This window comes from Streptomyces sp. SudanB182_2057 (genome assembly GCF_964272715.1).
Taxonomy (GTDB): domain Bacteria; phylum Actinomycetota; class Actinomycetes; order Streptomycetales; family Streptomycetaceae; genus Streptomyces; species Streptomyces rubradiris.
Genome location: NZ_OZ186798.1, coordinates 6,100,540 through 6,213,915, shown reverse-complemented (window position 1 = coordinate 6,213,915; position 113,376 = coordinate 6,100,540). Strand labels below are relative to the sequence as shown.

General features: G+C 73.0%; 98 protein-coding genes, 1 tRNA gene and 5 pseudogenes (1 of these 104 only partly in view). 41 read left to right on the top strand and 63 right to left on the bottom strand.

All coding sequences use genetic code 11. The features are described 5' to 3' along the window. From ACSURM_RS27545 to ACSURM_RS27525, 5 genes are all read right to left on the bottom strand, one after another. A protein-coding gene (locus ACSURM_RS27545; protein ID WP_436958483.1) for a calcium:proton antiporter crosses the window boundary here: on the bottom strand, positions 1-1,041 show its 5' portion. The gene continues 60 nt to the left of window position 1, outside the view; 1,041 of the gene's 1,101 nt are visible here — the first part of the coding sequence; it begins with the start codon at positions 1,039-1,041; its stop codon lies off the left edge, out of view. A 178-nt stretch (positions 1,042-1,219) separates the two neighbouring features. Further along, complete coding sequence (locus ACSURM_RS27540; protein WP_436958481.1) at positions 1,220-2,209, bottom strand: TerC family protein; 990 nt, start codon at positions 2,207-2,209, stop codon at positions 1,220-1,222. 287 nt (positions 2,210-2,496) lie between these two features. After that, positions 2,497-3,072 carry a TerD family protein gene (locus tag ACSURM_RS27535; protein ID WP_436958479.1) on the bottom strand — a complete coding sequence of 192 codons (576 nt, stop codon included), beginning with the start codon at positions 3,070-3,072 and terminating at the stop codon, positions 2,497-2,499. A gap of 173 nt (positions 3,073-3,245) precedes the next feature. Beyond that, the gene (gene uvrB / locus ACSURM_RS27530) at positions 3,246-5,384 is read right to left on the bottom strand and encodes an excinuclease ABC subunit UvrB (RefSeq protein ID WP_436958477.1); all 2,139 of its coding nucleotides are present in this window, start codon (positions 5,382-5,384) and stop codon (positions 3,246-3,248) included. A gap of 40 nt (positions 5,385-5,424) precedes the next feature. Next, the gene (locus tag ACSURM_RS27525) at positions 5,425-6,303 is read right to left on the bottom strand and encodes an MHYT domain-containing protein (protein ID WP_436958475.1); all 879 of its coding nucleotides are present in this window, start codon (positions 6,301-6,303) and stop codon (positions 5,425-5,427) included. 276 nt (positions 6,304-6,579) lie between these two features. Between ACSURM_RS27525 and ACSURM_RS27520 the strand changes: the two genes are divergently transcribed. Together ACSURM_RS27520 and ACSURM_RS27515 are read left to right on the top strand one after the other, a co-directional pair. Further along, a complete protein-coding gene (locus ACSURM_RS27520; protein ID WP_436958473.1) occupies positions 6,580-7,452 on the top strand; it encodes a glycerophosphodiester phosphodiesterase in 873 nt (290 codons plus the stop codon). 40 nt (positions 7,453-7,492) lie between these two features. Continuing rightward, on the top strand, positions 7,493-8,047 hold the full coding sequence (locus ACSURM_RS27515) for a methylated-DNA--[protein]-cysteine S-methyltransferase (RefSeq protein WP_436958471.1): 555 nt from the start codon (positions 7,493-7,495) through the stop codon (positions 8,045-8,047). Between the two features lie 58 nt (positions 8,048-8,105). Here the strand turns inward: ACSURM_RS27515 and ACSURM_RS27510 are convergent, their stop codons facing one another. Beyond that, complete coding sequence (locus ACSURM_RS27510) at positions 8,106-8,534, bottom strand: VOC family protein (RefSeq protein WP_436958469.1); 429 nt, start codon at positions 8,532-8,534, stop codon at positions 8,106-8,108. Between the two features lie 98 nt (positions 8,535-8,632). Here ACSURM_RS27510 and ACSURM_RS27505 point away from each other — a divergent pair, with 98 nt between their 5' ends. The 3 genes from ACSURM_RS27505 (at position 8,633) to ACSURM_RS27495 (ending at position 11,854) form a co-directional block, all read left to right on the top strand. Continuing rightward, a complete protein-coding gene (locus ACSURM_RS27505) occupies positions 8,633-9,538 on the top strand; it encodes a pseudouridine-5'-phosphate glycosidase (protein WP_436958468.1) in 906 nt (301 codons plus the stop codon). Then, complete coding sequence (locus tag ACSURM_RS27500) at positions 9,523-10,458, top strand: carbohydrate kinase family protein (RefSeq protein ID WP_436958466.1); 936 nt, start codon at positions 9,523-9,525, stop codon at positions 10,456-10,458. The genes ACSURM_RS27505 and ACSURM_RS27500 overlap by 16 nt, the downstream gene beginning before the upstream one ends. A 268-nt stretch (positions 10,459-10,726) precedes the next feature. After that, a complete protein-coding gene (locus ACSURM_RS27495) occupies positions 10,727-11,854 on the top strand; it encodes a magnesium and cobalt transport protein CorA (RefSeq protein WP_436958464.1) in 1,128 nt (375 codons plus the stop codon). A gap of 160 nt (positions 11,855-12,014) precedes the next feature. On the opposite strand, the gene ACSURM_RS27490 is transcribed toward ACSURM_RS27495, so the two are convergent. Then, the gene (locus ACSURM_RS27490) at positions 12,015-12,647 is read right to left on the bottom strand and encodes a uridine kinase (protein WP_436958462.1); all 633 of its coding nucleotides are present in this window, start codon (positions 12,645-12,647) and stop codon (positions 12,015-12,017) included. A gap of 446 nt (positions 12,648-13,093) precedes the next feature. On the opposite strand from ACSURM_RS27490, the gene ACSURM_RS27485 reads away from it, so the two are divergent. Then, on the top strand, positions 13,094-14,581 hold the full coding sequence (locus ACSURM_RS27485; RefSeq protein WP_436958460.1) for a glutamate synthase subunit beta: 1,488 nt from the start codon (positions 13,094-13,096) through the stop codon (positions 14,579-14,581). Positions 14,582-14,834: 253 nt separating this feature from the next. Here ACSURM_RS27485 and ACSURM_RS27480 read toward each other — a convergent pair whose 3' ends face one another. Continuing rightward, positions 14,835-15,404: a carboxymuconolactone decarboxylase family protein gene (locus ACSURM_RS27480; RefSeq protein WP_436958458.1), complete on the bottom strand. Its 570-nt coding sequence runs from the start codon at positions 15,402-15,404 to the stop codon at positions 14,835-14,837. Between the two features lie 47 nt (positions 15,405-15,451). On the opposite strand from ACSURM_RS27480, the gene ACSURM_RS27475 reads away from it, so the two are divergent. Beyond that, on the top strand, positions 15,452-16,963 hold the full coding sequence (locus ACSURM_RS27475) for a PLP-dependent aminotransferase family protein (protein WP_436958456.1): 1,512 nt from the start codon (positions 15,452-15,454) through the stop codon (positions 16,961-16,963). Positions 16,964-17,214: 251 nt separating this feature from the next. Here the strand turns inward: ACSURM_RS27475 and ACSURM_RS27470 are convergent, their stop codons facing one another. Next, the gene (locus ACSURM_RS27470; protein ID WP_030605199.1) at positions 17,215-17,469 is read right to left on the bottom strand and encodes a DUF397 domain-containing protein; all 255 of its coding nucleotides are present in this window, start codon (positions 17,467-17,469) and stop codon (positions 17,215-17,217) included. Next, complete coding sequence (locus ACSURM_RS27465) at positions 17,470-18,330, bottom strand: helix-turn-helix domain-containing protein (RefSeq protein WP_436958453.1); 861 nt, start codon at positions 18,328-18,330, stop codon at positions 17,470-17,472. Positions 18,331-18,545: 215 nt separating this feature from the next. On the opposite strand from ACSURM_RS27465, the gene ACSURM_RS27460 reads away from it, so the two are divergent. Both ACSURM_RS27460 and ACSURM_RS27455 read left to right on the top strand, forming a co-directional pair. Continuing rightward, a complete protein-coding gene (locus ACSURM_RS27460) occupies positions 18,546-19,301 on the top strand; it encodes an ATP-binding protein (protein WP_436958451.1) in 756 nt (251 codons plus the stop codon). Positions 19,302-19,576: 275 nt separating this feature from the next. Beyond that, positions 19,577-19,957: a hypothetical protein gene (locus ACSURM_RS27455; protein WP_436958450.1), complete on the top strand. Its 381-nt coding sequence runs from the start codon at positions 19,577-19,579 to the stop codon at positions 19,955-19,957. A 161-nt stretch (positions 19,958-20,118) separates the two neighbouring features. Here ACSURM_RS27455 and ACSURM_RS27450 read toward each other — a convergent pair whose 3' ends face one another. From ACSURM_RS27450 to ACSURM_RS27435, 4 genes are all read right to left on the bottom strand, one after another. Next, entirely contained in the window at positions 20,119-20,295 is a 177-nt protein-coding gene (locus tag ACSURM_RS27450; protein ID WP_436961277.1) for a hypothetical protein, read from the bottom strand. Positions 20,296-20,467: 172 nt separating this feature from the next. Continuing rightward, positions 20,468-21,112, bottom strand: a complete 645-nt coding sequence (locus tag ACSURM_RS27445) for a DUF899 domain-containing protein (protein WP_359042435.1) — start codon at positions 21,110-21,112, stop codon at positions 20,468-20,470. Between the two features lie 132 nt (positions 21,113-21,244). Then, positions 21,245-22,615 carry an amidohydrolase gene (locus tag ACSURM_RS27440; RefSeq protein ID WP_436958448.1) on the bottom strand — a complete coding sequence of 457 codons (1,371 nt, stop codon included), beginning with the start codon at positions 22,613-22,615 and terminating at the stop codon, positions 21,245-21,247. 189 nt (positions 22,616-22,804) lie between these two features. Further along, the gene (locus tag ACSURM_RS27435) at positions 22,805-24,823 is read right to left on the bottom strand and encodes an FUSC family protein (RefSeq protein ID WP_436958446.1); all 2,019 of its coding nucleotides are present in this window, start codon (positions 24,821-24,823) and stop codon (positions 22,805-22,807) included. 360 nt (positions 24,824-25,183) lie between these two features. Here ACSURM_RS27435 and ACSURM_RS27430 point away from each other — a divergent pair. The 3 genes and pseudogenes from ACSURM_RS27430 to ACSURM_RS27420 all read left to right on the top strand — a co-directional run. Next, a pseudogene (locus ACSURM_RS27430) lies at positions 25,184-25,585 on the top strand (RidA family protein); the annotation flags it as partial. Next, positions 25,574-26,041, top strand: coding sequence for an N-acetyltransferase family protein (locus tag ACSURM_RS27425; protein ID WP_436961195.1), 468 nt, complete (start codon positions 25,574-25,576; stop codon positions 26,039-26,041). The pseudogene ACSURM_RS27430 and the gene ACSURM_RS27425, both read left to right, overlap by 12 nt. A 63-nt stretch (positions 26,042-26,104) precedes the next feature. After that, positions 26,105-26,419: pseudogene (locus tag ACSURM_RS27420) on the top strand (FCD domain-containing protein); the annotation flags it as partial. 22 nt (positions 26,420-26,441) lie between these two features. On the opposite strand, the gene ACSURM_RS27415 reads toward ACSURM_RS27420, so the two are convergent. Beyond that, positions 26,442-27,134, bottom strand: a complete 693-nt coding sequence (locus ACSURM_RS27415; protein WP_436958444.1) for a uracil-DNA glycosylase — start codon at positions 27,132-27,134, stop codon at positions 26,442-26,444. A gap of 136 nt (positions 27,135-27,270) precedes the next feature. On the opposite strand from ACSURM_RS27415, the gene ACSURM_RS27410 reads away from it, so the two are divergent. After that, positions 27,271-27,960 (top strand): RNA-binding S4 domain-containing protein, encoded by a 690-nt coding sequence (locus tag ACSURM_RS27410; protein WP_436958442.1) that lies wholly within the window; start codon positions 27,271-27,273, stop codon positions 27,958-27,960. Positions 27,961-28,097: 137 nt separating this feature from the next. Here ACSURM_RS27410 and ACSURM_RS27405 read toward each other — a convergent pair whose 3' ends face one another. Beyond that, a complete protein-coding gene (locus tag ACSURM_RS27405) occupies positions 28,098-28,778 on the bottom strand; it encodes a class I SAM-dependent methyltransferase (protein ID WP_436958440.1) in 681 nt (226 codons plus the stop codon). Between the two features lie 215 nt (positions 28,779-28,993). On the opposite strand from ACSURM_RS27405, the gene ACSURM_RS27400 reads away from it, so the two are divergent. Continuing rightward, positions 28,994-29,335: a DUF6343 family protein gene (locus tag ACSURM_RS27400; RefSeq protein ID WP_436958437.1), complete on the top strand. Its 342-nt coding sequence runs from the start codon at positions 28,994-28,996 to the stop codon at positions 29,333-29,335. 115 nt (positions 29,336-29,450) lie between these two features. Here ACSURM_RS27400 and ACSURM_RS27395 read toward each other — a convergent pair whose 3' ends face one another. The 3 genes from ACSURM_RS27395 to ACSURM_RS27385 all read right to left on the bottom strand — a co-directional run bounded on the left by ACSURM_RS27395 (position 29,451) and on the right by ACSURM_RS27385 (position 31,505). After that, entirely contained in the window at positions 29,451-29,831 is a 381-nt protein-coding gene (locus ACSURM_RS27395; RefSeq protein WP_359042445.1) for a tetratricopeptide repeat protein, read from the bottom strand. 49 nt (positions 29,832-29,880) lie between these two features. After that, positions 29,881-30,498: a dephospho-CoA kinase gene (gene coaE, locus ACSURM_RS27390; RefSeq protein WP_436958434.1), complete on the bottom strand. Its 618-nt coding sequence runs from the start codon at positions 30,496-30,498 to the stop codon at positions 29,881-29,883. A 68-nt stretch (positions 30,499-30,566) separates the two neighbouring features. Beyond that, complete coding sequence (locus ACSURM_RS27385; RefSeq protein ID WP_436958432.1) at positions 30,567-31,505, bottom strand: PAC2 family protein; 939 nt, start codon at positions 31,503-31,505, stop codon at positions 30,567-30,569. Between the two features lie 195 nt (positions 31,506-31,700). Between ACSURM_RS27385 and ACSURM_RS27380 the strand changes: the two genes are divergently transcribed. Further along, the gene (locus ACSURM_RS27380; protein WP_436958430.1) at positions 31,701-32,663 is read left to right on the top strand and encodes a right-handed parallel beta-helix repeat-containing protein; all 963 of its coding nucleotides are present in this window, start codon (positions 31,701-31,703) and stop codon (positions 32,661-32,663) included. Positions 32,664-32,787: 124 nt separating this feature from the next. Here the strand turns inward: ACSURM_RS27380 and rpsA are convergent, their stop codons facing one another. Then, a complete protein-coding gene (gene rpsA, locus ACSURM_RS27375) occupies positions 32,788-34,284 on the bottom strand; it encodes a 30S ribosomal protein S1 (RefSeq protein ID WP_436958428.1) in 1,497 nt (498 codons plus the stop codon). Between the two features lie 303 nt (positions 34,285-34,587). On the opposite strand from rpsA, the gene ACSURM_RS27370 reads away from it, so the two are divergent. Both ACSURM_RS27370 and hrpB read left to right on the top strand, forming a co-directional pair. Next, the gene (locus ACSURM_RS27370) at positions 34,588-35,487 is read left to right on the top strand and encodes a class I SAM-dependent methyltransferase (RefSeq protein WP_436958426.1); all 900 of its coding nucleotides are present in this window, start codon (positions 34,588-34,590) and stop codon (positions 35,485-35,487) included. A 170-nt stretch (positions 35,488-35,657) separates the two neighbouring features. After that, the gene (hrpB, locus tag ACSURM_RS27365) at positions 35,658-38,168 is read left to right on the top strand and encodes an ATP-dependent helicase HrpB (RefSeq protein ID WP_436958424.1); all 2,511 of its coding nucleotides are present in this window, start codon (positions 35,658-35,660) and stop codon (positions 38,166-38,168) included. Here the strand turns inward: hrpB and ACSURM_RS27360 are convergent. The 3 genes from ACSURM_RS27360 to ACSURM_RS27350 all read right to left on the bottom strand — a co-directional run bounded on the left by ACSURM_RS27360 (position 38,158) and on the right by ACSURM_RS27350 (position 41,265). After that, complete coding sequence (locus tag ACSURM_RS27360) at positions 38,158-39,150, bottom strand: DUF3068 domain-containing protein (protein WP_436958422.1); 993 nt, start codon at positions 39,148-39,150, stop codon at positions 38,158-38,160. The genes hrpB and ACSURM_RS27360 overlap by 11 nt on opposite strands. Before the next feature lie 26 nt (positions 39,151-39,176). Continuing rightward, positions 39,177-39,311 (bottom strand): SPW_0924 family protein, encoded by a 135-nt coding sequence (locus tag ACSURM_RS27355; protein WP_436958420.1) that lies wholly within the window; start codon positions 39,309-39,311, stop codon positions 39,177-39,179. 184 nt (positions 39,312-39,495) lie between these two features. Beyond that, positions 39,496-41,265, bottom strand: coding sequence for a lytic transglycosylase domain-containing protein (locus tag ACSURM_RS27350; RefSeq protein WP_436958418.1), 1,770 nt, complete (start codon positions 41,263-41,265; stop codon positions 39,496-39,498). A 320-nt stretch (positions 41,266-41,585) separates the two neighbouring features. On the opposite strand from ACSURM_RS27350, the gene ACSURM_RS27345 reads away from it, so the two are divergent. Further along, on the top strand, positions 41,586-42,449 hold the full coding sequence (locus tag ACSURM_RS27345; RefSeq protein WP_436958416.1) for a DUF4184 family protein: 864 nt from the start codon (positions 41,586-41,588) through the stop codon (positions 42,447-42,449). On the opposite strand, the gene ACSURM_RS27340 is transcribed toward ACSURM_RS27345, so the two are convergent. Both ACSURM_RS27340 and polA read right to left on the bottom strand, forming a co-directional pair. Next, positions 42,364-42,768 carry a hypothetical protein gene (locus ACSURM_RS27340; RefSeq protein ID WP_436958414.1) on the bottom strand — a complete coding sequence of 135 codons (405 nt, stop codon included), beginning with the start codon at positions 42,766-42,768 and terminating at the stop codon, positions 42,364-42,366. The two genes, ACSURM_RS27345 and ACSURM_RS27340, sit on opposite strands and share 86 nt — an antisense overlap. A gap of 343 nt (positions 42,769-43,111) precedes the next feature. Beyond that, entirely contained in the window at positions 43,112-45,838 is a 2,727-nt protein-coding gene (polA, locus tag ACSURM_RS27335; protein WP_436958412.1) for a DNA polymerase I, read from the bottom strand. Positions 45,839-46,180: 342 nt separating this feature from the next. Here polA and ACSURM_RS27330 point away from each other — a divergent pair, with 342 nt between their 5' ends. From ACSURM_RS27330 to ACSURM_RS27300, 7 genes and pseudogenes are all read left to right on the top strand, one after another. Next, positions 46,181-48,493, top strand: a complete 2,313-nt coding sequence (locus ACSURM_RS27330) for an FdhF/YdeP family oxidoreductase (RefSeq protein WP_436958410.1) — start codon at positions 46,181-46,183, stop codon at positions 48,491-48,493. A 49-nt stretch (positions 48,494-48,542) separates the two neighbouring features. After that, positions 48,543-49,040 carry a PaaI family thioesterase gene (locus ACSURM_RS27325; RefSeq protein WP_436958408.1) on the top strand — a complete coding sequence of 166 codons (498 nt, stop codon included), beginning with the start codon at positions 48,543-48,545 and terminating at the stop codon, positions 49,038-49,040. Positions 49,041-49,999: 959 nt separating this feature from the next. Next, a complete protein-coding gene (locus ACSURM_RS27320; protein WP_436958406.1) occupies positions 50,000-51,235 on the top strand; it encodes a branched-chain amino acid ABC transporter substrate-binding protein in 1,236 nt (411 codons plus the stop codon). 114 nt (positions 51,236-51,349) lie between these two features. Next, positions 51,350-52,279: a branched-chain amino acid ABC transporter permease gene (locus ACSURM_RS27315; RefSeq protein WP_436958404.1), complete on the top strand. Its 930-nt coding sequence runs from the start codon at positions 51,350-51,352 to the stop codon at positions 52,277-52,279. A gap of 6 nt (positions 52,280-52,285) precedes the next feature. Next, positions 52,286-54,112, top strand: a complete 1,827-nt coding sequence (locus ACSURM_RS27310; RefSeq protein ID WP_436958402.1) for a branched-chain amino acid ABC transporter permease — start codon at positions 52,286-52,288, stop codon at positions 54,110-54,112. A 5-nt stretch (positions 54,113-54,117) separates the two neighbouring features. Beyond that, positions 54,118-54,948, top strand: a pseudogene (locus ACSURM_RS27305) (ABC transporter ATP-binding protein); the annotation flags it as partial. A gap of 5 nt (positions 54,949-54,953) precedes the next feature. After that, positions 54,954-55,670 carry an ABC transporter ATP-binding protein gene (locus ACSURM_RS27300; RefSeq protein WP_436958400.1) on the top strand — a complete coding sequence of 239 codons (717 nt, stop codon included), beginning with the start codon at positions 54,954-54,956 and terminating at the stop codon, positions 55,668-55,670. Between the two features lie 68 nt (positions 55,671-55,738). On the opposite strand, the gene ACSURM_RS27295 is transcribed toward ACSURM_RS27300, so the two are convergent. Beyond that, on the bottom strand, positions 55,739-56,398 hold the full coding sequence (locus tag ACSURM_RS27295) for an ANTAR domain-containing response regulator (RefSeq protein ID WP_436958398.1): 660 nt from the start codon (positions 56,396-56,398) through the stop codon (positions 55,739-55,741). Between the two features lie 104 nt (positions 56,399-56,502). Here ACSURM_RS27295 and ACSURM_RS27290 point away from each other — a divergent pair. Further along, positions 56,503-56,576, top strand: a tRNA-Leu gene (locus ACSURM_RS27290). Between the two features lie 105 nt (positions 56,577-56,681). Further along, positions 56,682-56,936: pseudogene (locus tag ACSURM_RS27285) on the top strand (transcriptional regulator); the annotation flags it as partial. Positions 56,937-57,049: 113 nt separating this feature from the next. Here the strand turns inward: ACSURM_RS27285 and pyk are convergent. Beyond that, the gene (gene pyk, locus ACSURM_RS27280; protein WP_436958396.1) at positions 57,050-58,486 is read right to left on the bottom strand and encodes a pyruvate kinase; all 1,437 of its coding nucleotides are present in this window, start codon (positions 58,484-58,486) and stop codon (positions 57,050-57,052) included. A 260-nt stretch (positions 58,487-58,746) separates the two neighbouring features. On the opposite strand from pyk, the gene ACSURM_RS27275 reads away from it, so the two are divergent. Further along, positions 58,747-60,564 carry a bifunctional metallophosphatase/5'-nucleotidase gene (locus tag ACSURM_RS27275; protein WP_436958394.1) on the top strand — a complete coding sequence of 606 codons (1,818 nt, stop codon included), beginning with the start codon at positions 58,747-58,749 and terminating at the stop codon, positions 60,562-60,564. A gap of 24 nt (positions 60,565-60,588) precedes the next feature. On the opposite strand, the gene ACSURM_RS27270 is transcribed toward ACSURM_RS27275, so the two are convergent. The 7 genes and pseudogenes from ACSURM_RS27270 to ACSURM_RS27240 form a co-directional block, all read right to left on the bottom strand. Then, positions 60,589-61,737 (bottom strand): GDSL-type esterase/lipase family protein, encoded by a 1,149-nt coding sequence (locus ACSURM_RS27270; protein ID WP_436958392.1) that lies wholly within the window; start codon positions 61,735-61,737, stop codon positions 60,589-60,591. A gap of 84 nt (positions 61,738-61,821) precedes the next feature. Next, a complete protein-coding gene (locus ACSURM_RS27265) occupies positions 61,822-63,237 on the bottom strand; it encodes a lysine N(6)-hydroxylase/L-ornithine N(5)-oxygenase family protein (protein WP_436958390.1) in 1,416 nt (471 codons plus the stop codon). Then, positions 63,234-64,592 carry a pyridoxal phosphate-dependent decarboxylase family protein gene (locus ACSURM_RS27260; RefSeq protein WP_436961194.1) on the bottom strand — a complete coding sequence of 453 codons (1,359 nt, stop codon included), beginning with the start codon at positions 64,590-64,592 and terminating at the stop codon, positions 63,234-63,236. The genes ACSURM_RS27265 and ACSURM_RS27260 overlap by 4 nt, the downstream gene beginning before the upstream one ends. Positions 64,593-64,775: 183 nt before the next feature. Continuing rightward, the gene (locus ACSURM_RS27255; protein WP_436958388.1) at positions 64,776-65,603 is read right to left on the bottom strand and encodes an NAD(P)H-binding protein; all 828 of its coding nucleotides are present in this window, start codon (positions 65,601-65,603) and stop codon (positions 64,776-64,778) included. Positions 65,604-65,695: 92 nt separating this feature from the next. Then, positions 65,696-68,206 carry an aminopeptidase N gene (pepN, locus tag ACSURM_RS27250; protein ID WP_436958386.1) on the bottom strand — a complete coding sequence of 837 codons (2,511 nt, stop codon included), beginning with the start codon at positions 68,204-68,206 and terminating at the stop codon, positions 65,696-65,698. A gap of 118 nt (positions 68,207-68,324) precedes the next feature. After that, on the bottom strand, positions 68,325-68,687 hold the full coding sequence (locus tag ACSURM_RS27245; protein ID WP_436961193.1) for a chorismate mutase: 363 nt from the start codon (positions 68,685-68,687) through the stop codon (positions 68,325-68,327). A gap of 51 nt (positions 68,688-68,738) precedes the next feature. Beyond that, positions 68,739-69,611: pseudogene (locus ACSURM_RS27240) on the bottom strand (helix-turn-helix domain-containing protein); the annotation flags it as partial. A 127-nt stretch (positions 69,612-69,738) separates the two neighbouring features. Between ACSURM_RS27240 and ACSURM_RS27235 the strand changes: the two are divergent. Beyond that, positions 69,739-71,493, top strand: coding sequence for a glycoside hydrolase family 35 protein (locus tag ACSURM_RS27235; RefSeq protein ID WP_436958384.1), 1,755 nt, complete (start codon positions 69,739-69,741; stop codon positions 71,491-71,493). Positions 71,494-71,698: 205 nt separating this feature from the next. Then, entirely contained in the window at positions 71,699-72,580 is an 882-nt protein-coding gene (locus ACSURM_RS27230) for a hypothetical protein (RefSeq protein WP_436958382.1), read from the top strand. 38 nt (positions 72,581-72,618) lie between these two features. Here the strand turns inward: ACSURM_RS27230 and ACSURM_RS27225 are convergent, their stop codons facing one another. Then, the gene (locus ACSURM_RS27225; protein ID WP_436958381.1) at positions 72,619-73,524 is read right to left on the bottom strand and encodes an SDR family oxidoreductase; all 906 of its coding nucleotides are present in this window, start codon (positions 73,522-73,524) and stop codon (positions 72,619-72,621) included. Position 73,525: 1 nt separating this feature from the next. Continuing rightward, complete coding sequence (locus ACSURM_RS27220) at positions 73,526-74,425, bottom strand: SDR family oxidoreductase (RefSeq protein ID WP_436958379.1); 900 nt, start codon at positions 74,423-74,425, stop codon at positions 73,526-73,528. Positions 74,426-74,526: 101 nt separating this feature from the next. Here ACSURM_RS27220 and ACSURM_RS27215 point away from each other — a divergent pair, with 101 nt between their 5' ends. Genes ACSURM_RS27215 through ACSURM_RS27200 form a run of 4 tightly spaced genes read left to right on the top strand, consistent with a single transcriptional unit; the run spans position 74,527 to position 77,959 of the window. Further along, positions 74,527-75,279, top strand: coding sequence for an enoyl-CoA hydratase family protein (locus ACSURM_RS27215; protein ID WP_436958378.1), 753 nt, complete (start codon positions 74,527-74,529; stop codon positions 75,277-75,279). After that, positions 75,280-76,131 carry a CoA transferase subunit A gene (locus ACSURM_RS27210; RefSeq protein WP_436958377.1) on the top strand — a complete coding sequence of 284 codons (852 nt, stop codon included), beginning with the start codon at positions 75,280-75,282 and terminating at the stop codon, positions 76,129-76,131. Next, a complete protein-coding gene (locus ACSURM_RS27205; RefSeq protein WP_436958376.1) occupies positions 76,128-76,901 on the top strand; it encodes a CoA-transferase subunit beta in 774 nt (257 codons plus the stop codon). Before ACSURM_RS27210 ends, ACSURM_RS27205 begins: the two co-directional genes overlap by 4 nt. Continuing rightward, positions 76,901-77,959, top strand: coding sequence for an NAD(P)H-dependent flavin oxidoreductase (locus tag ACSURM_RS27200; RefSeq protein ID WP_436958375.1), 1,059 nt, complete (start codon positions 76,901-76,903; stop codon positions 77,957-77,959). The genes ACSURM_RS27205 and ACSURM_RS27200 overlap by 1 nt, the downstream gene beginning before the upstream one ends. A 30-nt stretch (positions 77,960-77,989) precedes the next feature. On the opposite strand, the gene ACSURM_RS27195 is transcribed toward ACSURM_RS27200, so the two are convergent. Genes ACSURM_RS27195 through ACSURM_RS27185 form a run of 3 tightly spaced genes read right to left on the bottom strand, consistent with a single transcriptional unit; the run spans position 77,990 to position 80,594 of the window. Continuing rightward, a complete protein-coding gene (locus tag ACSURM_RS27195) occupies positions 77,990-79,147 on the bottom strand; it encodes an acetyl-CoA C-acetyltransferase (protein ID WP_359042477.1) in 1,158 nt (385 codons plus the stop codon). Between the two features lie 23 nt (positions 79,148-79,170). Then, entirely contained in the window at positions 79,171-79,782 is a 612-nt protein-coding gene (locus ACSURM_RS27190; RefSeq protein WP_387515995.1) for a TetR/AcrR family transcriptional regulator, read from the bottom strand. Between the two features lie 26 nt (positions 79,783-79,808). Next, complete coding sequence (locus tag ACSURM_RS27185) at positions 79,809-80,594, bottom strand: SDR family oxidoreductase (protein ID WP_436958374.1); 786 nt, start codon at positions 80,592-80,594, stop codon at positions 79,809-79,811. A gap of 51 nt (positions 80,595-80,645) precedes the next feature. Between ACSURM_RS27185 and ACSURM_RS27180 the strand changes: the two genes are divergently transcribed. Beyond that, positions 80,646-81,785 carry an acyl-CoA dehydrogenase family protein gene (locus ACSURM_RS27180; protein WP_436958373.1) on the top strand — a complete coding sequence of 380 codons (1,140 nt, stop codon included), beginning with the start codon at positions 80,646-80,648 and terminating at the stop codon, positions 81,783-81,785. Then, on the top strand, positions 81,785-82,738 hold the full coding sequence (locus ACSURM_RS27175; protein WP_436958372.1) for an acyl-CoA dehydrogenase family protein: 954 nt from the start codon (positions 81,785-81,787) through the stop codon (positions 82,736-82,738). The genes ACSURM_RS27180 and ACSURM_RS27175 overlap by 1 nt, the downstream gene beginning before the upstream one ends. Here ACSURM_RS27175 and ACSURM_RS27170 read toward each other — a convergent pair. Continuing rightward, positions 82,735-83,073: a MerR family transcriptional regulator gene (locus ACSURM_RS27170; protein WP_436958371.1), complete on the bottom strand. Its 339-nt coding sequence runs from the start codon at positions 83,071-83,073 to the stop codon at positions 82,735-82,737. The two genes, ACSURM_RS27175 and ACSURM_RS27170, sit on opposite strands and share 4 nt — an antisense overlap. A gap of 60 nt (positions 83,074-83,133) precedes the next feature. On the opposite strand from ACSURM_RS27170, the gene ACSURM_RS27165 reads away from it, so the two are divergent. Beyond that, entirely contained in the window at positions 83,134-84,006 is an 873-nt protein-coding gene (locus tag ACSURM_RS27165) for an aldo/keto reductase (RefSeq protein WP_436958370.1), read from the top strand. Between the two features lie 130 nt (positions 84,007-84,136). On the opposite strand, the gene ACSURM_RS27160 is transcribed toward ACSURM_RS27165, so the two are convergent. The 3 genes from ACSURM_RS27160 to ACSURM_RS27150 all read right to left on the bottom strand — a co-directional run bounded on the left by ACSURM_RS27160 (position 84,137) and on the right by ACSURM_RS27150 (position 91,412). Further along, a complete protein-coding gene (locus tag ACSURM_RS27160; protein ID WP_436958369.1) occupies positions 84,137-85,600 on the bottom strand; it encodes a glutamate synthase subunit beta in 1,464 nt (487 codons plus the stop codon). Then, positions 85,593-90,104: a glutamate synthase large subunit gene (gltB, locus tag ACSURM_RS27155; RefSeq protein WP_436961192.1), complete on the bottom strand. Its 4,512-nt coding sequence runs from the start codon at positions 90,102-90,104 to the stop codon at positions 85,593-85,595. Before gltB ends, ACSURM_RS27160 begins: the two co-directional genes overlap by 8 nt. Before the next feature lie 576 nt (positions 90,105-90,680). After that, complete coding sequence (locus ACSURM_RS27150) at positions 90,681-91,412, bottom strand: VIT1/CCC1 transporter family protein (RefSeq protein WP_436958368.1); 732 nt, start codon at positions 91,410-91,412, stop codon at positions 90,681-90,683. 486 nt (positions 91,413-91,898) lie between these two features. Here ACSURM_RS27150 and ACSURM_RS27145 point away from each other — a divergent pair, with 486 nt between their 5' ends. Together ACSURM_RS27145 and rbsK are read left to right on the top strand one after the other, a co-directional pair. Then, positions 91,899-93,260 (top strand): ADP-ribosylglycohydrolase family protein, encoded by a 1,362-nt coding sequence (locus ACSURM_RS27145; protein ID WP_436958367.1) that lies wholly within the window; start codon positions 91,899-91,901, stop codon positions 93,258-93,260. Continuing rightward, positions 93,257-94,150 carry a ribokinase gene (rbsK, locus tag ACSURM_RS27140; RefSeq protein WP_436958366.1) on the top strand — a complete coding sequence of 298 codons (894 nt, stop codon included), beginning with the start codon at positions 93,257-93,259 and terminating at the stop codon, positions 94,148-94,150. The genes ACSURM_RS27145 and rbsK overlap by 4 nt, the downstream gene beginning before the upstream one ends. 156 nt (positions 94,151-94,306) lie before the next feature. Here the strand turns inward: rbsK and lgt are convergent, their stop codons facing one another. The 11 genes from lgt to hisI all read right to left on the bottom strand — a co-directional run bounded on the left by lgt (position 94,307) and on the right by hisI (position 103,225). Next, positions 94,307-95,281 (bottom strand): prolipoprotein diacylglyceryl transferase, encoded by a 975-nt coding sequence (gene lgt, locus ACSURM_RS27135; RefSeq protein ID WP_436958365.1) that lies wholly within the window; start codon positions 95,279-95,281, stop codon positions 94,307-94,309. Positions 95,282-95,362: 81 nt separating this feature from the next. Next, the gene (locus tag ACSURM_RS27130; RefSeq protein ID WP_436958364.1) at positions 95,363-96,136 is read right to left on the bottom strand and encodes a DsbA family protein; all 774 of its coding nucleotides are present in this window, start codon (positions 96,134-96,136) and stop codon (positions 95,363-95,365) included. Between the two features lie 109 nt (positions 96,137-96,245). Then, a complete protein-coding gene (gene trpA, locus ACSURM_RS27125) occupies positions 96,246-97,064 on the bottom strand; it encodes a tryptophan synthase subunit alpha (protein ID WP_436958363.1) in 819 nt (272 codons plus the stop codon). After that, positions 97,061-98,344: a tryptophan synthase subunit beta gene (gene trpB, locus ACSURM_RS27120; protein ID WP_436958362.1), complete on the bottom strand. Its 1,284-nt coding sequence runs from the start codon at positions 98,342-98,344 to the stop codon at positions 97,061-97,063. The genes trpA and trpB overlap by 4 nt, the downstream gene beginning before the upstream one ends. A 133-nt stretch (positions 98,345-98,477) precedes the next feature. Beyond that, on the bottom strand, positions 98,478-98,645 hold the full coding sequence (gene trpM, locus ACSURM_RS27115) for a tryptophan biosynthesis modulator TrpM (protein WP_436958361.1): 168 nt from the start codon (positions 98,643-98,645) through the stop codon (positions 98,478-98,480). 20 nt (positions 98,646-98,665) lie between these two features. After that, positions 98,666-99,475: an indole-3-glycerol phosphate synthase TrpC gene (gene trpC / locus ACSURM_RS27110; protein ID WP_359042492.1), complete on the bottom strand. Its 810-nt coding sequence runs from the start codon at positions 99,473-99,475 to the stop codon at positions 98,666-98,668. A gap of 141 nt (positions 99,476-99,616) precedes the next feature. Beyond that, on the bottom strand, positions 99,617-100,051 hold the full coding sequence (locus tag ACSURM_RS27105) for a DUF2752 domain-containing protein (protein ID WP_436961191.1): 435 nt from the start codon (positions 100,049-100,051) through the stop codon (positions 99,617-99,619). 196 nt (positions 100,052-100,247) lie between these two features. Continuing rightward, positions 100,248-100,505: an HGxxPAAW family protein gene (locus ACSURM_RS27100; protein WP_359042493.1), complete on the bottom strand. Its 258-nt coding sequence runs from the start codon at positions 100,503-100,505 to the stop codon at positions 100,248-100,250. 137 nt (positions 100,506-100,642) lie between these two features. Continuing rightward, positions 100,643-101,281: a TIGR02234 family membrane protein gene (locus ACSURM_RS27095; RefSeq protein ID WP_436958360.1), complete on the bottom strand. Its 639-nt coding sequence runs from the start codon at positions 101,279-101,281 to the stop codon at positions 100,643-100,645. Positions 101,282-101,333: 52 nt separating this feature from the next. Then, on the bottom strand, positions 101,334-102,812 hold the full coding sequence (locus ACSURM_RS27090) for an anthranilate synthase component I (RefSeq protein WP_436958359.1): 1,479 nt from the start codon (positions 102,810-102,812) through the stop codon (positions 101,334-101,336). Positions 102,813-102,823: 11 nt separating this feature from the next. Beyond that, positions 102,824-103,225, bottom strand: coding sequence for a phosphoribosyl-AMP cyclohydrolase (gene hisI, locus ACSURM_RS27085; RefSeq protein ID WP_436958358.1), 402 nt, complete (start codon positions 103,223-103,225; stop codon positions 102,824-102,826). A gap of 128 nt (positions 103,226-103,353) precedes the next feature. Between hisI and ACSURM_RS27080 the strand changes: the two genes are divergently transcribed. Further along, the gene (locus ACSURM_RS27080; RefSeq protein ID WP_436958357.1) at positions 103,354-103,989 is read left to right on the top strand and encodes a TIGR03085 family metal-binding protein; all 636 of its coding nucleotides are present in this window, start codon (positions 103,354-103,356) and stop codon (positions 103,987-103,989) included. Positions 103,990-103,998: 9 nt separating this feature from the next. On the opposite strand, the gene ACSURM_RS27075 is transcribed toward ACSURM_RS27080, so the two are convergent. From ACSURM_RS27075 to hisD, 9 genes are all read right to left on the bottom strand, one after another. Further along, positions 103,999-105,231: an MFS transporter gene (locus ACSURM_RS27075; RefSeq protein ID WP_436958356.1), complete on the bottom strand. Its 1,233-nt coding sequence runs from the start codon at positions 105,229-105,231 to the stop codon at positions 103,999-104,001. A gap of 107 nt (positions 105,232-105,338) precedes the next feature. Further along, entirely contained in the window at positions 105,339-106,094 is a 756-nt protein-coding gene (gene hisF / locus ACSURM_RS27070; RefSeq protein ID WP_436958355.1) for an imidazole glycerol phosphate synthase subunit HisF, read from the bottom strand. A gap of 6 nt (positions 106,095-106,100) precedes the next feature. Further along, positions 106,101-106,496: a RidA family protein gene (locus tag ACSURM_RS27065; RefSeq protein WP_436958354.1), complete on the bottom strand. Its 396-nt coding sequence runs from the start codon at positions 106,494-106,496 to the stop codon at positions 106,101-106,103. Then, on the bottom strand, positions 106,493-107,218 hold the full coding sequence (gene priA / locus ACSURM_RS27060) for a bifunctional 1-(5-phosphoribosyl)-5-((5-phosphoribosylamino)methylideneamino)imidazole-4-carboxamide isomerase/phosphoribosylanthranilate isomerase PriA (protein WP_289965617.1): 726 nt from the start codon (positions 107,216-107,218) through the stop codon (positions 106,493-106,495). The genes ACSURM_RS27065 and priA overlap by 4 nt, the downstream gene beginning before the upstream one ends. 3 nt (positions 107,219-107,221) lie before the next feature. Further along, on the bottom strand, positions 107,222-107,878 hold the full coding sequence (gene hisH, locus ACSURM_RS27055) for an imidazole glycerol phosphate synthase subunit HisH (protein ID WP_436958353.1): 657 nt from the start codon (positions 107,876-107,878) through the stop codon (positions 107,222-107,224). After that, positions 107,869-108,033 carry a hypothetical protein gene (locus ACSURM_RS27050; protein WP_030605407.1) on the bottom strand — a complete coding sequence of 55 codons (165 nt, stop codon included), beginning with the start codon at positions 108,031-108,033 and terminating at the stop codon, positions 107,869-107,871. Before ACSURM_RS27050 ends, hisH begins: the two co-directional genes overlap by 10 nt. A gap of 3 nt (positions 108,034-108,036) precedes the next feature. Further along, a complete protein-coding gene (gene hisB, locus ACSURM_RS27045; RefSeq protein ID WP_146468424.1) occupies positions 108,037-108,630 on the bottom strand; it encodes an imidazoleglycerol-phosphate dehydratase HisB in 594 nt (197 codons plus the stop codon). Next, positions 108,627-109,733, bottom strand: coding sequence for a histidinol-phosphate transaminase (locus ACSURM_RS27040; protein ID WP_436958352.1), 1,107 nt, complete (start codon positions 109,731-109,733; stop codon positions 108,627-108,629). The genes hisB and ACSURM_RS27040 overlap by 4 nt, the downstream gene beginning before the upstream one ends. Then, complete coding sequence (gene hisD, locus ACSURM_RS27035; protein WP_436958351.1) at positions 109,730-111,055, bottom strand: histidinol dehydrogenase; 1,326 nt, start codon at positions 111,053-111,055, stop codon at positions 109,730-109,732. Before hisD ends, ACSURM_RS27040 begins: the two co-directional genes overlap by 4 nt. A 278-nt stretch (positions 111,056-111,333) precedes the next feature. On the opposite strand from hisD, the gene ACSURM_RS27030 reads away from it, so the two are divergent. Next, a complete protein-coding gene (locus tag ACSURM_RS27030) occupies positions 111,334-112,917 on the top strand; it encodes an oxidoreductase (RefSeq protein ID WP_436958350.1) in 1,584 nt (527 codons plus the stop codon). Positions 112,918-113,376 lie beyond the last annotated feature (459 nt).

The window sequence follows — 113,376 nt, the reverse complement described above, 5'->3', positions numbered from 1 at the left end:
GAGCGGTGTGGCCCGGCCGGGTACCACGGTCAGGGAGCTGACCACCACGGTCAGCGCGAGCATCAGCATGTGGGTCGGGCCCAGGCCCAGGACGAGCGGCCCGGACAGCCAGACGGAGGCGAGGGCCACGGCGGGGATGGTCAGACCGATGCTGGCCATGGCGGAGCCGAGCGCCAGGTTGAGGCTGGTCTGCACCCGGTCCCGGCGGGCGGCGCGCAGTGCGGCGATCGTCTCGGGCAGCAGGACGAGCAGGGCGATGATCACGCCGACCACCGCGTGCGGCAGGCCGGCCGCCGCCACCCCCGACTCGATCGTGGGCGACACCCCCTTGGCCAGGCCGACCACGCCCACCAGGGCCAGCCCGAGCAGGCCCAGGCTGATCCAGGCCGTGCGCGCCGAGGGGGGTGATGCGTGGTCATCGCCGCTGATCACCTTGCCCTGCCGGGTGACGGGCAGGAAGTAGTCACGGTGCCGCACGGTCTGGGTGGTCACGAACAGTCCGTAGAGGATCAGCGAGGACAGCGCGGCGAAGGTCAGCTGGACGGTGGAGAACTCGGGTCCGGGCTTGCTGGTGGTGAAGGTCGGCAGCACCAGGCTGAGCGTGGCCAGCGTCGCCACGGTCGCCAGCGCGGCGCCGGTGCCCTCGGGGTTGAAGAGCGCCGTGCCGTGCCGCAGGGAGGCGACGAGGAGGCTGATCCCGACGATGCCGTTGCAGGCGATCATCACGGCGGCGAAGACGGTGTCCCTGGCCAGCGTGGAACTCTTGTCACCGCCGTCGGCCATGAGGGTGACGATCAGAGCGACCTCGATGATCGTGACGGCGACGGCGAGCACCAGGGAACCGAAGGGCTCGCCGACCCGGTGCGCGACCACCTCGGCGTGGTGCACCGCCGCCAGGACGGAACCGGCCAGGACAAGGGTCACCAGGGCGACCAGGGCGCCGGGCAGGTCCCGGCCCCAGGTGAGGGCCAGCAGGACGACGGCGAGCACCGGCACGAGCGTCGTCCATCGACGGGTGAGCGACCGTAGCCGAGTGATCATGCGGCGATGGTCGCAGAGGTGTACAGGGTTCGCATTCTGTTCTTTTCGGATACCTCTCATCCTTTCCGGTGCGGGGTCCGGTGCCGGTGGAACCGGAAGCCCCTTATGGCGAGACCTCGCCCAGCAGGCTGGGCGAGGTCTCGGACTTCCACGACGGTGCCGGCGGACGGCGGCGCCGTCACACGTCGACGCGCTCCTTCGGGGCGTCTTCGCCCTCGGCGGGCGCCGCCTGCTTCCTGGTGGCGAGCAGGCTGGTGACCGTGGTGACGGCGAGGACCGCGCAGATCACGCCGAGCGAGACGGGGATGCTGATCTCGGGGACGTGGACACCCGACTCGTGCAGGGCGTGCAGTACGAGCTTGACGCCGATGAAGCCGAGGATGACCGACAGCCCGTACGACAGGTGGACCAGCTTCTTCAGCAGTCCACCGATGAGGAAGTACAGCTGGCGCAGGCCCATCAGGGCGAAGGCGTTGGCGGTGAAGACGATGTACGGGTCCTGGGTCAGGCCGAAGATCGCGGGTATGGAGTCCAGGGCGAACAGCACGTCGGTGGTGCCGATGGCGAGCATCACGACCAGCATCGGGGTCATGACGCGCTTGCCGTTCTCCTGGATCCACAGCTTGGTGCCGTGGTACCGGTCGGCCACGCCGAACTTGCGCTCGACGGCCTTCAGGAGCTTGTTCTCCTCGTACTCGTCGTCCTGCTCCTCCGCGCGGGCCTCCTGGATGAGCTTCCAGGCGGTCCAGATGAGGAAGGCGCCGAAGAGGTAGAACACCCAGGCGAAGCTGGCGAGGATCGCGGCCCCGGCGGCGATGAAGACGGCCCGCAGGACCAGGGCTATCAGGACGCCGACGAGCAGGACCCGCTGCTGGTACTGGGTGGGCACCGCGAACTTCGCCATGATGAGGACGAAGACGAAGAGGTTGTCGACGCTCAGGGACTTCTCGGTGATGAAGCCCGCGAAGAACTCGCCGGCCGGCTGTCCGCCGCCGAAGACGAGGAGGCCGAGGCCGAAGAGGCCGGCCAGGGTGATCCAGACGACCGTCCAGACACCCGCTTCCTTGATCGAGACCTCATGCGGCTTGCGGCCGATGAAGAAGTCGACCGCGATCAGAGCGGCGAGACCCACGATGGTGAGGACCCACAGGCCCATGGAGACTTCCACTGCACCTCCGGCATTGCGTGACGGCAAACACATCAGCGTTGTCGCTGCCGGAGGTCTCTTCCGCCCGGTGCGGGCCGACGCCCCGGGACCGGAACCGGTCCGTATTGACGGGTGCGCCGCAGTAAGGAGTACTCCCCTCCGTACGGAAGACAGTACCCCAAGCACCAAGGAAAGGTAAAGAGTTTAGTAAAGTAAATACCAAGTCGGCAGGTCAGAGGCTCTTTACCAATGCTTGGTGCGGGTTCCGCTTCTCTCACGGTGCCGCGCCCCGCGGCGGGCTCCCGCGCTCAGAGGTGCCGGCGGATCGCCGGCATGAGGTCCTGGAACGTACGACCGTCGGCCGGGGCGCCGAGGGCGGTCATCGTCCAGCCGGAGCCCGCCCGGTGCACCTTGGCCATGATCTGGGCGGTGTAGTCGCCCCCTCCGGCCAGGGTGTAGCGGGCGAGTTCCTGGCCGCTGGTCTCGTCCACGAGCCGGCAGAACGCGTTCTGCACCTCCTGGAACGTCTGGCCGGTGAAGGAGTTCACCGTGAAGACGATCTGGTCGATGTGGGCCGGGACGCGCTGCAGGTCCACCAGGATCACCTCGTCGTCGCCCTGGCCGGCGCCGCCGACGAGGTTGTCACCGGTGTGGCGCACCGAACCGTCGTCGCTCACCAGGTGGCGGAAGAAGACGACGTCCTGCGGTTCCTGGCCCGCGAAGAGGACCGCCGAGGCGTCCAGGTCCACCTCGCGGGTGCGGGTGCCGAACAGGCCGCGCCGCTTGGCCGCCTGCCAGCCGAGCCCCATGCGGACCGCGGTCAGGGTGGCCCCGTCGTTCTTCTCCAGGCTGATGGCCTGGCCCTTGGACAAGTTGACGGACACGGCTGAATCCCCTCTCGACAGTCCCTGCTGCCGCGCCGGGCCGTCGCGCGGCGCGGTTGTCAAGAACCCTACGCAGGGCGACCGCCGGTACCGGCCCCGGCCCGCGCTTTGTGTCGGTGTTGCAACACTTGGCACACAAATGCCGAGGTCGGCGGGGCCGGGCCGGGTGGTGGTCAGGCGAGGCCGGCCTCGCGCATCTGACGCAGCTCCTTCTTCATCTCGGAGACCTCGTCGCGCAGCCGGGCCGCGATCTCGAACTGAAGCTCCGCGGCGGCGGCGCGCATCCGCTCGGTCATCTCCTCGATCTGCTCGGCCAGCTCGGCCGCCGGACGGTCCGTGGGCACCGCCTTGCCCTTGGCGGCCTTGCCTGCCTTCGCGCCCTTGGCCGCCTTGTCGCCGAGCGACGGAACGGGCGCCTTCGCCCCCTTGCCGTCCTTCGTCTTGCGGTACCCGGAGCCGAGGAGCTGTTCGGTGTCGACCTCCTCGCGGGCGATCTGCGCGACGATGTCGTTGATCTTCTTGCGCAGCGGCTGTGGATCGATGCCGTTGGCCTTGTTGTAGGCGATCTGCTTCTCCCGGCGGCGGTTGGTCTCCTCGATGGCCCTCTCCATCGCCGGGGTGATCTTGTCGGCGTACATGTGGACCTCGCCGGAGACGTTGCGCGCCGCGCGGCCGATGGTCTGGATCAGCGAGGTGCCGGAGCGCAGGAAGCCCTCCTTGTCGGCGTCCAGGATCGCCACCAGCGACACCTCGGGCAGGTCCAGGCCCTCACGGAGGAGGTTGATGCCGACCAGGACGTCGTACTCACCGGCGCGCAGCTCGCGCAGCAGCTCGACGCGGCGCAGGGTGTCGACGTCGCTGTGCAGATAACGCACCTGGATGCCGAGTTCCAGGAAGTAGTCCGTGAGGTCCTCGGCCATCTTCTTGGTCAGCGTGGTGACGAGGACGCGCTCGTCCTTCTCGGTGCGCTTGCGGATCTCGTGCACCAGGTCGTCGATCTGGCCCTCGGTGGGCTTGACGACGACCTGCGGGTCGACCAGGCCGGTCGGGCGGATGATCTGCTCCACGACGCCGTCCGAGCGGGACAGCTCGTAGGCACCCGGGGTGGCCGACAGATAGACGGTCTGCCCGATGCGCTCCTGGAACTCCTCCCACTTCAGGGGGCGGTTGTCCAGGGCGGAGGGCAGGCGAAAGCCGTGGTCGACCAGGGTGCGCTTGCGGGAGGCGTCGCCCTCGTACATCGCGCCGATCTGCGGGACGGTGACGTGCGACTCGTCGATGACGAGCAGGAAGTCGTCCGGGAAGTAGTCCAGCAGGGTGTTGGGCGGGGAGCCGGGGGAACGGCCGTCGAAGTGCATCGAGTAGTTCTCCACGCCGGAGCAGCTGCCGATCTGGCGGAGCATCTCGATGTCGTACGTGGTGCGCATCCGCAGCCGCTGGGCCTCCAGCAGCTTGCCCTGCTTCTCCAGCTCGGCCAGACGCTCCCCCAGTTCCTTCTCGATGTCGTTGACGGCCCGCTCCAAGCGCTCGGGGCCGGCGACGTAGTGGGAGGCGGGGAAGACGTAGAGCTGCTGGTCGTCGCTGATGATCTCGCCGGTGAGCGGGTGGAGCGTGGACAGCGCCTCGATCTCGTCGCCGAACATCTCGATGCGGACGGCCAGCTCCTCGTAGACCGGGAAGATCTCGATGGTGTCGCCGCGGACGCGGAAGGTGCCACGGGTGAACGCCAGGTCGTTGCGCGTGTACTGGATGTCCACGAAGCGGCGCAGCAGCTCGTCCCGGTCGACCTCGTCGCCGACCCTGAGGGGGACCATGCGGTCCACGTACTCCTGCGGCGTACCCAGGCCGTAGATGCAGGACACCGAGGCGACCACGACGACGTCGCGGCGGGTGAGCAGCGAGTTGGTGGCGGAATGGCGCAGGCGCTCGACCTCCTCGTTGATCGAGGAGTCCTTCTCGATGTAGGTGTCCGACTGGGGGACGTACGCCTCGGGCTGGTAGTAGTCGTAGTACGACACGAAGTACTCGACCGCGTTGTTCGGGAGCAGCTCGCGGAACTCGTTGGCCAGCTGGGCGGCCAGTGTCTTGTTCGGCGCCATCACCAGGGTGGGGCGCTGGAGCTTCTCGATCATCCACGCCGTGGTGGCGGACTTGCCGGTGCCGGTCGCGCCCAGGAGGACGACGTCCTTCTCACCGGCCTGGACGCGCCGGGCCAGGTCGGCGATGGCCGCCGGCTGGTCGCCGTTGGGCTGGTAGGGGCTGACGACCTCGAAGGGCGCCACCGTGCGTTCGATGTGGGAAACGGGCCGCATGTCATCCACCGTACGACCCCGCACTGACAACCGGTCCCGATCAGCGGTTCTGCGGGGTCCGGGGGCGGTGCTGCGCGGCTCGGCGGACCGGCGCGTGCTCCTGGTGGACGGCGGGGCCATGGACCGCGTGGGAGGCGACGGCGGCGGCCGGGACGCCCGGTTTGTGCTCGACGGGCATCCAGTCGGGCCGGCCCACGACCATCAGCGGATCGAAGACCACGACAACACCGGCGATGAGCAGGAAGGCGAGCGGACCGATCAGCATGAGCGCGAGCGAGGACCCCGCGGACCCGTCATCGACGGGGTGGGGGACGGCGTCGAGGTGGACGCCGAGAGCCGCCATCCCGGTGTAGTGCATGCCGCTGACCGCCAGCCCCATGACGAGGCTGGCGCCCACGCTCCACGCGAAACCCCGCACCTGTCCGGCGGCCCACAGGGCGGCGGTGGCGGCCACGACCGCTATGACGACGGAGGCCGCGACGGTGTAGGTGTTGTAGGTGAACTGCCCGTGGAAGCGGACGCCCGCCATGCCGAGGTAGTGCATGGAGGCGACGCCGAGGCCGGTGATCGTGCCGCCGGTGAACAGCGGGGCGCCGGTGGCGCCCCGGTAGCCGACGATGAAGATGCCGATGCCGACCATGACGATGGCGAGCCCGAGGCTCGCGTAGGTGAGCGTCGCGTCGTAGTGGATCGGCGCCTCCTCGATGGTGAAGCCCATCATGGCGACGAAGTGCATGGTCCATATGCCGGAGCCGATCGCCGCGGAGCCGAGGGCCAGCCAGGCGGGGCGCCGGGAGTGTGTGACCAGCAGCGACCGTGTGGTGCAGCGCAGGCCGAGGGCGCCGCCGAGGCAGGCCATCAGATAGGCCACCACCGGGGTGACGGCCCCGTAGCTGAATCCGTCGACCGTGCCTTGCATCCGCGGCTGCCCTTCCGCCTTCTCGCGTCCCTCAATACCTGAATGTGCCCCCGTCCCAGGACGGCGCGGGCGGTCAGGGGTGTCGCAGAGAGTATGACTCCCACCGGAATGGTCGAACGACTTTCCGGCAAAGAAACACGCACTTGCCGCAGATGTGCGTCACCGGTGAGCGGACTCGGGACGCCCCCTTCGGTATATGGCCATCCTGCGCCGGGTGCCGTTGACGCCTTGCTGTCAATCTGGTGCTGTCGGTATCCCTCGACGGGAGGAGTACGCATGTACGCGCGCGCAGTCGCCGGGACGGTCATCGCGGCCCTGGGAGCGGCGGCGGTCCTGCTGGGCACCGGTTCCGCCGCCCGGGCGGACGACGGGGCCGTGCCCACCGTGATCGCCCACCGGGGCGCCTCCGCCTACGCCCCGGAGAACACCCTGGCCGCCATCGACAAGGCCGCCGAGCTGGGCTTCTCCTGGGTGGAGAACGACGTCCAGCGCACCAAGGACGGTCAGCTGGTGATCCTCCACGACGACAACCTGGCACGCACCACGAACGTCGAGGAGGTCTTCCCCGAACGGGCCCCGTGGAAGGTGCGGGACTTCACCGCCGCGGAGATCGCCCGGCTGGACGCGGGCAGCTGGTTCTCCTCCACGTACGCGGGCGCGCGCGTGCCGACGCTGAAGCAGTACATGCGCCGGGTCGAGCACAACCACGAGAAACTGCTCCTGGAGATCAAGAACCCGGAGCTGTACCCGGGCATCGAGAAGCAGACGCTCAAGCTGCTGCGCAACGAGGGCTGGCTGGACGGACGGCACCGGAACCGGCTGATCGTCCAGAGCTTCAGCGCCGACAGCGTACGGACCGTCCACAGACTGAGGCCCGCGCTCACCACCGCGTACCTGGGCACGCCCGCCGTGACGGAGCTGAAGGACTTCGCACGCTTCACGGATATGGTCAACCCCCAGAACGGGTCTCTCACCGCGGAGTACGTCTCGGCGGTGCACGACCTCCGCGGTCCGCACGGCCGGCCGCTCAAAGTGTTCACCTGGACGGTGGACACCGCGGCCGGCGCCCGCCGGGTCGCCGGCTACGGAGTCGACGGGATCATCACCAACAAGCCGGACGTGGTGCGGGACGCCCTGAGTTCGAGCTGACCGGGCGGGCGTTGTCAGTGCCGGGTCGTACCGTGGGCGCATGGACAGCCTTGGGCAGGACGAGCAGCGGGTCGTATGGGCCGTGGTCGGCACGGACATCGGCCCGCTGATGCTGGCGGCGACACGGAACGGCCTGGTCAACGTGGTTTTCCACGCTTCGGACGCGGTGCGCGACCGGGCGCTTCAGCGGCTGGCCGCCCGGCTGGGCGGCCGGCTCGTGGAGGATGCGGGCTCCCCGTTGCTGGCGGAGGCGATACGCCAGCTGCGGGCGTACTTCGCGGGCGAGCGGCACGGCTTCGACCTGCCGCTGGACTGGTCGCTGAGCTCCGGGTTCAACCGGCAGGTGCTCCGCGAGCTGGCGACCGGTGTGCCGTACGGAAGCGTGGTCGGGTACGGCGATCTGGCGGGGCGGGTCGGGCAGCCCGGCGGGGCGCAGGCGGTGGGGACGGCGATGGGCTCCAATCCGCTGCCGGTCGTGGTGCCGTGCCACCGGGTGGTGGAGAGCGACGGCGGCATCGGCGGTTTCGGAGGCGGGGTGGAGACCAAGCGGAAGCTGCTCGCCCTGGAGGGCGTGCTGCCGGCGCCCCTGTTCTGACCGGCTCCGGGCGCGGCTGGACGTCGTACCGGCCGCGAAGACGTTGCCGGGGACGCGGTCAGTCGTAGTGCCGGGCCTCGAAGACGTTGCCGTCGGGGTCGCGGAAGTAGAAGCTGCGCGTGGCCTCGCCACGGGCGCCCGACAGGCCGGGGTCGATTCCGGACACCGGGACGCCGTACCCCTCCAGGCGGGTGCGGAGGGCGTCGAAGGCGTCGGCCGGCAGGGCCAGGCAGACGTGGTTGACCGGGTGGCCCGCGCTGTCGGCCGAGCCGGGCAGCATCCTCATCCGGGCGGCCAAGCCGTGCGGGGCGAGATCGAGGATGGTCTCCTCGTTGACACGTACGGACGGGAAGGACACCTTCCCCTCCGCGTACTCGGCGACGCCGATCGGTTCCAGGCCCACAGCCGTCTCGTAGAAGGCGGCCGCGGCGACCGGGTCGGCCACCCACAGGACGACGTGGTCGAGACGCGTGCTGTTCTTCGTCATACGCACCAGGCTGGTGGCCTCTCGGGCGGCCCACAAGCGTTTAGCCGGGGCCGGGGCCCGCCAGAGATGAGGGAGGACCGACGACAGGAGGCGAGCACATGGCGCTGGTGGTGTCGGAAGAAGTCCGGCAGGCGATCGGCGCGCGGCGGCCGGTGGTGGCCCTGGAGTCCACGATCATCGCGCACGGCCTGCCCCGCCCGCGCAACCTGGAGGTGGCGCTCGAACTGGAGGAAGCGGTACGGCGGGAGGGTGCCGTGCCCGCGACCGTCGCCGTGCTCGACGGGCGGCCCCGGGTCGGCCTGGGCAAGGAAGAGCTGGAACGGGTCGCGAACGAGGACATACGCAAGCTGGGCCACCGTGATCTGCCGCTCGCCGTGGCGGCGGGGGCGAGCGGGGCGACCACCGTCTCGGCGACGGCGCGGCTGGCCGCGCTGGCGGGCATCCGGGTGTTCGCCACCGGCGGGCTGGGCGGCGTGCACCGGGAGTGGACGGTCACCCAGGACGAGTCGGCGGATCTCGGACTGCTGGCGCGGACCCGGATCACGGTGGTGTGCGCGGGCGTGAAATCGATCCTGGACGTCCCGGCGACGCTGCAACGCCTGGAGACGCTGGGCGTGGCCGTCGCCGGATACGGCACGGACCGGTTCCCGGGCTTCTATCTGGCGGACTCGGGGCATCCGGTCGACTGGACGCTGGACACGCCGGAGCAGGTGGCCGCCGTCATGCGCGCGCAGGACGCCCTGGACGCCCCGGAGTCGGCGCTGATCGTCGCCAACCCGGTCCCGGAGGCGGAGCAGCTCGATCCCGCTCTGCACGCGCGCGTGCTCGCCGACGCGCTGCGCGCCTGCGCGGAGCAGGGCGTCACCGGGCAGGCGGTGACACCGTTCCTGCTGGACCACCTGGTACGGCACACCGATGGTGCCTCGCTGCGCGCCAACCTGGCCGCGGTGCGCGGCAACGTACGGCTGGCGGCGCGGATCGCCACGCGATGGGTCAGGGGGTGAGCGCGGACCGGAACGGAAGCCTGCTGGTCGTCGGGGACGTGGTCACCGACGTGGTCGCCCGGCACCGGGGGCCGCTCGCGGCCGGCACCGACACGGCCGCCGCGATCCGGACGCTGCCGGGCGGCGCGGGCGCCAACGTGGCCTGCTGGGCGGCGTACGCGGGCGTGGCGGAGGTGCGGCTGCTGGGGCGGGTCGGCGCGGACGCGGCGGCCTGGCACGAACGGGAGCTGGCCGCGGCCGGGGTGCGGCCCCGGCTGGTGGTGGATCCGCAGGCGGCGACCGGGACGGTGATCTGCCTCGTCGACACGGGTGCGGCGGCCGAGCGGACGTTCCTGACGGACAGCGGGGCGTCCCTGCGGCTGGGTCCCGCCGACTGGTCGGACGCGCTGCTCGACGGGGTGGACCGGCTGCATCTGTCGGGCTATCTGCTGTTCACGGAGTCGAGCCGGGCGCTCGCCGGGACGGCGCTCGCGGCGGCACGGGCGCGAGGGGTGCCGGTCAGTCTGGATCCGGCGTCGGTCGGCTTCCTGGCGGAGCTGGGGGTGGACCGTTTCCTGGCGTTCGCGCGGACACTGGACGTGCTGCTGCCCAGCCGGGACGAGGCGTGCCTGCTGACCGGCCTGCCGGATCCGGCGGACGCGGCGGCCGAGCTGAGCCGTCTGGTGCCGTTGGTGGTGGTCAAGTCGGGGGCGGACGGGGCATTGGTGGCCCGGCGCGGTGCCCTGCCCGCCCGGGTTCCGGCCCTGTCTGTGGCGTCCCGCGACACCACGGGTGCGGGTGACGCTTTCACCGGCGCGTTCCTCGCCGCCCTGCTGGCGGGCGCGGGCCCGCAGGAGGCGGCGGCGCGGGGCTGCCGGGCGGGTGCGGAGGCGGTCCGCCGGGTGGGCGGCAGACCGCCGCACCGGGACGGCGGGAGCTGAGCCCCGTCGCGGGCCGGGCTCGTCGCCCCGAGCGGGCCGGGAGCACGGCGGCCTGCGGGATGTCCGAAGGGCTGGAGGGCCGGGCCGGAAGCGGGTTCGGTCATCCCGATCGCCCGGGATTCCCGGTTCGGCCGTCGGTTGTCCACAGGCGGGAACCAAGCGGAACTCCCTGTTCCCACAGGCTTCCACGCACTTTTCCCAGGACTGGCAGACTTGCGGGGCGAGGCGCGGAAGCGTCGCGGTCGGAGATCCACACGAGGAGATCCAGATGTCCATGGCAGGGAATCTGCGGAAGGTCACGGCGCTGGGCAGCGTCGGCGGCTTGCGCAAGGTGGCACGGCTGGCCCGGCGTCGGCCGCGCGTGGACCTGAGCCATCCCGCCAGATCACCCCTGGGCTCCTCGGTGGTCAACTGCGTGACGTACCAGGACGGCGTGCGCGTCCCGGGGGGCGCCGATCTGGTGGATGCCGTGCGGCTGGTGCGCAAGAGCGGCGAGGGTTTTGTCTGGCTCGGGCTGCACGAGCCGACGGAGCGTGAGTTCGCCGGGGTCGCCGAGCTGTTCGACCTGCACCCGCTGGCGGTGGAGGACGCGGTCGAGGCCCATCAGCGGCCGAAACTGGAGCACTACGGGGACACGCTGTTCGCGGTGTTCAAGACCGTCTGCTACGTGGAGCACGAACGGCTGACGGCGACCAGCGAAGTGGTGGACACCGGCGAGATCATGGTGTTCGTCGGCGAGGACTTCGTGATCACGGTGCGGCACGGACGCCATGGCTCGCTCGGCCCGCTGCGCGAGGAGTTGGAGACGGACCCGCGGCAGCTCGCCAAGGGGCCGGCGGCGGTGCTGCACGCGATCGCCGACCATGTGGTCGACGACTATCTGAACGTCACGGACGCGGTGCAGGGCGACATCGACCAGGTCGAGACGGAGGTGTTCTCGGAGAACGGCGCGCGGCTCGACCCCGGCCGTATCTACCAGATGAAGCGTGAACTGCTGGAGCTGAAACGGGCGGTGGTGCCACTGGGCCGTCCGGTGGAGGATCTGGCGACCCGGCCCATCCGGGTCGTCGACCCGGAAATACAGGCGTACTTCCGGGATGTGCTCGACCATCTGATCCGGGCCAAGGAGCAGATCGCCGCCTTCGACGAACTGCTCAACTCCATTCTGCAGGCGCATCTGGCGCAGGTGACCGTCGCGCAGAACGAGGACATGCGGCGGATCACGGCGTGGGCCGCGGTCATCGCCGTGCCGACGATGGTGTGCGGGGTGTACGGCATGAACTTCGACCATATGCCGGAGTTGCACTGGAGGTTCGGGTATCCGCTGGTCATAGCCGTGACGGCGGCGGCGTGTCTTGCGGTGTACCGGGGCTTCCGGCGCAACGGCTGGCTCTGAGCGCGGGGCACGGCTGGCTCCGAGCGCGGGGCACGCCGGGGTCACGCGGCAGCGGTACGGCCGCGGGTGCGGATCCAGTGCGCGCCGGCTTCCACGGCCGCCCGGCCGACCCGGCGGCCGGACCGACCCGGCGGCCCGGCCGACCCGCCCGCCCACCGGGTCAACCGCTCCAGGCGGGGTGGCGCGGGTCGTCGGCGCGGACCAGCACGTCCGCCGTGCCGGCCGGGTCGGCTTCGGCCTCGTAGCGCTCGAAGGCGGGGAGGGTCCAGTGCTCGGCCTCGGGGGTGCGGCGGCGCAGGGCGCCCGGGGAGAGGAGGAGATGCACGGTCAGATCGAAGGGGAACCAGTGACGCAGCAGGAGAGGACCGTGGAGCAGGAGGATCCCGCCGGGCGGGAGCCGGACATAGGGGCTGCGGGTGGCCCGGTCCGTGACCGGGTCCCATAGGTCGGGCAGGATCCGCCCACTGCCTCCGGGATCGAGCGGGCCGAACACCTCCCGCCACAGGGCGCCCGTGTCGACCCACCCGGTGTAGTACGACTCCGCGTCGCGCCGCCCGTGCTCCAGGCGCAGCGAGGCCGGGCGCAGGAAACCCTCCGTGCCGACGACGAGGGAGGGACGACCACGGACACGCAGTTCCTCGCCGACCCGCCTGGCCAGGTCTCCCGGCTCGGCGGCCGGGGCACCGTCGAAGCCGACGCGCGGCCAGGCCCCTCCGTCGGCCGGGTCGGCGTCGGCCAGCCGGTCGGCGAGCCGCTCGGCCAACCGGTCCCAGGTGATCGCTTCGAGTCGCACGAAGCCCATGATGCCGGGCGGCCCGGTGGAGCGAGGAGGACGGTTCGGGCACCGGCGCCGACGCCGACCATGCCATGGGCCGTAGGCCGTGGGCCGTGGGCCAGCCGACCATGCCGTGGCCCGTGGGCAAGGCGGGCGGGGCGCGGGGCAGCTGGGTGTTCCTGGTGACGCGGGGTTCGCGGTGCGGATACGGGGTGCGATCCGCCGGCGCGAGCGGGCCTGCCGGGGTGGTGCTCGCGGGCCGTCGTTCCGCCGTCGGTGTCCCTTGGCCACGCATGGGGCGTCAACTGATCCCAAGGTCCCGCGTGGATCCCGGCAGAAAGCGCTGTCCGCCACTCTGCGCGGGGGCCAGTGGAGACGTATCGTGGCCGGAGGAGTGCTGCCCGATGCCGGACGGGCCTTCGTACACCCGGCGCCTGTGGTGCCCCGTATGCGAGGAAGACGCCATGGCCGATCCCAAGGGGTTCATGACCACGCCGCGCCAGGAGTGGCCGCGGCGGCCCGTCGAGGAGCGGGTGCGGGACTGGGACGAGGTGTACGTCCCGGGAGCGCTGCTGCCCATCATCAGCGAGCAGGCCGACCGCTGTATGGACTGCGGGGTCCCGTTCTGCCACCAGGCCTGTCCGCTGGGCAATCTCATCCCCGAGTGGAACGACTTGGTCTCGCGGGAGGACTGGCGGGCTGCCTCCGACCGGCTGCACGCCACCAACAACTTCCCGGAGTTCACCGGCCGGTTGTGTCCGGCGCCGTGCGAGGCGGGGTGTGTGCTGGCGATCAACCAGCCGGCCGTCACCATCAAGAACGTCGAGTGCGCGATCGCCGACCGCGCGTGGGAGGAGGGCTTCACGCCGGCCCGGCCGCCCGAGCGGCTGTCCGGGAAGACGGTCGCCGTCATCGGCTCCGGACCCACCGGGCTGGCCGCGGCGCAGCAGCTGACCCGGGCCGGGCACACGGTCGCGGTGTACGAGAGGGACGACCGGATCGGCGGGCTGATGCGGTACGGCATCCCCGAGTTCAAGATGGAGAAGCGGCATCTGGAGCGGCGGATCGGACAGATGCTGGCCGAGGGGACGAAGTTCCGCACCTCGACGACGGTCGGCCGGGATGTCCCGGCGGCCGAGCTGCGGGGCCGGTACGACGCCGTGGTGATCGCCACCGGCGCCACGGCGTGGCGGGAACTTCCGGTGCCGGGCCGGGAGTTGAACGGGATACACCAGGCGATGGAGTATCTGCCGCTGGCGAACCGGGTGCGCGAAGGGGATCTGGAGGTCTCGCCGCTGTCGGCCGCCGGGAAGCACGTGGTGATCATCGGCGGCGGGGACACCGGGGCGGACTGTCTGGGCACGGCGGTGCGCGAAGGGGCGGCGTCCGTCACCCAGCTGGACATCTACGCGCAGCCGGGTGCGGAGCGCGACGAGGACAGCGAACCGTGGCCGACGTACCCGAAGGTCTACCGGCTGTCGGCCGCGCACGAGGAGGCACGGGAGCTGCGGACGGCACCGGCGGCGGACGCGGACGCCCGGCTGTTCGCGGCGTCCACGCTCCGCTTCACGGGAGACGGGAGGGGGAATGTGCGGTCACTGCATCTGGTGGGGGTCGACGAGCGGCGGCTTCCGCTGCCGGGCACCGGGCGGGCGCTCCCGGCCGACCTGGTGCTGCTCGCCCTGGGGTTCTCCGGGCCGGACCAAAAAGACGGTCTGATCGAGCAGTTGGGGCTGGCGCTGGGGCCGCGCGGCACGATAGCCCGGGACGACGGGTTCGCGACCAACGTCCCCGGGGTGTTCGCCGCGGGCGACGCGGCGCGCGGGCAGTCGCTCATAGTCTGGGCGATAGCGGAGGGCCGGGCGGTCGCGGCGGCCGTCGACCGCTATCTGACGGGGAGTTCCCGGCTCCCGGCCCCGATCACCCCCGCGGACCGGCCGATGACCGTCTGAGCGACGGCGACGGCGACGGCGACGGCGACGGCGACGGCGACGGCGGACCGTCTCCCCTGCGCCGCCCGGGCAACGCGTACCACCGACCGCCCCTTCCCCTCACCGCCTGGGCAGCCCTCAACCGCATGGGCAACCCGCACCAACCGGCTCCCTCCACGGTCGGCCGGACGACCGGGCGCCACCGGCTTCACCGTTCCACGGGCCGTACCGGCTTCACCGCCTCACGGGCCGGCATGCCGCCGTCGGTTCGTCCTCAGCCGGTGCGTTCGTCCGTGCCCGCGACCTTTCCCGTGGCCAGGGCCACCCGGTTCCAGGTGTTGATGGTGAGGATCAGGGACAGGACCTGGGCCAGTTCCCGTTCCTCGAAGTGGGCGGCGGCCTCGGCGTAGACGGGGTCGGGGACGCCGCCGTCGGCGATCAGGGTGACCGCCTCGGTCAGGGCCAGCGCGGCCTGTTCCTTGGGGGTGAAGAAGTGCCGGGCCTCCCGCCAGACGGCGACCAGGTGGAGCCGGTCCTCGCTCTCCCCGGCCTTGCGGGCGTCGTTGGTGTGCATGTGCAGGCAGTAGGCGCAGTGGTTGAGGTGGGAGGCGCGGATCTGGATCAGTTCGACCAGGGCCGGGTCCAGGCCCGCGCGGGCGGCGGCGTCGAAGCGGATGATCGCGCGGTAGACCTCCGGCGCGGCCTTCGCGAAGTCCAGGCGGGTGCGGGCGGCCTCGGCGGCGGCGATCCCGGCGGTGGGCTCGAAGGCGCTGTCAGAGGCGCTGTGAGAGGCGCTGTCGGAAGTGCGGCCGGAGGTGGTGACGGTGTGCGTGTCCGTGGTCATGTGCTCCACCGTAGGAGCCGGAAAGACCGATAGTAGGGTGCATTTCCATGACGGAATCGTGGGTCAATTACGCGGAGCGGATCGGCGTCGACCTGCATCTGGAGCTGTCCGGACCGGGTGGCCGGCGGGCCGCCCTGACCCGGGCGCTGCGCGAGGCCGTGCGCGGTGGCCGGCTGGCTCCGGGCACCCGGCTGCCGCCGTACCGGTCACTCGCGGCGGACCTGGGCGTGGCCCGCAACACGGTGGCCGACGCCTACGCGGAACTGGTCGCGGAGGGCTGGCTGACCGCCCGGCAGGGTTCGGGGACCCGGGTCGCCGAGCGGGCGCGCCCGTCGCGCCGGGCCGTGGGCGTGCCGGCCCGGGCGTCGGCACGCGCGCGTGGCCCGCGGCACGATCTGCGGCAGGGCAGGCCGGACGCCTCGGCCTTTCCGCGCGCGGCGTGGGCGGCCTCGTACCGCCGGGCGCTCCAGGCGGCGCCCAGCGAGGCGTTCGGGCCGGGCGATCCGGCCGGGCGCCGGGAGCTGCGGGAGACGCTGGCGGAGTATCTGGCACGCGCGCGTGGGGTGCGTACCGAGCCGGACCGGATCGTGATCTGCTCGGGCTTCGCCCACGCGCTGCGGCTGCTCTTCGGCCGGGACACACCGGGCGTTCCGGGCGGCACAGGCAGGCCGGGCGGCACAGGCAGGTCGGGCGGCACAGGCGGGCCGGGCGCAGGGGGCGGGGCGGCCGGTGGCGGGGTGCTGCGCGGTCCGCTGGGTGTGGAGGGGTACGGTCTCGGTTTCCACCGGGAGCTGCTCGCGGCGGCCGGCGTGCGCACGGTGCCGCTGCCGCTGGACGAGCACGGCGCGCGGGTGGCGGCGCTCGGGCGTGAGCGGGCCGTGCTGCTGACGCCCGCGCATCAGTTCCCGACCGGCGGACCGCTGCGTCCGGAGCGGCGGGCGGCGGTGATCGACTGGGCACGCGCGCGGGGGTCGGTGGTGCTGGAGGACGACTACGACGGCGAGTTCCGCTACGACCGGCGGCCCGTCGGCGCGCTCCAGGGGCTCGACCCGGAGCGGGTGATCCACATCGGGTCGGTCAGCAAGAGTCTGTCACCGGCGTTGCGGCTGGGCTGGATGGTCCTGCCGGAGCGGTATGTGGAGCCGGTGCTGGCGGCCAAGGGCGAGCGGGAGGGGTGGGCGAGCGTGCCGGACCAGTTGGCGCTCGCGGACTTCGTGGCCCAGGGATCGTACGACCGGCATGTGCGGCGGATGCGGCAGCGGTACCGGGGCCGGCGTGACCGGCTGGTCGCCGCGCTGGCCGAGCGGGCGCCGCACATCGAGGTGACGGGCGTCGCGGCGGGGCTGCACGCGGTGCTGCGACTGCCGCCCGGCACGGAACAGTCGGTGGTGGAGGCCGCCGCGCGGCGGGGCGTCGCCCTCGACGGTCTCGCCGCGTTCCGGCACCCGGACGGCCCGGCGTCGGCCGGTGACGGCTTGGTGGTGGGGTACGCGGCCCCGGCCGACCACGCCTACGGGGTGGCGCTGGAGGCGCTGTGCGAGGTGCTGGCGGCGGCGTGATTCCCGTACCCCCGCGCGGCACGCCCGCGGCCGAGAAGGCCCGACAGTTCGGGTGACTCCCTTTCGGCTCGCGGGCCAGGGCGATCGGGGCCGCCGTACGCCCTGCCCGGCCGATCGGCGTCGGACCCGGCCCTGTCATGCGGCGCTCCGTGAGCGCCGGACGCGGGAGCGGCCAACGCGGTGTCACGACAGGGAGGTTGAACCAAGAATCAAAAGCCTCGACGGGGCGCCGGGCCGGGCCGCCGGCGGGTTCAGGACAGCAGGAAGTCGGCCACCCCCGCCTTGGCGCCCTCTATGAACGCGGTCATCTCGTCCATGGTGTAGATCAGCGCCGGGCCGTCAGGGTCGGTCGACTGGCGCACGGCGATCCGGCCGTCGGCGAGCTTCATCGCCTCCAGGCAGTTACCGCCGTTGCCGCCGCTCCAGGGCTTGTGCCACCCCTCGCTGCCCAGCTCCCGCGCGGGCATGCCGTTGTAGACGCGTCCGCGCGGCGTGATGCGATCCATTCACAGCTCCTTGCGGAGATCCCGGAGGATCTCCTTCGTGCGTTGTGCCGTAGCGGCCTGCGCCGCCATGCGGTCCATGACCTCGAGGTGGGTCGCCACCTCGGCGCGCGCGTCCAGATAGACGGCGCCGGTCAGGTACTCGCTGTAGACCATGTCCGGCAGTTCGGACACGGCGAATCGGAACAGCACGAAGGGCCCGTACGTCCCCGGGTGCGGCCCGTTGGCGAACGGGGCGACCTGGAGCGTCACATGGGCCAACTCCGTGGCCTCAAGCAACTTGTCGATCTGTGCGCGCATGACCTCGGGGCCGCCGACCTGACGGCGCAGCGCGGTCTCGTCCATCACCGCCCAGAAGCGGGGCGCGTCGGGACGGGTGAGCAGGGCCTGGCGCCGCATGCGCAGGTCGACATGGCGCTCGATGTCGTCCGGGCTGGTCTGGCCGATGGCGCCGGACTTCAGCACGCCGCGCGCGTAGTCCTCGGTCTGGAGCAGGCCGGGGACGAAGTGCGGCTCGTAGGAGCGGATGAGGCTGGCCGCGCCCTCCAGGCTGACGTACATCGAGAACCAGCCCGGCAGGATGTCATGGAACCGCTGCCACCAGCCGGGGCGGTTCGCCTCCTCGGCCAGCTGGACGAAGACCTCGGACTCGTCGTCGGGGACGCCGTAGGCCTTCAGCAGCAGTTGCAGGTACGGGATTTTGAGGGCGACTTCCGCCGTCTCCATGCGGCGGACGGTGGCGGGCGCGACATGGAGGACGCGGGCGGCCTCCTCGCGCTTCAGCCCGGCGCGTTCCCGCAGGTCCTGCAGGCGCCGGCCGAGGACCACCTGGCCCACCGTCGGCGCGGACCGCGGCTCGCTCACGCTCCCACCTCCACCGAAAGCCTCCACCGAAAGTTTCCCGACAGCCCTGCGGCGCCATTCGAAGATTCATTCGAAGACCGGGCCCGATCTCCGACGACTCCAATTGGCGCCGCGCGAGGTGCTGTTGCGAGCAGTGTGCCACGCTCCCTGACAGAGTCCCTAACACTCTGCATTTTTCAGAGTGACTCTTGCCAAGTGTCTCCGACGGGGCGATAGTGGCAGGCGTGATTCCGTCCGCGCCTTTAGGAACAGACGCCGCCGCCGGCCGTACCGGCCTCGGTGCCGAGGGGGGCACCCCCGCGCGAGCCGGTTCGGGCCTGGTGGAGGGGGCAGCCCTCCAGGGAGGCGCCGCCGAACGCAGGTTCCGCTTCGAGCTGGCCGCACATCCGGGTTCCGTCGCCCAGGCAAGACGTCTGACCCAGACCCGGCTGTCCGGCTGGGCGGTCTGCGCGGACACCTGTGACAGCGCTGCCCTGGTCATATCCGAGCTGGTCACCAACGCCATCGTGCACACCGCGAGCAGCCGGGTCGTGTGCGAGCTGCACGACCACGACGACATGCTGCGCATAGCCGTCCGAGACGAGGGCTGTGCTCCTGGCGAGCCCCACCCGTCCCCGCAGCGACCCGACGAGGAGCACGGGAGGGGGTTGCTTCTCGTCGACGCGCTGTGCCGGGCCTGGGGCGCCCAGGAGCACGGCCCCGGCCTGCTGGTCTGGGCCGAACTGCCGCACGCCACCAGCACCGCCCAAAGCACGTCCGAGCCGCGCGCCGACCTCGGCTGGGGCGCCCGTCCCAAGCCGGGCCGCCCGGAGGACTCCGAGGAGGACCAGCAGGCCGCGGTGGAGCGTCGGCTGCGGGAGCCGGGGCGGTACGACGGCGGTGCCCTCAACGCCGAGCGGGACCGGCACACGGTATCGATGGAACACCCGTGCCGCGCGCCCGAGCGGCGTCATCACCGGGAGCGGCCGTGACGGGCGCCGCATCCGGCGCCGGGCGGACCGGGGACGCCGGAACCGGCGCCGGAACAGAGGCAGGTGCCGATTCCCCCGCCTGTACCGGGTCCCGTACCGGTGCCGACCCCAATGCCGGTGCCAGTTCCCGTGCCGGTGCCGACCCCCACGCCGGTGCCGGTTCCCGTGTCGACGCCGGATCCCGTGCCCGTACCGCCGCCGGTACCAGTGCCGCAGCCGGCGTCGGTGCCGCTGCCGGTCCGGAGGGCGCCTTCGGCCTGGACACGCTCGTCCGGATGCAACGCCGGCGGTCGGCCCCGGACCAGGACGCGAGTCAGCCGCTGTCGCTGCCGGACGGCATGACCGCGCCGCTCGGCTGGGACGCCGTGGCCGTGCCCGACCGTCTGGGCCCGCTCGTCGTACCCCGGCTGCCGAGGGTGGGCTGCGTGTACACCGACGGCTCCCGGTGGTGGTGGATCGTGCCGTCGGACTCCGACTACGCCCTGCCCTGGCCGGTACCGGCCCGCTATGCCAGGGGCGCCCTGGTCACCGGCGCCGCCCGGCTGATCCACCGCCCGGCGGGCACGGTCCCGTACACCCCGCCGATCCCGCTCTACCTGGCCCTGTGCCGGGTGACGGGTACGACCCCGGACTGGTCGCGGGCCGCGTCGGCGTAACCTCCGCCCACCCCCTCGTAACCTCCGCCCAGCCCCTCGTACGCCCCGCGCGCCCCCGCGCCCGCGTGCGCCTCACCGGCCCGCCCCCACCCCCGTGCTCCCCCACCACCCGCCCGTCTCCTCACACCCCCGTGTGCCTCGTCACGCCCTGCCCGGCCGGCTCACTCGGACGGCTCGGCGCCGCGGACGATCACCAGGAACGCGTCCGTCGCGAGGTCCATGACGACCTCGGCGGGCAGGCCCTCCAGCCGTCGCGCGTGCGCGAACTGCTCCGCAGGCCAGGAGCCGCGCGGGCCACCGGCGGGAAAGCGTTCGAGCACCCTTCGCCCGTTCATCATCTCGACCTCCAGAAGCGTCGTACGTGTAAGGAGTCAACGCCCTGGAGAGGAAAACGGGTCGCCCGGTGACGGTACTGAGACCTAGCCGACATCGGCTCGGCGCGGACCGTGAGGATCCGTTCACCTGGTGACACGAACCGCACGCTCCGTATCGCCGGCCGTACCTCACGTGTCAGTAGTCGTACTCGTCGTGTAGGCGCAGCCGGTCGCTGCCGGCGGGGTTGCGGCCGAGCGCGGTCAGGTCGAGCAGGGCCGCGGTGGTGCCCAGCACGTCCAGCCCGTCGTCGTACAGCGAGTAGGTGTGGAAGACCCGGTCGTGGTCGCGCAGGAAGCAACTGACGCCCGCGCGTTCGACCGGTTCGCCGTCCGCCTCGACGGTGGCCTCGAAGTCGCGGTTGAAGTCGCTGTGCGCCGAGGAGTACCAGGGCACCGCCCAGCCCATCCGCGCCTTGAACGGCAGGATCCGGGTGAACGGCGCCCGGGAGACGGCCGCGAAGGAGGTGTTGCGGGCGCGCAGGTGGGCGAGGTGGCCGACCTGGTCCAGGAAGGCCGCGCAGCACGGGCAGCCGGTCTCCCACTCCGGCGCGAACATGAAGTGGTGCACGACGAGCTGCGCCCGGCCCTCGAAGAGGTCCAGGAGGGTGGCCTTGCCGTCGCCGCCCTCGAAGACGTACTCCGGGTCGACCTCGACCATGGGCAGCCTCCGGCGCTCGGCGTCCAGGGCCTCGCGCGCTCGCCTGACCGCCTCCTCCTTGCGCCGCAACTCCTCGCGCGCCGCGCGCCACCGCTCACGCGAGACGATCTCCGGAAACGACATGAGCCCTCCTGTCCGACGGTCCGTCCGGGGTGGTGACCGTCGGCGCGCGCGGAACTCATCGCCGCGAAGGGGGAGTTTTTCGGCCAGTCTCAGCGGGCTCCGATGCCACCCGCGTTCCACCGGGCCGCGGGCTCAGGTGTCGTACTCCTGAACGCGCCGTCCGTGGCCGCGCGCGGTCAGCCCGGGCAGCCGCCGCGTCAACTCCCGTACGACGTCTTCCACGTCGAGGGTGAGCAGTACGCGGTCGCGCATCAGGACGCGGCCGTCGACGATCGTCGTACGGACGTCGGCCGCGCGGGCGCTGTGCACCAGGGTGGCGGCGAGGTCGTGGACCGGCTGGGTGTGCGGGCCGGTGAGGTCGACGAGGACGATGTCGGCGCGCCGGCCGGGCGCGAGGGAACCGATCCGGTCCCCGAGGCCGACCGCGCGGGCGCTCTGCGAGGTGGCGTGGTGCAGGGCCTGGCGGGCGGTCAGCCAGCGCGGGTCGCCCTCGGCGGACTTCTGGATCAGGGACGTCAGCGCCATCGCCTCCCACACGTCGAGGGAGTTGTTGGAGGCGGCGCCGTCCGTGGCGAGGCCGACGGGGACACCGGCCGCGCGCAGGGCCCGCACCGGAGTGGTCGTCGGCCAGGCGAACTTCAGGTAGCCGCGGGGCGCGGTGGCCACCGCCGTACGGCCGCCGGTGCGTTCCAGCAGCTGCAGGTCCCGCTCCAGGATGCCGGTGCCGTGGGCGATGAGCAGGTCGGTGTCCAGCAGGCCGGTGCGGTCCAGGACCTCGATGGGGGTGCGGCCGCGCCGGGCCAGGCTGGTCTCGGTCTGGTCGCGGTTCTCGGCGGCGTGGATGTGGACGGGCAGGCCGTGCGCGCGGGCGAGTCCGGCGGTGGCGGTGAGGTCGGCGTCGGTGACGGTGTAGAGGGCGTGCGGGGCGAGGGCGGTGGTGACGCGGCCGTCGGCGGTGCCGCGCCGGCGGAGCGCGAACTCGAGCGACGCCTCCCGGCCCCCGGGCCCCTGGCCGGAGAAGTAGACCTGCCCGAGGTGGGCGCGCAGCCCGCACTCGGCGACGACGTCGGCGACCGCGTCCATGTGGAAGTAGTGGTCGGCGAAGCAGGTCACCCCGCCCCGGATCATCTCGGCGCAGGCGAGCCGCGCTCCCAGTGCCACGTCCCGCTCGGTGAGGTTGGTCTCGACGGGCCAGACGACGTCGTTGAACCACTCCTCCGTCGGCAGGTCCTCGGCCAGCCCCCGCAGGGCCACCATCGGGGCGTGCGTATGGCAGTTGATCAGACCGGGCAGCGCGATCTGCCCGTGCGCCTCGATCCGCGTCTCCGTCGGTACGTCCCGGGCGGCGGCGGCCGTGGTGACCGCGTCGATCGCCCCGTCACGGACGACGATCGCGGCGTCCTCGCGGAATCCGATCCGTTCCGCGTCGTCGTGCACCAGGACGGCACACCCGGTGACGACGAGGTCGGCGGGAGGGCCACCCGCCATCCCAACGGCACTCATACGACCAACGTACGGGCTTTCGCCGGGCGGTGGGGGATTCTCCGGTACGACTGGGAGCACGACTACGACGGCCGACGGTACGGCTGTGAGTACGACTACGACGGCCGACGGTACCGCTGAGACCGTGGGGCTACGGCGGCTCGTACGGGTACGGAGACTCGTACGCCCTCGGCGGCTCGGTACGTACGGCTACGCGGCGACGGGCAGCGGTATCCGTACGCCCCGTCGCTCCAGCCGCTCCAGCTCCCCCAGCGCCTCGCGCAGCCGCCGGAGGTGCCGGGGGGTGAGCCGGCCGGTGTCGTCGAGGTGCACGGCGCAGGCCGTGGTGGTGTCCACGAGCCGTTCCAGCGCCTCGGCGACGGCGTCGGTGCCCTCCGTGTGCCGGGCCAGGGAGGGCAGTTCGGCGGCGGCGTGCGAGATGGCGGTGCGGGCCTCGGCGAGGGTCCGGTAGGCCTCCCGGCGCAACGCCCACCGCTCGGCACGGTCACCGGACCCCACGCCGGCCCGTGCCCGCCGCTCGGACAGGACCCGCCCCTCGGCGAGGTCCCCGGACCCGGCGAGGTCCCCGGACCCGGCGGTGTGCCCGTGGCCGGTGGCGTGCCCGTGGCCGGGCGGGCCGAGGACGTGCAGCAGGTAGGCATGGGCCGCGCCCCCGGCCGCCGCGAGCCGGTCGCGTACCCCGCCGCCCCGTTCCCCCGGCATCGGCAGGTGCCCCACCACCAGCACCAGCACCAGCACGCAGGCCAGCAGGGTCTCGCCGATCCGGCCGACCGAGGCCTGGGGTTCGCCCCCGGCCATGATCAAAGCGAGCACAAGGACGGTCACGACGGCGGTGAGCGCCGCGAAGTGCCGGGTGGCGACCGGTATGAGCGCGCCGCACACCGCCACCAGCGCGATCAGTCCGGCCGGGCGGGGCAGCAGCGCGGCGAGCCCGGCGAAGACCAGGGCGCCGAGGACGGTACCGGCGGCCCGGCACAGCACCCGGGAGGCGAGCGGACCGAGGTCGGGCTTGACGAGGAAGACGGCGGTGGCGGGCAGCCAGTACCAGTGCGTGTGCGACCCGTACCAGCGGGCGTGGTGCAGGGCCTGGGCGATGGCGGCGCCGGCGCCGAAGCAGAGGGCGACGCGCAGACCGTACTCGCGCCCGCCGGCACCGAACGCGGCCCGCAGCGCCCGGCGCGGGCTCCGGCGCCGCCCGAGCAGCCTGCGGTGGGCGCCCTCGCCCCGGTCGAACGCCTCGGCGGCGCCCAGCAGAGCGTCGTCCAGGGCGCGCAGGGCGGGAAGCACGGGGGCTGCCTCGCGGGCGCGGAGCCCGGTGCGCGGCAGGTGCGGGGCGGGCAGCGGACCGGGGCCGGTGTCGGCGCGGACGGCCGCGGCCAGCCGCCGGGGTCCCCGCGCCGCCCGCGCCGGCACCGGCTCCCCGGCCCAGCACAGGGCGGTGGCGGCCTCGGCAAGGGGCAGGGCCGCGGCGAACCGCGCGTGCAGCCGGCGCTCGGCGGCGGACGCGGCGTATCCGCGCAGCCGGGGTCCGGAGAGGGCGTCCTGGGCGTGGTCGAGCGCGGCGGTCAGCGCGGCCCGCCGGGCGGTGGCGTGCGCGCCGCCCGCGGCTTCGACGAGCGCGGCGATCGCGTCGTACACGCCGGCGACCGCGGCCCGCTCCCCGTCGAACCGGAAGTCCCCGGCGAGCGAGCCGGGGGTGGGCAGGGCGAGCCGCAGTACGAGCAGCCAGCCGGCCCCGGCGAGGAAGGCGAGGGCGCGCTGCCAGCCGGGGTCGGCCGCGGGCATCCCGGCGCCGACCGCCGCGGCGACGAGCAGCTGGGTGCCGGCGGCGGAGGCGACGGGCCCGACGGCGCTGATGCCTCCGGCGACCAGGCCCAGCGCGGTGAGCACCAGGGTCAGCGGTACGGCGGTCAGCCCCTGCCCGGCGTACGTCCCCACGAGCAGCCCGGCCGCTCCGGCCGACGCGGGGACGCCGAGCCGGCGCACGGAGGCCCGTCGGCCGCCGGGCCGGTCGTTGATGCCGGCGAGCATGGCGCCGATGGCGGCGAGCACCCCGAGGGCCGTCCGGCCGAGGAGCATCCCGGCGAGCAGCGCCGGCCCGGCGGCGAGGGCGCCCCGGCACACCGCGTTCCACGGGACGGGTTCGCGCTGGGCGCGGAAGGCGTGGGCGAGCCAGGGGGGTACGGCGGGCAGGGGGGGCCGGGTCACGGGGCTCCTGTTCATTCGAGGGCGGGGGTGGGCCTTCGGACGACGGTGGCCGGTGGAGGTGGCACCACGGTAGTTCGCGTTCCCCGCATGAAGGGAACGCTCACGTTTCGCCCGTGTGAAACCTGCCGGGACGACCGTTTTCTTTATGAACGCAATGCCCGGAGGGCCTCCTCACCTTCATAAGCACGATCCTTCACAGCACGACCCTTCATCAGCACGACCCTTGATGAGCGCTACGTCCCGGCGGCCTCCTGGACGGCGTCAAGACGCTTCCTGGGGCGTCGTTAATTCGGATGCGGGCGAGGCCGGGCGGGTCGGATCATCGGACACCTGTCCGCCACCCCGCGTAGGAGTCGCTTAGTGATCCGGCGTGTGACCGCCCCCGCCCTGTTCCCTCCGCCCGCTTACTCCCACGCCTCCGTCGTCGAGGCGGGCACAAAGCTCGCGTTCCTCGCCGGGTCGGTGCCGCTGACCGCCGACGGGGAGCTGGTGGGGCCGGGGGATCCCGTGCGTCAGGCCGAGCGGGTGATCGAGAACCTGCGCGAGCAGTTGCGGGCCGTCGGCAGCGATCTGGAGCACGTGCTGACGACGGACGTGTACGTGGTCGGCGACGACAGCGCGGCGCTGGCCGCGGTGTGGCGGGTCGTGGAGTCCTCGGGGCTGAGCGCGGGCCCGCACTCCTCCACGCTGCTCGGCGTGTCCTGCCTCGGCTACCCCGGCCAGCTCGTGGAGATCACGGCCACCGCCGTGGTGCCGGAGCCGGCGGCGGACCCGGTCGTGCTGCGCCGTGCCGTGCCGGCCGACGCCCGCGCCGTCGCCGACGTCTATCTGCGGTCTTTCGCCAGTGCGCTGCCGACCGTCGTCCGCCCGCACACCGACGACGAGGTCCGGGACTACTTCCGCGAGGTCGTGGTGCCGACGCGGGAGACCTGGGTGGCGGAGGCGGCCGGCGCCGGTGTGGTCGGCCTGATGGTGCTGGACGGGGAGACGCTGGACCAGCTGTACCTGGACCCCGAGTGGCGGGGCCGGGGCATCGGGGACCGGTTCGTCGCGCTGGCCAAGGAGCGCTGCCCGGGCGGGCTGACCCTGTGGACGTTCCAGGTCAACGAGCCCGCCCGCCGCTTCTACGAGCGGCACGGCTTCACCGCCGTGGCGTTCACCGACGGCGGCCGCAACGAGGAGCGCGAACCGGACGTCCGCTACGACTGGCGCCCCTGAGGCACCGGGCCTCCCGCACGCCCGGTGTCCCCGGGACATGCGGTCCCCGTACCCGGCGCTTGGGCAGCGGCTCGTGGTCAGGCCGAGGATCCGGTCGCGGAGGCGGGTGTTGACGTCCGTGATCGTCTCGGCGTCCCCCGCCTCCGTCGCGCCATGACCGGCAACGGCCTGCTGATCTCCGTGAGGGAACCGGTCGACGGCCGCCTGCGCCGACTCACCCGCCGCAACGAGGAGTGGCCCCAACTCCTCACCGAACACCGCGAGCTGTACGAGGCCATCGCCTCCGGCGACCCGGGCCGCGCCCGCGCCCACGCGCTCGGGCACGTCCGCGCCGACTACCGCTCGACGGTACGGCAGTTGTTCGGCGAGGAGGGCTGAGCGCGGCCGTAGCGGCTGCTCACTACAGCCCGGCCGCGTCCGCCGCCGTACGCAGGACCTCCCGCAGCATCTCGGTGGTGAGCCGGCCGGTGAAGGTGTTGCGCTGGCTGACGTGGAAGCAGCCGAAGAGGTCCAGGCCGTCCAGCGCGACCCGGGCGCCGTGGCCGAAGGCCGGGCGGGGGCGGGGCACCGTCCAGCCGGCCGCCGCGAACGCGGGCAGCGCCGCCTGCCAGCCGAAGGCACCGAGGACGACGGCGGCCCTCAGCGTCGGCCGGAGCAGCGTCAGCTCCTGGACCAGCCAGGGACGGCAGGTGTCGCGCTCCCCCGGGGTCGGCTTGTTGGCCGGCGGCGCGCAGTGCACCGGCGCCGTGACCCGCACGCCGTACAGCTCCAGCCCGTCGTCCGCGCTGACGGAGGTGGGCTGGGAGGCGAGCCCCACGTCGTACAGCGCCTGGTAGAGCACGTCTCCGGAACGGTCGCCGGTGAACATCCGGCCGGTGCGGTTGCCGCCGTGCGCGGCCGGGGCGAGCCCGATGATCACCAGCCGGGCGTCGGCGGGGCCGAAGCCGGGCACCGGCCGCCCCCAGTACGTCCAGTCCGCGAACGCGGCCCGTTTCGTACGGGCCACCTCCTCCCGCCACTCGACCAGCCGGGGGCAGGCCCGGCACCCGGCGACGCGCCGGTCCAGCCGGGCGAGGGCACTGGTGTTGTCCATGCGGTCACCGTAAGTCGGGGGTGGGTGGCGGGGCGGAGGCGAGGCAGCGGGGCGGGCCGCCGGGGTGCGCGGGTGCCCGGGTGAGCGCCGGGAAAACGCTTCCGGTTCGGTGGCCCGTGCGCGTTAAGGTCGGGGCATGGCTTCCGAGGATGCGGACGAGAACGTGGACCGTGGGACCGGCGAGGCGACGGACGGGCCGGACGAGGCGGGGTCCGCCCCCGCCGCACAGCCGCTCGACCCCAAGATCGCCGCCGCGGTGGCCGCGGCCGAGGCCGCCGGGCCCGCGGGCGGCGAGACCGTCCGCATCGACAGCTGGATCTGGGCCGTCCGTCTGATCAAGACCCGGTCCCTCGGCGCCACCGCCTGCAGGGGCGGGCATGTGCGGGTGAACGGCGAGCGGGTGAAGCCCGCCTACTCGGTGCGCGTCGGTGACGAGGTACGGCTGCGGCACGAGGGCCGGGAACGGGTCGTGATCGTCAAGCGTCTGATCCGCAAGCGGGTCGGGGCGCCGGTGGCCGCGCAGTGCTACATCGACAACTCCCCTCCGCCCCCGCCCCGCGAGGCCGTCGCCCCCGTCGCCCTCCGCGACCGGGGTGCCGGCCGCCCCACCAAGCGCGACCGCCGCGAACTCGAACGCCTCCGCGCCCTGACCCTCGGCAGCCCCACCGGCTTCGCCGGCCCCGCCCCGTCCACCGGCCGATCCGGACCGGGCGGCGCGGGGAGCGCGACCACGGGCGGCTCGGGCGCGGACGCCCGCAGGGGTACCGGCGGACGGGGCGGCCGTGGGGGACCGGCGGGCCACGGCGGACCGGAGGGCCGCGGCTGACGGAGGACACCTCCTCTGTTGTCGGCCCAACCAGCGTGATCACCCCGGCGTGACGACCCCGGCCGACGTGACCGCCCAAGCCCGCGTATCTACCCCGGCCCGCGCATCCACCCCGGCCGAAGCGTCTGCCGCCCCGGTCACCCCACCGGCACCGCCCTCACCCATATCCCGTCCGGGGTCAGATACCTGTCGACCCTCAGTTCCGCCTCCGCCAGCGCCGACTCGAACTGGTCCTTCGTGAGGGGCCTGGACAGGAAGGTCTGGGTCCAGACCGCGTCCGGGAACACGTACTCCGCGTGGACCGAGTGCACGCCCTCCCCGGCCGGCTCGATCGAGGTGATCCGGACGGTGTACCCGCTCGGGTCGACCCGCTCCCTGGGCACGCTGGTGTGGTAGTCCGGGCCCTCCCGCTGGATGAGCACGCAGCCGCCCTCCGCCACATGCCGGGCACAGGTACGCAGCAAGCCCCTGCGCACCTCCTCGTCACCGGCGTGCACCAGGAACGACGCGAGCATCACCACGTCGAACGTCTCGCCCAGGTCCAGGGTCTCGATGGGACCGCATATCGTGCGCGCCCCGCGGACCCGGTCCAGCATGTCGGCGGACTCGTCCACCGCCGTGACCGTGAAGCCGCGCTCCAGCAGCGCATGGGTCACCCGGCCGGCCCCGCTGCCCAGCTCCAGGATGTGCGCCCCGGCCGGCACCGCGGCGGCGATGATGTCCGGCTCGTCCCCCACCGGCACCCGTGCGTACAGCTCGACCGCGCAGCCGTCCGGGGTGATCGCCCCCGGCCCCGTGCCCTCGTATCCCTCACGCATCTCGATCCTCATGCCCGGACAACGGCCCACGCCCGTACGCCCGTTCCCCCTCTCCCCCGGTTCACTCTTTCGAGCTATTCGGGCCGGAACGGGAACCATCCGAGCCCGATCCACCGGCGGCCTTCGCCCCCCAGATGCCGAACCGGGTAGGGCCGGGCCGGGTGGTGGTGCGGGCCGGCGGCGAAGAGTACGTTGCAAGGAGGAGCGATGGTCCGATGCGTACGGGCAGTGAACCGGCGACCGCGCGCAGTGCCCTGCGGGCGCGGTTCTGGCTGAGCGTGTGGGGGGCGGGCTGGGCGGCCCTCGGCACGGTGGCCTTCGCGCTGGCGGGACGGCCCGGCTGGGCGGCGGCGTGCGCGGCGCTGTGGCTGGTGACCACCGTCGACCTGGCCGTGGTCCTGCGGCACCTCCGGCAGGGTCCGCACTACCAGCCGGGCCGCGACATACCGCCGTACCAGCCGCCGGACGACGGACCGCCCTACCCAGGTCGGCCGAGGCACCACCCTCCGGGCGCACGGCCGTACCGGCGGCGACGGCCCGGCCCCTGGCGTCCATGAGCAGACGGCGTCCCTGAACGGACCGCATCCATAGGCGGACCGGGGCCGCTCCGACCCGGCGAGCCCGGCGTCCGCGAACGAGCGGAACGGGCGTCTCCCCCGCCCCCGCCGGGCGTCACGCGTCGAAGCGTGCCGCCTCCAGGTACCGCGGGTTGGGGTCCAGCGCGGCGGCCAGCCGGAAGTGCCGCTTGGCCTGGTCGGGACGGCCCTGGCGTTCGTAGGTGCGGGCCAGGGCGAAGTGCGCGAACGCGTTGTCCGGCTCGCGCTCCAGCACGATGGTGAACTCAAGCTCGGCGGGGCGCAGTTGCGCCGCGGCGAAGAAGGCACGCGCGCGCAGCAGCCGGGCCGCCGTGTTCTCGGGGTACGCGGCGATGACTCCGTCGAGCAGCTTCACCGCGCCCCGCGGGTCTCGCGCGTTGAGCAGTTGCTCGGCGGCACGGAAGTCGATGACATGCGTTTCCGGAGTGCGTCCGGTGGAACCGCTGGTCTCGGGCACGACTGAGTCCTTCCCTTGCTCCAGCGGTTCAACGCCCCGAAGCGGTCGGCTATTCCGCGCCGGCGCTCCCCTGCCGGGCCCGGCGGGCGAGGTCGTCCCACACCTCGGCGACCCGCTCGCGCAAGGCGTCCAGGGGGACGTCGTTGTCGATGACGATGTCCGCGATCTCCCGGCGCTGCTCGCGCGTCGCCTGCGCGGCCATACGCGCGCGTGCGTCCTCCTCGGTCATCCCGCGCAGCCGTACCAGCCGGTCGAGCTGGGTCCGCGGGCTCGCGTCCACGACGATCACGACGTCGTAGAGCGGTGCGAGACCGTTCTCGGTGAGCAGGGGGACGTCGTGGACCACCACGGCGTCCTCGGGCACGGCGCTCTCCAGCTCGCGGGAACGGTCCCGCACCAGGGGGTGCACGATCGAGTTGAGGACGGCGAGCTTCTCCGGGTCGGCGAACACGATGGAGCCGAGCCGGGGCCGGTCCAGACCGCCGTCGGCGGCGAGGATGTCCGGACCGAAGGCGTCGACCACGGCGGCGAGGCCGGGGGTGCCGGGCGCCACGACCTCGCGGGCGATGCGGTCCGCGTCGATCAGGACGGCCCCGTGCTCCACGAGCAGCCGCGACACCTCGCTCTTGCCGGCGCCGATGCCGCCGGTCAGGCCCACTGTCAGCATGAGCGGAAGCCTAGACGTCCGGTCAGGAGGCCGTTACGGCAGGTGCCCGCCGGCGCCCGCACCCCGCCTCAGTTGTCGCCCTCCCGCTCCGCCAGGAACTTCTCGAACTCCCGCCCGATCTCGTCCGCCGACGGGATGTCGACGGGCTCGGCCAGCATGTTGCCGCGGGTCTCGGCGCCCGCCGCCGCGTCGTACTGGTGCTCAAGTCCCTGGACCAGCGCGGTCAGTTCCTCGTCACCCTCCCGGATCTGCCGGTCGATCTCGGTCTGCGTGCGGTGGGCGTCCGTGCGCAGCGCGTGGGCCACGCCGGGCAGCACCAGCCCGGTGGCGGCCGTGACGGCCTCCAGGACGGTCAGCGCGGCGTCCGGGTACGGGGAGCGGGCGATGTAGTGCGGGACGTGCGCGGCGACGCCCAGGACGTCGTGGCCGGCCTCCATGAGGCGGTACTCGACCAGGGACTCGGCGCTTCCGGGCACCTGTGCCTCGTCGAAGGGGCTGCGGTGGCCGGGGACGAGGTCGGTGCGGTTGCCGTGCGGCGTCAGGCCCACCGGGCGGGTGTGCGGAACGCCCATGGGGATGCCGTGGAAGTTCACGGACAGGCGCACGCCGAGCCGTTCCACGATCTGCCGCACCGCCGCCGCGAACCGCTCCCACTCCACGTCCGGTTCGGGACCGGACAGCAGCAGGAAGGGGGCACCGGTGGTGTCCTGGACGAGGTGGACCTCGATGGCCGGGGTCTCGTAGTCGGTCCAGCGGTCCCGCTTGAAGGTCAGCAGGGGCCGCCGGGCCCGGTAGTCCACGAGCCGGTCGTGGTCGAACCGGGCCACGACCTGGTGGGGCAGTGAGTCGAGCAGCCGGTCGACGATCTGGTCGCCGGTCTCACCCGCGTCGATGTATCCGTCGAAGTGGTAGAGCATGACAAGGCCGGCCGACTCCTGGGCGAGCGCCATGTCCACCACGGCGAGGCCCTTCGGCTCCCATGCGTACAAACCCTGCGGATCAAGCACTGTGACCGCTCCTCCTCGTGTTCGTCATGCACAACGCGCCCCGGAACAGCGGAATTCCCGCCACACGCCGCTCGTCAGGGATCTCCTGCGCGGCCGACGCCTTGACGGCCTGTCACATGGTCCGTACCTTCACCGGCGTCGAGTTCACGGTGACGATCGCCGTTCACGTAGGGGAAAGACGGGAAGGCACATCCGATGCGCATACGCACGCCGCTCACCGCCCTGTCCGCCACCGCCCTCGCCGCCGGCGGCCTGGCCCTGTCCGCCACCGGACCGGCCTCGGCGGCCGGGACCGTCGAGGTCGCGACCGCCGCGCAGTTGAAGACCGCGCTCGCCGCCGCCCGGCCCGGTGACACGATCCACCTGGCGGACGGCACCTACACCGGCAACTTCAAGGCGACCACCCCGGCCACGGCCGCCGCCCGGATCACCCTGACCGGCTCCCCCGGCGCCGTGCTCACCGCCGGCGGCGGCTACGGACTGCACCTGAACGGCGCCTCCTACTGGACGGTCGACGGTCTGACCGTGACCGGCGGCCAGAAGGGCATCATGATCGACGCGGCCAGGGGCGTCGTCCTGGACGGTGTCACGGTGCACGGCCTGGACATGGAGGGCGTGCACTTCCGCGACTCCAGCGCGGACGGCGTGATCCGGAACTCGAGGATCTACGACACCGGGAACGACGGCCGGGGCATGGGCGAGGGCGTGTACGTGGGCACCGCGAACACACTGTCCGACCGGAGCGACCGCGTGCTGATCCTGAACAACACGATCGGCCCGGACGTGGGCGGCGAGAACGTCGACATCAAGGAGGGCACGACCGGCGCGCGGATCATCGGCAACACCTTCGACGGCAGCGGCCTGACCGGCGCCAACTACGACGACTCCTGGGTCGACGTGAAGGGCAACGACGTCCTCGTCCAGGACAACACCGGCACCGCCACCACCAATGACGGCTACCAGACCCACACCCAGCAGCCGGGCTGGGGCTGCGGCACGGTCTTCAAGGGCAACAGGTCGACTGTGACGGGCGCGACGGGCGCCACCCGTCTGGCGATCGACGTCACCAACCACAGCGCCACCTGCCCGGCCACGGTCTACGGCAGCAACACGGTGACAGGCGGTAACGGACTGACCAACATCCAGGTGACGCCCTGAGGGGCGCGGGGAACCGCGCGACGAGCCACGACGGACCCGCACCCGTCCGGAGAAAACCCTGAAGGGCCGTACCTCGGAAGGTACGGCCCCTCAGCGACTATCGGCTAAGCCTCAGCGGCAGCGATCAGCTCTGGCCGCCGGCCAGCTTCTCGCGCAGCGCGGCCAGCGCCTCGTCCGAGGCCAGGGCACCGGAGGTGTCCGCACCCTCGGAGGAGTACGAACCGCCACCCGCGACCGGAGCCGCACCGGCGGCGTCGCCACCCTCGGCAGCGGCCTGAGCGTCCGCCTCGCGGGACTTGATGACCTGCTGCTGGTGCTGCTCGAAGCGGGACTGCGCCTCGGCGTACTGGCGCTCCCACTCCTCACGCTGCTTCTCGTAGCCCGGCAGCCAGTCGTTGGTCTCCGGGTCGAAGCCCTCGGGGTAGATGTAGTTGCCCTGGTCGTCGTAGGACGCGGCCATGCCGTACAGGGTCGGGTCGAACTCGACCGCCGTCGGGTCGGCACCGAAGGACTCGTTGGCCTGCTTCAGCGAGAGGCTGATGCGACGGCGCTCGAGGTCGATGTCGATGACCTTGACGAAGATCTCGTCGTTGACCTGGACGACCTGCTCCGGGATCTCCACGTGGCGCTCGGCCAGCTCGGAGATGTGGACCAGACCCTCGATGCCCTCGTCCACGCGGACGAACGCACCGAACGGCACCAGCTTCGTGACCTTGCCGGGCACGACCTGGCCGATCTGGTGGGTGCGGGCGAACTGCTGCCACGGGTCTTCCTGGGTCGCCTTCAGCGACAGGGAGACGCGCTCGCGGTCCATGTCGACGTCGAGGACCTCGACGGTGACCTCCTGGCCGACCTCGACGACCTCGGAGGGGTGGTCGATGTGCTTCCAGGACAGCTCGGAGACGTGGACCAGACCGTCGACGCCACCCAGGTCCACGAAGGCACCGAAGTTGACGATCGAGGAGACCACACCGGAGCGGACCTGACCCTTCTGGAGGGTCGTGAGGAACGTCTGGCGGACCTCGGACTGGGTCTGCTCCAGCCAGGCACGGCGGGACAGGACCACGTTGTTGCGGTTCTTGTCCAGCTCGATGATCTTGGCCTCGAGCTCCTTGCCGACGTACGGCTGGAGGTCGCGGACACGGCGCATCTCGACCAGGGAGGCCGGCAGGAAGCCACGGAGGCCGATGTCGAGGATGAGACCACCCTTGACGACCTCGATGACGGTACCGGTGACGATGCCGTCCTCTTCCTTGATCTTCTCGATGGTGCCCCAGGCACGCTCGTACTGGGCGCGCTTCTTCGAGAGGATCAGGCGGCCTTCCTTGTCCTCCTTCTGGAGGACCAGGGCCTCGATCTCGTCGCCGACGGCCACGACCTCGTTCGGGTCGACGTCGTGCTTGATCGAGAGCTCGCGGCTCGGGATGACACCTTCGGTCTTGTAACCGATGTCGAGCAGGACCTCGTCCCGGTCGACCTTCACGATGACGCCGTCGACGATGTCGCCGTCGTTGAAGTACTTGATCGTCTCGTCGATCGCTGCGAGGAATGCTTCCTCGTTACCGATGTCGTTGACCGCTACCTGCGGGGTGGTGGCGGTGGTCTCGGTGCTGCTCGTCATGTGGGAAAGGGCTCCGGTACGGACATTGAAGTCGTAGGTACTGCTTACGCCGGGAGCCCGTTTCGCTCTGCAGAAGCCGGACAGCCAAGGAAGCGCCCCACCATTTCTGGCGATGGCGCCTCGACAACCGAGGGGACATACAACAGATGCGAGCGCAGCCTGCTACGTCTGAGGTGCGCAGGCCCGCAGCGCAACTTGTAGCATACGGGGGCAGCCGGACAGGGTCAATGCGCGACGGCGGACACCCGGGGCGGATCGCCGCATATCCGGCACAGAAAGTGCGTCAACGGGCCGCACGGGGCCGTGGGAACCCTCCCATGCCGGCCCCTCCGGCGGGCTGGACGGAAGAGTACGACGAGGGAGCCGATCATCCAAGAGCCGGAAGGGCACGACCCCCAGTGGTCCGAAGGGTTCGAGCCGGAGGCCACCCGGCGTGACGCGGACGTCACGGAAAGCTCACGGGCCAACCGGGGCTGGTGGGACCGGAACGCGGACGAGTACCAGACCGAGCACGGCACCTTCCTCGGCGACGACCGCTTCGTGTGGGGTCCGGAGGGCCTGGACGAGGTGGAGGCCGGGCTGCTCGGCCCGCCGGAGGAGCTGAAGGGCAAGGACGTCCTGGAGATCGGCGCGGGCGCGGCGCAGTGCGCGCGCTGGCTGGCCGCCCAGGGTGCGCGGCCGGTGGCCCTGGACCTCTCGCACCGCCAGCTCCAGCACGCGCTGCGGATCGGCGGGGCCTTCCCGCTGGTCTGCGCCGACGCCGGCGCGCTGCCCTTCGCGGACGGCTCCTTCGACCTGGCGTGCTCCGCGTACGGGGCGCTGCCGTTCGTGGCCGACCCGCGGCTGGTGCTGCGCGAGGTGCGCCGGGTGCTGCGGCCGGGCGGACGGTTCGTGTTCTCGGTGACGCACCCGATCCGCTGGGCGTTCCCGGACGAGCCGGGCCCCGAGGGCCTGTCCGTGGCCGCCTCCTACTTCGACCGCACGCCCTACGTGGAGCAGGACGAGCACGGCCGCGCGGTGTACGTGGAGCATCACAGGACGCTCGGCGACCGGGTGCGGGACATCGTGGCGTCCGGCCTCCGGCTGGCGGACCTGGTGGAACCGGAGTGGCCGGCGTGGAACACCTCCGAGTGGGGCGGCTGGTCGCCGCTGCGCGGGAACCTGATCCCGGGCACGGCGATCTTCGTGTGCGAGCGGGACTGAAGCCGTCCGAAAACCGCCCACGGGAGTCATCTGATCACCGCCCGTGTTCATGAGGCCCCCCCCCGCGCGCGTGGAGACCGCCGGCCGGCGCACCCCCGGGGGCTCGCCTTTCCGGTCGTCGGGGGCACGCGCGCGTGGGGGCCGTTTTCCCGTCGTACGACACTGGGGGCGTGATCCGTTACGACGCTCTGGACGCGCTGCCCGTGCGCTCCGCGCTGCCCGCCCTGACCGACGCCCTGGAAGGCGAGGGCACCGCCGTCCTGGTGGCGCCGCCCGGCACCGGCAAGACGACGCTGGTGCCGCTGGTGCTCGCGGGGCTGGTGGGCGACGGTCCGGCGCGGCGGGTCGTGGTGGCCGAGCCGCGGCGGATCGCGGCGCGTGCGGCGGCCCGGCGGATGGCGTGGCTGCTGGGCGAGCGGCCCGGCGAGAGCGTCGGCTTCACGGTGCGCGGCGAGCGGGCGGTGGGGCGGCACACGCGCGTGGAGGTCGTGACGACCGGTGTCCTGCTCCAGCGGCTCCAGCGCGACCAGGAGCTGGCCGGGACGGACGTGGTGGTCCTGGACGAGTGCCACGAGCGGCATCTGGACGCCGACACGGTGGCCGCGTTCCTGTGGGACGTGCGGCAGGCGCTGCGGCCGGAGCTGCGGCTGGTGGCCGCGTCGGCGACCACGGACGCCGAGGGATGGGCGCGGCTGCTCGGCGGGGCGCCGGTGGTGGAGGCGGCGGGGGTGGCGCATCCGGTGGAGGTGGTGTGGGCGCCGCCGGCCCGTCCGCTGCGGCCGCCGCACGGGATGCGGGTGGATCCGGCGCTGCCGGCGCATGTGGCGTCGGTGGTGCGGCGGGCGCTGGCCGAGCGGGACGGGGACGTGCTGTGCTTCCTGCCCGGCGTGGGCGAGATCGCGCGGGTGGCGGGGCTGCTCGGGGACCTCGGCGGGGTGGAGGTGCTCCAGGTGCACGGGCGGGCTCCGGCGGCGGCGCAGGACGCGGTGCTGTCGGCCGGGGAGCGGCGCCGGGTGGTGCTGGCGACGTCCGTGGCCGAGTCGTCGCTGACGGTGCCCGGGGTGCGGGTGGTGGTCGACTCGGGGCTGGCCCGGGAGCCCCGGGTGGATCACGCGCGCGGGCTGAGCGGGCTGACCACCGTGCGGGCCTCGCGGGCGGCCGGGTGGCAGCGGGCGGGCCGGGCCGGGCGGGAGGCCCCGGGGGTGGTGTACCGGTGCTGGACGGAGGCCGAGGACGGCCGGCTGCCGGCTTTTCCGGCGCCCGAGATCAAGGTGGCCGATCTGACCGCGTTCGCCCTTCAGGCGGCCTGCTGGGGCGATCCGGACGCCTCCGGGCTGGCGCTGCTGGATCCGCCGCCGGGCGGGGCGATGGCGGCGGCCCGCTCCGCGCTGACGGCGGTCGGAGCGGTGGACCGCGCCGGGCGGGCCACGGAGACCGGCGCGCGGCTGGCCCGGCTGGGGGTGCACCCCCGGCTGGGGCGGGCGCTGCTGGACACGGGCGGGGGCGGGGCGCCGGTGGTGGCGCTGCTCTCCGAGGAGGTGCCGCGGGAGTACGGCGACGACCTGGCGGGCGCGCTGCGGCGGGCCCGGGCCGGCGGTGACGCCTACGGCGCGCGGTGGGCGGCGGAGGTGCGGCGGCTGCGCGCCGTCTCGGCCGGGTCCGCCGAGCCCGCGCGGGACGGGGCCGTCCGGGTCGGTCCGGGCACCGGGGACGACCGGCTCGCCGGGCTGGTCGCCGCTCTCGCGTTCCCCGAGCGGGTGGCCAGGCTCGACGGCGGGTCGTACCTCATGGCCTCCGGGACCCGGGTGGAGCTGTCCGAGGGGTCGGGGCTGCGGGGGGCGCCGTGGATCGTCGTCGCCGTCGCCGACCGGCCCGCGGGGAAGGGGCACGCGCGCGTGCGGCTCGGCGCGGCCGTCGACGAGGACGTGGCGCGGGCCGCCGCCGGGGCCCTGCTCGGTGCGCGGGACGAGGTGCGCTGGGCCGGCGGGGACGTCGTGGCCCGGCACGTCGAGCGGCTGGGGGCGATCGAGCTGGCCGTACGCCCCCTGAAGGACGCCGGCCCCGACCTCGTACGCGCCGCCCTGCTCGACGGGCTCCGGGAGGAGGGGCTCGGGCTGCTGCGCTGGTCGCCGGAGGCGCGGGGGCTGCGGCAGCGGCTGGCGTTCCTGCGGGCGCACCTCGGGGAGCCCTGGCCGGACGTGTCGGACGACGCGCTGCACGCGCGCGTGGACGAGTGGCTGGAGCCGGAGCTGGGCCGGGCCCGGCGGCGGGCCGATCTCGCCCGGATCGACGCGGGCCGGGCGCTGGCCCGGCTGCTGCCGTGGGCGAGCGGGGAGGCGGCGCGGCTGGAGGAGCTGGCGCCCGAGCGGATCACCGTGCCGAGCGGGTCCCTGATCCGGATCGACTACCGGGATCCGGAGCGCCCGGTGCTCGCCGTGAAGCTCCAGGAGCTGTTCGGGCTGCGGGAGACCCCGGCCGTGGCGGGCGTGCCGCTGCTGGTGCACCTGCTCTCCCCCGCCGGGCGGCCCGCCGCCGTCACGGCCGATCTCGCCTCCTTCTGGGCGGACGGTTACCGGGCCGTGCGGGCGGAGCTGCGCGGCCGGTACCCCAAGCATCCGTGGCCCGAGGATCCGGCGACCGCCGAACCCACCCGGCACACGAACGCGCGGCTCAGGCGCTGAGCGGCGCGACCTCCTCGGGCCGGGCGGGCGCCGGGCCCCGGGGACGCCGGGCACGGGCCTCCAGCCAGAGGGAGAGGGCGAGGAGCGGGACGCCGAGGCCGAGGGAGCCCCAGGGGACGTACGAGGTGAGGGCCAGGACGAGGGTGCGGTTGTGCTTGACCAGGGCGACCGTGTGGGTGATGTAGTCCTCGCGCATCTTCACGTGCCCGGCGAACGCGGTGACCTTGGCCCGGCCGCCGAGCAGGGTGCCGCCGCGCAGTTCCTCCCGGTGGATCTCCTCGCCGTACACGGGGGCTCCGGTGACCGGTTCGACCCAGAACCTGCGGACCGTGGAGTACCAGCGGGTGGTGCCGGTCCCGGCGACGGTCTCCGGGGTGATGCCCCGTACCGGCATGGTCTTCGGCATGCGGACCTTGGTCCAGGGGATGGTCTGCTCGAAGTAGTAGACCGTCAGGCCGCGGAAGGACCGGGTGCCCCGGTAGTGGATGGGGCCGGCGGTGCGGGTCTGGGCGTCGAAGTACTGGTAGTCGCGTTTCCGCGTCAGGAAGGGCCATTTGAACTCGATGCCCTCGCGCCGGACCGGGTCGCCGTCGACCGTCTCGCCGGTGGCGTGCACGGGGTCCTGGCTGTGGGCGTCGAAGATGTACCGTTCGGGCACCTTGGAGACCATCTTGCCGTCGGGGCCCTGGACGTAGGACAGGCTGTCCCAGACGACGACCGGCCGTCCCGCCGTCCTCTCGATCCGCCGCGCGGCCTCCACGTCGCCCTTGAGGGTCTGCACGATGGTGACCTTGGGGACCTTCTTCGCGCGCATGGTGCCGTAGTCGAGGAGGGTGGCGTCGCGGGCCTCCAGGACCATCTCCTGGTACTGGTGGGCGGGGACGCGGGCCAGGCGCGGGAAGGCGTACCAGCGCAGCAGCGGGGCCAGCGCGGCGCAGCACACGGCGCAGGCGAGCAGGACCAGGCTTGCCTTGCGGCGCATGGCGGCTCCCTCCCGGACGGGCGCGGCTAGGGGTGGGCCGGCACCGTCGTCAGCAGCGGTTCGGGGGATGTCCGGCCCGAGGGCCGGCCCAGCGCGCTGATCGCGAGGACCAGGGCGAACGCGACGGCGAGACCGGTCGCGGCGGCGATCAGGGCGCGCATGCGGGGCCTCCCGGCGGAGCGGTCGTGTCCTGACTGGACTGGCCGGCCGCCAGCTGCTGCTGACGACCCGTCAGGTCCGGCACGGTAGCAACGCGCGGGCGAGATGAGAACAGCGCCGCGGGCATGAACGAGGGCGCCCTCCCCGGCGAGCGGGGAGGGCGCCCTCGTGGTGTGCCCGGCGGCGTCAGGAGGAGGCGGACGGGTCGGGGGCGGGGCTGTCCGAGGAGGCGGACGGGTCCGGCGTGGGTACGGCCGGGGGACCGGCGGCCTCCACCGTCAGCGGCACGGTGAGCGTCGCGCCGCCCGCGGTGGTGACGCGGAGCAGGAAGGTGCCGGCGGTGTCGTCGGCGTACAGCTTGGGCAGCGTGAGCAGGCCCTTCGCGTCCGTCCGGAGGCCGGTCAGGGAGCGTACGGGCTTTCCGGTGGCGTCCTTGAAGTAGGGGCCCTTGTCGTTCGCCGTGGCGTCGATGAGGGACTTGACCAGGGTGGCGGTGACCGCGACCCTGCCCGCGGCGGCGCCCCGGTACGTCGCCTTCACCTGCACCTGGCCGGCGAACTCGCCGCCCGCGGCGCAGATCAGCGGGTCGATGCCGGTGCGGGCCAGGGCGTCGGCGACGCGCTCGGTGACGGTCGCCGTGTACTCGACGCCCTTGACCTGGCGGCCCACGACGGCCGCGGTGACCTTGAAGTCGCCCGCCTTCTCCCCGGCCTGGAGCGGCGGGGCGAGCGCGACGCCCTTGGCGTCGGTGGCGACCGTCGCGACGGTCTCGCCGCCCGCGAAGGTGGCGTCGGTGTCACCGCTGAGCGTGAACCTGACCCTGACCTTGGCGACGGACTTCCCGACCTTGGTCTCGGCCCGCACGCCGATCCGTTCGGTGAAGGCGTCGCCGGTCATCGCGGTGAGCTTCCCGGTGCCCGTGCCCGTCAGGTGGTCCACCAGGTCGGTGGGCGTCCCCGGGGTCGTCGGCGGGGGCGTGGGCGGGACGGGGGGCTTCGGGGGCTCGGGCGTCTCGTCGCCGCCGTTGCCCCCGTGCTCGCCGCCGGGCTTGTGGGGCTTCGGGACCGGCTTGGTCGTCGGCGGACGGGTCGGTCGCTGGGGCGGGGACGGGACGCGCTGGGTGCCCTCGTCGCTGCGGTGCTCCGGGACGCCGCCGGTGCCGTCGGGGACGGTGTGGGTGCCCTTGCGGTAGTACTCCATCCAGTTCAGGACCAGGGCGAGGTAGTCCTGCGAGTTGTTGTAGCTGAGGATCGCGCTGTGCAGGTCGGCCTCGCGGGACAGGTCCCAGTCGTTGCGGCACAGGTAGCCGCCCGCGGCGAGCGCCGCGTCGTAGATGTTGTTCGGGTCCTTCTTGCCGTCGCCGTTGCCGTCGCGGCCGGCCCAGGCCCAGGTGGACGGGATGAACTGCATGGGCCCGACGGCCTGGTCGTACGTGCTGTTGCCGTCGTACGCGCCGCCGTCGGTGTCCGGTATGAGGGCGAAGCCGTTGCCGTCGAGCTGCGGGCCCAGGATCCGGTGCAGGGTGGTGCCGTCGGCGGCCACCTGCCCGCCGCGGGCGTGCCCGGACTCGACGTTGCCGATGGCGGCCAGCAGCTGCCAGGGAATGTTGCAGCCGGGCTTGGAGGTGCGCAGCTCGGCCGCGGCCTTCTTGTAGGCGTCGAGGACCGTCGCCGGTATGCCGGCCTCCGCGTCCCCGCGGGAGACGGGCGTACCGACCGGGGCCGAGGGGCTGGGCTCGGGGCTCTTCAGCGGCGGAAGGTCCGTGTAGTACGGCGAGTTGCCGGTGGCGCCGCCGGTGCCGTCCGGTACGGAGTCCGTGGCTCCGGCCGTCGTGGGTCTGTTGTCCTCGCCGGCCACTCCCGGAGCCTGGGACGCGGAGAGAGCCGCGACCGCCGCCGCGGCCACGGCGGTGCTCGCCGCCCCCTTGCGCAGTCGCCTGCCGAAATGCGCCGCCATAGAGTGAACCCCTCCCGTGGACGCCCGCGCGTCCGTCTCCGTCGCTGCCTGCCTCGCTCTGGTGTGACGGTTGACCCGGTGCTCTGGTTGCCCCTGTTCCGTCGTCGCGTCCGAGCGCCGTGTGTGTCACCATGCGCCCGGCAGGGGGACCCTGGTGACCCTACGACAAGTTGCCGTGAGTCGGCACGCGTTGATACCCGAACTTCACCGGTCGGCCAACCCCGGTTGCCGGGCGCGGCCTTGGAGCGGCGTCACGGATACCGGCCGGATCCGGTCACCGGCGGTCCCGTACGGGCCCGTCGTACGCTCTGGAGGCTCTGTTGCCGTTCACGCTCAGCCATGCGGCGGCCGTACTGCCCGCGGTCCGCCGGGACGGCGGCGGGCGGGGCCGGCTGGTACCCACGGTGCTCGTGACGGGCTCCTGTGCGCCCGATCTGCCCTATTACGCGGCCAATGTGCTGCCGGGCGGGATGCAGTTCGGCTCGGTGACGCACGCGTTCGCCGGAGTCGTCACGGTCGATGTGCTCCTTGCCTGGGCGCTCGCGGGGCTGTGGCTGGCGGCCCGGGAGCCGTTGCCGGCGCTGCTGCCGCGGGCGTGGCAGGGGCGGCCGGCCGCCCTGCTGCGCTGCGGGGCGCCCCGCGCGCGCGTGCGGGGCGAGGCGGTGGGCCGGTGGTACGCATCGGCGGTGCTCGGCGCGCTGACCCATGTGGTGTGGGACGCGTTCACCCATCACGACCGGTGGGGTACGCGGCTGTTTCCGGCCCTCGGACGGTCCGGTCCGGCGGGCGTGCCGCTGTACACCTGGCTGCAGTACGGGTCGTCGGCGGCGGGCGCGGCGCTGATCGTGGTGTTCGTGGTCCGGGCGCTACGACGGCTGCCCGGCGGGGTGCCCGTGGGCGTGCCGGTGCTGTCCGTGCGGGACCGGTGGTGGGCGTTCGCGGTGATCGGGGGCTGCGCGCTGGCGGGGGCGGTGCGGCGGACGGCCCACTGGCGGGAGCGGGGCGGTACGGGAGCGCGGCCGTGGGAGCTGGTGCCCACCCTGTGCTTCGGGGTGGGCGCGGGGCTGGTGCCGGGGCTGCTGCTGTACGCCGTGGCGGTCAGGGTCTGGCGTCCGGCCGCTGGTCGCGGGGGTCACGGCGAGGCGGCCGGTGCGGGCCGCCGGGGGCGGCCGGTCGCTCGGTGAGGGGCGCGACGAAGACGGTGAGCTTGTTCCGGGGGCGCGCCCTGGGGAGGAGGGCGAGCGCGAGGGCCAGGTAGCCGCGGGCCAGATCGGACCACTGGCGCCAGTCGGGGACGCGGGCGGGGCGGGCGGTGAGCCCGCGGCCGAGGCCCTTGGTGACGGTGCGGACGGTCGTGGCCAGGTCGGCCGGGATGCGGGCGGTGCTTGCGTCGGCCGCGAGGGCCGGGACCGGCGCGGCGGGCACGTCCTGCGCCGAGGCGACACCCGCCCAGGCCCCGGCGGCTGCCTCGGGCGTCCGGCGGTGAAGCATGCGTATACCCATGCCCGCAGTGTTGCGGCTGCGGACGGGGGGAGGCGTTTTGACGGGGGCCACGAGAGTGACGGGCCCTGTGAGGGTTGGGCGGGGTGCGGGGAGTGAGGGCCGCTTTCGGGGTGGCGGCTCGGAGGGTGTTCCGGATGCGGTCCGGGGGGTGCTTCGGGTGCGGTTCGGGGCTGTTTCCGGGTGCGGGTTCGGGGTGTTTCGGGGTGCGGCTTCGGGGCTGTTTCGGGGTGCGGTGGGTTCGGCACCGCCGGTCCGCGCCGTGGTGGTTGATCGCCGTCGCGGCGGAGAGGCACCGAGCGGAGCGCGACGGCTCTGGTCGGTGCCTCTCCGCCGCCTGGCGGGGTCAGTGGGCCGCTGATTCCCAGTCCGGGCCGACGCCGACCGAGACGTCCAGGGGGGCCCTCAGCTGGACGGCGTTCGCCATCTCCCGGCGAACGATCTCCTCCGTGACCGCCCGCTCGCCGGGGGCGATCTCCAGGACGATCTCGTCGTGGACCTGGAGCAGCATGCGGGACTTCAGGTCCGCCGCCCGCAGCGCGTCGTCCACCTTGAGCATAGCGATCTTCACGATGTCCGCCGCCGTGCCCTGGATGGGGGCGTTGAGGGCCATGCGCTCGGCCGCCTCGCGGCGCTGGCGGTTGTCGCTGTTGAGGTCGGGCAGGTAGCGGCGACGGCCGAAGAGCGTCGCCGTGTAGCCCGTGGCGCGCGCCTCGTCGACCGCCCGGCGCAGATAGTCCCGCACCCCGCCGAAGCGTTCGAAGTAGGCGTCCATCAGGGCGCGGGCCTCGCCCGCGTCGATGTTCAGCTGCTGGGAGAGGCCGAACGCGGACAGCCCGTAGGCGAGGCCGTACGACATCGCCTTGATCTTGCGGCGCATCTCCGCGTCCACCGCCTGCGGCTCGACCCCGAACACCTGGGACGCGGCCGTGGTGTGCAGGTCCTCACCGGAGGTGAACGCCCGGATCAGGCCCTCGTCCTCCGAGAGGTGGGCCATCACGCGCAGCTCGATCTGACTGTAGTCCGCGGTCATCAGGGACTCGAAGCCCTCGCCGACCACGAAGCCCCGGCGGATCGCCCGGCCCTCGTCGGTGCGCACGGGGATGTTCTGCAGGTTCGGGTCCGTGGAGGACAGCCGTCCGGTCGCGGCCACCGTCTGGTTGAACGTGGTGTGGATCCGGCCGTCGCCCGCGATGGTCTTGATCAGGCCCTCGACGGTCACCCGGAGCTTCGCCTGCTCACGGTGGCGGAGCATGATCACCGGCAGTTCGTTCTCGGTCTGGGTGACGAGCCACTTCAGGGCGTCGGCGTCGGTGGTGTACCCGGTCTTGGTCTTCTTCGTCGTCGGCAGCGCCAGCTCGCCGAAGAGGACCTCCTGGAGCTGCTTGGGCGAGCCCAGGTTGAACTCGCGGCCGGCCGCCGCGTGCGCCTCCTTCACGGCCTGCTGCACCGCGCCCGCGAACAACTGCTCCATCGCCTCCAGGTGCGCCCGGTCGGCCGCGATGCCGTGCCGCTCCATGCGGGCGAGCAGCGCGGAGGAGGGCAGCTCCATGTCCCGGAGCAGGTCGGCGGCGCCGACCTCCCTCAGCCGGTCCTCGAACGCCTCGCCCAGGTCCAGGACCGCGCGGGCCTGGACCATCAGCGCCTGGGCCTCGGCGCCCTCGTCCGCGCCGAAGGCCAGCTGGCCGTCGGCCGCGGCGGCGGGCGTCAGCTCGCGGTGCAGGTACTCCAGGGCCAGCGCGTCCAGGTCGAAGGAGCGGCGGCCGGGCTTGACCAGGTACGCGGCGAGCGCGGTGTCCATGCCGACGCCCTCGACGCTCCAGCCGTGCTCGGCGAAGACCCGCATGGCGCGCTTGGCGTCGTGGAACACCTTGGGCCGGCCGGCGTCGGCCAGCCAGGCGGCGAACGCGTTCTCGTCGGCCTCGTCCAGCTCGGACGGGTCGAACCAGGCCGCCGGTCCCCCGGCCGCGGCGAGCGCGACCTCGGCGACCGAGCCGGCGCCCAGGGCCCAGGTGTCGACCGTGGCGACGCCCAGCGGCCCGGTGCCGTGCTCGGCGAGCCAGGGGGCCAGCTCGCCGGTGCGCAGGATGCTGCCGTCGATCTCGACGCCGTCGCTGGTGACCGGGGCGGTCTCGGTCTCCTCCGCGCCGGGGTCGACGGCGAAGAGGCGCTCGCGCAGGGACGCGTTGCGGATCTCCAGGGTGTCCAGGACCATCGCCACGGCCTTGCGGTCGTACGGGGCCCGCTCCAGGTCGGCGACCGTCCTGGGCAGCTCGACCTGCCGCTCCAGCTCGGTGAGGAGGCGGTTGAGCTTGACGGACTCCAGGTGGTCGCGCAGGTTCTGGCCCGCCTTGCCCTTGACCTCGTCGACCCGCTCGACCAGCTCGGCGAAGGAGCCGAACTGGTTGATCCACTTCGCGGCGGTCTTCGGGCCGACACCGGGGATGCCGGGGAGGTTGTCGGACGGGTCGCCGCGCAGAGCCGCGAAGTCCGGGTACTGCGCGGGCGTCAAGCCGTACTTCTCGAAAACCTTCTCCGGGGTGAACCGGGTCAGCTCCGAGACGCCCTTCGTGGGGTACAGCACGGTGATGTTCTCGGTGACCAGCTGGAAGGAGTCGCGGTCGCCGGTGACGATCAGCACCTCGAAGCCCTCGGCCTCGGCCTGGGTGGCGAGGGTGGCGATGACGTCGTCCGCCTCGTACCCCTCGACGGCGAAGCGCGGGGCGTGCATGGCGTCGAGCAGCTCGCCGATCAGCTCGACCTGGCCCTTGAACTCGTCCGGGGTCTTGGAGCGGTTCGCCTTGTACTCGGTGAACCGCTCGGAGCGCCAGGTCTTGCGGGAGACGTCGAAGGCCACCGCGAGGTGCGTGGGCTCCTCGTCACGCAGGGTGTTGGCCAGCATCGACGCGAAGCCGAAGATCGCGTTCGTCGGCTGGCCGGTCGCGGTGGTGAAATTCTCCGCGGGCAGCGCGAAGAACGCGCGGTAGGCCAGCGAGTGCCCGTCCATGAGCATCAGCCGGGGACGGGTGCCGCCGGGGGTCTTGTCGGTCTGCTTCGGTGCTGTCTCTGCCACGTCACCGATCCTGCCACGAGCCACTGACAACCCGGACCGCCCGCCCGCGACCGGCGTGGGCCCGGACACGGCGAGCGGCGCCGTGCGCCGTCCCTCCGGAAAGCCGTGCCCCGCTCCCCCGGGAAGCCGTGCCCCGTCCCCCCGGAAAGCCGTGGCCCGTCCCCCGGGAAAGAGGTACGCCGTCCCTTGGTGAAGAGCGGCGAATGGTAAAGAGCGGCGAAAGAACTCACCCCGCCGCGGGCAAGGGTCCCGGCCTCCGCACGCCCGACCGGTGTCGGTGTCGGTGCCCCGTGGGAGGATCGGCAGCGGTACTTCTCACACGCAGTCGAAGGGGAGCGTGCGATGGCGACGAAGCCGCCCAAGGGTGATCCGGTCCAGGACGCGCCGGAGGTCGCGGAGCCGAAGCACGCGGCGGCGGGGCTGCCGGCCATCCGGCACACACTGCGCGTCGCCCAGCGGCAGATGGGGGTGAAGCGCACCGCGCTCACGCTGCTGCGCGTGAACCAGAAGGACGGCTTCGACTGCCCGGGCTGCGCCTGGCCCGAGCCGGACCACCGGCACGCGGCCGAGTTCTGCGAGAACGGCGCCAAGGCGGTCGCCGAGGAGGCCACGCTGCGCCGGGTCACCCCGGAGTTCTTCGCCGCGCACCCCGTCGCCGACCTGTCCGGCCGCAGCGGCTACTGGCTGGGCCAGCAGGGCCGGCTCACCCACCCCGTGTACCTGCCCGAGGGCGGCACGCACTACGAACCGGTCTCCTGGGAGCGGGCCTTCGACATCATCGCCGAGGAGATCGCCGCCCTCGGCTCCCCCGACGAGGCCGTCTTCTACACCTCGGGCCGCACCAGCAACGAGGCCGCGTTCCTGTACCAGCTCTTCGCGCGCGAGCTGGGCACGAACAACCTGCCGGACTGCTCGAACATGTGCCACGAGTCGTCCGGGTCGGCGCTCGGCGAGACCATCGGCGTCGGCAAGGGCAGCGTCCTGCTGGAGGACCTCTACCAGGCCGATCTGATCATCGTCGCGGGCCAGAACCCCGGCACGAACCATCCGCGCATGCTCTCCGCGCTGGAGAAGGCCAAGGCGAACGGCGCGAAGATCATCAGCGTCAATCCGCTGCCCGAGGCGGGCCTGGAGCGCTTCAAGAACCCGCAGACGCCCCAGGGCATGCTCCGGGGCGCCGCCCTGACCGACCTGTTCCTGCAGATCCGCATCGGCGGCGACCAGGCCCTCTTCCGGCTTCTGAACAAGCTGGTCCTGGAGACGGAGGGCGCGGTCGACGAGGAGTTCGTCCGCGAGCACACCCACGGCTTCGAGGAGTTCGCGGCGGCCGCGCGCGCCGCCGACTGGGACGAGACGCTGGCCGCGACCGGCCTCACGCGCGCGGAGATCGAGCGAGCCCTCGGCATGGTCCTGGCCTCCGAGCGGACGATCGTGTGCTGGGCCATGGGCCTCACCCAGCACAAGCACTCGGTGCCGACCATCCGGGAAGTGGTCAACTTCCTGCTGCTGCGCGGCAACATCGGCCGCCCGGGCGCGGGCGTGTGCCCGGTGCGCGGCCACAGCAACGTCCAGGGCGACCGCACCATGGGCATCTTCGAACGGCCCGCCCCGGCCTTCCTGGACGCCTTGGAGAGGGAGTTCGGGTTCGCGCCCCCGCGCGAGCACGGCTTCGACGTCGTACGGGCCATCCGCGCGCTGCGCGACGGCCGGGCGAAGGTCTTCTTCGCCATGGGCGGCAACTTCGTGTCCGCCTCTCCCGACACCGAGGTCACCGAGGCGGCGATGCGCCGGGCGCGGCTGACCGTGCACGTGTCGACCAAGCTCAACCGCTCGCACGTGGTCACGGGCGCGCGGGCGCTGATCCTGCCCACCCTGGGCCGCACCGAGCGCGATGTGCGGGCCGGCGGCGAGCAGTTCGTGACGGTCGAGGACTCCATGGGCATGGTGCACGCCTCGCGCGGGCGCCTGGCCCCCGCGAGCCCGCACCTGCGCTCCGAGCCGGCCATCGTCTGCGGCCTGGCGCGCCGGGTGCTGGGCGGGCGCAGTGTCGTGCCGTGGGAGGAGTTCGCCGAGGACTACGGGGCGATCCGGGACCGCATCGCGCGCGTGATCCCCGGTTTCGAGGACTTCAACGCCCGCGTGGCCCGGCCCGGCGGCTTCGCGCTGCCGCACGCGCCGCGTGACGAACGGCGTTTCCCGACGGCCACGGGCAAGGCCAACTTCACCGCGGCGCCGGTGGAGTACCCGGCGCTGCCCGAGGGCCGGCTGCTGTTGCAGACCCTGCGCTCGCACGACCAGTACAACACCACGATCTACGGCCTGGACGACCGCTACCGGGGCATCAAGGGCGGGCGCCGGGTGGTGCTGGTGCACCCCGAGGACGCACGCGCGCTCGGGTTCGCCGAGGGGGCGTACGTCGACCTGGTGAGCGAGTGGCAGGACGGGGTGGAGCGGCGGGCGCCGGGCTTCCGGATCGTGCCGTACCCGACGGCCCGGGGATGCGCGGCGGCGTACTACCCCGAGACGAACGTGCTGGTGCCGCTGGACGCGACCGCCGACACCAGCAACACCCCGGCCAGCAAGTCCGTCGTCGTGCGTCTCGAAGCCCACGCCGGGGACGCGGACGGCCGTCTGGAACAATCGGCGGCCGAGTGAGCGTTTGCTCAGCGAGCAGAGTGGCGCACGACGGACGGAGCCGGACCCCATGGGTGAGCAGCAGCAAGTGAAGTTCCCGCAGCAGGTCGTCGACGAGTACGCCGCGCTCGGCGTGGACCTGCCCGCCCTCTTCTCGGCCGGGCACCTGGGCACCCGCATGGGCGTGCAGATCCTGGAGGCCTCGGCGGACCGGGTGGTCGGGACCATGCCGGTGGAGGGCAACACCCAGCCGTACGGCCTGCTGCACGGGGGCGCCTCCGCGGTGCTGGCGGAGACGCTCGGCTCGGTCGGCTCCATGCTGCACGGGGGCGTCTCGAAGATCGCGGTCGGGGTGGACCTCAACTGCACCCACCACCGCGGGGTCCGCTCGGGCCTGGTGACGGGCGTGGCCACGCCCGTGCACCGGGGCCGGTCCACGGCGACGTACGAGATCGTGATCAGTGACGAGGAGGGCCGCCGGGTCTGCTCGGCCCGCCTGACCTGCCTGCTCCGGGACGCCCGCCCGGGCGACGAGCCCCCCACCGCCACCCGGTCCACCGCGAGCTGACCCGACCCCACCCCGAGCGGCGGGGCGGCGCGGGGCGGACCGGGTCCACCCGCCGCCCCCTCCGCCCCACCGGAAGCGTTGCCCCGCCCCTCCCTTCGCCGGCTTCGGCGAAGGGAGCGGTGAGACGGCCGTCGGCCGGGCCGGCGAGGACGCCGGGGGCCCGCCGACGCCGTCACGAGGCCGGACGGAGGACCTCGGAGACGGGCGGTATCGGTCCGCTGGAGCCCGGAGGGCGCACGCGCGCGCAGGGCGGCGGACAAGGACCGTACACAGCGCGGCCCGGGGCACACGCACGCGGCAGTCGGAGCCCGCGCCCCATCCCGCCCGAGCCCGGGCCCGGCCTACCTCGGCGGGCGGCCCGTCGCGGCGCCCCGTCCCGCAGCCTCCGCCTGGCCGTCCTGCCGAGCGTGACCCAGGGACCGCCCGTCACCGTGACGCGTGGGACGCGGCCGCGCGGAAGACCGCCACCGCGACGGAATCCTCAATTCCGTTCCGTGCCATGAAGATTTCCGCCCGCAAGATCACCGTAACGAGGCACGTGCCGAAATGCGGAAAAGCCCACAGGAATGCCGGACTCCCTTTCCCGGCCGTAACCCTGTGTAATACGCGCGCAATACACGGAGTATCTCTCCGGGGCGTCGGAAGTCGCTTGTGACGACAGATCACAGTCATTAGCAAAACAGCCGACGCCCCTGAATCGATCATGGCTGGTCCAGCGGGTTCTCGGAATGCGGGCGGTGCGAACCAGCCTGAATTCCTCCTTCCCGCCCACCGGGTACCGCTGTGCATTACGCCGTGTCATAACAAGAGAGTCACAGCCTCGTTCAGACACTCCTCCACGTTCCCCACACACGCTTAGAGTCACCGCCAGTCACCGCGCCTTCGGTTTTCAATTCAGCGCGGCGCGCGACTCTGCCGCGTCCATGGGGAGGCGGTTGCGCCTGGGGAAAGGACTGATCGTGCGTCAACGTTCGCTTATCGCCATCACCGCCGCGCTGGCCGCGGGAGCGCTCACCCTCACCGCATGCGGCTCGCGCGACAGCGGCGACAAGGACGCCGGCTCCGGCGAGGACGGCGGCGCCGCCGTCGTCATCGGCGTCGACGCCCCCCTGACCGGCGACCTGTCCGCCATGGGCCTCGGCATCAAGAACTCGGCGGACCTCGCCGCCAAGAACGCCAACAAGCAGAACTACGTCAAGGGCGTCACCTTCACCACGGAGGCCCTGGACGACCAGGCACAGCCGTCCGCCGGCCAGCAGAACGCCTCCCGGTTCGTCTCCGAGAAGGAGGTCCTCGGCGTCGTAGGACCACTGAACAGCTCGGTCGCCGAGTCGATGCAGAAGGTCCTGGACGACGCCGGACTGGTCCAGGTCTCCCCGGCGAACACCGGCCCGTCCCTGACCCAGGGGCCGAACTGGCAGACCACGAAGGAGCGCCAGTACAAGGCCTACTTCCGCACCGCGACCACGGACGCGATCCAGGGGCCGTTCGCCGCCCAGTACGTCGTCGACACGGCCAAGAAGAAGAAGGTCTTCGTCATCGACGACAAGAAGACCTACGGCTCCGGCCTCGCCGCCACCTTCACCGAGGAGTTCAAGAAGCTCGGCGGCCAGGTGGTCGGCACCGAGCACATCAACCCCGACACCAAGGACTTCTCCGCGGTCGCCACCAAGGTGAAGAACTCGGGCGCCGAAGTCGTCTACTACGGCGGTGAATACCCGCAGGCCGGCCCGCTCAGCAGGCAGATCAAGGCGTCCGGCGCCAAGATCCCGCTCGTCGGCGGCGACGGCGTCAAGGACGACACCTATATGAAGCTGGCGGGCGCCGAGAGCACCGGCGACCTCACCACCTCCGTCGGCGCCCCGGTCGAGGACCTGCCCTCCGCCAAGCAATTCGTCGCCGACTACAAAGCCGCCGGTTACCAGGAGGGCTACTCCGCCTACGGCGGCTACGCCTACGACTCCGCCTGGGCGATCGTCGAAGCCGTGAAGAAGGTCGTCGAGGCCAATGGCGGCGAACTCCCCTCCGACGCCCGCCAGAAGGTCACCGCGGCCATGCAGAACGTGTCCTTCGACGGCGTGACCGGCAAGGTCTCCTTCGACCAGTACGGCGACGCCACCAACAAACAGCTGACCGTGTACGCCGTGAAGAACGGCGCCTGGGTTCCGGTCAAGTCCGGTACGTACACCGGCTGATCCCCGCGCCCGCACCACTCGCGAGCCGCGCGGGGCGCTGTTTCCACTGGCGCCCCGCGCGGACCCGCATCCGGCCCCATCCCTCGCACTTTCCGAACGCTCGGAGGACATGCGGTGAACGAACTGCCGCAGCAGCTGGTCAACGGCCTGCTACTGGGAGCCATGTACGGGCTGGTCGCCATCGGCTACACCATGGTCTACGGCATCGTCCAGCTCATCAACTTCGCCCACGGCGAGATATTCATGACCGGAGCCTTCGGCGCCCTCACCGTCTGGCTCTGGCTCCCCGGCGGCACCACGATGTGGATCGCGCTGCCGCTGATGATCGTGGGCGCCGTCATCGTCGCGGTCGCCATCGCCGTCGGGGCGGAACGATTCGCCTACCGGCCCCTGCGCAACGCCCCCCGCCTCGCCCCCCTCATCACCGCCATCGGCCTCTCCCTCGCCCTCCAGCAGGCGGTGTGGGCCTGGTACCCAGAGGCGAAGTCCGCGCGCACCTTCCCGCAGATCTCCGGCGGCCCCTTCGAGATCGGCAGCGTCACCATCCAGACCGGCGACGTCTTCCTCGTCGCGGCGGCCCCGATCTCCATGGCCGTCCTCGGCTACTTCGTGCTGAAGACCCGCACCGGCCGCGGCATGCAGGCCACCGCCCAGGACCCCGACACCGCCAGGCTGATGGGCGTCGACACCGACCGCATCATCGTGATCGCGTTCGCGCTCGGCGCCGCGTTCGCCGCGGTCGGCGCCGTCGCCTACGGCCTGAAGTACGGCGAGATCAACTTCCGGATGGGCTTCATCCTCGGCCTCAAGGCGTTCACCGCCGCCGTCCTCGGCGGCATCGGCAACATCTACGGAGCCATGATCGGCGGCGTGGTCCTCGGCGTCGCCGAGACCCTGGCCACCGCCTACATCGCCGACATCCCCGGCATGGACAAGTTCGGCAGCCAGTCCTGGGCCGACGTCTGGGCCTTCGTACTCCTCATCCTCGTACTGCTGTTCAGGCCGCAGGGCCTGCTCGGCGAGCGCGTCGCGGACAGGGCGTGAGATTCGATGACCACACAGACCACCGCACCCGGCACCCCCGGCGCCCGCGAGGCCGACGCCCCCACCGGCCTGCTGCCCCTGCCCGAGAAGGCCGCCCGCGCCCTCGCCCTCGGCGGCAGCGTGCTCACGGCCCTGTCCACCTTCCTCGCCTGGACCTGGACCGCCGACTTCCCCGGCGACCTCACCGTCTACGGCTACCCCGGCGGCCTCCAGGTCCTCGTCCTCGTCGGCGCGCTCCTCGCCACCCTCCTCGCCCTCGCCTCCTACGGCGTCAAGGGCCTGCGCCGACTGGTGCCCGCCGGGGCGGACCCGGCCCTGCGGCTCGCCACCCTGGCCGCCTTCGCCACCAGCTGGTACACGGTCCTCGCGATCAGCGCCGACCTCGGCGGACTCGTCAACCTCGAACCCGGCGGCTTCCTCGTCGCCCTGACCAGCCTCGCCGCCCTCGCCGGCGCCCTGGCCCTGCCCTTCCGGCGGCCCGAGCCCGACCCCGCCGACCCCGACGACACCGGCTGGGCGAGGACCGGACACGGCCTAGCGCGCGCGTGGGCGACCACCAAGGCCCTCTTCGCCGCCGACTCCCCCCGGCCCGTGCCCGCACTGCCCTCCTACGCCGAGATCCTGATCATCGTCGGCGTCCTCGCGCTCGGCCTGGCCGTCTTCACCTACGGCATCGGCACCGAGTACGACGAACAGTTCATCGGCTTCCTCATCACCGCGGGCCTCGGCTTCGCCGCCCTCAACAAGGCCGGCCTGATCACCCACGCCTCGCAGATCACCGCCCGGCACCAGAACATCACCGTCTGCGGCGCCTTCGTCGCGGCCGCGCTGTTCCCCTTCACCCAGACCGACGACCAGTACGCCACCCTCGGCGTCTACATCCTGATCTTCGCCACCGTCGCCCTCGGCCTGAACATCGTCGTCGGCCTCGCCGGCCTCCTCGACCTCGGATACGTCGCCTTCCTCGGCGTCGGCGCCTACGCGGCCGCCCTGGTCTCCGGCTCCCCCAGCTCGCCGTTCGGCGTCCACTTCCCGTTCTGGGCCGCCGTACTCGTCGGCGCCGCCGCCTCGCTCGTCTTCGGCGTGCTGATCGGCGCCCCGACCCTGCGGCTGCGCGGCGACTACCTCGCCATCGTCACCCTCGGCTTCGGCGAGATCTTCCGCATCACCGCCAACAACCTCGACGGCACCTCCGGACCCGACATCACCAACGGCTCCAACGGCGTCTCCTCCATCCCCAACCTCGACGTCCTCGGCTTCGACTTCGGCGCCCCGCACGACCTGGGCGGCTTCGCCATCGGCCGGTTCGCCAACTACTTCTTCCTGATGCTGGTCATCACCGCCGTCGTGGTGCTGGTCTTCCGCCGCAGCGAGAACTCCCGCATCGGACGCGCCTGGGTCGCCATCCGCGAGGACGAGACCGCCGCGCTCGCCATGGGCATCAACGGCTTCCGGGTCAAACTCATCGCCTTCGCCGTCGGCGCCTGCCTCGCCGGACTCGCCGGCACCGTCCAGGCCCACGTCACCTACACGGTCACCCCCGAGCAGTACCTCTTCGCCGGCCCCATCCCGCCCAACTCGGCCTTCCTGCTCGCCGCGGTCGTCCTCGGCGGCATGGGCACCATCAGCGGCCCGCTGATCGGCGCCGCCCTGCTCTTCCTCATCCCCAACAAGCTCCAGTTCCTCGGCAACTACCAGCTCTTCGCCTTCGGCGTCGCGCTCATCCTGCTGATGCGGTTCCGCCCCGAGGGCCTCATCCCCGACCGGCGCCGCCAGCTCGAATTCCACGAGGACGCCGAAGCACCCACCCTCCTGACGAAGGCGGGGGCCTGACCACCATGACCACCGACACCACCCGGGGCACCGCCCCCGACACCGCCGTCCCCGGCGCGACCGTCCTCGACGCCCGCGGCGTCACCATGCGCTTCGGCGGCCTGACCGCCGTACGCGGCGTCGACCTCACCGTGGGCGCCGGCGAGATCGTCGGCCTCATCGGCCCCAACGGCGCCGGCAAGACCACCTTCTTCAACTGCCTGACCGGCCTGTACGTCCCCACCGAGGGCGAGGTCCGCTACCAGGGCACCGTCCTGCCCCCCAAGCCCTTCAAGGTCACCGCGGCCGGCATCGCGCGCACCTTCCAGAACATCCGGCTGTTCGCCAACATGACCGTCCTGGAGAACGTGCTCGTCGGCCGGCACACCCGCACCAAGGAAGGCTTCTGGTCCGCCGTACTGCGCGGCCCCGGCTTCCACCGCGCCGAACGCGCCTCCCGGCAGCGGGCCACGGAACTCCTGGAGTTCGTCGGCCTCGCCCCCAAGGCCGAACACCTCGCCCGCAACCTGCCCTACGGCGAACAGCGCAAACTCGAGATCGCGCGCGCCCTCGCCAGCGAACCCGGACTGCTGCTGCTCGACGAACCGACCGCCGGCATGAACCCGCAGGAGACCCGCGCCACCGAGGAACTCGTCTTCGCCATCCGGGACATGGGCATCGCCGTCCTCGTCATCGAGCACGACATGCGCTTCATCTTCAACCTGTGCGACCGGGTGGCCGTCCTCGTACAGGGCGAGAAGCTGATCGAGGGCGACAGCGCCACCGTCCAGGGCGACGAACGGGTGATCGCGGCCTACCTCGGCGAGCCCTTCGAGAACACGCCCGGCAAGGAGGACGACCGATGACCGCACTGCTCGAAGTCGAGGACCTCCGCGTCGCCTACGGCAAGATCGAGGCCGTCAAGGGCATCTCCTTCACCGTCGAGGCCGGACAGGTGGTCACCCTCATCGGCACCAACGGCGCCGGCAAGACCACCACCCTGCGCACCCTGTCCGGACTGCTCAGACCGGCCGGCGGACAGATCCGGTTCGAGGGCAGATCGCTGAAGAAGATCCCGGCCCACCGGGTGGTCGCGCTCGGCCTCGCCCACTCCCCCGAGGGCCGGCACATCTTCCCGCGCATGACCATCGAGGACAACCTGCGCCTCGGCGCGTTCCTGCGCAGCGACAAGCCGGGCATCGAGCAGGACATCCAGCGCGCCTACGACCTCTTCCCCATCCTCGGAGAGCGCCGCAAACAGGCCGCCGGCACCCTCTCGGGCGGCGAGCAGCAGATGCTCGCCATGGGCAGGGCGCTGATGTCCCGGCCGAAACTGCTGATGCTGGACGAGCCGTCCATGGGCCTGTCGCCGATCATGATGCAGAAGATCATGGCGACGATCGCCGAGCTGAAGGCGCAGGGCACCACGATCCTGCTGGTCGAGCAGAACGCCCAGGCGGCGCTCTCCCTCGCCGACCGGGGCCACGTCATGGAGATCGGCACCATCGTGCTGTCCGGGACCGGCCGGGACCTGCTGCACGACGAGTCGGTACGGAAGGCGTACCTGGGCGAGGACTGACCCCCTCGGGTACGACACGAGGCCCGCGCCCCTTACCCGGGGCGCGGGCCTCGTCGCACCGCTGGTGCTCAGCCCTTCTTGGCCGCCTTCTTCTCCTCGTTGTCCGCGATGACCGCCTCGGCGACCTGCTGCATCGACATGCGGCGGTCCATGGAGGTCTTCTGGATCCAGCGGAAGGCGGCGGGCTCGGTCAGCCCGTACTCGGTCTGCAGGATCGACTTCGCCCGGTCGACCAGCTTGCGGGTCTCCAGCCGCTGGCTGAGGTCGGCGACCTCCTTCTCCAACTGCCGCAGCTCGGCGAACCGGGAGACGGCCATCTCGATCGCCGGGACGACGTCGCTCTTGCTGAAGGGCTTGACCAGGTAGGCCATGGCACCGGCGTCCCGGGCGCGCTCCACCAGGTCGCGCTGGGAGAAGGCGGTGAGCATCAGGACGGGCGCGATGGACTCCTCGGCGATCTTCTCGGCCGCGGAGATGCCGTCGAGCTTGGGCATCTTCACGTCCAGGATGACCAGGTCCGGCTTGTGCTCGCGGGCCAGCTCGATGGCCTGCTCACCGTCTCCGGCCTCGCCGACGACGGTGTACCCCTCCTCCTCGAGCATCTCCTTCAGGTCGAGCCGGATCAGGGCCTCGTCCTCGGCGATGACGACACGGGTCGTCAGCGGAGGCACGTGCGACTTGTCGTCGTCGGTCACGTCTACGGGCTGGGGCGACTCGGGGGCGGTCACTGAGGCTCCTTGATACGGGGCAGGCCGGTACTGCTGACAAGAGCCTACCTAGCTACGGTATGGTGGACTGGCAGCGGGTCGGCATAAATCTTCGATTCGCAGGAGCTCCGGTAGTCCAATCGGCAGAGACGATACCCTCAAAAGGTATTCAGTGTGGGTTCGAATCCCACCCGGGGCACTTTTCCTTCGATTCCAAGGCCGAGGAGACAAGCGGAGGATCACGTTCGCGTGGTCTTCCGCTTTTTGCTGCGCGTCGCCGTGATCACTCTCGCATGGTGTCCACATGTACGACATCAGCACGCGCAAGCGAGCGGTGGCGCTGGTGGCACAGGGCCGCAGCCTCAACTCCGTCAGCAAGGAATTGGGCGTGTCCCGGTACGCGATCCGTTCCTGGCAGACGCACATCGGGCCTCTGGGACGCGTCGGCAGGCCGTGCCCTCGCTGCCAGGAGGTCCCCGGCCCGCCCCAGGACCCGGTCGCCTACGCCTACCTTCTCGGCCTCTACCTCGGCGACGGCTGCATCAGCGCTCATCGCAGGGCGACGGCTGCCGCATCACCAACTGGACGACCCGTGTGGTCGCCGGTGAGCGCAAGCGGTACGACTCATGGACACCCACGTAGGCCCCAAGTACTGACCCGGGGCCCCACCCGTCACTTCGGGCTGTCGTCCTCGCCGATGTGGTGGACCCGGACCATGTTGGTGGAGCCGGAGACGCCGGGCGGGGAGCCCGCGGTGATCACGACGATGTCGCCCTTCTGGCAGCGGCCGTACCGCAGGAGCAGTTCGTCGACCTGGTCGACCATGGCGTCCGTGGAGTCCACGTGCGGGCCGAGGTACGTCTCGGTGCCCCAAGTGAGGCTGAGCTGGGAGCGGGTGGCCGGCTCGGGGGTGAAGGCGAGCAGCGGGATCGGCGAGCGGTAGCGGGAGAGCCGGCGGGCGGTGTCCCCGGACTGGGTGAACGCGACCAGGAACTTCGCGCCGAGGAAGTCGCCCATGTCGGCGGCGGCCCGGGCGACCGCGCCGCCCTGGGTGCGCGGCTTGTTCCGCTCGGTCAGCGGCGGCAGCCCCTTGGCCAGCATGTCCTCCTCGGCCGCCGCGACGATCTTCGCCATGGTGCGCACGGTCTCGACCGGGTACTTGCCGACGCTGGTCTCGCCGGAGAGCATCACCGCGTCCGTGCCGTCCAGCACCGCGTTGGCCACGTCGGAGGCCTCGGCGCGGGTGGGCCGGGAGTTCTCGATCATGGAGTCCAGCATCTGGGTGGCGACGATCACCGGCTTGGCGTTGCGCCGGGCGAGCGTGACGGCGCGCTTCTGGACGATCGGCACCTGCTCCAGCGGCATCTCCACGCCCAGGTCGCCGCGCGCGACCATGAGCCCGTCAAAGGCGGCCACGATGCCGTCGAGGTTCCGTACCGCCTGGGGCTTCTCGATCTTGGCGATGACCGGGAGGCGGCGGCCTTCCTCGGCCATGATCCGGTGCACGTCCACGGCGTCGTCGCCGCTGCGGACGAAGGAGAGGGCGACCAGGTCGAAGCCGGTGCGCAGCGCCCAGCGCAGATCGTCCTCGTCCTTCTTGGACAGGGCGGGGACGGAGACGGCGACGCCGGGGAGGTTCAGTCCCTTGTGGTCGGAGACGACGCCCCCTTCGATCACCCGGGTGTGTACGCGGGGGCCGTCGACCTCGGTGACCTCCAGGCAGACCTTGCCGTCGTCGACGAGGACGCGTTCGCCGGGGGTGACGTCGGCGGCGAGGCCGGCGTAGGTGGTGCCGCACCGGTGGCGGTCGCCCTCGACGCCGTCCTCCACGGTGATGGTGAAGGTGTCGCCGCGTTCAAGGAGTACCGGTCCTTCGGCGAAGCGGCCGAGCCGGATCTTCGGGCCTTGAAGGTCGGCGAGGATGCCGACGCTGCGGCCGGTCTCGTCGGCCGCTTTGCGCACGCGCCGGTAGCGCTCCTCGTGCTCGGCGTGCGTGCCGTGGCTGAGGTTGAACCGGGCGATGTCCATTCCGGCCCCGACCAGTGCCTTGATCCGGTCGTACGAGTCGGTGGCGGGCCCCAGTGTGCAGACGATTTTTGCTCGGCGCATGGGTCGAGCCTATGGCTTACCGGCGGGTAGAGGATTGGCGCCGCATGACTACTCAACGGCCTTTTGGCGAAGGGTTTTTGACAAGTGTTGAAGTGTGCGGGCGGCTGCTCCGATGAGCGGATGCGGTGCGGCCGGGGAGGGTCGTGAGGGGGCCTCACGGGGAACGGGTCACCAGATCGCAACCTTGCGGACCTGTTGCCGTAGGTCATGCCCAGGTCAGAATCTACGCGCGTTGTCCACATCGTCGAGGAGACCGAGAGATGCCGTTGAACCGCCGGAAGTTCCTGAAGAAGTCCGCCGTCACCGGAGCGGGTGTGGCGATCGCCGGCGCGGCGGCGGCCCCGGCGGCCGAGGCGGCGCAGGACCACCACCGGCCCGGGCGGCCCGGGCACCCCGTGAAGCGGTACTCGCTGACCGTCATGGGCACCACCGACCTGCACGGCCACGTCTTCAACTGGGACTACTTCAAGGACGCGGAGTACTCCGACAAGGCGGGCAACGCGATGGGGCTCGCCCGGATCGCCACCCTGGTGAACCAGGTGCGCGAGGAGAAGGGCCGCCGCAACACCCTGCTGCTGGACGCCGGTGACACCATCCAGGGCACCCCGCTGACCTACTACTACGCCAAGGTCGACCCGATCACCGCCAAGGGCGGGCCGGTGCATCCGATGGCGCGGGCGATGAACGCGATCGGGTACGACGCCGCGGCCCTCGGCAACCACGAGTTCAACTACGGCATCGAGACGCTGCGGAAGTTCGAGGACCAGCTGGACTTCCCGCTGCTCGGCGCGAACGCGGTGGACGCCAAGTCGCTGCGGCCGGCCTTCCCGCCGTACTTCATGAAGACCTTCCACGTGCCCGGCACCAAGCCGGTCAAGGTCGCCGTCCTCGGCCTGACCAACCCGGGCATCGCGATCTGGGACAAGGCCTACGTCCAGGGGAAGCTGGCCTTCCCAGGGCTGGAGGAGCAGGCCGCGAAGTGGGTGCCGAAGCTGCGGTCGATGGGCGCGGACGTGGTCGTGGTGTCGGCCCACTCGGGCACCTCGGGCACCTCGTCCTACGGCGACCAGGTGCCGTACGTGGAGAACGCGGCGGCCGAGGTGGCCCGGCGGGTGCCGGGCATCGACGCGATCCTGGTCGGTCACGCGCACGTGGAGATCCCGGAGCTGAAGGTCGTCAACGAGGAGACCGGCAGGACCGTCGTGCTGTCGGAGCCGCTGTGCTACGCCGAGCGGCTCACCCTCTTCGACATCGAGCTGGAGTTCCGCAAGGGCCGCTGGGAGGTCGAGTCGGTCTCCGCGTCCCTGCGCGACTCCCGGACCGTCGCCGACGACCCGGAGATCACCAGGCTGCTCGCCGGCCAGCACCAGAAGGTCGTCGCGTACGTCAACCAGGTCGTCGGCCGCGCGACCGAGCCCCTGACCACGGTCGAGGCCCGCTACAAGGACGCCCCGATCATCGACCTGATCACCAAGGTCCAGGAGGACGTGGTGAAGGCGGCGCTCGCGGGCACCGAGTACGCCGCGCTGCCGGTGCTCGCCCAGGCCTCGCCGTTCTCCCGGACGTCGGAGATCCCGGCCGGCGATGTGACGATCCGGGACCTGTCGAGCCTGTACGTCTACGACAACACGCTGGTCGCCAAGTTGCTGACGGGTGCCCAGCTGCGCGCCTACCTGGAGTACTCGGCGGAGTACTACGTCCAGACGGCCCCCGGTGCCGCGGTCGACGTGGAGAAGCTGACCAACGCCGGCGGGCGTCCGGACTACAACTACGACTATGTGTCGGGGCTGTCGTACGACATCGACATCGCCCAGCCGGCCGGGTCGCGGATCAGGAACCTGACCTTCGGCGGGGCTCCGCTGGACGACAACGGGCGGTTCGTGCTCGCGGTGAACAACTACCGTGCCAACGGCGGCGGTGCCTTCCCGCACGTCGCCTCCGCCAAGGAGCTGTGGTCGGAGTCGACGGAGATCCGCACCCGGATCGCGGAGTGGGTGACCGCGAAGGGGGTGCTGGACCCGAAGGACTTCGCCTCGGTGGACTGGAAGCTGGTGCGGGGCGGCACGCCGGTGTTCTAGGAACTCCGCGTTCTCCAAGCCGTCCTACAGGTCCAGCAGGGACAGGTCGACGGCGTCGGCGATCGCCTTGGCACCGGCGTCGTTGACATGCAGGCCGTCGCCGCTGTCGAACTCCGGGCGGATCCGCTCGGGTTCGGCGGGGTCGGCGACGGCGGCGGCGACGTCCACCACCGCGTCGAAGGGGTGGGTGTCGCCGCGCAGCCAGGCGTTGACCTCGCGCCGTACGGCCTGGCCGGCTTCGGTGTCGTAGCCCTCGTAGACCGTGCCCCGGTACGGGCCGATGGTGGAGCCGAGGGCGGTGAGGCCGGCGGCGCGCAGGCGTTCGGCGAGCGTGGTGAACCCGCCGATGAGGTCGTCGGCGGTGGGGATGGCGGCCGGTTCCGGATAGGTGAGCTGGCCGGGGGCGCCGATGTCGTTGAGGCCGATGTGGATCAGGACGTGGCTGACGCCGGGCACGGCGAGGACGTCACGGTCGACGCGGGCGAGCAGGTGTGCGCCGACCTCGTCGGTGAGCAGCCGGTTGCCGGAGATGCCCTGGCGGACGATCCAGCCCCGGGTGAGGCGGCGGCCGAGCTGGGCGGGGAAGCTGTTGTCCAGGCCGGGCGTGGTGGCCGCGCCCTCGATCCAGGAGTCACCGAAGGCGACGGCGATCCGGGTGCCCTCGGGGGCGCGGACGTCGGCGCCGATGCCGAAGTGGCCGGTGGGCACCTCCTCGGCGTCCCGCAGGCGTGCGGCGGTGAGCTGGTCGCCGGGGGCGGCGTGGGCGATGTCGTAGGGCATCAGCGAGTAGGGGGTCAGGCCGGTGTCACCGGGCAGGTAGAGGGTGACGGTGAGCTCCTGCCCGGCGGTGACGGGCCGTTCGACGGGGTCGCTGACGAGTTCCCCGCCGGCCGGGATCTTGGTGGTCGGGGCGCCGTCGAAGGTGAGGGCGGTGCCGGTGGCGGGGTCGATGCCGTGGCCGGTGGTGCGGGTGGCGAGGTGCGCTCCGCCGATCTCGACGGGCTCCTTGCCGTAGCGGTTGCTGAGGGTGATGCGTACCGCCTCGCCGCCGCCGGGCAGGCGCAGGGACTGTCTGAGGGTCTGGTCGGCGAAGCCGCGTGGTTCGAGGATGTGGAAGGACTCGTCGGGGCGGATGACGGGGGAACGGTGGGCGGCGATCCAGGTCGTGGTCATGATCGGCGACAACGCCTCGCCGTGGGGGGCTTGTTCCGGCCCGCCGGTCCGGGGGGGCGGCGGGTCTGTGCGTGGGCGGGGCGGTCAGGGGCCGTCGATCAGCGGGGTGAGCCGCTTGGGCTGCTGCCGGGCCGGTGGCACGCGGTCCGCCGGGTCGTCGAGGCCGAAGGAGGTGAAGGCGGTCCGGGTGGGCAGCGGGTAGGTCTCCTTTCCGGTGAGGGAGTTGAGGATGGTGGCGCTGCGCCAGGCGGCCAGGCCGAGGTCGGGGGCGCCGACGCCGTGGGTGTGCAGCTCGGCGTTCTGGACGTAGACCGAGCCGGTGACCGAGGGGTCGAGGACGAGGCGGAACTCCTCGTCCACGCGGGGGCGTTCGCTGCTGTCGCGGCGGATGTAGGGGTCGAGTCCGGCGAGGAGCCGGCCGAGGGGGCGTTCGCGGTAACCGGTGGCGAGGACGACGGCGTCGGTGGTGAGCCGGGAGCGGGTGCCCTGCTGGAGGTGTTCCAGGTGCAGTTCGACGGTGCTGGTGGCGATCCGTCCGGCGGTGCGGACGCGGACGCCGGGGGTGAGGACGGCGTCGGGCCAGCCGCCGCCGAGGGTGCGCCGGTACAGCTCGTCGTGGATGGCGGCGAGGGTGCCGGCGTCGATGCCCTTGTACAGCTGCCACTGGGCGGCGACCAGCCGGTCGCGGACGGGTTCGGCGAGCGCGTGGAAGTATCGGGTGTAGTCGGGGGTGAAGTGCTCCAGGCCCAGTTTGGAGTACTCCATGGGGGCGAACGCCTCGGTGCGGCCGATCCAGTGCAGCCGTTCCCGGCCGGGCGGGCGGTGCCGCAGCAGGTCGAGGAAGACCTCGGCGCCGGACTGTCCGGAGCCGACGACGGTGACATGTCCGGCGGCGAGGACGGTGTCGCGGTGGCCGAGGTAGTCGGCGGCGTGCAGGACGGGCACGCCGGGGGCGTCGACCAGGGGCTGGAGCGGGTCGGGTACGTAGGGGGCGGTGCCGATGCCGAGGACGATGTTGCGGGTGTACGTGCGGCCCAGGGCCTCGGCCTCGCCTTCGGTGTCGAGCTGGGTGAAGTCGACTTCGAAGACGTCCCGTTCGGGGTTCCAGCGGACGGCGTCGACCTGGTGGCGGAAGCGCAGTCCGGGGAGCTGCTGGGCGACCCAGCGGCAGTAGGCGTCGTACTCGGCGCGCTGGATGTGGAAGCGCTCGGCGAAGTAGAAGGGGAAGAGGCGTTCGTGGTTCCTGAGGTAGCTGAGGAAGCTCCAGGGGCTGGTGGGGTCGGCGAGGGTGACGAGGTCGGCGAGGAACGGCACCTGGATGGTGGCGCCCTCGATGAGCAGCCCGGGGTGCCAGTCGAAGCCGGGGCGCTGTTCGTAGAAGACGGCGTCGAGTTCGGCGAGCGGGTGGGCGAGGGCGGCGAGGGAGAGGTTGCAGGGGCCGATGCCGATGCCGACCAGGTCGCGTGGGGAGGTCAGCGCGTGGCGCGGGGGGTGGGTCATCCGGGGGTGTTTCCTTCGACGAGTTCGAGCAGGCGGGCCAGGTCGTCCGGCCGGCTTCGGGGGTTGAGGACGGTGGCCTTGAGCCAGAGCCGGCCGTCGAGCCGGGCCCGGCCGAGCACGGCCCGGCCTTCGTGCAGGAGGCCGCGGCGGACGGCAGCCACGGCGTCGTCGGCGGCTGCGGCGGGGCGGAACAGGACGGTGCTGATGACGGGCCGGTCGTACAGCTCGAAGCGGGGGTGTTCGGCGATCAGGGCGGCGAACTCGCGGGCGCGGGCGCAGACCTGGTCGACCAGGGCGCCGAGGCCGTCGCGGCCCAGCGTTCTGAGGGTGACGGCGATCTTCAGGATGTCGGGGCGGCGGGTGGTGCGCGGGGAGCGGCCGAGCAGGTCGGGGAGGCCGGCCTCGGTGTCGTCGGCGGCGTTCAGGTAGTCCGCGCGCTGGTGGAGGGTGGTCAGTTCGTCCGGGCGGGCCACGGCGAGCAGGCCGGCGGCGGCCGGCTGCCAGCCGAGTTTGTGCAGGTCGAGGGTGACGGTGTGGGCCGCGTCGAGCCCGGCGAGCCGGTCGCGGTGCCGGTCGCTGAACAGCAGGCCGCCGCCGTAGGCCGCGTCGATGTGCAGCCGGGCGCCGTGGGCGGCGCACAGGGCGGCGATCTCGGGCAGCGGGTCGATGAGGCCGGCGTCGGTGGTGCCGGCGGTGGCGGCGACCAGCAGGGGGCCGGGGAGCGCGGTGAGGGCTTCGGCAAGGGCGGCCGGGTCGAGGGTGCTGCGGGGTGCCGGGAGGACGACCGGGGCGGGCAGGCCGAGCAGCCAGGCGGCGCGCGGCAGCGAGTGGTGGGCGCCGGCGCAGCAGACGAGGCGCAGGCCGCTGCCGTGCGCCTCGCGGGCGAGCAGCAGGGCGAGTTGGTTGGATTCGGTGCCGCCGGTGGTGACGAGGGCGTCGGCGAGGCCGGCCGTGCGGGCGAGGGCGCGGGTGACGGCGGCTTCCAGGGCGGAGGCGGCCGGGGCCTGGTCCCAGGAGTCCAGGGAGGGGTTGAGGGCGCTCGCGGCGAGGTCGGCGGCGGTGGCCACGGCGAGCGGCGGGCAGTGCAGGTGGGCGGCGCACAGCGGGTCGGCGGGGTCGGCGGCGCCCGCGGCGAGGGCCCGCACGATGTCGTGCAGGGCGTCGGGGTCGCCGGTGTCCGGCAGGGGGTCGCCGAGGGCGGCGGCGACGCGCGCGGTGACGGCGTCGGGTCCGCCTGCGGGCAGCGGGCCGCCGCGCTCGGCGGCGCCGGCGGCGAGCGCGTCGAGCACGGTGGCGAGGAGGGGCCGCAGGGCCTCGGGGCCGCCGGGGCCCGAGGCGAGCGGCGGCGTGCTCAGGGCCGCTTCTGCGGTCATGGGCTCTCCTCCGGGGCACGGGAACGCCGGGCGGGCCTGTTTGGCCCGGGTGGGTGGCGTGTGGGTGGAGTGCCAGCTTGTACCGGAAGAGAGCCCTGTGTCCCCGTAGCCCGGCGAACGGAACCCGAAAGTGTGTACTGCTCTTGCCCCGAAGTGGCCGGTCGGCTAGGCGTTGAAGTCCGCGGCGTGGTCGCGGGCCCACTGGGCGAAGGTGCGGGCGGGGGTGCCGGTGAGCTCCTCCACGGTGCCGGTGATCTCCGGGGGTACGCCGATGGTCTGGGCGACGGTCTCCAGCAGCCGGCCGAGCATCTGCGGCGGCACGTGCGGGAACAGTTCCGGGCCGGCGTCGGCGGGGTCCACCTCCTCGAACGTCAGCTTCCTGCCGAGCGCGTCGCCGATCGTGGCGACCTGTTCGGCGTTGCTGGTCGCCGCGGGCCCGGTCAGCCGGTGCACGGCGCCCTCGTGCCCGTCGTCGAGCAGCACGCGCTCGGCGACGGCGGCGATGTCGTCCTCGTGGATGGGCGCGGAGAGCGCGTCGGCGTGGACGCCACGGACGGTGTCGTCGCCCGCGCGGATCTGCGGGGCGTACTGGAGCGCGTTGGTGGCGAAGGCGTTGGGCCGCAGGAAGGTCCAGGCGAGCCCGCTGTCGCGGAGGTGCCGCTCGACGGTGGCGTGCATGACGTGGATGGGGTGGGTCTCGTCGGCGCCCTCCTGGACGATGCCGCTGGAGAGCAGGACGGCGTGGCGTACGCCGTGTTCGCGGGCCGCCGCGAGCAGCGGGGCGGTGGCGGCCTGGGCGTACAGGAAGAGTTTCGTCGCGCCGGTGAACAGGGCGGCGGGGACGTCCGGCTGGAACGCCACCACCTCGGCCCGCCCGGGCAGGGCGGCCCGGCCGGGGTCGCGGGTCAGTGCCCGGACGGGCTGTCCAGCGGCGAGGAGCCGGTCGACAAGGGCACGGCCGACGTTGCCGGTCGCGCCGGTCACTACGATCACGGGGCTGCCTCCAGGGCTCGGACGATCACTGTCCGCCCGAGCCTAGGAAGCGCGGCCCGCGGGCCGCATCGTCGGCAGGGACCAGCCGCGCCCTACGCCGTCGGTCCTACGCCCTCCGGTGCGGACCGCTGTGCTTCGCGGACGCGCAGGGCGCGGGCGAGGTCGTCCAGGCGGTCGGCGAGGGCGCGGCGCAGCGCCGGGGTGAGGTCGTCGGTGCGCAGGCACTCCTCGCCGAGCCGCAGGTTCTCGGTGTCGACGGCGTGGGCGGGGAAGCACCAGCGGCCGGCGGCGGTGGCGATGGCGGGGCCGCGGCGGGCGGCGACGGCGGCCACGTCGGCGTAGAAGCGCGGCACGTACGGGCGGACCAGTTCGGCCTGTTCGGGCTGCCAGAAGCCCTGGGCGGTGGCGGTGAAGAGGTAGTTGGACAGGTCGTCGCCCGCGAACATCGCCTCCCAGGCGGCGCGTTTGGCCTCCGGGTCGGGCAGCGCGGCGCGGCAGCGGGCGGCGCCCTCCTGGCCGGCGGCGCTCGGATCGCCCGCCAGCTCGGCGGCGATGGCGTCCTCGTCGGTGGCGCCGAGCACGGCGAGCCGGGCGAGGATGCGCCAGCGCAGTTCGGGGTCGAGTTCGGGGCCGCCGGGCACGGTGCCGTCGGCGAGCCAGGCGGCGATGGTCTCGGGGTGGGCGGCCACGTCGATCAGGTGCCGTACGGCGATCAGCCGCAGGCCGGGGTTGTCGCCGTCCTCGGTGCGGCGCAGCAGGTCGCGGCAGAGGGAGGTGAGGGTGGCCAGGGCGGCCGGCCGGTCCGCCGGGGCGAGGTACTGCCCGCTGAGCTGGCCGGCGGCGAAGGCGAGGACGCCCTGGGCGACGGCCAGGTCGGTCTCGCGGGGCAGGTGGGCGCGGGCGGTGTCCAGGTAGACGGCGGGCGCCAGGTCGCCGTCGCGTACGGCGTCCCTGAGGGCGTTCCAGACGACCGCGCGGGTGAGCGGGTCGGGCAGTCCGGACAGCCCGGTGCGGAGGGTCTCGGCGGAGGCGGCGTCGAAGCGGATCTTGGCGTAGGTGATGTCGCCGTCGTTGAGGACGATCAGCGCGGGGCGCTTGCCGATGGGCTGCGGTTCGGCCTGCGGCAGGTCGAGGTCGACGCGCTCGCGCAGCACCAGCCGGCCCTCGTCGGCGAGGTCGTGGTCGTACAGTCCGGCGCCGAGGCGGTGCGGGCGGCTGCCCGCGCGGTCGACGGTCAGCGCGCAGGTGCCGCCGGCGGCGGTGACCGTCGGGACGAGGGTGTCGACGCCGGTGGTGCGCAGCCAGCTGTCGGCCCAGGCGGAGACGTCGCGGTCGGTGGCCGAGGCGAGGGAGTCGATGAAGTCGGCGAGGGTTGCGTTGCCGAACTTGTGCCGGGCGAAGTGGGTGTTGATGCCGGCGAGGAAGTCCTTCTCGCCGAGCCAGGCGGCGAGCTGGCGCAGCGCGGAGGCGCCCTTGGCGTAGGAGATGCCGTCGAAGTTGAGCAGGGCGGAGGCCGTGTCGTCGACGCGGTCGGGGGCGACCGGGTGGGTGGTGGGGCGCTGGTCGGCGTCGTAGCCCCAGGCCTTGCGGGTGACGCCGAACTCGGTCCAGGGGCCGGTGAACCGGGTGGCCTCGGCGGTGGTCTGGTAGCCCATGTACTCGGCGAAGGACTCGTTCAGCCAGATGTCGTCCCACCACTTGAGGGTGACGAGGTCGCCGAACCACATGTGGGCCATCTCGTGGGCGATGACCATGGCGCGGGACTGCCGTTCGGTGTCGGTGACGGCGGAGCGGTAGACGAACTCGTCGCGGAAGGTGACCAGGCCCGGGTTCTCCATGGCACCGGCGTTGAACTCGGGGACGAACGCCTGGTCGTAGGAGTCGAAGGGGTAGGGCTCCTCGAACTTCTCGTGGTAGCGGTCGAAGCACGCGCGCGTGACGTCGAGGATCTCGTCGGCGTCGAGGTGAGGCGCGAGGGAGCGGCGGCAGTGGACGCCGAAGGGGAGCCCGCGGTGCTCGGTGCGCACCGAGTGCCAGGGGCCGGCGGCGACGGCGACCAGGTAGGTGGAGATCAGCGGGGTGGGCGCGGCCTGCCAGACGCCGTCGCCCCGGCGGGTGGTGACGCTGTTGGCGAGGACGGTCCAGCCCTCGGGCGCCTTGACGGCGACTTCGAAGACGGCCTTCAGGTCGGGCTGGTCGAAGGCGGCGAAGACGCGCTGGACGTCGTCCATGAACAGCTGGGTGTAGACGTACGTCTCGCCGTCGCTGGGGTCGGTGAAGCGGTGCATGCCCTCGCCGGTGCGGGAGTAGCGCATGACGGCGTGGACGCGCAGCTCGTGCTCGCCGGCGGCGAGGTTCTTCAGCGGCAGCCGGTTCCCGGTGAGGAGGCCGGTGTCCAGCGGCTGTCCGTCGAGCGTGACGCCGCGCAGCTCGGCAGGCTTCAACTCGACGAACGTGTCCCCGTCGAACCGGGTGGTGAACCGGATCGCGGTACGGGAGTCGAAGGTCTCGTCGCCGGTGGTGAGGTCGAGTTCGACCGTGTACCGGTGGACGTCGAGGATCTCTGCTCGGAGCTGCGCTTCATCGCGCGTGAGTACGGACATGAAGGCCATGCTGCCTGATGCCGCTGACAGCGCACAGGGGCGGACCGGTACATCGGCCCCGTCCCCCCCCTGCGCACCCGGTGCGGCCGCTTCCCCTCGACGCCCCGGCGGCGCCCGGTCAGTGCCCGGTCGGCGCGTCGTTCGCCGGTTGCCCGTTGTGGGTGTTCTCGGCGATCCGCTCGTGGTGCCGGATGACCTCGGCGATGATGAAGTTCAGGAACTTCTCCGCGAAGGCCGGGTCGAGTTTGGCGTTCTCGGCGAGCAGGCGCAGCCGGGCGATCTGCCGGGCCTCGCGGGACGGGTCGGCGGGCGGCAGCTGGTGCTGTGCCTTGAGCCGGCCGACCTGCTGGGTGGCCTTGAAACGCTCGGCGAGCATGTGGACGACGGCCGCGTCGATGTTGTCGATGCTGTCACGCAGCCGGTCCAGTTCCTGGCGGACCTCGGGGTCGATGGCACCGGTGCCGGTGTTGCTGGTCGTCATGAGGGCCAACCCTATGCGCTGCGCGGGCCGCGTCGACGGGGTGTCCGAGGACTGGATCAGCGGCGGATCGCCGGGGTCGGGGACGCGGTCGCTCCAGCCGCCGGGCACGGTGCGGCCCTGCCGGGCGCGGAAGCGTACGGGGGCGAGGCCGACGCGCCGGGTGAACAGCCGGGAGAAGTAGGCGGGGTCGTCGTAGCCGACGCGGCGGGCGACGGCGGCAACGGGCAGCTCGGTGGTGGCGAGGAGTTCCTTGGCGCGGCCGAGGCGGATGCCGAGCAGGTAGTCCTTGGGGCTGCAGCCGGCCGCCCGGCGGACCGCGCCGCGCAGCTCGGCGGTGGTCATGCCGTGCCGGGCGGCGTGGTCGGCGACGCTCATCGGGGTGCAGGCGTCCCGGGCCAGGGCGGCGAGCACCTGGTCGCCGCCCCGGGCGAGGTCGGCGCGGGCGCGGCGCAGGGCGACGAGGAGTTCGTGCACGGCGGCCGCGGTCTCGGCCTGGAGCAGGGGGTTGCCGGGGCGGGCGGCGCGGGCGATGCGGGCGATGACGGCGCGCGGGCCGGAGGCGTCGGCGAGCGGGGTCACGGGCCGGTCGGGGTCGATGTAGCCGAGTTCGCGGTAGGCGGCCGTGGCGGGCCCGGTGAAGTCCACGAAGCCCTCGTCCCAGCCGGTGTCCGGGTCGGGCGCGTAGTGGTGGGGCACGCCGGGGGTGAGCCACAGCAGCGCGGGCGCGGTGACCGTCGTGCGGCGGCCGTCGGCGCCCCGGTACCAGCCGCCGCCGGAGCTGATCACCACGGCCACGTGGTGGTCGAGGGTGCGCGGGCCGACGGTGGGCAGCGCGCCGTGCTGGAGGCCGACGCCGAGGCAGACCAGGCCGAGGCGGTGGTGGGCGGGGCCGGGGCTGAAGAACCGCATCCAGGTCCGGTACATCGGCGCTCCTCCCGGCGGGCTGTGCGGCGCGGTTTTGTCCAAGCAGCGCCGATCTTCGTCCATGGCGCCGGGTGCCGGAAGGGGGCGAGGCTGGGGCGGACGCAGGAGGCCGCGGCGGGGAGGGCGCTTGAGCGAGTTCACGGTGGGGGAATCGGGGTTCCGGGTGGACGGGCGCCCGGTGCGGCTGCTGTCCGGGGCGCTGCACTACTTCCGGGTGCAGGAGGCCCAGTGGGGGCACCGGCTGGCCGTGCTGCGGGCGATGGGCCTGAACTGCGTGGAGACGTACGTCCCGTGGAACCTGCACGAGCCGCGCCCGGGGTCCTTCCGGGACGTGGAGGCGGTCGGCCGGTTCCTGGACGCGGTCGGCGCGGCGGGGATGCGGGCGATCGTGCGGCCGGGTCCGTACATCTGTGCCGAGTGGGAGAACGGCGGGCTTCCGGCGTGGCTCACGGGCGAGGTGGGCACGCGCGCGCGTACGCGTGACGCGCGCTATCTGGCCCGGGTGCGCACCTGGTTCGCCCGGCTGCTGCGCGAGATCGTGCCCCGCCAGAGCGACCGGGGCGGCCCGGTGGTCCTGGTCCAGGTGGAGAACGAGTACGGCAGCTACGGCAGCGACACCGGCTATCTGGAGGAGCTGGCCGGTCTGCTGCGCGCCGAGGGGGTCACCGCGGCGCTGTGCACGTCGGACGGTCCGGAGGACCACATGCTGACCGGGGGTTCGCTGCCGGGGGTGCTCGCCACGGTGAATTTCGGATCCCACGCGCGCGTGGCGTTCGACACGCTGCGCCGGCACCGCCGGGAGGGTCCGCTGATGTGCATGGAGTTCTGGTGCGGCTGGTTCGACCACTGGGCGGGCGGGCACGCCGTACGGGATCCGGCCGAGGCCGCCGGGGCGCTGCGGGAGATCCTGGAGTGCGGGGCGTCGGTGAACCTCTACATGGCGCACGGCGGGACGAGTTTCGGGGGCTGGGCGGGCGCCAACCGGGGCGGCGCGTTGCACGAGGGCCCGCTGGAGCCGGACGTGACCTCCTACGACTACGACGCGCCGGTGGACGAGTACGGCCGCCCCACGGAGAAGTTCCGGTACTTCCGCGAGGTGCTGGCCGGGTATGCGCCGGGTCCGCTGCCCGGGTTGCCGCCGCCGCCCGCCGTGCTGGGCGCCCCGGCCGAGGCCGTGCTCACCGGCTGGGCGCCTCTGGCGGGGGTGCTCGGGGCGCTGGGCGGGCCCGAGTCGGTCACGCCGGTGCCGCCGTCGTTCGAGGAGCTGGGGATCACCCGGGGCCTGGTCCGTTACGCGGTCGAGGTGCCCGGCCCGCGCCGTCCGTACCCGCTGACCGTGCGCGGGCTGCGCGACCTCGCCGTGGTGTACGTCGACGGGGAGCGGGCCGGGGTGCTCACGGAGGCGGAGCCGCGGCTGGCGGCGCCGGTCGCGGGGCACGCGCGCGTGGAGCTGTGGGTGGAGTCCCTGGGGCGGGTGAACTACGGGCCCCGGCTCGGGGAGCCGAAGGGGATCACCGGCGGCGTCCTGCACGAGCGGCAGTATCTGCACGGGGTACGGGCGCGGGGGCTCGATCTGGACGCGTTCGCCGACGGTGTGGCCGCGGTGCCCTTCGGCGCGCCGCCCGGCAGGCACGCGGCGGGGCTGTACCGGGGCTCGGTCACGGTCTCGGGGGCCGGGGACGCCCGGCTGGAGCTGCCCGGCCGGACCCGCGGGTTCGTCTGGATCAACCGCTTCAACCTGGGCCGTTTCTGGTCGGCGGGGCCCCAGCGGTCGCTGTACGTGCCCGGGCCGGTGCTGCGGGAGGGCGGGAACGAGGTGTGGGTGCTGGACCTGGACGAAGGCCGGCCGGACGCGCCGGCTCCGCGTTTGCTGCCGGTGTGAGGGCCGCGCGGGCGCGGCCCGTCCCCAGGTCGCCACGCTCCAGTCCCGCGTCGCGGAGTGAGGGCCGCGCGGGCGCCGCCCGTCCGGCCGGAAGCCTTCGGCTCCCTTGGGAAAAGGGCCGTTCACCGGGCCCCGCGTACGGTTTCGCCGGGGCCCCTCCCGCCTACAGTGGAGGGGAGTTCCGGCGGCTTCAGGGGGTGCCGACATGGCCGACGGCGGACCGGTCGAGCACGGCTACCCGCACCTGGAGACGGTGCGGGCCGCCGTCACCGCGCTGTACCGGCGGCTGTCCCGGGACACCATCGAGACGTTCTCGGCCAGTGTGGCCCCCGCCGACGTGGCCTTCCGCGACACGGACGACCTGTATCTGGGCGCGCAGCGGGTGGCCCGGGAGATCGTGCGGCACTTCCGGCTGCCGGACGCGCGGCTGATCGTCGGCTTCCGGGAGATGACCCACGCGGCGAACGTCGAACTGGCGGCGGGCCCCGAGTACTTCGTCGAGCTGAACGACCGGTTCCGCTCCCATCGCGCCGACATCGGCGCGGCCCTCGCCCACGAGGTGGCGCACGTCTATCTGCACCGCCTGGACCTCGCCTTCCCCACCACGGCGGAGAACGAGATCCTGACGGACACGGCGACGGCCTACCTGGGCGCGGGCTGGCTGCTGCTGGACGCCTACCGGGAGGACGCGGTCTCCTCCCAGAAGCTGGGGTATCTCACCCCGGAGGAGTTCGGTTACGTCCTGGCCAAGCGGGCGCTGCTGTTCGGCGAGGACCCGTCCCCGTGGTTCACCAGCCCGCAGGCCTACACCGCCTACGTCAAGGGCAGGGACCGGGCCCGCCGGGACGGGCGGCAGCCGCCGCTGGCCGCCGCCGGCTGGGCGGGCCGCCGCAGGTACGCCCACGACCGCCGGCACGCCGGCGCCGGCCCGCCGGGCACGCCGTACGCCTTCGCCGCCGACCCCGCCGGCCGGCTCCGGGTCTCCTTCCCCTGCCCCACCTGCCACCAGCGGATCAGGGTGCCGGTACAGGGGCGGGTACGGGCGCGGTGCGGGTTGTGCCGGACGGTGCTGGAGTGCGATACGTAGCCCTCCTCGCAGGTCCGAAGTGCTACGAGCGGGATCGGCTACGTCCCGTACACCCGTCCCGGCGGCTCCGCCTGGGCCAGCAGTCTCCGGGCCGCCTCCCCCGCCCCGGCCGGTGTCCAGCGGGCGCCCCTGTCGGCGGTGGGGCCGGGGCGCCAGCCCTCCATGACGGTGATCCGGCCGCCCTCCGCCTCGAACACCCGGCCGGTCACCCCGGCGCTCCCGGCCGAGCCGAGCCAGACCACGAGCGGGGAGACGTTCTCGGGTGCCATGGCGTCGAAACCGCCGGCCGGCGCCGCCATGGCCGCGGCGAAGACACGTTCCGTCATGCGGGTCCGGGCGGCCGGGGCGACGGCGTTGACCTGGACGCCGTAGCGGGCCAGTTCGGCCGCCGCGACGAGCGTGAGGCCGATGATCCCGGCCTTGGCGGCGCTGTAGTTGGCCTGCCCGACCGAGCCCAGCAGACCGGCCCCGCTGCTGGTGTGGACGACCCGGGCGACGGGGGTGCGCCCGGCCCGGGCCTCGGCCCGCCAGTGGCCGGCGGCGTGCCGGAGCGGCAGGAAGTGACCCTTGAGGTGGACGCGGAGCACGGCGTCCCAGTCGTCCTCGGCGAGGTTGACCAGCATGCGGTCGCGCAGGAACCCGGCGTTGCTGACCAGGGTGTCGAGCCGGCCGTAGGTCTCGACGGCGGTACGGACCAAACCGGCCGCGCCCGCGCCGGTGGCGATGTCGGCGGCGTGCGCCACCGCCTCGCCGCCCGCCGCCCGGATCTCGGCCACGACGGCGTCCGCCGGGTTCCGGGTGTCCGGCGCGCCGTCCAGCGCCACACCGAGGTCGTTGACGACGACCCGGGCGCCCTCGGCGGCGAAGGCGAGGGCATGGGCCCGGCCGAGCCCCCGGCCGGCCCCGGTGACAGCGACGACCCGGCCCGCGCAGATACCGCTCATCTCAGCCGTCCTTCCGGGGAGTCGGTACGGGTACGTGGGGCGCGGCGGCGTCCAGGAACGCGGGCCGTTCCCCGCCGCCGTGCACGTGCAGGCTGGCCCCGCTGATGTACGCGGCGGCGTCGGAGGCGAGGAACACGGCGGCGGCGCCGACGTCGGCGGGGAGCGCGAGCCGGCCCAGCGGGACGGTGCGGGCGACGGCGGCCGTCCCGTCGGGGCCGCCGTAGTGAAGGTGGGCGAGCTCGGTGTGGACCATGCCGACCACGAGCGTGTTGACCCGGACCTCCGGCGCCCACTCCACGGCCATGGACGCGGCCAGGCTGGCGAGTCCCGCCTTGGCCGCGCCGTAGGCGGCCGAGCCGGGCGAGGGACGGGTCCCGCTGACGCTGCCGATCATCAGAACCGAGCCCCTGCTGCGCCGGAGGTGGTCGTAGGCGGCGAGGGACGCGGTCAGCGGGGTGATCAGGTTCAGCTCGACGACCTTGGCGTGCCGTTCGGCGCCGGCGTCGGCGAGGCGCCGGTGGGGCGTGCCGCCGGCGTTGTTGACCAGTACGTCGAGGCGGGGCAGTCCGGCGAAGAAGGCGCGGACGGCGGGCGGGTCGCGCAGGTCCAGCGGGACGAAGCCGACGCCGGGCACGGGCCGGTCGGGGGGCCGGCGGGCGCAGGCCAGGACGTGGGCGCCCGCCTCGGCGAAGGCCCGCGCGATTCCGGCGCCCACGCCGCGGGTGCCGCCGGTGACCACGACCGTGCCGCCGGTGACCGCGACCGTGCCGCCGGTGGCGACGACCGGGCCGCCGCGCGGCGAGCCGTCCGCAGGGCGGTTGCCCGCAGGACAGTCGCCCGCGGGCCGCTGGTCCGCAGGGCCCTGGTCCGCAGGGCCCTGGTCCGCAGGCCGGTTGTCCACAGGGGGGTTATCCACAGGGCCTCCCGCTGGTCCGCGTCGGCTGCTAGCTTCGAAGCCATCGCACCTAACAAATGTTTGGTGGAAAGGTAGCTGATGCGTCCATGGGTGTCTCCTGTTCGTCCCCGGAAAAGGGGATTTCCGTAGTCACCGTCGACTTCCCGCCGGTCAACGCCCTGCCGGTGCGAGGCTGGTTCGCCCTGGCCGACGCCGTGCGCGAGGCCGGCCGGGACCCGGGGACCCGCTGTGTGCTGCTGGCCGCCGAGGGCCGCGGGTTCAACGCGGGCGTGGACATCAAGGAGATACAGGCGGCCGGGCAGCAGGCCCTGATCGGCGCCAACCAGGGCTGCGCGGAGGCGTTCGCGGCGGTCTACGAATGCGGGACACCGGTCGTCGCGGCCGTCCAGGGCTTCTGCCTGGGCGGCGGGATCGGCCTGGTGGGCAACGCGGACGCGGTGGTGGCGAGCGAGGACGCCTTCTTCGGGCTGCCCGAGCTGGACCGGGGCGCGCTGGGCGCGGCGACCCATCTGGCCCGGCTGGTCCCGCAGCACCTGATGCGCACGCTGTATTTCACCGGGCGCACGGTGAGCGCCGCCGAACTGCACGGGCACGGCTCGGTGTGGCGGGTGGTGCCGCGCGCGGAGTTGCCGGGGGCGGCGCTGGGGCTGGCGCGGGAGATCGCCGCGAAGGACGGCGGGCTGCTGCGCATGGCCAAGGCCGCGATCAACGGCATCGACCCGGTCGACGTGCGCCGCAGTTACCGCTTCGAGCAGGGCTTCACCTTCGAGGCCGGCCTCAGCGGCCTGGCCGGCCGGATCCGCGACACGTTCGGGAAGCAGGGAAAGGAGGGGGCGTAGATGGGCGACAAGACGATGACCGCCGAGGAGGCGGTGTCCCGGCTGGCGAGCGGCATGACCCTCGGCATCGGCGGCTGGGGCTCCCGGCGCAAGCCGATGGCGCTGGTCCGGGCGCTGCTGCGGTCCGGCATCGGCGATCTCACGGTCGTCTCCTACGGCGGCCCGGACGTCGGCATGCTGGCCGCCGCCGGCCGGATCCGCAAGCTGGTCACGGCCTTCGTCACCCTGGACTCCATCGCGCTGGAACCGCACTACCGGGCGGCTCGCGAGCACGGGGGCCTGGAGCTGACCGAGATCGACGAGGGGATGTTCCTGTCCGGGCTGCGGGCGGCGGCGCAGCGGCTGCCGTTCCTGCCGGTGCGGGCGGGCATCGGCTCGGACGTCATGCGGGTCAACCCGGGCCTGAGAACGGTGACGTCGCCGTACGCGGACGGGGAGACGCTGGTGGCGATGCCGGCGCTGCGGCTGGACGCGGCCCTGGTGCACGTCAACCGCGCCGACCGGCTGGGCAACGGGCAGTACCTGGGCCCGGACCCGTACTTCGACGACCTGTTCTGCGAGGCGGCGGACGCGGCCTACGTCTCCTGCGAACGGATCGTGGACACCGCGGAGTTGACGAAGGCGGCCGGGCCGCGGTCGCTGCTGCTCAAACGGCTCGCGGTGACCGGTGTGGTGGAGGCACCCGAGGGAGCCCACTTCACGTCCTGCGCACCGGAGTACGGCAGGGACGAGGAGTTCCAGCGGTGGTACGCGGCCACGCCCTGGCCGGACTTCGCCGGCCGCTTCCTCGGCGCCGACGAGGCGGCGTACCGGGCGGCGGTCGGCACGTGGCGGACGGAGCAGGAGCGATGAGGGCCACCCGCGCCGAGTACTGCGTGATCGCCTGCGCCGAGGCCTGGCGCGGCGCGGGCGAGGTGCTGGCCTCCCCGATGGGCCTGATCCCGTCGCTGGGCGCGCGGCTGGCCCGGCTGACCTTCGCGCCGGACCTGCTGCTGACCGACGGCGAGGCGCTGCTGGTCCGGCCGGACGGCACCCCGGAGGGCTGGCTGCCCTACCGGCAGCACCTGGAGCTGGTGGCGGGCGGCCGGCGGCACGTGATGATGGGCGCGAGCCAGCTCGACCGGTACGGCAACCAGAACATCTCCTGCGTCGGCGACTGGGCCCGCCCGCGCAGACAATTGCTCGGGGTGCGCGGGGCTCCGCTCAACACGCTGAACAATCCGACGAGTTACTGGGTGCCGAGACATTCCCGGCGGGTGTTCGTGGAGCGGGTGGACATGGTGTGCGGGGTCGGGTACGACCGGGCGGCCGGCCTGGGCGGCACGGCCCGGTACCACCGCGTCGCCCGGGTGGTCACCGACCTCGCCGTCCTGGACTTCGCCACCCCCGACCACTCCATGCGGCTGGTCTCGGTGCATCCGGGGGTGACCGTCCGGCAGGTCCGGGAGGCGACGGGTTTCCCCCTGACCGTCCCGGCCGGCGTCCCGCCCACCCGCGACCCCGAGGCGGCGGAACTACGCCTGATCCGCGAGGTACTGGACCCGGCGGGCGCCCGGTCCCGCGAGGTACCGGAGGGCACGGCGGCTGACGCGGACCGGCACCGGGCCGGGGGGCGGAGCTGATGGAGACGGCGCTGACCCGGCTGGTCGGGGTCCGGTATCCGATCGTGCAGACCGGGATGGGGTGGGTGGCCGGACCGCGCCTGGTGTCGGCGGCGGCGAACGCCGGTGCCCTCGGCGTCCTGGCGTCCGCGACGATGCCGCTCGACCGGCTCCGGGAGGCGATACGGGAGGTCAGGTCCCGCACCGGGGCGCCGTTCGGGGTGAACTTGCGGGCCGACGCGGGCGACGCGGCCGACCGGGTCCGGATCCTGCTGGAGGAGGGGGTCCGGGTGGCCTCCTTCGCCCTGGCCCCCTCCCCCGGGCTGATCGCGGAGCTGAAGGCGGCGGGAGTGGTGGTGATCCCGTCCGTCGGGGCTCTGCGGCACGCCGAGAAGGTGGCGGCCTGGGGCGCGGACGCGGTGCTGGTGCAGGGCGGCGAGGGCGGCGGGCACACCGGCGAGGTGGCGACGAGCGTGCTGCTGCCGCAGGTGGTGGACGCGGTGCGGATCCCGGTCGTGGCGGCGGGCGGCTTCTTCGACGGGCGGGGCCTGGTGGCGGCGCTGGCGTACGGGGCGGCCGGGGTGGCGATGGGCACGCGGTTCCTGCTCACCTCCGACTCCACGGTGCCGGACGCGGTGAAGGCCCGGTATCTGGCGGCGACGGTCCGGGATGTCACGGTGACCCGCGCGGTGGACGGCCTGCCGCACCGGATGCTGCGCTCGGACCTGGTGGCGGCGCTGGAGCGGTCGGGCCGGATCCGCGCCCTCGCCCACGCGGTGCGGCGGGCGGCCGGCTTCCGGCGGCTGTCGGGGCTCACCTGGCGGCAGCTGCTCCGGGACGGCCTCGCCCTCCGGCGCGGCAAGGACCTGTCCTGGAGTCAGACGCTGCTGGCGGCCAACACGCCGATGCTGTTGAAGTCGGCGATGGTGGACGGCCGTACGGATCTGGGGGTGATGGCGGCCGGGCAGGTCGCCGGGGTGATCGGCGACCTGCCGTCGTGCGCGGAGCTGGTGGAGCGGATCATGAGGGAGGCGGAGGAGGTGCTGACCGGACTGGAGAAGCTGAGGGGCGCTCGGTGATCCGGGCGCGGACGGGCTCCGGGCGCCCGGTCACAGCCGTTCGATGATCGTCACGTTGGCCTGGCCGCCGCCCTCGCACATGGTCTGGAGGCCGTACCGGCCGCCGGTGCGCTCCAGTTCGTGCAGCAGGGTCGTCATCAGGCGGGCGCCGGTCGCGCCGAGCGGGTGGCCGAGGGCGATCGCGCCCCCGTTGACGTTGACCTTGTCGGGGTCGGCGCCGGTCTCCTTCAGCCAGGCGAGGACGACCGGGGCGAATGCCTCGTTGATCTCCACGAGGTCGATGGCGTCGATGGTCAGGCCGGTCTTCTTCAGGGCGTGCGCGGTGGCCGGGATGGGCGCGGTGAGCATGCGGATGGGGTCCTCGCCGCGCGCGGAGAGGTGGTGGACGCGGGCGCGCGGGCGCAGCCCGTGGTCGCGTACGGCGCGCTCGGAGGCGATCAGCAGGGCCGCGGCCCCGTCGGAGACCTGGGAGGAGCAGGCCGCGGTGATGGTGCCGCCGTCGAGGACGGGCCGGAGCGCGGCCATTTTCTCCAGGGAGGTGTCCCGGCGCGGTCCCTCGTCCACGGTGACCCGGCCGTGGGGGACGGTCTCGCGGACGAAGCGGCCGGTGTCGATGGCGCGCAGCGCCCGCCGGTGCGAGCGCAGGGCCCACTCCTCCTGTTCCGCGCGGGAGATGCCCCACTGGGCGGCGATCGTCTCGGCGCCGGCGAACTGGTTGACGGGCCGGTCGCCGTAGCGGGCGCGCCAGCCGGTGCTGCCGTGGAAGGGGCCGTCGGTCAGGCCGAGCGGGACGGCCGCCTGCCGGGAGGCGTAGGCGATGGGGACCTGGGACATGTTCTGCACTCCGCCCGCGACCACCAGGTCCTGGGTGCCGGAGAGCACGGCCTGCGCGGCGAAGTGCACCGCCTGCTGGGAGGAGCCGCACTGCCGGTCGACGGTCACGCCGGGCACCTCCTCGGGCAGTCCGGCGGCCAGCCAGCAGGTGCGGGCTATGTCCCCGGCCTGCGGGCCCACCGTGTCCAGGCAGCCGAAGACCACGTCGTCCACGGCGGCCGGGTCGATCCCGGAGCGTTCCATCAGCGCGGTCAGCACCCCGGCGCCCAGGTCGGCCGGGTGGACCGCGCTGAGTCCTCCCCCGCGCCGTCCGACGGGCGCGCGGACCGCTTCGACGATGTAGGCCTCTGCCATGGCAACTCCCTGCTGGAAAGGGGCTATTCGCGTACGGCGATCCCGTCCAGCACCATCGACAGGTACTGGCGGGCGATCTCCTCGGGGCTGTGCTTGCCGCCGGGCCGGTACCAGGAGGCGGCGACCCACACGGTGTCCCGTACGAACCGGTAGGTGAGCCGGATGTCCAGGTCCGCGCGGAAGACCCGCTCGGCGACCCCGCGTTCGAGCGTGCTGAGCCACGCCTTCTCGAACCGGCGCTGGGACTCGGCGAGGAAGGCGAACCGGTCCTGGGTGACGAGCTGCCGGCTCTCCTTCTGGTAGATCGCGACGGCGGCGCGGTGCCGGTCGATCTCCCGGAAGGATTCGGTGACCAGGGCCTCGAGGGTCTCGCGGGGCCCCAGCCGGGAGGCGAGGACGGTGTCGTAGCCGTCCCACAGCTCGTCGAGGAAGGTCCGCAGGATCTCCTCGAGCATCGACTCCTTGGAGTCGAAGTGGTAGTAGAGGCTGCCCGCGAGGATTCCGGCGTGGTCGGCGATCCGGCGGACGGTGGTGGCGTTGTAGCCGTGCTCGGCGAAGACCTCGGCAGCGGTGCTGAGGAGCTCGCCGCGCCGGGCCGCTGCCGCGGTCACCTGGGGTTTTTTCTTGGTCGGCACGCACCCATTGTGATCTGCTCCGGCCGTCAGGCGTGCTGGCTGCTGACGGCGACGACCTCGCCGGTCATGTAGGAGGAGTAGCCGGAGGCGAGGAAGACGATCACGTTGGCCACCTCCCAGGTCCGGGCGGGCCGGCCGAATGCCTCCCGTTCGGTCAGCTCGGCGAGCAGGCCGGGGGTGGTGACCTTCTCCAGGTGGGGGTGGAGGGCGAGGCTGGGCGCGACCGCGTTGACGCGGACGCCGAACGCGGCGGCCTCGACGGCGGCGCACCGGGTCAGCGCCATCACCCCGGCCTTGGCGGCGGCGTAGTGGGCCTGTCCGGCCTGGGCGCGCCAGCCGAGGACGGAGGCGTTGTTGACGATGACTCCGCCGCCGGTCGCGCGCATCGCGCGCAGGGCGGCGCGGGTGCAGCGGAAGGTGCCGCCGAGGGTGACGTCCAGGACGCGGGACCACTCCTCGTCGGTCATGTCGGCGAGGTCCGAGGTGCCGCCGAGCCCGGCGTTGTTCACGACGACGTCCAGCCGGCCGTGCGCGGCCGCGGCCGTCTCGAACAGCGCCCGCACCTGGGCGTCGTCGGTGACGTCGCAGGGCGTCGCGGTGACCGCGCCGGGGAACTCCCGGCCCAGTTCCCGCTCGTGCTCCTCGAGGCGGCGCGGGTGGGCGTCGCTGATCAGCACCCGTGCGCCCTCCTCCAGCAGACGGCGGGCGGTGGCCGCGCCGATGCCGGTGCCGGCCGCGGCGGTGACGACGGCGGTGCGGCCGCGGAGCAGTCCGTGCCCGGGGACGTAGGCCGGGCTCTCGACGCCTGTCATAGGGCCACGCTAACCTACCAAACACTTGTTAGGGAAGGGTGGTGACGGGCGGTGGACCTGTCGTTCTCCACGGCGGACGAGGAGTTCCGCGCCGAGGCCCGGGCATGGCTGGCGGCGCATGTGCCGCGCACCCCGTTGCCGTCCCTGGAGACGGCGGAGGGCTTCGCGGCCCACCGCGCCTGGGAGGCCGAACTGGCCGCGGACCGCTGGTCGGTGGTGTCGTGGCCGGAGCGGTACGGCGGGCGGGACGCCGGGCTGCTGCGGTGGCTGGTGTTCGAGGAGGAGTACTGGGCGGCGGGCGCGCCGGGCCGGGTGGGGCAGAACGGGATCAGCCTGCTGGCGCCGACGCTGTTCGCGTACGGCAGCGAGGAGCAGCGCGCGCGGGTGCTGCCGCCGATGGCCACCGGCGAGGTGGTGTGGGCGCAGGCCTGGTCCGAGCCGGAGGCGGGCTCGGACCTGGCCGCGCTGGCCTCCCGGGCGGTGCGGACGGACGGCGGCTGGCTGCTGACCGGGCAGAAGACCTGGTCCTCGCGGGCCGCGTTCGCCGACCGGGCCTTTGGCCTGTTCCGCAGCGACCCGGCAACGCCGGAGCCGCACCAGGGGCTCACGTATCTGATGTTCGACCTCGGGGCCCCCGGGGTGACGGTCCGTCCGATCGGCCGGCTGGACGGCAGACCGGCGTTCGCGGAGGTGTTCCTGGACGAGGTGTTCGTCCCGGACGGGGACGTGATCGGCGAGCCGGGGCAGGGCTGGCGGATCGCGATGTCCACGGCGGGCGACGAGCGCGGGCTGACCCTGCGTTCCCCGGGCCGCTTCCTGGCCGCCGCCGCGCGGCTGCGGGAGCTGTGGCAGGCCCAGGGCTCGCCCGCGCACGCCCGGGCCCGGGTGGCCGGTGCCCTGACCGGGGCGCGCGCCTACCAGCTGTTCGCCTACGCCGCCGTCTCCCGCCTGCTGGAGGGCGCCCGGCTCGGGCCGGAGTCCAGCATGAACAAGCTGTTCTGGTCCGAGCTGGACCTGGCGCTGCACGAGACGGCGCTGGACCTGCTGGGCCCGGAGGGCGAACTCGCCGACGGCGCCTGGGCGGAGGGGTATGTCTTCGCCCTGGCCGGGCCGGTCTACGCGGGCACGAACGAGATCCAGCGGGACATCGTCGCCGAGCGGCTGCTCGGCCTGCCGAAGGGACGCCGCTGATGCGCTTCCTCCCTGACGCGGGGCAGCGGGCGTTCGCCGGTTCGCTGCACGCGCTGCTGTCCGCCGCCGGTACCCCGGCGGTGGCCCGGGACTGGGCCCGCGGCGACCACGCGCGCGGGCGCGCGCTGTGGTCGCGGATCGCCGGGGCGGGGGTGTTCGGGCTCGCGGTGGCGGAGGAGTACGGCGGGGCGGGGCCGCATCCGGTGGAACTGGCGCTGGCCTTCGTGGAGCTGGGGCGGCACGCGGTGCCCGGTCCGCTGGCGGAGACGGTCGGGGCGGCCGTGCTCCTCGCCGGTTCCGCGCCGGCCCGGCGCTTCCTGCCCGGGCTGGCGGCCGGGACGGATCTGGCGACGGTGGCGGCGCCCGGCGGCTGGGCCGTCGACGGCGACGCGGCCTCGGTGCGGCTGCGCCCGGCGCCCGAGGGGCTGTATCTGTCCACGGCGCCGCCCGGCCCGGTGCGCCGTTCACTGGACCCGGCCCGCCGGCTGACCCGGCTCGCGCCCGCCGGTGAACTCCTGCGCGCCGACCCGCCGTACGACCGGGCACTGCTGTGGACCCGGCTGGCCACCGCCGCGCAGGCCCTCGGCGTGGGGCTGGCGCTGCTCGACCGGACGGTGGACCACGTGCGCGCACGCACCCAGTTCGGCGTGCCCGTCGGCTCCTTCCAGGCCGTCAAGCACCGCCTGGCCGACGCGCGGACCGCCCTGGAGTTCGCCCGCCCCCTGGTGTTCGGCGCGGCGATATCCCTGTGCCCGGCGGAGGTGGCCGCCGCCAAACTGGCCGCGGGCGAGGCGGCGTACACGACGGCGCGGACGGCGCTGCACCTGCACGGCGCGATCGGGTACACGGCGGAGTACGACCTGTCCCTGTGGCTGACCAAGGCCCGGGCACTGCGCTCGGCGTGGGGCACGCCCGAGGAGTGCCGGGACCTGGTGCTCACCCAGGGGCTCTAGGCGCTGGTCAGCAGCCGGGTCAGCGAGGCGCGGGAGCCCTCCAGGCGGGCGATGCGCTCCTCGATGCCCTGCAACTGCTCGACCAGCACCGGGGTCAGGCACGGCTCGACCTCGGCCTCGCTGCCGCACACGCAGTCCAGGACCTCGCGGATGACCCGGGTGGGCAGTCCGGCGTCGAGGAGGGCGCGGATCCGGCGTACGGTCCGGGGGGCGCCGTCGTCGTACACGCGCTGCCCGCCGGGGGTGCGGCCGGCGACGAGCAGGCCCTGCTCCTCGTAGTACCGCAGCAGCCGGACGCTCACGCCGGTCGTACGGGCCAGCTCCCCGATCCTCACTGTGAACCCCCTCACATCCGCTTGAAGCTCACATCCATGTCAGCTCCTAGCGTCACAGCCATGACGAACCCGACTGTATTCCGTATCGGTGGCGACCTGGAGGTCCGGCGGATCGGCTACGGCGCGATGCGCCTGGCGAACGCCCCGCACGAGCGGTCCGGCATGACCGCGCCCATCTGGACCGCCCCCACCGACCGCGCCGACGCCGTACGGCTGCTGCGCCGGGCCGCCGAGCTGGGCGTGACCCTGTTCGACACCGCCGACGCCTACGCGCTGGGCGCCAACGAGGAGTTGCTGGCCGAGGCGCTGCACCCGTACCGCGACGGCGTCGTGATCGCCACCAAGGCGGGTGTGCTGCGGCCGAGCCCGACGGAGTGGATCACCCACGGGCACCCGGCGTACCTGCGGCAGCAGGCCGAGCTGAGCCTGCGCCGGCTGCGCACCGACCGCATCGACCTGTTCCAGCTGCACCGCATCGACCCCGACTATCCGCTCGCGGACCAGATCGGCGCCCTCAAGCAGCTCCAGGAGGAGGGGAAGGTACGGCACATCGGGCTGTCGGAGGTGTCGGTGGCGGAGCTGACCGCCGCCTCGGCCGTCGCGCCGGTCGCCAGTGTGCAGAACGTGTACAACCTGGCCGCCCGCGGCCACGACCCGGTGATCGACCACACCGCACAGGCGGGCATCGCCTTCCTGCCGTACTTCCCGGTCGCCATGGGCGCGCACGCGGCCGACGGCGGGCCGCTCGCCGCCGTCGCCGCCGAACTCGGCGTCACCCGCGCGCAGACCGCCCTGGCCTGGCTGGTGCACCGCGCGCCGAACATCGTCCCGATCCCCGGCACCTCCTCCCCCGCCCACCTGGCGGAGAACGTCGCCGCGCTCGGGCTCACCCTCACCGAGGAGCAGTTCCGGCGGATCGACGCGGGCGCGTGACGCCCGGGCGGGGACATGCAACGACGCCTGCCCAGTGTCCGGTCGGGGACAGGCGGGCAGGCGCCGTCTGTGTTCCGTACGCCTTTGTACGTCACGTGTGTGCGGACCCGGAGGTCCGGTGGGTCGCGCGTCAGACCGCCAGGGCGCGGTCCGTCGGGCGGATCGGGGCCGGCAGGTCGCTGGCCCCGGTCAGGTAGCGGTCGACTCCGCGGGCGGCCGAGCGGCCCTCCGCGATCGCCCAGACGATGAGGGACTGGCCGCGGCCGGCGTCACCGGCGACGAACACACCCGGCACGTTGGTCTGGAAGTCGGCGTCGCGGGCGATGTTACCCCGTTCGTCGAGGTCTAGACCAAACTGCTCGACCAGGCCGTTCTCCCGGTCGGTGCCGGTGAAGCCCATGGCGAGGGTGACCAGCTGGGCCGGGATCCTCCGCTCGGTGCCGGGCTTCGGGGTCAGCTTGCCGTCGATGAACTCCACCTCGGTGAGGTGCAGCCACTGGACGTTGCCGTCCTCGTCGCCCTCGAAGTGGGTGGTGGAGACGGAGTAGATCCGCTCGCCGCCCTCCTCGTGGGCCGAGGTGACCTTGTAGAGCATCGGGAAGGTCGGCCAGGGCTGGGCGACCGGGTGCCGCTCGTCGTTCGGGCGGGGCATGATCTCCAGCTGGGTGACGGAGGCCGCGCCCTGCCGGTGGGCGGTGCCGACGCAGTCCGCGCCGGTGTCGCCGCCGCCGATGACGACGACGTGCTTGCCCTCGGCGGAGACGGGCGGCGCCACGTAGTCGCCCTCCTGCACCTTGTTGGCCAGGGGCAGGTACTCCATGGCCTGGTAGACGCCCTTCAGCTCCCGGCCGGGAACGGGAAGGTCGCGGGCGGTCGTGGCACCGGCGGCGATCACGATCGCGTCGTAGCGCTTCTTCAGGTCGGTCGCCTTGATGTCGCGGCCGATCTCCACGCCGGTGCGGAACCGGGTGCCCTCCGCGCGCATCTGCTCGATACGGCGGTTGATGTGCCGCTTCTCCATCTTGAACTCGGGGATGCCGTACCGCAGGAGGCCCCCGACGCGGTCCGCGCGCTCGTAGACGGCGACCGTGTGGCCGGCCCGGGTGAGCTGCTGGGCGGCGGCGAGGCCCGCCGGGCCCGAGCCGATGACCGCGACGGTCTTGCCGGACAGGCGCTCGGGGACCTGCGGGGCGACGTCCCCGGTCTCCCACGCCTTGTCGATGATCGAGACCTCGACGTTCTTGATGGTGACCGGCGGCTGGTTGATGCCCAGCACGCACGCCGACTCGCACGGGGCCGGGCAGAGCCGGCCGGTGAACTCCGGGAAGTTGTTGGTGGCGTGCAGCCGCTCGGAGGCGGCGGCCCAGTCCTCGCGGTAGGCGTAGTCGTTCCACTCAGGGATCAGGTTCCCCAGCGGACAGCCGTTGTGGCAGAACGGGATGCCGCAGTCCATGCAGCGGCTGGCCTGCTTGCTGATGATCGGCAGCAGGGAGCCGGGGACGTAGACCTCGTTCCAGTCCTTGACCCGCTCGGCGACGGGGCGGGTCTCGGCGACCTCGCGGCCGTGGTTCAGGAAGCCCTTCGGGTCAGCCATTGCTCGCCGCCTCCATCATCTTCTCGGTGACCTCGGTCTCGGAGAGACCGGCTCGCTCGGCGGCGTCCTTGGCGGCGAGCACTGCCTTGTACGTGCTGGGGATGATCTTGCTGAAGCGCTCCACGGCCGTGTCCCAGTCGGCCAGCAGCTTGGCGGCGACGGTCGAGCCGGTCTCCTCGGCGTGGCGGCGCACCACGTCGTGCAGCCACTGCTTGTCCGTCTCGTCCAGCGCCTCGACCGCACCGGCGTTGCCGGCGTTGACGTTGTCGCGGTCCAGGTCGACGACGTAGGCGACGCCGCCGGACATGCCCGCCGCGAAGTTGCGGCCGGTCGGGCCGAGGACGACCGCGTGACCGCCGGTCATGTACTCGCAGCCGTGGTCGCCCACGCCCTCGGAGACGACCAGCGCGCCGGAGTTGCGGACGCAGAACCGCTCACCGGTGCGGCCGCGCAGGAACAGCTCGCCGCCGGTGGCGCCGTAGGCGATGGTGTTGCCCGCGATGGTCGAGTACTCGGCGAGGTGGTCGGCGGCCCGGTCCGGGCGGACGACGATCCGGCCGCCGGACAGGCCCTTGCCGACGTAGTCGTTGGCGTCGCCCTCCAGGCGCAGCGTGACGCCGCGCGGCAGGAACGCGCCGAAGGACTGGCCGGCGGAGCCGGTGAAGGTGATGTCGATGGTGTCGTCGGGCAGGCCCGCGCCGCCGAACTTCTTCGTCACCTCGTGGCCGAGCATGGTGCCGACCGTGCGGTTGATGTTGCGGATGGCGACCTGGGCGCGCACCGGCTGGGCCTCGGTCGCGTCGGCGGCGGCCAGGGCGTCGGCGGCGAGCTTGATCAGCTCGTTGTCCAGGGCCTTCTCCAGGCCGTGGTCCTGGGCGGCCACCTGGTGGCGGACAGCGCCGTCGGGCAGGGCCGGCACGTGGAACAGCGGCTCCAGGTCCAGGCCCTGCGCCTTCCAGTGGTCCACCGCGCGCTCGACGTCCAGCACCTCGGCGTGGCCGACGGCCTCCTCGATGGAGCGGAAGCCCAGCTCGGCCAGCAGCTCGCGGACCTCCTCGGCGATGAACCGGAAGAAGTTCACCACGTACTCGGCCTTGCCGGCGAAGCGGTCGCGCAGCACCGGGTTCTGGGTGGCGATGCCGACCGGGCAGGTGTCCAGGTGGCACACGCGCATCATCACGCAGCCCGAGACGACCAGCGGGGCGGTCGCGAAACCGAACTCCTCGGCGCCGAGCAGCGCGGCGATGACCACGTCCCGGCCGGTCTTCAGCTGACCGTCGGTCTGCACCACGATCCGGTCCCGCAGCCCGTTGAGCAGCAGGGTCTGCTGGGTCTCGGCGAGGCCCAGCTCCCAGGGGCCGCCCGCGTGCTTCAGCGAGGTGAGCGGGGAGGCGCCGGTGCCGCCGTCGTGGCCGGAGATCAGCACGACGTCCGCGTGGGCCTTGGACACACCGGCCGCGACCGTGCCGACGCCGACCTCGGAGACCAGCTTCACGTGGATCCGCGCCCGCGGGTTCGCGTTCTTCAGGTCGTGGATCAGCTGGGCCAGGTCCTCGATGGAGTAGATGTCGTGGTGCGGCGGCGGGGAGATCAGGCCGACGCCCGGCGTGGAGTGCCGGGTCCTGGCGACCCACGGGTAGACCTTGTGGCCGGGCAGCTGGCCGCCCTCGCCGGGCTTGGCGCCCTGGGCCATCTTGATCTGGATGTCGTCCGCGTTGACCAGGTACTCGCTCGTCACGCCGAAGCGGCCGGAGGCGACCTGCTTGATGGCGCTGCGCCGCGCGGGGTCGTACAGGCGCTCCGGGTCCTCGCCGCCCTCACCGGTGTTGGACTTGCCGCCCAGCTGGTTCATGGCGATGGCGAGGGTCTCGTGCGCCTCCTTGGAGATGGAGCCGTACGACATGGCGCCGGTGGAGAAGCGCTTGACGATCTCGCTCGCCGGCTCGACCTCGTCGAGCGGGATCGGCGCGCGGCCGGACTTGAAGCCGAACAGGCCGCGCAGCGTCATCAGGCGCTCGGACTGCTCGTTCACCCGGGAGGTGTACTTCTTGAAGATGTCGTAGCGGCCGGCCCGGGTGGAGTGCTGGAGGCGGAAGACCGTCTCCGGGTCGAACAGGTGCGGTTCGCCCTCGCGGCGCCACTGGTACTCGCCGCCGATCTCCAGCGCGCGGTGCGCCGGGGCGATGCCGGAGGCCGGGTAGGCCTTGGCGTGCCGGGCGGCGACCTCCTCGGCGATGACGTCGATGCCGACGCCGCCGATCTTGGTGGCGGTGCCGTTGAAGTACTTCTCCACGAAGCCCTCGTCCAGGCCGACGGCCTCGAAGACCTGGGCGCCGCGGTAGGAGGCGACGGTGGAGATGCCCATCTTGGACATGACCTTCAGCACGCCCTTGCCGAGGGCGTAGATCAGGTTCTTGATGGCCTGCTCGGGCTCGAGGCCGTTCAGGAAGGTGCCCGCGCGCAGCAGGTCCTCCACCGACTCCATGGCCAGGTAGGGGTTGACCGCGGCGGCGCCGTAGCCGATGAGCAGGGCGACGTGGTGGACCTCGCGGACGTCGCCGGCCTCGACCAGCAGGCCCACGTGGGTGCGCTGCTTGGTGCGGATGAGGTGGTGGTGGACGGCCGCGGTGAGCAGCAGCGACGGGATCGGCGCGTGCTCGGCGTCGGAGTGCCGGTCGGACAGGACGATCAGCCGGGCGCCGTTGTCGATGGCGGCGTCGGCCTCGGCGCAGATCTCCTCGATGCGCGCGGCGAGGGCGTCGCCACCACCGGAGACCCGGTACAGGCCGGAGAGCGTGGCGGCCTTGAAGCCGGGCATGTCGCCGTCGGCGTTGATGTGGATGAGCTTGGCCAGCTCGTCGTTGTCGATCACCGGGAAGGGCAGCACGACGGACCGGCAGGAGGCGGCGGTCGGCTCCAGCAGGTTGCCCTGCGGGCCGAGCGAGCTGCGCAGGGAGGTGACCAGCTCCTCGCGGATCGCGTCCAGCGGCGGGTTGGTGACCTGCGCGAACAGCTGGGTGAAGTAGTCGAACAGCAGCCGCGGGCGCTCGGACAGGGCCGCGATCGGGGAGTCCGTGCCCATGGAGCCGATCGGCTCGGCGGCGGTGCGGGCCATCGGGGCGAGGATGACGCGCAGCTCTTCCTCGGTGTAGCCGAAGGTCTGCTGGCGGCGGGTGACCGAGGCGTGGGTGTGCACGATGTGCTCGCGCTCGGGCAGGTCGCCCAGCTCGATCTCGCCTGCCTCCAGCCACTCGGCGTAGGGCTTCTCGGCGGCGAGGGACGCCTTGATCTCGTCGTCCTCGATGATGCGGTGCTCGGCGGTGTCGACGAGGAACATCCGGCCGGGCTGCAGGCGGCCCTTGCGGACGACCCTGGCCGGGTCGATGTCGAGGACGCCGACCTCGGAGCCGAGGACGACGAGGCCGTCGTCGGTGACCCAGTAGCGGCCGGGGCGCAGGCCGTTGCGGTCGAGCACGGCGCCGACCTGGGTGCCGTCGGTGAAGGTGACGCAGGCGGGGCCGTCCCAGGGCTCCATCATCGTGGAGTGGTACTGGTAGAAGGCGCGCCGGGCCGGGTCCATGGAGACGTGGTTCTCCCACGCCTCCGGGATCATCATCAGCACGGAGTGCGGCAGCGAACGGCCGCCCAGGTGCAGCAGCTCCAGGACCTCGTCGAAGGAGGCGGAGTCGGAGGCGTCCGGGGTACAGACCGGGAAGAGGCGGTCCAGGTTCTCCTGCGGCCCGAACAGGCCGGAGGCCAGCTGGGACTCGCGGGCGACCATCCAGTTGCGGTTGCCCTTGACGGTGTTGATCTCACCGTTGTGCGCGATGAACCGGTACGGGTGCGCCAGCGGCCACGACGGGAAGGTGTTGGTGGAGAACCGGGAGTGCACCAGCGCGATCGCGGAGGCGAACCGGCGGTCGGACAGGTCCGGGAAGAAGGGCTCGAGCTGGCCGGTGGTCAGCATGCCCTTGTAGACGATGGTCCGGGCGGACAGGGAGGGGAAGTAGACCCCGGCCTCGCGCTCGGCGCGCTTGCGCAGCACGAACGCCTTGCGGTCCAGGGCGATGCCCTCGCTGGCACCGTCGGTGACGAAGATCTGCCGGAACGCCGGCATGGTGGAGCGGGCGGTGGCGCCCAGCAGCTCCGGGGCGACCGGGACGGCGCGCCAGCCGAGGACCGTCAGGCCCTCCTCGGCGGCGATCGTCTCGATACGTGAGACGGCGTCCTCGGTCCCCTCCTCCGGCAGGAAGGCGATGCCTACCGCATAGGAACCGGCCGGGGGAAGGTCGAAACCGGCCACGTCACGGAGGAAGGCGTCGGGCACCTGGGAGAGGATGCCCGCGCCGTCCCCGGAGTCCGGCTCGGAGCCGGTGGCGCCGCGGTGCTCCAGGTTGCGCAGGACGGTGAGCGCCTGCTCGACCAGGGTGTGGGAGGCCTCGCCGGTGAGGGTGGCGACGAAACCGACGCCGCACGCGTCGTGTTCGTTGCGGGGGTCGTACATACCCTGCGCAGCAGGGCGAGCATCCATGAACGACCAGTTCCGGCCGTTCGTGGAGTGCTGGGACGGCTGGCGCGGCGTACGCATCGGCTCTCCCGTCGTCGTCATGTGGCATGTGGCAGGTGCCGAGGGACGACGTTGGCCCTCTGCGTGAGATCTGCGATGAGATCAAAATTTCGTGCAGGTTACATGATGGAGCGGTTCCCGGGAACCGGATAGTTCATTCCAGCATGCGGACACCGCGGTCGCGGCGGAGGTGCCGCGCGAACGCGACGCATGCCGTGCGGTGACGGCTCGGTGCCGTACCGGACGGCGGGGTGCCGTGCGGTACGGCGGGTGCCGTGCGGTACGGCGGGTGCCGCGCGAGGACGGCGACATCATGGGGACCGTGACGGACGCGATCGGTCGGATCGGTGTCCGGCGGCCCGACGGGGGCCGGAGCGGGCGTCATCACCCGCCCCGAGGGGGCGCGGCAGGCGTCATTGCCCACAGCGCTTACGGCTCATGCCCCGTCGCAAAGCAATCGAAACCAGCGAGTAACGGGTACTTATGCGGCCCATCGCATAAGTACCGGCCGGGCTATCCTACGGCCGTTCCGAACAGACTGCCCAGGGCGTACGTCACACCGGCCGCCGCACCGCCCAGCGCGAGCTGCCGCAGCCCGCTGAACCACCAGGTCCGCGCGGTCACCTTGGCCACCACGGCACCGCAGGCGAAGAGCCCGGCGAGGGCGAGCAGCACGGCGGGCCACAGCGCGGTCGCGCCGAGCAGGTACGGCAGGACGGGCAGCAGGGCACCGAGGGCGAACGACCCGAACGACGACACGGCGGCGACCAGCGGGGAGGGCAGGTCGCCGGGGTCGATGCCCAGCTCCTCGCGGGCGTGGATCTCCAGGGCCTGTTCGGGATCGCTGGACAGCTGCCGGGCGACCTGCCGGGCCAGCTCGGGCTCCACCCCGCGGGCCATGTACAGCGCGGCCAGCTCCGCCTCCTCGTCCTGCGGGTGCTTGCGCAGCTCACGGCGCTCGATGTCGAGTTCCGCCTCGACCAGTTCGCACTGTGAGGCGACGGAGGTGTACTCCCCGGCCGCCATGGAGAAGGCACCGGCCGCGAGGCCGGCGAGACCGGTGACGACAATGGTGTGCTGGCTGACGGAACCGCCGGCCACGCCCGTCATCAGGGCGAGGTTGGAGACCAGGCCGTCCATGGCGCCGAAGACCGCGGGCCGCAACCATCCCCCGTTGACATCGCGGTGGGTGTGGTTGTCGCGGTGCGCTTCGTGCAGCGCCGCCTCGGTTTCGATGATGGCCATGCGGGCCCCCCAGGAGAGCTTAGCCAAAGCTAACTTTGGACTGGTTCTACTTTTCGACAAGCCCAAATCTACGCCGCCGGCTCACCCTTCGCCAGCAAGGAAAGGCTGCGCTAACCTGCGGTTTTCGCTTCCGGCCGCCCGCCTGTGGGGCACCTCCGCACGCCCCGGCACCCGCACCCGCACCCGCACCCGCACCCGGACCCGGACGGCGGAACGCGCCGGACCCCCGCCAAGCCACGCGACAGGGCCGCCCAGGAGGATGATTCGGGGCATGACGCCCACAGCACAGCAAAGCAGCGCCCCGGCTCCGCACCCGCTCGCCGATCCCCTCACCGGTGCCCAGGCCGTAGCCACCCGTCGTCCCTCCCGGCCGCGCTCCGCCGGGGAACTCCCCGCCCGGACGCCCGCCGGGATCGCCCACGGGACCTCCGCCCGGGGCGCCGGCCGGACCCGCGAGGGGGCGTCCGCCACGCCGGGAGGCCGCCCGTGCTCCGTCTGACCTGGGTCCAGCCGGAGGACCTGCTCGGTCACGAGCTGCGCCAGGCCCGCCTGGACGGACGCGAGCCGAAGGCGGTCGAGGCGCGCTGGCGGGCGGCCGGCGGCCCCGTCGGGCCGGAGCGGACCGGCGCCTCCGCGCACGGCGTCTCCCGCTACCTCCGCCTGCTGGCGGAGGACCTGCTGGACGAACTCGCCGACCTGCCCGGCCGCTTCGCCGAGGACGAGCCGACCGACCTGGCCCGCATCGAGTCCCTGTGCCCCGACTGGCCCGCCGGGCGGTCCGCCACCGCGCCCGGCCCCCGCGCCCTCGAAGCCGCCTGGCTCGGCCGGGCCATCGGCTGTCTCCTCGGCAAACCCGTCGGAGACCTTCCCCTCGACGGCATCCGCGCCCTCGCCGCGGCGGCCGGAAACCGGCCTCTCACCGGCTACTTCACCGCCAGGGGCGTGCCCGGAGACCTCCTCGCCGCCCATCCCTGGGACCGCCGCCGCGCCGCCACCTGCCTGGCCGAGAACATCGACGGCATGCCCGCGGACGACGGCCTGGACCACTCGCTCCTCAACCTGCTGCTGCTCCGGCGCCACGGGCGGCACTTCGGCACCGACGACGTCGCCCGGCTCTGGCTCGACGAACTGCCGCCCGGCCGCACCGCCACCGCCGAGCGCGTCGCCTACCGCAATCTGCTCTGCGGCATCGAGCCCCCGCACACCGCCCGCCACCGCAACCCGTTCCGCGAGTGGACGGGCGCGCTGGTCCGCGCCGACGTGCACGGCTGGACCAACCCCGGCGACCCGGCCGGCGCCGCCGGACAGGCGTACCGCGACGCCGTCCTCACCCACACCGCCAACGGCGTCTACGCGGCGATGTTCACCGCCGCCGTCATCGCCGCCGCAGTCCCGGGCACCCACGACGTCCACGCCTGCCTGCGGGCCGGCCGCGCGGTGGTCCCGCCCGGCTCCCGGCTGGCGGCGGCCGTCGACCACGCCGTCCGACTGGCCCGGACCACCGAGGACTTCGAGGACGTCGTGGACGAACTCCACGCCCGCTACGCCGCCACCCACCACCGGGCCCACGCCGTCCCCAACACCGCGCTGATCGCCGCCGCCCTCACCCACGCCGACGGCGACTTCACCGGCTCCATCTGCCGTGCCGTGTCCGGCGGCTGGGCCACCGCCCCCGCCGGCGCCGCCGCCGGCGGCATCGCCGGGCTGCTCGCCGGAACCCCCGGCGCGCTGCCCGAACGCTGGCGGGCACCGCTGAAGAACCGGCTCGCCAGCGCCCTCGCCGAGTTCGACGGCTGCGGCTTCGACACCCTCGCCCACCTCACGCACCTGGAGGCGACCCGACCATGACCCACATCGTCGTCCTCGGCAGCACCAACATGGACCTGGTCACCTATGTCGACAAGGCGCCCCGGCGCGGGGAGACCGTGACGGGGCGGGAGTTCCGTACGGTGCCCGGCGGCAAGGGCGCCAACCAGGCGATCGCCGCGGCCCGGGCCGGCGCGACCGTCTCGATGATCGGCGCGGTCGGCACCGACGGCTACGGCGCGCGGCTGCGCGACACCCTCGAACACTCCGGCGTGGACACCGACTTCCTGTGCACGGTCCAGGGCCCGTCCGGCACCGCGCACATCGTGGTGGACGCCGAGGGCGGCAACGCGATCGTCGTCATCCCCGGAGCCAACGGCACCGTGGACCACCTCTCCCCCGGCGACGAGGGGGTGATCGCCACCGCCGACGCCCTGCTGCTGCAACTGGAGATCCCGCTCGCGGCGGTCGTCGCGGGCGCCCAGGCGGCCCGCCGGCACGGGGTCCGTACGGTCCTCACCCCGTCCCCGGTCCAGCCCCTGCCGCCCGAACTGCTGGACGCCGTGGACCTGCTGGTGCCGAACGAGTACGAGGCGGTCACCCTCACCGGCCGCACCGACCCGCGCGAGGCGGCGGCGGCCCTGCTGGAGCTGGTGCCGGAGGTGGTCGTCACCCTGGGCGCGACCGGCTGCCTGTATCTGACCCGGGGCGCCGGGCCGCTCGTGGTGCCCGCGCCCCGGGTGACGGCCGTCGACTCCACCGGCGCGGGCGACACCTTCGCCGGCGCGCTCGCGGTGGCCCTCGCCGAGGAGAAACCGGTACGCGAGGCCCTGACCTGGGCGGCCGCCGCAGCGGCGATCTCCGTCCAGCGGGAAGGGGCGTCGGCCTCGATGCCGTACCGCCCGGAGATCGAGGCGCGGTACGGCACGTGAGCGAACCGGCCCCGGGCTCGGACGCCGCCCCTGGCCCCGACGGGAGCCCCCTCCCACCGCACACCACCGCCCGCACACGCCGAGGGCGCCCGGAACACTCCGGGCGCCCTCGGCGTCGTAGGACCGACGGCCGGACCGTCGTCGGGGAACCGGCGGTCAGACCTTCTTCGCCGGCTTCGCCTCGTCCTCCGGTGATTCCTCGCCCGGTTCCCCGGACCGCTTCTCCTCGGCGTCGGCGACGGCCTCGGTGGTCCCGGGGTTCTTCTCCGCACCGCCGGCGACGGCCTCCGTACCCCCGGCCGGACCGCCGGAGGCGACCGCGGGCTCGACCACGGCCTCCCGGCCCGGCCGCTTCTTGCCCACCACCACGATGTACGCCACCGCCAGCAGGAAGACGATCAGCGCGGTCCAGACGTTGAGGCGCAGGCCCAGGATGTGGTGGGCGTCGTCCACCCGCAGGTACTCGATCCAGCCGCGGCCCGCGCAGTACGCGGCGACGTACAGGGCGAACGCCCGGCCATGCCCCAGCTTGAAGCGGCGGTCCGCCCAGATCACCAGCAGGCCCACGCCGACGCACCACAGGGACTCGTAGAGGAACGTCGGGTGGTAGTACCCCGGCACCCGGCCGCCCTCGGCGGAGGTGATGTGCAGCGCCCAGGGGACGTGGGTCTCCCGGCCGTACAGCTCCTGGTTGAACCAGTTGCCCCAGCGGCCGATGGCCTGTGCGAACGCGATGCCGGGCGCGACAGCGTCGGCGTACGCGGGCATCGGGATGCCCCGGCGGCGCGCGCCGATCCAGGCGCCGAGCGCGCCGAGCGCGATCGCGCCCCAGATGCCCAGGCCGCCCTCCCACACCTTGAAGGCGTCCACCCAGTCACGGCCCTCGCTGAAGTACAGCTCGTAGTCCGTGATCACGTGGTAGAGCCGGCCGCCGACCAGGCCGAACGGCACGGCCCAGACGGCGATGTCGGCGACCGTGCCGGACTGCCCGCCGCGGGCGATCCAGCGCTTGTTGCCGAACCAGACGGCAACGAAGACGCCGATGATGATGCAGATGGCGTAGCCGCGCAGCGGGATGGGGCCGAGGTACAGCACCCCGTGCGACGGGCTGGGGATGTAGGCAAGGTTCATGGCAGGTCCGACGCTACCGTGCCGGGCCATGGGGAGGGCAAGCAGCCCGGCTACGGGTCCATAACGGGGCGTGGGCGACGCTCACCCCCGGTCGGCCGCCTCCACCAGCTGCTTCAGCTTGGCCGGGGTCATCGTCCGGTCCTCGTAGATGTTCTTGCCGTCCAGCAGCACGGTCGGGGTGCCGCCGAAGCCGCCGGACTTGAACGCCTGGTGGGCCTTCTCCACCCAGCTGTCGTGGGTGCCGTTCCGGACGCATGTGCGGAACGCCTGGGTGTCCAGGCCCTTCACCTTGCCGGCCAGTTCGAGCAGCTTGTCGTTGTCCGCGAAGGCGTCGTCGGTCTCCTTGGGCTGGTTCGCGAACAGCACGTCGTGGTAGTCACGGAACTTTCCGGCGTCCTGGGCGCAGGCCGCGGCGTTGGCGGCGCGCAGCGAACCGGTGCCGCCGAGGTTGCCGTCGATCAGCCGGACCAGGTGGTACTCCACCCGGAGCTTGCCGGCGTCGGCCAGTTCGTGGAGCGTCGGCCGGTACGCCGCCTCGAATGCCTGGCAGGCCGGGCAGCGGAAGTCCTCCCAGACGGTGAGCGTCGACTTGGCACCGTCCTTGCCGACCGGGATCGCGAGGCTGTCCTTGCCCTGCGCGCCCGAGGGGGCCACGGCCGGGCCCGCCTTGGTGCTCTCGTCCTTGCCGGCGTTCGCGGCGACGACGCCGATCACCGCCGCCAGGCCCAGGACGCAGACGACGCTCGCGCCCACGATCAGCGCCCGCCGTCGCTTGTCCGCGGCCTTCTGCTTCTCGCGCTCGACCGCCAGCCGCTCCCGGGCGGTGCGCTTTCCGTCACGGTTCTTCTCGCTCACACCCCCAGAACGAACCGGGGAGGCGCAGCGCGCCTCCCCGGTCCGAGGTCCACCCGTTCGAGTGACCGAATCATCCGGTACGGGACATCGGCCCGTCACCGCCGCGCGTTCACGCCTGGCCGCGGACGCCCTTCGCCAGGTCCCCGGCCAGCTCGCGGACCGCGGCGAGGCCGGATGCCTCGTCCGGCGCGTCCAGCATCCGCTTCACGAACGCCGAGCCGACGATCACGCCGTCCGCGAAGCCGGCCACCTCGGCGGCCTGGGCCTGGTTGGAGACGCCGAGGCCGACGCAGACGGGCAGGCCGGTGCCGGTGGCGCGGGTGCGCCGGACCAGGTCCTGGGCCTGTGCGCCGACGGACTCGCGGGTGCCGGTGACGCCCATGAGCGAGGCGGCGTAGACGAAGCCGCTGCCCGCCGCGGTGATCTCGGCGAGCCGCTCGTCCTTGCTGCTCGGCGCCACCACGAAGACCGTGGCGAGGCCGTGCTTCTCGGCGTGCTCGCGCCACAGCGCCGACTCCTGCACCGGCAGGTCGGGCAGGATGCAGCCGGCGCCGCCCGCCTCGGCCAGCTCGGCGGTGAAGCGCTCGACGCCGTAGCGGTCGATGGGGTTCCAGTACGTCATGACCAGGATCGGCTTCCCGGTGGCCCGGTGGGCCTCCCGGACCGTGCGCATGACGTCGGCGATCCGCACCCCGCCGCGCAGGGCGATGTCGTCGGCGGTCTGGATGACCGGGCCGTCCAGCACCGGGTCGCTGTGCGGCAGGCCGACCTCGACCACGTCCGCGCCGCTCTCCAGGACGGCCTTGATCGCCTCGATGCCGCCGTCCACGGTCGGGAACCCGGCCGGGAGGTAGGCGATGAGCGCGGAACGGCCCTCGGCCCTGGCGCCCGCGAGGGTGTCCGACAGCAGCTGGATGTTCCCGCTCACTTGGCGTCCCCCTCGATCTCGGCCGTGTCGGCGGCGTCGGCCGCGACCTCGGCGTCGGTGTCGTACAGGCCGAAGTAGCGCGCGGCGGTGTCCATGTCCTTGTCGCCGCGGCCGGACAGGTTGACGACGATCAGGCCGTCCGGGCCCAGCTCGCGGCCGACCTCCAGGGCGCCGGCCAGCGCGTGGGCGCTCTCGATGGCCGGGATGATGCCCTCGGTGCGCGACAGCAGGCGCAGGGCCCGCATGGCCGCGTCGTCGGTGACCGCGCGGTACTCGCCGCGGCCGGAGTCCTTCAGGTAGGAGTGCTCGGGGCCGATGCCCGGGTAGTCCAGACCGGCCGAGATGGAGTAGGGCTCGGTGATCTGGCCCTCGTCGTCCTGGAGGACGTAGGAGCGGGAGCCGTGCAGGACGCCGGGCTCGCCGGCGGTGAGGGTGGCCGCGTGCTCGCCGGTCTCGACGCCGTGGCCGGCCGGCTCGCAGCCGATCAGGCGGACGCCCTCGTCGGGGATGAAGGCGTGGAAGAGGCCGATGGCGTTGGAGCCGCCGCCGACGCAGGCGACGGCCGCGTCCGGCAGTCGGCCGGCGCGCTCCAGGAGCTGGCGGCGGGCCTCGACGCCGATGACCCGGTGGAAGTCGCGGACCATGGCCGGGAAGGGGTGCGGGCCGGCGACCGTGCCGAACAGGTAGTGGGTGTGGTCGACGTTGGCGACCCAGTCCCGGAACGCCTCGTTGATGGCGTCCTTCAGGGTGCGGCTGCCGGACTTCACGGCGACGACCTCGGCGCCGAGCATGCGCATCCGGGCGACGTTGAGGGCCTGGCGCTGGGTGTCGACCTCGCCCATGTAGATGGTGCAGTCCAGGCCGAACAGCGCGCAGGCGGTGGCCGTGGCGACGCCGTGCTGGCCGGCTCCGGTCTCGGCGATGACCCGGGTCTTGCCCATGCGCTTGGTGAGCAGTGCCTGGCCGAGCACGTTGTTGATCTTGTGGGAGCCGGTGTGGTTGAGGTCCTCGCGCTTGAGGAAGACGCGGGCGCCGCCGGCGTGCTCGGCGAAGCGGGGGACCTCGGTGAGCGCCGACGGGCGGCCGGTGTAGTTCACCAGCAGGTCGTCGAGTTCGCGGGCGAACTCCGGGTCGTTCTTGGCCTTGTCGTACTCGACGGCGACCTCGTCCACGGCGGCGACGAGGGCCTCCGGGATGAACTTGCCGCCGAACGCGCCGAAGTAGCCTCCGGCGTCGGGGACCCGGCCCTCCGGGTCGGGGATGAAGAATTCGCTGGGCATGCGGAAACCTCACGGTGAGTTTCTGGGAAAAAACGGATCGCCGTGGGGCTCGGGTCGTCTGTCGGTTGCGGGCCGTAGGTGGCTTGTCGAGCCCGCGCGGCGGTAGCCGCGTATCAGATGGAGTCCCGCGCCCCTAGAGGGCGCGCTGCCATCGACGCCCGTTGACCTGCCCGGGTTCGTCACCGATGACGTACCGGACGCGGCGGCCGTGCACGCGCCGCGCGGGCGCGCGGCAGCCACGCGGACGGCAGCCGCGCGCCAGGCGCGCGTGCCGGTCCACGGTCGTCAGGGTGGGAGTCATCGGCACCAGCCTAGCGGGAGTCAGCTCCGGCCGTGCCGCAGTGCGGGGTGCTCGCCCGCGGCGACCAGGTCGGCGACGGCCGCCTTCGGGTCACGGCCGGTGACCAGGGACTCGCCGACCAGGACCGCGTCGGCGCCGGCGTTGGCGTAGGCGATCAGGTCGTGCGGGCCGCGCACCCCGGACTCGGCGACCTTCACGAGGTGGTCGGGGATCTCCGGGGCGACCCGCTCGAAGGTGCCGCGGTCGACCTCCAGCGTCTTGAGGTTGCGCGCGTTGACGCCGATGATCCTGGCGCCCGCGTCCACCGCCCGCTCGACCTCCTCCTCGTCGTGCACCTCGACCAGCGGGGTCAGCCCGATGGACACCGCGCGCTCGATCAGCGACTCCAGGGCCGGCTGGTCCAGGGCGGCCACGATCAGCAGCGCGAGGTCGGCGCCGTACGCGCGGGCCTCCCACAGCTGGTACGACGTGACGATGAAGTCCTTGCGCAGCACCGGGATGTCGACGCGGGCGCGGACGGCCTCCAGGTCGGCGAGCGAGCCGCCGAAGCGGCGCTGTTCGGTGAGGACGGAGATGACGGAGGCGCCGCCCGCCTCGTAGTCCGCGGCGAGGCCGGCCGGGTCGGCGATGGCGGCCAGCGCGCCCTTGGAGGGGCTGGACCGCTTGACCTCGCAGATGACCTTGACGCCGTCGCCCTTGAGCGCGGCCACCCCGTCCTTGGCGGCGGGGGCCTTGGCCGCGCGCTCCTTGAGCTCGTCGAGGCTGACACGGGCCTGCCGCTCGGCGAGGTCGGCACGGACTCCGTCGATGATCTCGTCGAGCACACTCACGCGAGCGGCCCCCTTCCAGACGGTGGGTTCCTTCAGGCTCTTCGAAGCCCGTGGTCAATGCGATGGTATCCGCAGCGGTGCGGTGGCTTCGCATCCGGTTGACGGCGGTCCCACTCCGTGGACATCCGTTCGCCGGTGCGGTCAGGGGCGGAGCCAGCCGCCGAACGGCAGGTTCCGCAGGACGGTGAAGGCCAGCAGCAGGGCGACGACGGTCCACAGCCACACGGGGCCGAGACCGGCCCGCAGCGGACGGCCGCAGGCGGCGCGGGCCGTCCAGACGGTCCACAGGACGGCGAAGCCCAGGTAGGCGGCCACGGCCGGCGCGTTGGCGTGCAGCGCGGTGAGCAGGTCGCCGTGGACGAACGCGTGCGCGCTGCGCAGTCCGCCGCAGCCCGGGCAGTACAGGCCGGTGAGCAGGTACAGGGGGCAGGCGGGGTAGTGGCCGCTCTCGTTGGGGTCGACCGCGCCGACGTAGGCGAAGGCCCCGACCACGGCCGCGAACAGCCCCAGGGGGGCGGCGAGCCGGCGCCGGACGGGCACGGCGGGCGGCACCGGCCGCGGGGCGGCGCCGGGCACGGGGTGCGGGGCGCCATCGGGGGCCTGAGGCGGGACCGTACGGCTGTCGGCGTTCACGCGGGCATTCTGCCCCGGACGCCGCGGCTCCGCCCGCCGGGCAGGCCCGGGAGCGGTCGCGGCCCTGAGGTCCAAAGAACGCGAGAGGCGGTCCGCATCCCTGCCGGGTGCCGGGCCGCCTCTCGGGGAAAGGCCGGGCTCAGCGGCCCGCGGCGGCCGGCTCCGGGTTCGCGGACGCGCGCGTCACGACGGCGGTCTGCTTCGGCTGGCCGAGGCCCATGGCCCGCATGATGGCGCCGACCACGCCGCCGAGGAGCGTGAGCGCCATACCGGCCCAGAAGCCGACGGGCTGGGCCATCACCATGAAGGCGCCCGCGACGCAGAAACCGATGAAGGCGATGATGACACCGGTCCATGCGGCCGGGGTGTGACCGTGGCCGTGGCTGCTGCCCGCCATGACTTGCTCCTCGTTGTTGCTGATCTACGTGTCGGATGAGGCGTCGTACGCTCGCCGCGTCCATTGTCCCGTAGGCGTGCGCGCGCCGGACGCGGGGGTGGCGTCTGGTTCGCCACACCGCTTCGGGCCGTGCCGGTTCAGGCGCCCGTCGGGTCCTCGCCCCGGTCCAGGGCCTTCCAGATCTCCTCGGGCCGCTCCGGGTCGGCCGGGCGGGCGGTGCGCCGGGGGCGGGCGGTGCCGCGTTCGTAGCGGCCGGACATCGCGGGCCACAGCCGGCCGTAGCGCAGGGCGAGCAGCCCGGCGAGCAGGATCAGCAGCCCCCCGGCGGCCGCGACGTACGGCCAGCCGGTGTGGGTGAGCGCGTGGACGGTGGCGGAGCTGTCGCCGCTCACCTTGGCGGCCCGCTCGTCCAGCGCGGAGCCGTCGGAGACGGCCGCCAGGGCCGCGACGGCGATGCCGGCGCCGGACAGCGCGAGCAGCCCGGCGACCGCGAGGCGCCCGGCCCGACGGACGGCGAAGACCGCGACGAGCGCGGCGAGGCCCACTATGGCGAGCGCCGCGGGGACGCCCGTGACGTCGCTGCCCTTGGCCGTCAGCGGGAACGCGCCGCCGGCCACCGCCGCGGTGCCCTCCGCCCAGCGCTGCCGGGTCGCGAGCAGCGCCACGGCCGCGCCGAGCGCGCCGAACAGCAGGGCCACGGCGAGGCTCCGCCGGCCGGACCGGGCGGGTGCGGGGGCTTCGGAACGAAGGTGAGGTACGGCAGTCACGTACTCCACTATCGCCTGAACCCCCCGCGGACCGTCACCCGGGGTTGCTATGACAAGCGCCCTATTGCCCGAGGCGGTTCGCCGTGTGCACCGCCCGCAGCACGGCCGCCGCCTTGTTGCGGCACTCCTGGTCCTCCGCGGCCGGGTCGGAGTCGGCGACGACACCCGCGCCGGCCTGGACGTACGCGACGCCGTCGCGGAGCAGGGCGGTGCGGATGGCGATCGCGGTGTCGGAGTCGCCGGCGAAGTCCAGATAGCCGACGCAGCCGCCGTACAGGCCGCGCCGGGACGGCTCCAGCTCGTCGATGATCTGCATGGCGCGGGGCTTCGGGGCGCCGGAGAGGGTGCCGGCCGGGAAGCACGCGGTGAGCACGTCGAAGGCGGTGCGGCCGGGGGCCACCTTGCCGGTGACGGTGGAGACGATGTGCATCACGTGCGAGTAGCGCTCGATGGACATGAAGTCGACCACCTCGACCGAGCCGGGCTCGCAGACCCGGCCGAGGTCGTTGCGGCCGAGGTCGACCAGCATCAGGTGCTCGGCGCGCTCCTTGGGGTCGGCGAGCAGTTCCTCGGCGAGCGCCTGGTCCTCCTGCGGGGTGGCCCCGCGGTGCCGGGTGCCGGCGATGGGGTGGACCATCGCGCGCCCGTCCTCGACCTTCACCAGCGCCTCCGGGGAGGAGCCGACGATGTCGAAGCCGTCGAAGCGGAACAGGTACATGTACGGCGAGGGGTTGGTGGCCCGCAGCACCCGGTAGACGTCCAGGGCGCTCGCCGTGCAGGGGGTCTCGAAGCGCTGGGAGGGCACGACCTGGAAGGCCTCGCCCGCGCGGATGCGCTCCTTGATGTCCTCCACGGCCCGCTGGTAGTCGGCGCCGCCCCAGCGGGCGGTGTACTCGGGCAGCCGGGAGGGCGGCAGGTGGGCCGGGGGCTGGGAGACCGGGCGGGAGAGGTCTGCCTCCATGGCGTCCAGGCGGGCCACGGCGTCCGCGTACGCCTCGTCGACGCCGGTGTCCAGGTCGTTGTGGTTGATCGCGTTGGCGATCAGCAGGACCGAGCCCTCCCAGTGGTCCATCACCGCGAGGTCGCTGGTCAGCAGCATGGTCAGCTCGGGCAGCCGCAGTTCGTCGTGCTCGCCGGGGCCGATCTTCTCCAGGCGGCGGACGATGTCGTAGCCCAGATAGCCGACCATGCCGCCGGTGAAGGGCGGCAGGCCCTCCTGGTGCGGGGTGTGCAGGGTCTGGAGGCTGGCGCGCAGGACCGCGAGGGGGTCGCCGTCCGTGGGGACGCCGACCGGCGGGGTGCCGATCCAGTGGGCCTGCCCGTCCCGGGTGGTGAGCGTGGCGGCGCTGCGGACCCCGACGAAGGAGTACCGGGACCAGGAGCGGCCGTTCTCCGCCGATTCCAGCAGGAAGGTGCCGGGGCGTTCGGCGGCGAGCTTGCGGTAGAGCGCGACCGGTGTGTCACCGTCGGCCAGGAGCTTGCGGGTGACCGGGATGACGCGCCGGTCGCCGGCCAGCTTGCGGAAGGTCTCTAGATCCATGGCGGCCGACCCTACGACGCGGACGCCGGAGCGGCGGCGTCCGCGTCCTTCAGGAGCACGTCCTCGTCGAAGCAGGTGCGCGCGCCGGTGTGGCAGGCGGCCCCCACCTGGTCGACCCGGACCAGCAGGGTGTCGCCGTCGCAGTCCAGCGCGACCGACTTCACCCGTTGGACGTGCCCGGAGGTGTCGCCCTTGACCCAGTACTCCCGGCGGCTGCGCGACCAGTAGGTGCAACGGCCGGTGGTCAGCGTGCGGTGCAGTGCCTCGTCGTCCATCCAGCCGAGCATGAGCACCTCGCCGGTGTCGTACTGCTGGGCGATGGCGGGGACGAGCCCGTCGGCGCTGCGCTTGAGCCGCGCGGCGATCTCCGGGTCGAGGCTGCTGGGCCGGGGGTTTCCGGTCGTACTGGTCATGGGTGCCATTGTGCCGCGCGGCACCGGCGGCGGACCCCGCGCGTCCACGGAACGGTCACGGCGGCGACGGGGCCGCGCCGGGAGGGCGACGGGTGGGCGAAGCGATCACCTGGTCGTAGGCTGGCTTCATGTCGACCTTCGCCAAGCGTGAACGGCTGCTGCTCGCCGACTTGTTGGACACCGTCGGTCCGGACGCCGAGACCCTCTGCGCGGGCTGGCGGACCCGGGACCTGGCCGCGCACGTCGTCGTGCGCGAGCGCCGCCCGGACGCGGCGGGCGGCACCCTGGTCAGGCGGCTCGCGCCGCGCCTGGAGAAGGTGATGGCCGAGTACACCGCGAAGCCGTACGGGGAGCTGATCCGGCTGATCCGCACCGGCCCGCCGCGCCTGTCGCCGTTCCAGCTCAAGCAGGTCGACGAAGCGGCCAACATCATCGAGTTCTACGTCCACACGGAGGACGTGCGCCGCGCCCAGCCGGAGTGGACCCCGCGCGAGCTGGACCCGGTGTTCCAGGACGCGCTGTGGTCCCGGCTGGAGCGCGCCGCGCGGCTGCTGGGCAAGGGCGCGCCGACGGGGCTGGTGCTGCGCCGCCCGGACGGGCAGACGGTGGTGGCGCACCGGGGGACGCCGGTGGTCACGGTGACCGGTGCGCCGTCTGAGCTGCTGATGTTCGCGTACGGACGGCAGGGCGTGGCCGGGGTGGAGCTGGTCGGGGACGCGGACGCGATCGACAAGCTGCACGAGTCGAGGCAGCTGGGCCTCTGAACAGGTCCGTCAGCCGGGGAGTTCCGCGCGGCGCAGGGCCGGTACGACGAGGAAGACGAGGCCGCCGAGTCCGCAGACGGCGGCGCTGACGGCGTAGACCGGGCCGAGTCCGAAGGCGCCGGCCGCGGCGGCGGCGAAGGGCATGCTCAACGGGGTGAGGCCGAGGCTGACGAGGCTGGAGACGGCGGTGACGCGGCCCAGGTAGGCGGGGTCGGCCTGGGTCTGGAGCAGGGCGCCGCACAACGCGCCGCTGAGTCCGGTGAGCAGGCCGACGAGCAGGGCGGTGCCGACGGCGGCGGCGAGGCCGGGGACGAAGCCGAGGGCGCCGACGGCCACGGAGCCGGCCGTGCACGCGCACCCGGTGACCAGTCCGGCGCGGGGCAGCCGGCCGCGGGCCGCGAGCAGCAGGGAGGCGGCGCCCGCGCCGGTGCCGAACCCGGCCAGTATCCAGCCCATGCCCGCGGCGCCCCAGCCGCGGTGGTCGGCGAGCAGGGTCAGGCCGACGTTCAGCGGGCCGACGAAGCCGAGGTCGCCGAGCGCGATCGCGATCATGAGGGGGCCGAGGACCCGGTGCCGGCGGACGTGGCGCAGTCCGGCCTTGAGGTCGGCCCAGGCGGTGGCGCCGCGCTCGGTGCCGGCGGGCAGGTCCCGGACGCGGACGGACAGCAGCAGCGGTATCGACAGCGCGATGAGCGCTCCGGCGAGGGCGAAGGCCGCCGGGGCGCCGCCGAGGGCCACGCCGAGGCCGCCGAGCGGGGCGCCGACGACGCTCGCGCCGCGGATGGCGAGGCCGCGCAGGCCCTGGACGCGGGCGAGCTGGTCCTTGCCGGTGATCCGGGCCGGCAAGGCGCCCACGGCCGGCATGAACACGGCGTCGACGGTGCCGAAGACGCACGCGAGCAGGGCGAGCGGCCACAGCCCGGGGCTGGTGAGGAACAGCAGGGCGGCCACGGCGAGGACGGCCGCGCAGCGCACGGCGTCGCTGCCGATCACGACCCTCCTCGGCCCCAGCCGGTCGGCGATCACCCCTCCGCCGAGCATCAGCACGGCCCGGGGCAGCGCGCTCGCGGACATCACCAGCCCCGCCTGCGCGGGCGTCCCGGCCTGGACGGCGGCCCAGGACAACGCGAGGTAGTAGATGTTGTCACCGAGCATCGAGGAGGTGTAGGCCCCGAGCCAGCGCAGCACGTTGGGGTCACGGTGGGCGCGCACGGAGGCGGGCGGTAGGAGCGTGGTGGTCACGCGGGGGGGGTGTCCTCTCGGGCACGGGGACGGTGACGGCGGGCCGGGATCGTAGCCGCCCGTGCGAAGGCCCCGGCCGTCCGGCCGGGGCCTGCTGCTGTGGCTCGCTACCTGACGGGGTGCCCGGCGCCCCGCAGGGTCTCCTTCACCTGGCCGATGCGCAGGTCGCCGAAGTGGAAGACCGAGGCGGCCAGGACCGCGTCGGCGCCCGCCGCGACGGCCGGCGGGAAGTCGGCGAGCCTGCCGGCGCCGCCGGAGGCGATCACGGGGACCGTGACGTGCTTGCGGACGGCGGCGATCATCTCCAGGTCGTAGCCGTCCTTGGTGCCGTCGGCGTCCATGGAGTTCAGCAGGATCTCGCCCGCGCCCAACTCCGCCGCCCGGTGTGCCCACTCCACCGCGTCGAGGCCGGTGCCGCGCCGGCCGCCGTGGGTGGTGACCTCGAAGGTGCCCTCGGGGGTGCGGCGGGCGTCCACCGACAGGACGAGCACCTGGCGGCCGAACCGCTCGGCGATCTCGCGGATCAGGTCGGGGCGGGCGATCGCGGCGGTGTTCACGCCCACCTTGTCGGCGCCCGCCCGCAGCAGCTTGTCCACGTCGTCGGCGGTGCGCACGCCCCCGCCGACGGTCAGCGGGATGAACACCTGCTCGGCGGTGCGGCGCACCACGTCGTAGGTCGTCTCCCGGTCGCCGGAGGACGCGGTGATGTCCAGGAACGTCAGTTCGTCGGCGCCCTCGGCGTCGTACACCTTGGCCATCTCGACGGGATCACCCGCGTCGCGCAGGTTCTGGAAGTTCACGCCCTTGACGACCCGGCCGTTGTCCACGTCCAGGCAGGGGATGACTCGGACCGCCAGGGTCATGACTGCTCAGGCTCCTCTGAATGCTTCTAGTTCCACTTCGACCAGGATGCGCGGGTCGACGAAGCCCTCGACGACCAGCAGGGTCGAGACCGGGCGCACGGAGCCGAACAGCTCCTGGTGGGCCCGGCCGACGGCGTCCACGTCCCGCGCGTGGGTCAGGTACATCCGGGTGCGGATCACGGACTCGACGCCGAGGCCGAACTCCGCGATCGCCTCGACGGCGCTGGTGAAGGCCACCTTGGCCTGTTCGTAGGGGTCGCCCTCGCCGTACAGCACGGTGCCCTTGAAGGACGTCGTGCCGCCCACCAGCACCCGGTCGCCCGCCGCCACGGCGCGTGCGAAACCGAAGGGCTCTTCCCAGGGACTTCCGCTCTGCACGCGCCGTACGGCTTCGGACGTCATGACGACACAGCCTCCAAGGCCTCTTCCAGGGTGAACGCCTTCGCGTACAGCGCCTTCCCTACGATGGCGCCTTCGACACCGAGCGGCACCAGGCCGGCCAGGGCCCGCAGGTCGTCCAGGGAGGACACGCCGCCGGAGGCGACCACCGGGCGGTCGGTCGCCGCGCACACGTTGCGCAGCAGCTCCAGGTTGGGGCCCTGGAGCGTGCCGTCCTTGGCGATGTCGGTGACGACGTAGCGGGCGCAGCCCTCCTTGTTCAGGCGGTCCAGCGTCTCGTACAGGTCGCCGCCGTCGCGGGTCCAGCCCCGGCCGCGCAGGGTGGTGCCGCGGACGTCCAGGCCGACGGCGATCTTGTCGCCGTGCTCGGCGATCACCCGGGCCACCCACTCGGGGGTCTCCAGGGCGGCGGTGCCGAGGTTCACCCGGGTGCAGCCGGTGGCGAGGGCGGCGGCGAGGGTGTCGTCGTCGCGGATGCCGCCGGACAGCTCCACCTTGATGTCCATGGCCCCGGCGACCTCGGCGATCAGGTCGCGGTTGTCGCCGGTGCCGAACGCGGCGTCCAGGTCGACCAGGTGCAGCCACTCCGCGCCGGCGCGCTGCCAGGCGAGGGCGGCCTCCAGCGGGGAGCCGTAGGAGGTCTCGGTGCCGGACTCGCCGTGCACGAGGCGGACGGCCTGGCCGTCGCGGACGTCGACGGCGGGGAGCAGTTCGAGCTTGGCCATGGTCTACAGGGTTCCGATCCAGTTGGTGAGGAGCTGGGCGCCGGCGTCGCCGGACTTCTCGGGGTGGAACTGGGTGGCCCACAGGGCGCCGTTCTCCACGGCGGCCACGAACGGCTCGCCGTGCGTCGACCAGGTGACCTTGGGGGCCTCGATCACCGGGTTGTGGGTTTCCAGGGACCACTCGTGGACGGCGTAGGAGTGCACGAAGTAGAAGCGGGCGTCGGTGTCCAGGCCCGCGAACAGCCGCGAGCCGGCCGGAGCCTCGACGGTGTTCCAGCCCATGTGGGGCACCACGTCGGCCTGGAGCGGCGCGACCGTGCCGGGCCACTCGTCCAGGCCCTCGGCCTCCACGCCGTGCTCGATGCCGCGCGCGAAGAGGATCTGCATGCCGACGCAGATGCCCATGACCGGGCGCCCGCCGGACAGCCGGCGGTCCACGACCCAGTCGCCGCGCGCGTCGCGCAGGCCCTTCATGCAGGCGGCGAACGCGCCGACGCCCGGCACGAGCAGCCCGTCGGCGTTCATCGCCTTGTCGAAGTCACGGGTGATCTCGACGTCGGCGCCCACGCGCGCGAGGGCGCGTTCGGCGGAGCGGACGTTGCCGAAGCCGTAGTCGAAGACGACGACCTTCTTCTTGCCCGACGGGGTGCTCAATTCCACACCTCCAGCCGCATGACGCCCGCCACCAGGCACAGGGCCGCGCCGATGGAGAGCAGCACGATGAGGCTGGTGGGCATCTTCTGCTTGACGAAGGAGATGATCCCGCCGACCAGGAAGAGGCCGACGACGATCAGCAGGGTCGACAGACCGGTCATGGGTTACAGCGCGCCCTTCGTCGACGGGAGGATGCCGGCCGCGCGCGGGTCGCGCTCGGAGGCGTACCTGAGGGCCCGGGCCAGCGCCTTGAACTGGCACTCCACGATGTGGTGGGCGTTGCGGCCGTAGGGCACGTGCACGTGCAGCGCGATCTGCGCCTGGGCGACGAAGGACTCCAGGATGTGCCGGGTCATCGTGGTGTCGTACGCGCCGATCATCGGCGCCATGTTCTCGGGCTCGGTGTGCACGAGGTAGGGGCGGCCGGACAGGTCGACGGTGACCTGGGCGAGGGACTCGTCCAGCGGGACCGTGCAGTTGCCGAAGCGGTAGATGCCCACCTTGTCGCCGAGGGCCTGCTTGAAGGCGGCGCCCAGCGCGAGGGCGGTGTCCTCGATGGTGTGGTGGGAGTCGATGTGCAGGTCGCCGTCGGTCTTCACGGTCAGGTCGAACAGACCGTGCCGGCCGAGCTGGTCGAGCATGTGGTCGTAGAAGCCGACACCGGTGGCGATGTCGGTGCGGCCGGTGCCGTCGAGGTCTATCTCGACCAGCACCGACGTCTCCTTGGTGGTGCGCTCCACGCGTCCAACGCGGCTCATGAACCCAGCTCCTTCTTGACTTCCCGTACCGCGTCGAGGAACGCGTCGTTCTCCTGCGGGGTGCCCGCGGACACCCGCAGCCACCCCGGTACGCCGTTGTCCCGGACCAGCACGCCCCGGTCGAGGATCTTCCGCCAGGCCGCGTGGGCGTCGGCGAACCGGCCGAACTGCACGAAGTTCGCGTCGGACTCGGTGACTTCGTAGCCGATCGCGCGCAGCTCGGCGACCAGCCGGTCCCGCTCGGCCTTGAGCTGCTCGACGTACCCGAGCAGCGTGTCGGTGTGCTCCAGCGCGGCCAGCGCGGTCGCCTGGGTGACGGCCGACAGGTGGTACGGCAGCCGGACCAGCTGCACGGCGTCCACGACGGCCGGGTGCGCGGCCAGGTAGCCGAGGCGCAGGCCGGCGGCGCCGAACGCCTTGGACATCGTGCGGGAGACCACCAGGTGCGGGCGGCCGTCCAGCAGCGGCAGCAGCGAGGCGCCGTGGCTGAACTCGACGTACGCCTCGTCCACGATCACCATGGACGGCTTGGCAGCCTGGGCCGCCTCGTACAGCGCGAGAACGGTCTCGGGCGGGACCGCGTTGCCGGTGGGGTTGTTGGGGGTGGTGACGAAGACGACGTCCGGCTTGTGCTCGGCGATGGCGCGCTCGGCGGCGGCGAGGTCGATCGTGAAGTCCTCGCCGCGGGGACCGGAGATCCAGCCGGTGCCGGTGCCGCGCGCGATGAGCGCGTGCATGGAGTACGACGGCTCGAAGCCGATGGCCGTGCGGCCCGGCCCGCCGAAGGTCTGCAGCAGCTGCTGGATGACCTCGTTGGAGCCGTTGGCGGCCCAGACGTTCTCGATGCCGAGGGGGTACCCGCCGCTCTTCGTCAGGTACTCGGCCAGCCCGGTGCGCAGGCGGACCGCGTCCCGGTCCGGGTAGCGGTTCAGGTCGCGGGCGGCCTCGCGCACCCGCTCCGCGATCCGCTCGACCAGCGGCTCGGGCAGCGGGTACGGGTTCTCGTTGGTGTTCAGCCGTACGGGCACGTCCAGCTGGGGCGCGCCGTAGGGGGACTTGCCGCGCAGCTCGTCACGGATGGGGAGATCGTCGATGCCGGTCACTTGCTCTCGGGTACCTTCCAGCCGAACCTCGCCTTGATCGCCGCGCCGTGCGCGGGCAGGTCCTCCGCCTCCGCCAGCGTCACCACGTGGTGGGCGACCTCGGCGAGCGCGTCCCTGGTGTAGTCCACGATGTGGATGCCGCGCAGGAAGGACTGGACCGACAGGCCCGAGGAGTGGCAGGCGCAGCCCCCGGTGGGCAGGACGTGGTTGGACCCGGCCGCGTAGTCGCCGAGGGAGACGGGGGCCCAGGGGCCGATGAAGATCGCGCCCGCGTTGCGGACCCGGCCGGCGACCGCGGTGGCGTCGGCGGTCTGGATCTCCAGGTGCTCGGCGCCGTAGGCGTCGACCACCTTCAGGCCCTCCTCGATGCCGTCCACCAGGACGATCGCGGACTGCCTGCCCCCCAGGGCGGGCACGATCCGGTCGTCCACGTGCCGGGTGGCCGCGACCTGCGGTGCCAGCTCCTTCTCCACCGCGTCCGCCAGGGCGGCGGAGTCGGTGACCAGGACGGCCGCCGCGAGCGGGTCGTGCTCGGCCTGGCTGATCAGGTCGGCGGCCACGTGCACTGGGTCGGCGGTGTCGTCGGCGAGGATCGCGATCTCGGTCGGGCCGGCCTCGGCGTCGATGCCGATCCTGCCGGTGAAGTAGCGCTTGGCGGCGGCGACCCAGATGTTGCCGGGGCCGGTGACCATGTTGGCGGGCGGGCAGGACTCGGTGCCGTACGCGAACATCGCGACGGCGGTGGCGCCGCCCGCGGCGTACACCTCGTCCACGCCGAGCAGGGCGCAGGCGGCCAGGATCGTCGGGTGCGGCAGGCCGCCGTACTCGGCCTGGGCCGGGGAGGCGAGCGCGATGGACTCGACGCCGGCCTCCTGCGCGGGCACCACGTTCATCACCACGGAGGACGGGTACACCGACCGCCCGCCGGGCGCGTACAGCCCGACCCGCTCGACCGGCACCCACTTCTCGGTGACCGAGCCGCCCGGCACCACCTGGGTGGTGTGGGTCGTGCGGCGCTGCGCGCGGTGGACCAGCCGGGCGCGGCGGATGGACTCCTCGAGGGCGGCGCGCACGGCCGGGTCGAGACCGGCGAGCGCGTCGGTGAGCGCCTGCGCCGGGACACGGACGTTTTCCAGCCGTACTCCGTCGAACTTCTCCGCGAAGTCGATCAGCGCCGCGTCGCCGCGATGATGCACGGCCTCGCAGATCGGGCGCACCTTCTCCAGGGCGGCCTGAACGTCGAAGTCGGCTCGGGGCAGCAGGTCGCGCAGGGCGGGGCCCTCGGGAAGGGCGTCGCCGCGCAGATCGATTCGGGAAATCACGGGGTCAATTCTCGCAGACCGCCGTCGGGAGCCGTTCGCGCGTATCAGTGGCTGATACAGAGCGTGGGCCAATGACCGGGACCGCCGTGGGCCGAAAGCCGGTACTTGACGTCGCGCGGGCGGACGCGACACCGCCCGTCAGCCGCTTCTCCGCGGGCCAATGCCCGGTACAGACGGTGGCCGGAAACCGGACGATCGCCTTCACGTGGAGTGTTCGACGGGTCACCCAACGGGCATGAACGGCTGTACGAAAGGCATCGCACGACGAGAGGAGAGCGGTGACCGAGGGAGCCGGCGTCCGCATCGCCACCGGGGACCTGCCGGACGACCTGACCGCGAGCGAGGCGGGCATGTGGCAGGCCTTCCGCAACGGCAGCGTGTACGACCTGAGCAGCGGGGACCTCGCTGCGGACGACCCGCACGGCGGCCATCCGTGGGGCCCGGAGCGGACCGTGCGGGCCCGCATCGTGTGCTGGCTGCTGCTGGACGGCCCGCCGGCGCTGGCCGGCCGGGTGTCCTCGCTGAAGCTCGTCGGCGTACGGATCACCGGCGTGCTGGATCTCGCCGGCGGCCAGGTGACGCCGTACATGGAGCTGACGAGGTGCCGCTTCGACCAGGAGATACGGCTGCCGGAGGCCCGGTTCACGACCGTGCGGATGGTGGACTGCGCGGTGCCGCGGCTGGAGGCGGCCCGGGTGCACACGGAGGGCGATCTGCATCTGCCGCGCTGCCGGTTCCAGAGCGGGGTCCGGCTGACGGACGCGCAGATCGGCACCGACCTGCTGCTCAACCAGGCGATCGCGTACCGCGACCGCAGCGGCCGGTCGATCGCGGCGGACGGCATGACCGTCGGCCAGGACCTCCAGGCGGAGATGCTGGAGTCGCACGGCGAGCTGAGCCTGCGCGGCGCCCAGATCGGCGTCTCGCTCAGCCTGCGCGGCGCGAAACTCGCCAACCCCCATGCCCGGCTCGCCCTTAACGCCCCGCAGCTCACGGTCGAGCGCACCCTGTATCTGACCCCGGCCGGCGTGGGCGGTCCGGCGCTCAGCGGCACCACGCCCGCGCACGGGACGCGCATCCAGCGCTTCGAGTGCCGGGGCGGGGTGCGGCTGGACGACGGCCGGTTCGGGGACGCCGTCGACCTGGAGCGGGCCCGGTTCGCCCTCACCGACGACCAGGAGCTGTCGCTGCGCCGGGTGCAGACGCCGGAGCTGCGCTTCCTCGGGGACAAGCCGCAGCGCGGGAAGGTGGTGCTGTCGGGCGCGCGGGTGGTGAACCTGGTGGACCGCGCGAGCAGCTGGCCGGAGGCGGGCAATCTGCACATGGGCGGGTTCACCTACGAGAACCTGGTGCCGCAGGGCCCGTTCCCGCTGACCCGGCGCCTGGACTGGGTGGCGGCGGCCACCGCCGAGTACGCCCCGGAGCCGTACGAGCGGCTGGCCTCGGTGCTGCGCTCCGCCGGGGAGGACGAGGACGCGCGCGAGGTGCTGCTCGCCAAGCAGCGCCGGCGGCGCGAGACGCTGCCGCCGGCCGCCAAGGTCTGGGGGTTCGCGCAGGACTGGATCGTGGCCTACGGCTACCGGCCGGGCCGGGCCGCGGTGTGGATGGCGGTGCTGTGGGCGGCGGGCACGCTGGCGTTCGCGCACGCCCACCATCCGCCGATGAACTCCGGCGGCCATCCGGCCTGGAGTCCGGCGCTGTTCACCCTGGACCTGCTGCTGCCGGTGATCGACCTCGGCCAGGCGGGCGAGTGGCAGCTGCGCGGCGGCTGGCAGTGGCTGGCGACGGTGATGATCCTCGCCGGCTGGGTCCTGGCCACCACGGTGGCGGCGGGCGCGACCCGCCTACTGCGCCGAAGCTGACCCACGCAGCACCCGGCTGCCCCGCGAGCCGACTCTCGCCGCCCCCGACCGCTGCGAGCGGACTCTGCCCACGCCGCACCCGACCGCTACGAGCGGAGCCGGACCACGCCACGCCCGGCCGCTACGGCGGAGCCGATCCTCGCCCGCCCCGGCCGCCGCGAGCGGACCCTGCCCACGCCGCACCCGACCGCTACGGACGGAACCGACCCACACCACACCCGCCACTGCGAGCGGAACCGACCCACACCACACCCGCCACTGCGAGCGGAACCGACCCACGCCACCCCCGGCCACCACGGGCGAAGCCGACCCACGCCACCCCCGGCCACCACGGCGGAGCCGACCCACGCCACCCCCGGCCACCACGGCGGAGCCGACCCTCGCCCCCCCCGGCCGCCACGGCGGAGCCGGTCCTCTCGGCACCCGCGCGAGCCCTCCGCACCCGCGCGAGCCCTCCGC

Bases quoted from the DNA above. Each gene is read 5' to 3' on its own strand.
- uvrB (WP_436958477.1), bottom strand. From the start codon at position 5,384: ATGCGGCCCGTTTCCCACATCGAACGCACGGTGGCGCCCTTCGAGGTC.
- ACSURM_RS27525 (WP_436958475.1), bottom strand. From the start codon at position 6,303: ATGCAAGGCACGGTCGACGGATTCAGCTACGGGGCCGTCACCCCGGTG.
- ACSURM_RS27520 (WP_436958473.1), top strand. From the start codon at position 6,580: ATGTACGCGCGCGCAGTCGCCGGGACGGTCATCGCGGCCCTGGGAGCG.
- ACSURM_RS27515 (WP_436958471.1), top strand. From the start codon at position 7,493: ATGGACAGCCTTGGGCAGGACGAGCAGCGGGTCGTATGGGCCGTGGTC.
- ACSURM_RS27510 (WP_436958469.1), bottom strand. From the start codon at position 8,534: ATGACGAAGAACAGCACGCGTCTCGACCACGTCGTCCTGTGGGTGGCC.
- ACSURM_RS27505 (WP_436958468.1), top strand. From the start codon at position 8,633: ATGGCGCTGGTGGTGTCGGAAGAAGTCCGGCAGGCGATCGGCGCGCGG.
- ACSURM_RS27500 (WP_436958466.1), top strand. From the start codon at position 9,523: ATGGGTCAGGGGGTGAGCGCGGACCGGAACGGAAGCCTGCTGGTCGTC.
- ACSURM_RS27495 (WP_436958464.1), top strand. From the start codon at position 10,727: ATGTCCATGGCAGGGAATCTGCGGAAGGTCACGGCGCTGGGCAGCGTC.
- ACSURM_RS27485 (WP_436958460.1), top strand. From the start codon at position 13,094: ATGGCCGATCCCAAGGGGTTCATGACCACGCCGCGCCAGGAGTGGCCG.
- ACSURM_RS27480 (WP_436958458.1), bottom strand. From the start codon at position 15,404: ATGACCACGGACACGCACACCGTCACCACCTCCGGCCGCACTTCCGAC.
- ACSURM_RS27475 (WP_436958456.1), top strand. From the start codon at position 15,452: ATGACGGAATCGTGGGTCAATTACGCGGAGCGGATCGGCGTCGACCTG.
- ACSURM_RS27470 (WP_030605199.1), bottom strand. From the start codon at position 17,469: ATGGATCGCATCACGCCGCGCGGACGCGTCTACAACGGCATGCCCGCG.
- ACSURM_RS27455 (WP_436958450.1), top strand. From the start codon at position 19,577: ATGCAACGCCGGCGGTCGGCCCCGGACCAGGACGCGAGTCAGCCGCTG.
- ACSURM_RS27450 (WP_436961277.1), bottom strand. From the start codon at position 20,295: ATGATGAACGGGCGAAGGGTGCTCGAACGCTTTCCCGCCGGTGGCCCG.
- ACSURM_RS27445 (WP_359042435.1), bottom strand. From the start codon at position 21,112: ATGTCGTTTCCGGAGATCGTCTCGCGTGAGCGGTGGCGCGCGGCGCGC.
- ACSURM_RS27440 (WP_436958448.1), bottom strand. From the start codon at position 22,615: ATGAGTGCCGTTGGGATGGCGGGTGGCCCTCCCGCCGACCTCGTCGTC.
- ACSURM_RS27415 (WP_436958444.1), bottom strand. From the start codon at position 27,134: ATGGACAACACCAGTGCCCTCGCCCGGCTGGACCGGCGCGTCGCCGGG.
- ACSURM_RS27410 (WP_436958442.1), top strand. From the start codon at position 27,271: ATGGCTTCCGAGGATGCGGACGAGAACGTGGACCGTGGGACCGGCGAG.
- ACSURM_RS27405 (WP_436958440.1), bottom strand. From the start codon at position 28,778: ATGCGTGAGGGATACGAGGGCACGGGGCCGGGGGCGATCACCCCGGAC.
- ACSURM_RS27400 (WP_436958437.1), top strand. From the start codon at position 28,994: ATGCGTACGGGCAGTGAACCGGCGACCGCGCGCAGTGCCCTGCGGGCG.
- coaE (WP_436958434.1), bottom strand. From the start codon at position 30,498: ATGCTGACAGTGGGCCTGACCGGCGGCATCGGCGCCGGCAAGAGCGAG.
- ACSURM_RS27380 (WP_436958430.1), top strand. From the start codon at position 31,701: ATGCGCATACGCACGCCGCTCACCGCCCTGTCCGCCACCGCCCTCGCC.
- rpsA (WP_436958428.1), bottom strand. From the start codon at position 34,284: ATGACGAGCAGCACCGAGACCACCGCCACCACCCCGCAGGTAGCGGTC.
- ACSURM_RS27360 (WP_436958422.1), bottom strand. From the start codon at position 39,150: ATGCGCCGCAAGGCAAGCCTGGTCCTGCTCGCCTGCGCCGTGTGCTGC.
- ACSURM_RS27355 (WP_436958420.1), bottom strand. From the start codon at position 39,311: ATGCGCGCCCTGATCGCCGCCGCGACCGGTCTCGCCGTCGCGTTCGCC.
- ACSURM_RS27350 (WP_436958418.1), bottom strand. From the start codon at position 41,265: ATGGCGGCGCATTTCGGCAGGCGACTGCGCAAGGGGGCGGCGAGCACC.
- ACSURM_RS27340 (WP_436958414.1), bottom strand. From the start codon at position 42,768: ATGGGTATACGCATGCTTCACCGCCGGACGCCCGAGGCAGCCGCCGGG.
- ACSURM_RS27330 (WP_436958410.1), top strand. From the start codon at position 46,181: ATGGCGACGAAGCCGCCCAAGGGTGATCCGGTCCAGGACGCGCCGGAG.
- ACSURM_RS27325 (WP_436958408.1), top strand. From the start codon at position 48,543: ATGGGTGAGCAGCAGCAAGTGAAGTTCCCGCAGCAGGTCGTCGACGAG.
- ACSURM_RS27310 (WP_436958402.1), top strand. From the start codon at position 52,286: ATGACCACACAGACCACCGCACCCGGCACCCCCGGCGCCCGCGAGGCC.
- ACSURM_RS27300 (WP_436958400.1), top strand. From the start codon at position 54,954: ATGACCGCACTGCTCGAAGTCGAGGACCTCCGCGTCGCCTACGGCAAG.
- pyk (WP_436958396.1), bottom strand. From the start codon at position 58,486: ATGCGCCGAGCAAAAATCGTCTGCACACTGGGGCCCGCCACCGACTCG.
- ACSURM_RS27275 (WP_436958394.1), top strand. From the start codon at position 58,747: ATGCCGTTGAACCGCCGGAAGTTCCTGAAGAAGTCCGCCGTCACCGGA.
- ACSURM_RS27270 (WP_436958392.1), bottom strand. From the start codon at position 61,737: ATGACCACGACCTGGATCGCCGCCCACCGTTCCCCCGTCATCCGCCCC.
- ACSURM_RS27265 (WP_436958390.1), bottom strand. From the start codon at position 63,237: ATGACCCACCCCCCGCGCCACGCGCTGACCTCCCCACGCGACCTGGTC.
- pepN (WP_436958386.1), bottom strand. From the start codon at position 68,206: ATGTCCGTACTCACGCGCGATGAAGCGCAGCTCCGAGCAGAGATCCTC.
- ACSURM_RS27245 (WP_436961193.1), bottom strand. From the start codon at position 68,687: ATGACGACCAGCAACACCGGCACCGGTGCCATCGACCCCGAGGTCCGC.
- ACSURM_RS27230 (WP_436958382.1), top strand. From the start codon at position 71,699: ATGGCCGACGGCGGACCGGTCGAGCACGGCTACCCGCACCTGGAGACG.
- ACSURM_RS27225 (WP_436958381.1), bottom strand. From the start codon at position 73,524: ATGAGCGGTATCTGCGCGGGCCGGGTCGTCGCTGTCACCGGGGCCGGC.
- ACSURM_RS27215 (WP_436958378.1), top strand. From the start codon at position 74,527: ATGGGTGTCTCCTGTTCGTCCCCGGAAAAGGGGATTTCCGTAGTCACC.
- ACSURM_RS27210 (WP_436958377.1), top strand. From the start codon at position 75,280: ATGGGCGACAAGACGATGACCGCCGAGGAGGCGGTGTCCCGGCTGGCG.
- ACSURM_RS27205 (WP_436958376.1), top strand. From the start codon at position 76,128: ATGAGGGCCACCCGCGCCGAGTACTGCGTGATCGCCTGCGCCGAGGCC.
- ACSURM_RS27200 (WP_436958375.1), top strand. From the start codon at position 76,901: ATGGAGACGGCGCTGACCCGGCTGGTCGGGGTCCGGTATCCGATCGTG.
- ACSURM_RS27195 (WP_359042477.1), bottom strand. From the start codon at position 79,147: ATGGCAGAGGCCTACATCGTCGAAGCGGTCCGCGCGCCCGTCGGACGG.
- ACSURM_RS27185 (WP_436958374.1), bottom strand. From the start codon at position 80,594: ATGACAGGCGTCGAGAGCCCGGCCTACGTCCCCGGGCACGGACTGCTC.
- ACSURM_RS27175 (WP_436958372.1), top strand. From the start codon at position 81,785: ATGCGCTTCCTCCCTGACGCGGGGCAGCGGGCGTTCGCCGGTTCGCTG.
- ACSURM_RS27165 (WP_436958370.1), top strand. From the start codon at position 83,134: ATGACGAACCCGACTGTATTCCGTATCGGTGGCGACCTGGAGGTCCGG.
- ACSURM_RS27160 (WP_436958369.1), bottom strand. From the start codon at position 85,600: ATGGCTGACCCGAAGGGCTTCCTGAACCACGGCCGCGAGGTCGCCGAG.
- gltB (WP_436961192.1), bottom strand. From the start codon at position 90,104: ATGTACGACCCCCGCAACGAACACGACGCGTGCGGCGTCGGTTTCGTC.
- ACSURM_RS27150 (WP_436958368.1), bottom strand. From the start codon at position 91,412: ATGGCCATCATCGAAACCGAGGCGGCGCTGCACGAAGCGCACCGCGAC.
- rbsK (WP_436958366.1), top strand. From the start codon at position 93,257: ATGACCCACATCGTCGTCCTCGGCAGCACCAACATGGACCTGGTCACC.
- lgt (WP_436958365.1), bottom strand. From the start codon at position 95,281: ATGAACCTTGCCTACATCCCCAGCCCGTCGCACGGGGTGCTGTACCTC.
- trpB (WP_436958362.1), bottom strand. From the start codon at position 98,344: ATGCCCAGCGAATTCTTCATCCCCGACCCGGAGGGCCGGGTCCCCGAC.
- trpM (WP_436958361.1), bottom strand. From the start codon at position 98,645: ATGACTCCCACCCTGACGACCGTGGACCGGCACGCGCGCCTGGCGCGC.
- ACSURM_RS27100 (WP_359042493.1), bottom strand. From the start codon at position 100,505: ATGGCGGGCAGCAGCCACGGCCACGGTCACACCCCGGCCGCATGGACC.
- ACSURM_RS27090 (WP_436958359.1), bottom strand. From the start codon at position 102,812: ATGGATCTAGAGACCTTCCGCAAGCTGGCCGGCGACCGGCGCGTCATC.
- hisI (WP_436958358.1), bottom strand. From the start codon at position 103,225: ATGACCAGTACGACCGGAAACCCCCGGCCCAGCAGCCTCGACCCGGAG.
- ACSURM_RS27080 (WP_436958357.1), top strand. From the start codon at position 103,354: ATGTCGACCTTCGCCAAGCGTGAACGGCTGCTGCTCGCCGACTTGTTG.
- hisF (WP_436958355.1), bottom strand. From the start codon at position 106,094: ATGACCCTGGCGGTCCGAGTCATCCCCTGCCTGGACGTGGACAACGGC.
- ACSURM_RS27065 (WP_436958354.1), bottom strand. From the start codon at position 106,496: ATGACGTCCGAAGCCGTACGGCGCGTGCAGAGCGGAAGTCCCTGGGAA.
- priA (WP_289965617.1), bottom strand. From the start codon at position 107,218: ATGGCCAAGCTCGAACTGCTCCCCGCCGTCGACGTCCGCGACGGCCAG.
- ACSURM_RS27050 (WP_030605407.1), bottom strand. From the start codon at position 108,033: ATGACCGGTCTGTCGACCCTGCTGATCGTCGTCGGCCTCTTCCTGGTC.
- hisB (WP_146468424.1), bottom strand. From the start codon at position 108,630: ATGAGCCGCGTTGGACGCGTGGAGCGCACCACCAAGGAGACGTCGGTG.